The sequence below is a fragment of the Robertmurraya sp. GLU-23 genome, assembly GCF_052983275.1.
Window position 1 is genome coordinate 1 of record NZ_JBRKCV010000009.1, and the last position, 115,343, is coordinate 115,343.

The 115,343-nt window shown below is 38.0% G+C and carries 105 protein-coding genes, 2 other RNA genes and 1 pseudogene; 84 read left to right on the plus strand and 24 right to left on the minus strand.

What is annotated here, in order from left to right:
• Positions 1-329: 329 nt before the first annotated feature.
• Positions 330-2,372: a methyl-accepting chemotaxis protein gene (locus ACVBAX_RS14915; RefSeq protein WP_447117700.1), complete on the plus strand. Its 2,043-nt coding sequence runs from the start codon at positions 330-332 to the stop codon at positions 2,370-2,372.
• Between the two features lie 104 nt (positions 2,373-2,476).
• Positions 2,477-3,250 carry an SDR family oxidoreductase gene (locus tag ACVBAX_RS14920; RefSeq protein WP_447117701.1) on the plus strand — a complete coding sequence of 258 codons (774 nt, stop codon included), beginning with the start codon at positions 2,477-2,479 and terminating at the stop codon, positions 3,248-3,250.
• Between the two features lie 26 nt (positions 3,251-3,276).
• Here ACVBAX_RS14920 and ACVBAX_RS14925 read toward each other — a convergent pair whose 3' ends face one another.
• Entirely contained in the window at positions 3,277-4,545 is a 1,269-nt protein-coding gene (locus ACVBAX_RS14925) for an MFS transporter (RefSeq protein WP_447117702.1), read from the minus strand.
• A 5-nt stretch (positions 4,546-4,550) separates the two neighbouring features.
• A complete protein-coding gene (locus ACVBAX_RS14930; protein ID WP_447117703.1) occupies positions 4,551-5,852 on the minus strand; it encodes an ATP-binding protein in 1,302 nt (433 codons plus the stop codon).
• A 154-nt stretch (positions 5,853-6,006) separates the two neighbouring features.
• Here ACVBAX_RS14930 and ACVBAX_RS14935 point away from each other — a divergent pair, with 154 nt between their 5' ends.
• Positions 6,007-6,465, plus strand: coding sequence for a hypothetical protein (locus ACVBAX_RS14935; protein ID WP_447117704.1), 459 nt, complete (start codon positions 6,007-6,009; stop codon positions 6,463-6,465).
• Here the strand turns inward: ACVBAX_RS14935 and ssrS (ACVBAX_RS14940) are convergent.
• A non-coding RNA gene (ssrS, locus tag ACVBAX_RS14940) (6S RNA) lies at positions 6,461-6,656 on the minus strand. The genes ACVBAX_RS14935 and ssrS (ACVBAX_RS14940) overlap by 5 nt on opposite strands.
• 218 nt (positions 6,657-6,874) lie before the next feature.
• On the opposite strand from ssrS (ACVBAX_RS14940), the gene ACVBAX_RS14945 reads away from it, so the two are divergent.
• From ACVBAX_RS14945 to ACVBAX_RS15045, 21 genes are all read left to right on the plus strand, one after another.
• Positions 6,875-7,180 (plus strand): PTS sugar transporter subunit IIB, encoded by a 306-nt coding sequence (locus tag ACVBAX_RS14945; RefSeq protein ID WP_251518333.1) that lies wholly within the window; start codon positions 6,875-6,877, stop codon positions 7,178-7,180.
• 12 nt (positions 7,181-7,192) lie between these two features.
• Positions 7,193-8,506, plus strand: coding sequence for a PTS cellobiose transporter subunit IIC (gene celB, locus ACVBAX_RS14950; RefSeq protein WP_447117705.1), 1,314 nt, complete (start codon positions 7,193-7,195; stop codon positions 8,504-8,506).
• A 22-nt stretch (positions 8,507-8,528) separates the two neighbouring features.
• A complete protein-coding gene (gene chbG / locus ACVBAX_RS14955; protein WP_447117707.1) occupies positions 8,529-9,275 on the plus strand; it encodes a chitin disaccharide deacetylase in 747 nt (248 codons plus the stop codon).
• 13 nt (positions 9,276-9,288) lie between these two features.
• The gene (locus tag ACVBAX_RS14960) at positions 9,289-9,615 is read left to right on the plus strand and encodes a PTS lactose/cellobiose transporter subunit IIA (protein WP_447117708.1); all 327 of its coding nucleotides are present in this window, start codon (positions 9,289-9,291) and stop codon (positions 9,613-9,615) included.
• Positions 9,612-10,928: a 6-phospho-beta-glucosidase gene (locus tag ACVBAX_RS14965; RefSeq protein ID WP_447117709.1), complete on the plus strand. Its 1,317-nt coding sequence runs from the start codon at positions 9,612-9,614 to the stop codon at positions 10,926-10,928. The genes ACVBAX_RS14960 and ACVBAX_RS14965 overlap by 4 nt, the downstream gene beginning before the upstream one ends.
• A gap of 142 nt (positions 10,929-11,070) precedes the next feature.
• Positions 11,071-11,292 carry a hypothetical protein gene (locus ACVBAX_RS14970; protein ID WP_447117710.1) on the plus strand — a complete coding sequence of 74 codons (222 nt, stop codon included), beginning with the start codon at positions 11,071-11,073 and terminating at the stop codon, positions 11,290-11,292.
• A 23-nt stretch (positions 11,293-11,315) separates the two neighbouring features.
• Positions 11,316-13,472, plus strand: a complete 2,157-nt coding sequence (locus ACVBAX_RS14975) for a transglycosylase domain-containing protein (RefSeq protein ID WP_447117711.1) — start codon at positions 11,316-11,318, stop codon at positions 13,470-13,472.
• Between the two features lie 216 nt (positions 13,473-13,688).
• On the plus strand, positions 13,689-15,554 hold the full coding sequence (locus ACVBAX_RS14980) for a GAF domain-containing sensor histidine kinase (protein WP_447117712.1): 1,866 nt from the start codon (positions 13,689-13,691) through the stop codon (positions 15,552-15,554).
• Positions 15,529-16,170: a response regulator gene (locus ACVBAX_RS14985; protein ID WP_447117713.1), complete on the plus strand. Its 642-nt coding sequence runs from the start codon at positions 15,529-15,531 to the stop codon at positions 16,168-16,170. The genes ACVBAX_RS14980 and ACVBAX_RS14985 overlap by 26 nt, the downstream gene beginning before the upstream one ends.
• A gap of 127 nt (positions 16,171-16,297) precedes the next feature.
• Positions 16,298-18,763 (plus strand): S8 family serine peptidase, encoded by a 2,466-nt coding sequence (locus ACVBAX_RS14990; RefSeq protein WP_447117714.1) that lies wholly within the window; start codon positions 16,298-16,300, stop codon positions 18,761-18,763.
• Between the two features lie 169 nt (positions 18,764-18,932).
• Positions 18,933-21,398, plus strand: a complete 2,466-nt coding sequence (locus ACVBAX_RS14995) for a S8 family peptidase (RefSeq protein WP_447117715.1) — start codon at positions 18,933-18,935, stop codon at positions 21,396-21,398.
• 147 nt (positions 21,399-21,545) lie between these two features.
• Positions 21,546-23,708, plus strand: coding sequence for a SpoIID/LytB domain-containing protein (locus ACVBAX_RS15000; RefSeq protein WP_447117716.1), 2,163 nt, complete (start codon positions 21,546-21,548; stop codon positions 23,706-23,708).
• Positions 23,709-24,018: 310 nt separating this feature from the next.
• On the plus strand, positions 24,019-24,234 hold the full coding sequence (locus ACVBAX_RS15005) for a hypothetical protein (RefSeq protein WP_447117717.1): 216 nt from the start codon (positions 24,019-24,021) through the stop codon (positions 24,232-24,234).
• 18 nt (positions 24,235-24,252) lie between these two features.
• Positions 24,253-24,783, plus strand: a complete 531-nt coding sequence (locus ACVBAX_RS15010) for a GNAT family N-acetyltransferase (protein ID WP_447117718.1) — start codon at positions 24,253-24,255, stop codon at positions 24,781-24,783.
• A 12-nt stretch (positions 24,784-24,795) separates the two neighbouring features.
• Positions 24,796-25,239 (plus strand): hypothetical protein, encoded by a 444-nt coding sequence (locus ACVBAX_RS15015; protein ID WP_447117719.1) that lies wholly within the window; start codon positions 24,796-24,798, stop codon positions 25,237-25,239.
• 29 nt (positions 25,240-25,268) lie between these two features.
• Positions 25,269-25,556, plus strand: a complete 288-nt coding sequence (locus ACVBAX_RS15020; protein WP_447117720.1) for a MarR family winged helix-turn-helix transcriptional regulator — start codon at positions 25,269-25,271, stop codon at positions 25,554-25,556.
• Positions 25,556-26,068 carry a hypothetical protein gene (locus tag ACVBAX_RS15025; protein ID WP_447117721.1) on the plus strand — a complete coding sequence of 171 codons (513 nt, stop codon included), beginning with the start codon at positions 25,556-25,558 and terminating at the stop codon, positions 26,066-26,068. Before ACVBAX_RS15020 ends, ACVBAX_RS15025 begins: the two co-directional genes overlap by 1 nt.
• A complete protein-coding gene (locus ACVBAX_RS15030) occupies positions 26,065-26,790 on the plus strand; it encodes a CPBP family intramembrane glutamic endopeptidase (RefSeq protein WP_447117722.1) in 726 nt (241 codons plus the stop codon). The genes ACVBAX_RS15025 and ACVBAX_RS15030 overlap by 4 nt, the downstream gene beginning before the upstream one ends.
• Positions 26,791-26,890: 100 nt before the next feature.
• Positions 26,891-27,127, plus strand: a complete 237-nt coding sequence (locus ACVBAX_RS15035; RefSeq protein WP_447117723.1) for a hypothetical protein — start codon at positions 26,891-26,893, stop codon at positions 27,125-27,127.
• Positions 27,128-27,593: 466 nt separating this feature from the next.
• Positions 27,594-28,187 (plus strand): YitT family protein, encoded by a 594-nt coding sequence (locus tag ACVBAX_RS15040; protein WP_447117844.1) that lies wholly within the window; start codon positions 27,594-27,596, stop codon positions 28,185-28,187.
• A complete protein-coding gene (locus ACVBAX_RS15045; protein WP_447117724.1) occupies positions 28,160-28,783 on the plus strand; it encodes a polysaccharide deacetylase family protein in 624 nt (207 codons plus the stop codon). The genes ACVBAX_RS15040 and ACVBAX_RS15045 overlap by 28 nt, the downstream gene beginning before the upstream one ends.
• 115 nt (positions 28,784-28,898) lie before the next feature.
• Here ACVBAX_RS15045 and ACVBAX_RS15050 read toward each other — a convergent pair whose 3' ends face one another.
• Complete coding sequence (locus tag ACVBAX_RS15050) at positions 28,899-29,387, minus strand: ABC transporter permease (RefSeq protein ID WP_447117725.1); 489 nt, start codon at positions 29,385-29,387, stop codon at positions 28,899-28,901.
• Positions 29,388-29,699: 312 nt separating this feature from the next.
• On the opposite strand from ACVBAX_RS15050, the gene ppnP reads away from it, so the two are divergent.
• The 4 genes from ppnP to ACVBAX_RS15070 all read left to right on the plus strand — a co-directional run bounded on the left by ppnP (position 29,700) and on the right by ACVBAX_RS15070 (position 31,607).
• Entirely contained in the window at positions 29,700-30,017 is a 318-nt protein-coding gene (gene ppnP, locus ACVBAX_RS15055) for a pyrimidine/purine nucleoside phosphorylase (protein ID WP_430775744.1), read from the plus strand.
• 153 nt (positions 30,018-30,170) lie between these two features.
• Positions 30,171-30,617 carry a hypothetical protein gene (locus ACVBAX_RS15060; protein ID WP_447117726.1) on the plus strand — a complete coding sequence of 149 codons (447 nt, stop codon included), beginning with the start codon at positions 30,171-30,173 and terminating at the stop codon, positions 30,615-30,617.
• A gap of 1 nt (position 30,618) precedes the next feature.
• The gene (locus ACVBAX_RS15065; RefSeq protein WP_430775746.1) at positions 30,619-30,843 is read left to right on the plus strand and encodes a helix-turn-helix transcriptional regulator; all 225 of its coding nucleotides are present in this window, start codon (positions 30,619-30,621) and stop codon (positions 30,841-30,843) included.
• A 62-nt stretch (positions 30,844-30,905) separates the two neighbouring features.
• Positions 30,906-31,607: a DUF4386 domain-containing protein gene (locus ACVBAX_RS15070; RefSeq protein WP_447117727.1), complete on the plus strand. Its 702-nt coding sequence runs from the start codon at positions 30,906-30,908 to the stop codon at positions 31,605-31,607.
• A gap of 53 nt (positions 31,608-31,660) precedes the next feature.
• Here the strand turns inward: ACVBAX_RS15070 and ACVBAX_RS15075 are convergent, their stop codons facing one another.
• The gene (locus ACVBAX_RS15075; RefSeq protein WP_447117728.1) at positions 31,661-32,671 is read right to left on the minus strand and encodes a DUF3231 family protein; all 1,011 of its coding nucleotides are present in this window, start codon (positions 32,669-32,671) and stop codon (positions 31,661-31,663) included.
• A gap of 207 nt (positions 32,672-32,878) precedes the next feature.
• A complete protein-coding gene (locus ACVBAX_RS15080) occupies positions 32,879-33,277 on the minus strand; it encodes a (deoxy)nucleoside triphosphate pyrophosphohydrolase (RefSeq protein WP_447117729.1) in 399 nt (132 codons plus the stop codon).
• Between the two features lie 229 nt (positions 33,278-33,506).
• On the opposite strand from ACVBAX_RS15080, the gene ACVBAX_RS15085 reads away from it, so the two are divergent.
• Positions 33,507-33,683 (plus strand): hypothetical protein, encoded by a 177-nt coding sequence (locus ACVBAX_RS15085; RefSeq protein ID WP_430775750.1) that lies wholly within the window; start codon positions 33,507-33,509, stop codon positions 33,681-33,683.
• Between the two features lie 211 nt (positions 33,684-33,894).
• Positions 33,895-35,250 carry a type I glutamate--ammonia ligase gene (glnA, locus tag ACVBAX_RS15090; RefSeq protein ID WP_433907660.1) on the plus strand — a complete coding sequence of 452 codons (1,356 nt, stop codon included), beginning with the start codon at positions 33,895-33,897 and terminating at the stop codon, positions 35,248-35,250.
• Positions 35,251-35,323: 73 nt separating this feature from the next.
• Here glnA and ACVBAX_RS15095 read toward each other — a convergent pair whose 3' ends face one another.
• Positions 35,324-36,241: an AraC family transcriptional regulator N-terminal domain-containing protein gene (locus ACVBAX_RS15095; RefSeq protein ID WP_447117730.1), complete on the minus strand. Its 918-nt coding sequence runs from the start codon at positions 36,239-36,241 to the stop codon at positions 35,324-35,326.
• Between the two features lie 194 nt (positions 36,242-36,435).
• Here ACVBAX_RS15095 and ACVBAX_RS15100 point away from each other — a divergent pair, with 194 nt between their 5' ends.
• Both ACVBAX_RS15100 and ACVBAX_RS15105 read left to right on the plus strand, forming a co-directional pair.
• Entirely contained in the window at positions 36,436-37,287 is an 852-nt protein-coding gene (locus ACVBAX_RS15100) for an aldo/keto reductase (protein ID WP_447117731.1), read from the plus strand.
• A gap of 33 nt (positions 37,288-37,320) precedes the next feature.
• A complete protein-coding gene (locus ACVBAX_RS15105) occupies positions 37,321-37,920 on the plus strand; it encodes a histidine phosphatase family protein (protein ID WP_447117732.1) in 600 nt (199 codons plus the stop codon).
• A gap of 75 nt (positions 37,921-37,995) precedes the next feature.
• On the opposite strand, the gene ACVBAX_RS15110 is transcribed toward ACVBAX_RS15105, so the two are convergent.
• From ACVBAX_RS15110 to ACVBAX_RS15125, 4 genes are all read right to left on the minus strand, one after another.
• Positions 37,996-39,426: an ATP-binding protein gene (locus ACVBAX_RS15110; protein WP_447117733.1), complete on the minus strand. Its 1,431-nt coding sequence runs from the start codon at positions 39,424-39,426 to the stop codon at positions 37,996-37,998.
• A gap of 109 nt (positions 39,427-39,535) precedes the next feature.
• Positions 39,536-39,880 (minus strand): helix-turn-helix transcriptional regulator, encoded by a 345-nt coding sequence (locus ACVBAX_RS15115; protein WP_447117734.1) that lies wholly within the window; start codon positions 39,878-39,880, stop codon positions 39,536-39,538.
• A gap of 355 nt (positions 39,881-40,235) precedes the next feature.
• Positions 40,236-40,778, minus strand: a complete 543-nt coding sequence (locus ACVBAX_RS15120) for a hypothetical protein (RefSeq protein WP_447117735.1) — start codon at positions 40,776-40,778, stop codon at positions 40,236-40,238.
• Between the two features lie 117 nt (positions 40,779-40,895).
• Complete coding sequence (locus ACVBAX_RS15125) at positions 40,896-41,129, minus strand: hypothetical protein (RefSeq protein WP_447117736.1); 234 nt, start codon at positions 41,127-41,129, stop codon at positions 40,896-40,898.
• A 222-nt stretch (positions 41,130-41,351) separates the two neighbouring features.
• Here ACVBAX_RS15125 and ACVBAX_RS15130 point away from each other — a divergent pair, with 222 nt between their 5' ends.
• A complete protein-coding gene (locus ACVBAX_RS15130) occupies positions 41,352-41,960 on the plus strand; it encodes a transglutaminase-like domain-containing protein (RefSeq protein ID WP_447117737.1) in 609 nt (202 codons plus the stop codon).
• Between the two features lie 94 nt (positions 41,961-42,054).
• Here ACVBAX_RS15130 and ACVBAX_RS15135 read toward each other — a convergent pair whose 3' ends face one another.
• Both ACVBAX_RS15135 and ACVBAX_RS15140 read right to left on the minus strand, forming a co-directional pair.
• A complete protein-coding gene (locus tag ACVBAX_RS15135) occupies positions 42,055-42,705 on the minus strand; it encodes a YczE/YyaS/YitT family protein (RefSeq protein WP_447117738.1) in 651 nt (216 codons plus the stop codon).
• Between the two features lie 18 nt (positions 42,706-42,723).
• Positions 42,724-43,164 carry a GNAT family N-acetyltransferase gene (locus ACVBAX_RS15140; RefSeq protein ID WP_447117739.1) on the minus strand — a complete coding sequence of 147 codons (441 nt, stop codon included), beginning with the start codon at positions 43,162-43,164 and terminating at the stop codon, positions 42,724-42,726.
• Positions 43,165-43,276: 112 nt separating this feature from the next.
• Here ACVBAX_RS15140 and ACVBAX_RS15145 point away from each other — a divergent pair, with 112 nt between their 5' ends.
• The 3 genes from ACVBAX_RS15145 to ACVBAX_RS15155 are packed head-to-tail and all read left to right on the plus strand — an operon-like array spanning position 43,277 to position 44,917.
• Positions 43,277-43,729: a MarR family winged helix-turn-helix transcriptional regulator gene (locus ACVBAX_RS15145; protein WP_447117740.1), complete on the plus strand. Its 453-nt coding sequence runs from the start codon at positions 43,277-43,279 to the stop codon at positions 43,727-43,729.
• Between the two features lie 24 nt (positions 43,730-43,753).
• The gene (locus ACVBAX_RS15150) at positions 43,754-44,272 is read left to right on the plus strand and encodes a GNAT family N-acetyltransferase (RefSeq protein ID WP_447117741.1); all 519 of its coding nucleotides are present in this window, start codon (positions 43,754-43,756) and stop codon (positions 44,270-44,272) included.
• A gap of 21 nt (positions 44,273-44,293) precedes the next feature.
• Positions 44,294-44,917, plus strand: coding sequence for an FMN-binding negative transcriptional regulator (locus ACVBAX_RS15155; RefSeq protein WP_447117742.1), 624 nt, complete (start codon positions 44,294-44,296; stop codon positions 44,915-44,917).
• Positions 44,918-44,999: 82 nt separating this feature from the next.
• On the opposite strand, the gene ACVBAX_RS15160 is transcribed toward ACVBAX_RS15155, so the two are convergent.
• The gene (locus ACVBAX_RS15160) at positions 45,000-45,911 is read right to left on the minus strand and encodes an EamA family transporter (protein WP_447117743.1); all 912 of its coding nucleotides are present in this window, start codon (positions 45,909-45,911) and stop codon (positions 45,000-45,002) included.
• Positions 45,912-46,026: 115 nt separating this feature from the next.
• Here ACVBAX_RS15160 and ACVBAX_RS15165 point away from each other — a divergent pair, with 115 nt between their 5' ends.
• The 3 genes from ACVBAX_RS15165 to ACVBAX_RS15175 all read left to right on the plus strand — a co-directional run bounded on the left by ACVBAX_RS15165 (position 46,027) and on the right by ACVBAX_RS15175 (position 49,174).
• Entirely contained in the window at positions 46,027-46,932 is a 906-nt protein-coding gene (locus tag ACVBAX_RS15165) for an AraC family transcriptional regulator (RefSeq protein ID WP_447117744.1), read from the plus strand.
• A 214-nt stretch (positions 46,933-47,146) separates the two neighbouring features.
• Complete coding sequence (gene ftsZ / locus ACVBAX_RS15170) at positions 47,147-48,466, plus strand: cell division protein FtsZ (RefSeq protein ID WP_447117745.1); 1,320 nt, start codon at positions 47,147-47,149, stop codon at positions 48,464-48,466.
• Between the two features lie 129 nt (positions 48,467-48,595).
• Positions 48,596-49,174, plus strand: coding sequence for a biotin transporter BioY (locus ACVBAX_RS15175; protein ID WP_447117746.1), 579 nt, complete (start codon positions 48,596-48,598; stop codon positions 49,172-49,174).
• Between the two features lie 139 nt (positions 49,175-49,313).
• Here ACVBAX_RS15175 and ACVBAX_RS15180 read toward each other — a convergent pair whose 3' ends face one another.
• A complete protein-coding gene (locus ACVBAX_RS15180; RefSeq protein ID WP_447117747.1) occupies positions 49,314-49,592 on the minus strand; it encodes a hypothetical protein in 279 nt (92 codons plus the stop codon).
• 709 nt (positions 49,593-50,301) lie between these two features.
• On the opposite strand from ACVBAX_RS15180, the gene ACVBAX_RS15185 reads away from it, so the two are divergent.
• The 3 genes from ACVBAX_RS15185 (at position 50,302) to ACVBAX_RS15195 (ending at position 52,020) form a co-directional block, all read left to right on the plus strand.
• A complete protein-coding gene (locus tag ACVBAX_RS15185) occupies positions 50,302-50,868 on the plus strand; it encodes a helicase (protein ID WP_447117748.1) in 567 nt (188 codons plus the stop codon).
• Between the two features lie 111 nt (positions 50,869-50,979).
• On the plus strand, positions 50,980-51,306 hold the full coding sequence (locus tag ACVBAX_RS15190) for a hypothetical protein (RefSeq protein WP_447117749.1): 327 nt from the start codon (positions 50,980-50,982) through the stop codon (positions 51,304-51,306).
• A 162-nt stretch (positions 51,307-51,468) separates the two neighbouring features.
• Positions 51,469-52,020: a DUF3231 family protein gene (locus tag ACVBAX_RS15195; RefSeq protein ID WP_447117750.1), complete on the plus strand. Its 552-nt coding sequence runs from the start codon at positions 51,469-51,471 to the stop codon at positions 52,018-52,020.
• A gap of 157 nt (positions 52,021-52,177) precedes the next feature.
• Here the strand turns inward: ACVBAX_RS15195 and ssrS (ACVBAX_RS15200) are convergent.
• Positions 52,178-52,374: non-coding RNA, 6S RNA (gene ssrS, locus ACVBAX_RS15200), on the minus strand.
• Between the two features lie 206 nt (positions 52,375-52,580).
• Here ssrS (ACVBAX_RS15200) and ACVBAX_RS15205 point away from each other — a divergent pair.
• The 12 genes from ACVBAX_RS15205 to ACVBAX_RS15260 all read left to right on the plus strand — a co-directional run bounded on the left by ACVBAX_RS15205 (position 52,581) and on the right by ACVBAX_RS15260 (position 73,401).
• Positions 52,581-54,152 carry a histidine kinase N-terminal 7TM domain-containing protein gene (locus ACVBAX_RS15205; protein ID WP_447117751.1) on the plus strand — a complete coding sequence of 524 codons (1,572 nt, stop codon included), beginning with the start codon at positions 52,581-52,583 and terminating at the stop codon, positions 54,150-54,152.
• Positions 54,153-54,274: 122 nt separating this feature from the next.
• Positions 54,275-55,459 (plus strand): hypothetical protein, encoded by a 1,185-nt coding sequence (locus ACVBAX_RS15210; RefSeq protein ID WP_447117752.1) that lies wholly within the window; start codon positions 54,275-54,277, stop codon positions 55,457-55,459.
• An 11-nt stretch (positions 55,460-55,470) separates the two neighbouring features.
• On the plus strand, positions 55,471-57,351 hold the full coding sequence (locus tag ACVBAX_RS15215; RefSeq protein ID WP_447117753.1) for a hypothetical protein: 1,881 nt from the start codon (positions 55,471-55,473) through the stop codon (positions 57,349-57,351).
• A 104-nt stretch (positions 57,352-57,455) separates the two neighbouring features.
• Positions 57,456-60,158 carry a tetratricopeptide repeat protein gene (locus ACVBAX_RS15220; protein WP_447117754.1) on the plus strand — a complete coding sequence of 901 codons (2,703 nt, stop codon included), beginning with the start codon at positions 57,456-57,458 and terminating at the stop codon, positions 60,156-60,158.
• Between the two features lie 41 nt (positions 60,159-60,199).
• Entirely contained in the window at positions 60,200-60,589 is a 390-nt protein-coding gene (locus ACVBAX_RS15225; protein WP_447117755.1) for a thiol-disulfide oxidoreductase DCC family protein, read from the plus strand.
• Between the two features lie 14 nt (positions 60,590-60,603).
• Positions 60,604-61,488 carry a TIGR01777 family oxidoreductase gene (locus ACVBAX_RS15230; protein WP_447117756.1) on the plus strand — a complete coding sequence of 295 codons (885 nt, stop codon included), beginning with the start codon at positions 60,604-60,606 and terminating at the stop codon, positions 61,486-61,488.
• 70 nt (positions 61,489-61,558) lie between these two features.
• The gene (locus ACVBAX_RS15235) at positions 61,559-62,137 is read left to right on the plus strand and encodes a hypothetical protein (RefSeq protein ID WP_447117757.1); all 579 of its coding nucleotides are present in this window, start codon (positions 61,559-61,561) and stop codon (positions 62,135-62,137) included.
• Between the two features lie 63 nt (positions 62,138-62,200).
• Positions 62,201-63,202, plus strand: a complete 1,002-nt coding sequence (locus ACVBAX_RS15240) for a helix-turn-helix transcriptional regulator (protein ID WP_447117758.1) — start codon at positions 62,201-62,203, stop codon at positions 63,200-63,202.
• A gap of 844 nt (positions 63,203-64,046) precedes the next feature.
• The gene (locus tag ACVBAX_RS15245; RefSeq protein ID WP_447117759.1) at positions 64,047-66,758 is read left to right on the plus strand and encodes a RecB family exonuclease; all 2,712 of its coding nucleotides are present in this window, start codon (positions 64,047-64,049) and stop codon (positions 66,756-66,758) included.
• Positions 66,755-69,985 carry a UvrD-helicase domain-containing protein gene (locus ACVBAX_RS15250; protein ID WP_447117760.1) on the plus strand — a complete coding sequence of 1,077 codons (3,231 nt, stop codon included), beginning with the start codon at positions 66,755-66,757 and terminating at the stop codon, positions 69,983-69,985. Before ACVBAX_RS15245 ends, ACVBAX_RS15250 begins: the two co-directional genes overlap by 4 nt.
• A 274-nt stretch (positions 69,986-70,259) precedes the next feature.
• Complete coding sequence (locus tag ACVBAX_RS15255) at positions 70,260-72,956, plus strand: sensor domain-containing protein (protein WP_447117761.1); 2,697 nt, start codon at positions 70,260-70,262, stop codon at positions 72,954-72,956.
• Between the two features lie 238 nt (positions 72,957-73,194).
• Positions 73,195-73,401, plus strand: a complete 207-nt coding sequence (locus ACVBAX_RS15260; RefSeq protein ID WP_447117762.1) for a hypothetical protein — start codon at positions 73,195-73,197, stop codon at positions 73,399-73,401.
• Between the two features lie 105 nt (positions 73,402-73,506).
• On the opposite strand, the gene ACVBAX_RS15265 is transcribed toward ACVBAX_RS15260, so the two are convergent.
• Both ACVBAX_RS15265 and ACVBAX_RS15270 read right to left on the minus strand, forming a co-directional pair.
• Complete coding sequence (locus ACVBAX_RS15265; RefSeq protein WP_447117763.1) at positions 73,507-74,013, minus strand: VOC family protein; 507 nt, start codon at positions 74,011-74,013, stop codon at positions 73,507-73,509.
• A 19-nt stretch (positions 74,014-74,032) separates the two neighbouring features.
• The gene (locus tag ACVBAX_RS15270; RefSeq protein ID WP_447117764.1) at positions 74,033-74,314 is read right to left on the minus strand and encodes a hypothetical protein; all 282 of its coding nucleotides are present in this window, start codon (positions 74,312-74,314) and stop codon (positions 74,033-74,035) included.
• Positions 74,315-74,423: 109 nt separating this feature from the next.
• Between ACVBAX_RS15270 and ACVBAX_RS15275 the strand changes: the two genes are divergently transcribed.
• The gene (locus ACVBAX_RS15275) at positions 74,424-74,966 is read left to right on the plus strand and encodes a helicase (RefSeq protein ID WP_447117765.1); all 543 of its coding nucleotides are present in this window, start codon (positions 74,424-74,426) and stop codon (positions 74,964-74,966) included.
• A 123-nt stretch (positions 74,967-75,089) separates the two neighbouring features.
• On the opposite strand, the gene ACVBAX_RS15280 is transcribed toward ACVBAX_RS15275, so the two are convergent.
• Both ACVBAX_RS15280 and ACVBAX_RS15285 read right to left on the minus strand, forming a co-directional pair.
• Positions 75,090-75,314: a helix-turn-helix domain-containing protein gene (locus ACVBAX_RS15280; RefSeq protein ID WP_447117766.1), complete on the minus strand. Its 225-nt coding sequence runs from the start codon at positions 75,312-75,314 to the stop codon at positions 75,090-75,092.
• A 10-nt stretch (positions 75,315-75,324) separates the two neighbouring features.
• A complete protein-coding gene (locus tag ACVBAX_RS15285; RefSeq protein WP_447117767.1) occupies positions 75,325-75,801 on the minus strand; it encodes a DUF2975 domain-containing protein in 477 nt (158 codons plus the stop codon).
• Between the two features lie 196 nt (positions 75,802-75,997).
• Here ACVBAX_RS15285 and ACVBAX_RS15290 point away from each other — a divergent pair, with 196 nt between their 5' ends.
• The 8 genes from ACVBAX_RS15290 to ACVBAX_RS15325 all read left to right on the plus strand — a co-directional run bounded on the left by ACVBAX_RS15290 (position 75,998) and on the right by ACVBAX_RS15325 (position 84,698).
• Positions 75,998-76,258, plus strand: coding sequence for a hypothetical protein (locus ACVBAX_RS15290; RefSeq protein WP_447117768.1), 261 nt, complete (start codon positions 75,998-76,000; stop codon positions 76,256-76,258).
• Between the two features lie 70 nt (positions 76,259-76,328).
• On the plus strand, positions 76,329-76,895 hold the full coding sequence (locus ACVBAX_RS15295) for a hypothetical protein (protein WP_447117769.1): 567 nt from the start codon (positions 76,329-76,331) through the stop codon (positions 76,893-76,895).
• A gap of 224 nt (positions 76,896-77,119) precedes the next feature.
• Positions 77,120-77,743 carry a hypothetical protein gene (locus tag ACVBAX_RS15300; RefSeq protein ID WP_447117770.1) on the plus strand — a complete coding sequence of 208 codons (624 nt, stop codon included), beginning with the start codon at positions 77,120-77,122 and terminating at the stop codon, positions 77,741-77,743.
• A 374-nt stretch (positions 77,744-78,117) separates the two neighbouring features.
• Positions 78,118-79,116: a hypothetical protein gene (locus ACVBAX_RS15305; RefSeq protein WP_447117771.1), complete on the plus strand. Its 999-nt coding sequence runs from the start codon at positions 78,118-78,120 to the stop codon at positions 79,114-79,116.
• Positions 79,117-79,157: 41 nt separating this feature from the next.
• Entirely contained in the window at positions 79,158-79,601 is a 444-nt protein-coding gene (locus ACVBAX_RS15310) for an SRPBCC family protein (RefSeq protein ID WP_447117772.1), read from the plus strand.
• A gap of 82 nt (positions 79,602-79,683) precedes the next feature.
• Positions 79,684-81,066 carry a PD-(D/E)XK nuclease family protein gene (locus ACVBAX_RS15315; protein ID WP_447117773.1) on the plus strand — a complete coding sequence of 461 codons (1,383 nt, stop codon included), beginning with the start codon at positions 79,684-79,686 and terminating at the stop codon, positions 81,064-81,066.
• A gap of 330 nt (positions 81,067-81,396) precedes the next feature.
• Positions 81,397-81,840, plus strand: coding sequence for a hypothetical protein (locus ACVBAX_RS15320; protein WP_447117775.1), 444 nt, complete (start codon positions 81,397-81,399; stop codon positions 81,838-81,840).
• A gap of 50 nt (positions 81,841-81,890) precedes the next feature.
• On the plus strand, positions 81,891-84,698 hold the full coding sequence (locus ACVBAX_RS15325) for a DEAD/DEAH box helicase (protein WP_447117776.1): 2,808 nt from the start codon (positions 81,891-81,893) through the stop codon (positions 84,696-84,698).
• 43 nt (positions 84,699-84,741) lie between these two features.
• Here the strand turns inward: ACVBAX_RS15325 and ACVBAX_RS15330 are convergent, their stop codons facing one another.
• Entirely contained in the window at positions 84,742-85,140 is a 399-nt protein-coding gene (locus tag ACVBAX_RS15330) for a (deoxy)nucleoside triphosphate pyrophosphohydrolase (RefSeq protein ID WP_447117777.1), read from the minus strand.
• 181 nt (positions 85,141-85,321) lie between these two features.
• Between ACVBAX_RS15330 and ACVBAX_RS15335 the strand changes: the two genes are divergently transcribed.
• From ACVBAX_RS15335 to ACVBAX_RS15385, 11 genes are all read left to right on the plus strand, one after another.
• Entirely contained in the window at positions 85,322-85,648 is a 327-nt protein-coding gene (locus ACVBAX_RS15335; RefSeq protein ID WP_447117778.1) for a nucleoside triphosphate pyrophosphohydrolase, read from the plus strand.
• Complete coding sequence (locus ACVBAX_RS15340) at positions 85,641-88,070, plus strand: DEAD/DEAH box helicase family protein (RefSeq protein ID WP_447117779.1); 2,430 nt, start codon at positions 85,641-85,643, stop codon at positions 88,068-88,070. The genes ACVBAX_RS15335 and ACVBAX_RS15340 overlap by 8 nt, the downstream gene beginning before the upstream one ends.
• 823 nt (positions 88,071-88,893) lie before the next feature.
• A complete protein-coding gene (locus ACVBAX_RS15345; RefSeq protein WP_447117780.1) occupies positions 88,894-89,895 on the plus strand; it encodes a DnaD domain protein in 1,002 nt (333 codons plus the stop codon).
• Positions 89,895-91,151 (plus strand): replicative DNA helicase, encoded by a 1,257-nt coding sequence (locus ACVBAX_RS15350; RefSeq protein ID WP_447117781.1) that lies wholly within the window; start codon positions 89,895-89,897, stop codon positions 91,149-91,151. Before ACVBAX_RS15345 ends, ACVBAX_RS15350 begins: the two co-directional genes overlap by 1 nt.
• 57 nt (positions 91,152-91,208) lie before the next feature.
• Complete coding sequence (locus tag ACVBAX_RS15355) at positions 91,209-91,634, plus strand: hypothetical protein (RefSeq protein WP_447117782.1); 426 nt, start codon at positions 91,209-91,211, stop codon at positions 91,632-91,634.
• A 12-nt stretch (positions 91,635-91,646) separates the two neighbouring features.
• Complete coding sequence (locus tag ACVBAX_RS15360; protein ID WP_447117783.1) at positions 91,647-92,225, plus strand: thermonuclease family protein; 579 nt, start codon at positions 91,647-91,649, stop codon at positions 92,223-92,225.
• Between the two features lie 521 nt (positions 92,226-92,746).
• Positions 92,747-93,706: a hypothetical protein gene (locus ACVBAX_RS15365; RefSeq protein ID WP_447117784.1), complete on the plus strand. Its 960-nt coding sequence runs from the start codon at positions 92,747-92,749 to the stop codon at positions 93,704-93,706.
• Between the two features lie 465 nt (positions 93,707-94,171).
• Positions 94,172-96,259, plus strand: coding sequence for a GmrSD restriction endonuclease domain-containing protein (locus ACVBAX_RS15370; protein ID WP_447117785.1), 2,088 nt, complete (start codon positions 94,172-94,174; stop codon positions 96,257-96,259).
• A 173-nt stretch (positions 96,260-96,432) separates the two neighbouring features.
• Positions 96,433-97,626 (plus strand): type I restriction enzyme HsdR N-terminal domain-containing protein, encoded by a 1,194-nt coding sequence (locus ACVBAX_RS15375; RefSeq protein ID WP_447117786.1) that lies wholly within the window; start codon positions 96,433-96,435, stop codon positions 97,624-97,626.
• Positions 97,627-97,722: 96 nt separating this feature from the next.
• Positions 97,723-98,562, plus strand: coding sequence for a nuclease-related domain-containing protein (locus ACVBAX_RS15380; RefSeq protein ID WP_447117787.1), 840 nt, complete (start codon positions 97,723-97,725; stop codon positions 98,560-98,562).
• A gap of 299 nt (positions 98,563-98,861) precedes the next feature.
• Positions 98,862-99,359, plus strand: coding sequence for an AAA family ATPase (locus ACVBAX_RS15385; RefSeq protein ID WP_447117788.1), 498 nt, complete (start codon positions 98,862-98,864; stop codon positions 99,357-99,359).
• Between the two features lie 356 nt (positions 99,360-99,715).
• Here the strand turns inward: ACVBAX_RS15385 and ACVBAX_RS15390 are convergent, their stop codons facing one another.
• Positions 99,716-100,672 carry an NAD(P)-dependent alcohol dehydrogenase gene (locus ACVBAX_RS15390; RefSeq protein WP_447117789.1) on the minus strand — a complete coding sequence of 319 codons (957 nt, stop codon included), beginning with the start codon at positions 100,670-100,672 and terminating at the stop codon, positions 99,716-99,718.
• Between the two features lie 584 nt (positions 100,673-101,256).
• Here ACVBAX_RS15390 and ACVBAX_RS15395 point away from each other — a divergent pair.
• Both ACVBAX_RS15395 and ACVBAX_RS15400 read left to right on the plus strand, forming a co-directional pair.
• On the plus strand, positions 101,257-101,646 hold the full coding sequence (locus ACVBAX_RS15395; RefSeq protein ID WP_447117790.1) for a YkvA family protein: 390 nt from the start codon (positions 101,257-101,259) through the stop codon (positions 101,644-101,646).
• A 470-nt stretch (positions 101,647-102,116) separates the two neighbouring features.
• Positions 102,117-102,662 (plus strand): GNAT family N-acetyltransferase, encoded by a 546-nt coding sequence (locus ACVBAX_RS15400; RefSeq protein ID WP_447117791.1) that lies wholly within the window; start codon positions 102,117-102,119, stop codon positions 102,660-102,662.
• Positions 102,663-102,858: 196 nt separating this feature from the next.
• On the opposite strand, the gene ACVBAX_RS15405 is transcribed toward ACVBAX_RS15400, so the two are convergent.
• Entirely contained in the window at positions 102,859-104,625 is a 1,767-nt protein-coding gene (locus ACVBAX_RS15405; protein ID WP_447117792.1) for a sigma-54-dependent Fis family transcriptional regulator, read from the minus strand.
• A 249-nt stretch (positions 104,626-104,874) separates the two neighbouring features.
• Between ACVBAX_RS15405 and fdhA the strand changes: the two genes are divergently transcribed.
• On the plus strand, positions 104,875-106,089 hold the full coding sequence (gene fdhA / locus ACVBAX_RS15410; protein ID WP_447117793.1) for a formaldehyde dehydrogenase, glutathione-independent: 1,215 nt from the start codon (positions 104,875-104,877) through the stop codon (positions 106,087-106,089).
• Positions 106,090-106,365: 276 nt separating this feature from the next.
• Positions 106,366-108,018, plus strand: a complete 1,653-nt coding sequence (gene hcp, locus ACVBAX_RS15415; RefSeq protein ID WP_447117845.1) for a hydroxylamine reductase — start codon at positions 106,366-106,368, stop codon at positions 108,016-108,018.
• Positions 108,019-108,106: 88 nt separating this feature from the next.
• On the opposite strand, the gene ACVBAX_RS15420 is transcribed toward hcp, so the two are convergent.
• Positions 108,107-108,253: a BH0509 family protein gene (locus ACVBAX_RS15420; protein ID WP_430774061.1), complete on the minus strand. Its 147-nt coding sequence runs from the start codon at positions 108,251-108,253 to the stop codon at positions 108,107-108,109.
• Between the two features lie 468 nt (positions 108,254-108,721).
• On the opposite strand from ACVBAX_RS15420, the gene ACVBAX_RS15425 reads away from it, so the two are divergent.
• The 6 genes and pseudogenes from ACVBAX_RS15425 (at position 108,722) to ACVBAX_RS15450 (ending at position 115,313) form a co-directional block, all read left to right on the plus strand.
• Complete coding sequence (locus ACVBAX_RS15425) at positions 108,722-109,315, plus strand: NADPH-dependent FMN reductase (protein WP_447117794.1); 594 nt, start codon at positions 108,722-108,724, stop codon at positions 109,313-109,315.
• A gap of 235 nt (positions 109,316-109,550) precedes the next feature.
• Positions 109,551-110,528, plus strand: a complete 978-nt coding sequence (locus ACVBAX_RS15430; protein WP_447117795.1) for a ring-cleaving dioxygenase — start codon at positions 109,551-109,553, stop codon at positions 110,526-110,528.
• A gap of 163 nt (positions 110,529-110,691) precedes the next feature.
• Positions 110,692-110,973, plus strand: a pseudogene (locus ACVBAX_RS15435) (DUF4865 family protein); the annotation flags it as partial.
• Positions 110,974-111,216: 243 nt separating this feature from the next.
• Positions 111,217-112,230: a hypothetical protein gene (locus ACVBAX_RS15440; RefSeq protein ID WP_447117796.1), complete on the plus strand. Its 1,014-nt coding sequence runs from the start codon at positions 111,217-111,219 to the stop codon at positions 112,228-112,230.
• A gap of 35 nt (positions 112,231-112,265) precedes the next feature.
• A complete protein-coding gene (locus tag ACVBAX_RS15445; RefSeq protein ID WP_447117797.1) occupies positions 112,266-112,421 on the plus strand; it encodes a hypothetical protein in 156 nt (51 codons plus the stop codon).
• Between the two features lie 507 nt (positions 112,422-112,928).
• Positions 112,929-115,313 (plus strand): Helicase associated domain protein, encoded by a 2,385-nt coding sequence (locus ACVBAX_RS15450; RefSeq protein WP_447117798.1) that lies wholly within the window; start codon positions 112,929-112,931, stop codon positions 115,311-115,313.
• The last annotated feature ends 30 nt before the right edge of the window (positions 115,314-115,343 follow it).

Sequence of the window (115,343 nt, forward strand, 5' to 3'; positions counted from 1 at the left end):
GCCCTTGTTAAACAATCCTCAAACCATTGGCGTGTTTGTCAAGAGCGATTGCGGCGGATTTCCACTCAATAAATGGGAACGGAACTAACCCTTTAGGTAGTTTTCATAAAACTTTTGACACTACCAAAACTAGGTTTCACTTTTTAATAGTATTCATTGGGAAAGGAGATATGTTAGTTGAGCTTTATTATTATCAAGCCACACACCTGCAACAATTGGAAATTAAGTTGTGTAGGATTTGGCCGATATAAGTTAAGAGGGAACTAGTTATTATCTGAAATCTATATATACAATCACACAACAAGCATTGATTTCCTGGAGGTAGGTTTATGATAAAGAGAAAAAGTAGTATTAAAATGAAAATGATTAGTTTGTTTTTACCTATTATTCTTATTTCAACCATTGCAATCACGACTTTAAGCTTTTTTAGCTCGAAAAGTGAAATTACTGTGCTTACAGATTCTAGTGTAAGTAACCAAATGGCAACCGTTTTAGAGGAAATGGAGCATGGTTTTACAGCCCATACAAGGCTTGCTGAATCCATTGCCACGTTGTACAAGGTAAAAGGGAACGCTCTAGTCAAAGAAGATTATAAAAAGGCCTTAGAAGAAACCATTAAATTAAATGCCAATACGTTTGGTCTAGGTATCTGGTTGGAACCATTCCAATATAACCAAGATACTGAATTTTTTGGACCATATGTGTATAGAGATGGAGAGGCGATTTCTTACACAGAGGAGTATGAAACTGCTGATTATAACTACCCGGAGCTAGATTGGTATATTCAGGGGAAGGAAGTAGGGGAAGGGAAGATCGCATGGTCACCACCTTACTATGATGAGGGATTAAATATGACATTAATCACCGCTTCTGTTCCGATTTTTGTTGATGGGAAGTTTATTGGAAATATTACAGCAGATTATGATTTAACAACGATACAAGACTTGATTGTTACTCAAACGTTTGAACAATCAGGCCATCTGTTCCTTTTAGGCTTATCGGGAGAATTTATTGCTCATAAAGAAAAAGCAATGACAGATAACATCATGGATGATTCTGAGCTAAAACAATTAGGTGAAGAGATCCTTGGTCAAGAAAATGGAAACATGGTTTTTACAACGAACAATCAGGAATGGGAAGCTTTTTACTCTACTTTTCCTGAAACAGGATGGAAACTGGTAGCGGTAGCGCCTGAGAGAGAACTATATGATGGGGTTACTTCTCTACTAGTAAAATCCGTTGGTATTACTGCCTTCTTTTTACTAGTGTCCATCACTTTAATTATGGTATTTAGTTCGAGCATGTCAAAAAAAATGAAGCAGTTTGTTGAAAAGATCGGATTCCTTGCCGAGGGTGATTTAACCAATCCGATCGAAATTAAATCAAATGATGAACTGGGACAAATGGGTGAGCATTACAATCAAGCATTAAATCAATTAAACCAAATGTTTTATACCATTCGTTCCTCTTCTGAACAAGTAGCGGCAAGTGCAGAAGAATTATCGGCGAGTGCCGAACAAACAAGTTCTTCTGTAGCGGAAGTGGCCGGCTCTATTCAAGATGTGGCTGCAAATAATAATGAGCAAAACAATTACACGAGTCAAATGAAAACTAGTACGAGTGCTATTTATCATCGCATGGAGCAAATTACGTCCAATATAGAAAATTTGAAAAACTCTTCTGCTCAAACGACGATTCTTGCCCAAGATGGAACGGACGATGTGAAAAAGGCCATTGAACAAATGAATGAAATCCATTCAACGGTTCAACAAACAGCTCAATCCATTGACCAATTGGATAACAAATCCAGAAAAATTGAAGAGATTGTTGGCCTAATCAATTCGATCGCCGAACAAACCAACTTGCTTGCATTAAATGCAGCGATTGAAGCCGCTAGAGCAGGGGAGCATGGAAAGGGCTTTGCTGTTGTAGCAGATGAAGTAAGAAAACTAGCTGAGCAATCAGGAAAAGCTTCTGGAGATATTAAGGAACTAATTCACGAAATTCAGAATGAGATTAGTACTTCTGTAACTGTTATGAAATCTAGTACAGAGTCAACTCAGTCAGGAATTCATGTGGTCGAACAAACAGGACAATCATTCAATCAAATTTATGATGCGATTGGAAATATGACCCAGCATATGGAAGAGGTGTATCGCTCGATCGTTCATATCCTTAAAGAAGTGGATCAAATGAAAGATGTAGTAGATGCGGTGAACGAATTGGCTGTAACCAATGATGAAAAAGCTCAAAATGTATCAGCAGCAACGGAAGAACAAGCTGCTATGGTGCAAGAAATGACGGCATCTAGTGAAGCTTTAGCTCAAATTGCAACCGATCTTCAACTAGAATTAGCCAAATTTAAATTATAAGAACGGGAAGGAAAGATGGAAATTGACATCTTTCCTTCTTTCGTTTCATTTTGTAAAATGAGAAAATGTAGAAAGATGGAAGAATGGCTGTTGGAGGAATATTAATGTACCCATTAAAAGAAAAAATCGCTATTGTTACAGGGGTTAGTCGGCTGAAAGGAATTGGCGCGGCTATTTGTCAGGAGTTAGCGGAGGCAGGCTATCATCTGTTTTTTACATATTGGACCGAATATGATCAAACGATGCCTTGGAGTGTTCAGAGTGATGAGCCAGCTAGATTAAAAGAAGAACTGCTGAAAAAAGGGGGGAAGATGGGGTGTATGGAGTTAGATTTAACGCTAGATGATGCTCCTACACTGCTACTCAATCAGGTTTGCGAAGAGTTAGGTGAGCCTGATATTTTAATTAATAATGCCGCCTACTCTACGAATAATGATTATTCAAATGTAACGATTGAAGATTTAGATAAGCATTACCTTGTAAATATTCGGGCAACGACATTAGTTAGCACCACATTTGCTAAAAGGTTTCAAAAAAAATCAGGTGGAAGAATCATCAATCTTACTTCCGGTCAATTTAAAGGACCAATGCCAGGTGAATTAGCGTATGCTACCACAAAGGGGGCCATTGATGCGCTAACGATTACACTGTCTGCTGAAGTGGCTCCTTTAGGTATCACGGTGAATGCCGTGAACCCAGGTCCAACGGATACAGGATGGATGACAAAGGAATTGAAAGAGCAATTAACGCCCATGTTTCCTTTTGGGCGAGTAGGGATGCCTAGTGATGTGGCAAAAACAATTAAGTTTCTTGTCAGTGATGAAGCGGACTGGATCACGGGACAGATCATTCATTCAGAAGGTGGATTTAAAAGATAACAAAAAGGCGGGGGAAATCCCGCCTTTTACGTGACGCTTAGAATCGTCTTTTCTTCCTTTTTAGGTTCCTGAATTAACATAACTCCGACTAATCCCATAAATGAAAAAAGCACGGGAATTAAAAAACCATAATGATACCCAATTTGTATCGCTTGTTGAGGGAATACATCTAGTACTTTTCCAAAAATACTTGGTAATAAAACGGCACTTAGAAATCCGCCTGTATTGGCAAATCCTGATACCACGCCAACTTCTTCTATTGGAAATGACTTTCGTACGACAGCAAACGTTAATGAACTCGCACCATTTCCAAATCCAATGATAAATAGCAAAGCGACAACCATGAAAAAGGAAGGATTCACTCCAGCAAAAAACAGTCCTCCCCAACTAAAAAAGACGGTTATATGAATGAGGGTGTAAACTCTTTTGATCGAATCTAATCTACTTGTGATCCAACTGATTAACGGTCCACCAATAATGGAGCCGAATAGGCAATACATTATCAGTTGGCTGGCCTCAGCTCGTGACAAGTCAAAAACTTGAATACCATAAGGAACACCCCATGAACCGATAAAACCAATATAGGTACCGACGATTCCAAAGTGGCAGAGGAACGTGGCCCAACCTTGCTGAGTGGAAAACACTCGCTTTAGAATCACCCAAACACTTTCACGCTTTTTGTTGGAACGTTTTTTTGATGTTGGATTTTCTTTAAATAGTTTTTTAGGTTTTAAAACTAGAACAGTATAGAGAAGGACGGATGATGCTATTAAGATGAGCCCGATGGTAAGAAAGGGTGTTCTCCAACCGGAAAAAGAAATCCACGCAGAAAAGGGAACCGTTGACGAAAGAGATCCAAGACTGGCTGTCATCGAAACTACACCTAATAAACTGATAAATTCTTGAACTTTGAACCACTGATTCATAATTAAAACAAAGTTAACAAAAATCGTGGCGTCTCCCATACCCACTAATATTCGTGAGAGTAATAACACATACTCATTCGGGGCAACACTGTAAATCACGCTTCCGATTCCATTAAGAAGGGTTCCAAAAATAAGAAAATGATTTGGGCCAAATCGATCAGACAACAATCCGACCGGTATTTGCAGTCCTGCATACGCCAAAAATTGAATACCTGTAATTAGCCCTATGAGAGAAGCGGAAACTTGAAAATCAGTCATCAATTGGTCGGTAATGAGCCCCGGTGCGGTTCGTTGACTGACGATTAAAAAATAGGCAAACAAGACGGTACCAAACACGACCCATCTATAGCTGCTTTCTTGTTTGTTCATGGTGATTAGATCCCTTCTGAGTGTTCTATTTCAGTGGATGTATTACTCCGAAAGAATCCACCTAAATCGGCGATAGAAGGAAAGATAAAACGAAAGGTTGTCCCGATACCGACTTCGCTTTGCACACGAATCATCCCATTCATGGCTTTCACAATACTGTATACCACCATCATCCCTAGACCAGTACCCTTTGACCCTTTGGTGGAATAATAAGGCTCTCCCAGTCGATCCAATTGCTCCTTTGTCATTCCGATTCCGTGGTCAATAACTGATATGATTACATTTTTTTTGCTTTTATCAGTACGTATGAGTAACTGACCACCGCTAGGCATGGATTCAATTCCGTTTTTTATCACATTCAAAAAGCATTGGTGAAACTTTAGGCGATCTCCGAAAATATATCCTTCTTTTTCAATTTGGGTAATGACTTCAACTGAATTTTGATTCGCAGTGGGTTGTAGCATTTTTACAATAAGAGTGAGTTCCTTACTAACATCAATGGGTTCCACTTGTTCTAAAGCTGGTTTTGAAAAGGTTAGGTAATCTTTGATGACCTGTTCCGCTAAAATCAATTCATGTGAAATGATCTTCAGATAGTCTGTATGTTTTTGTGATGTTTGAGGGCCTTCTAAAAGCAATTGAACAAACCCTTTAGCTGAGGTAAGGGGATTTCGTATCTCATGGGATATGGCAGCACCCATTTGTTCCACGACTTCTAGCTTACCTGATTTAATTAATTGATTTTGTAAATGGAAATTCTTTATAACAAACTCACTCGTTATGGAAATCATGGCGATTCCTAAATTAGGAACAACTAAATACGCTATGTATGCATCCAAACGATTAACATTTAAATCCATAAATACCAAAGAAGAAACAGTTATGATACTAAGTACAATACCAAGTAAGATGGAAATGACTACCCGACGTGATGGACGTTGATTCCAAAACCAAGGGTAAATTTTCCAAAAGAAAAAGGCTAACGGTAAATAAAGGACGATATTTGCATAGAATCCCGTATCGATTCCATATAATCCTCTAATAAAAATAACCATGATAGAAAGGAGGGGGCCAATACCTAAGTAAAGTCCACCAATCAATACGGGAAGTTCTCGTAAATCCATTGATATATGTGGTACGGGATGGTATGAGAACTGAAAGCATGACCAAAGGAGAACGATGCCCCAAAATATTGAAAACCGTTTCGAAATTGAAAAATTTCTCATCTTGGCCGACCATACAAGGGCAAAGAACAGGATAATGATGATTAAGGAAAGATTAAAAAAGAAGTGTTGAGTGATTTCCATGAGACTTCCTCCGACAAATGCAACCATTTATTCTATTATATATAGAGTGATTAGAAAAAACATTAACATATTTCACGTTACTTTCTTGCTGTTGTAATCAAATTATAATATGGAAATTTATGTTACGATAGAGGTAAAAATAAAAAGAGGGAGCGTGAAAGGGATTTTATCTAGAAAAATCGTTGCTGCATCCATATCGGGGTCAATTTTTGCTATAATTTTTGGTTTCGTTTTTAATTCTCTCGGTGAAGGTAATAGCCAATCGTATTTGGTTTCCACTATAACGAGCATTCCTTTTTATATGATGTATAGCTTTCCCGTTATTTTAGTTTATGGGGTAAGTACATCGATGATTAGTGACAGTATCGGTGAGTCTATTTCAAAACAGGATAAAATGACCGAATGGGTCGTTTCAGCCATTTTACATATTCTCTTTGGTCTCATTTTGAAGTGGTTTAGTCTTTTAGCTGCCGTCTTATTTTTTATAACCGATCGGGCTTTAAGAAGACGACAGCATCATTACCCGTGGAAAGAAGCGTTGAAAAGTTTGTGTATACCTATTGGAATTTGGTTGGTATGTATGGCGCTGGTTTGGGCTGGTTTTTTTATGTAGAGCCGCCTTTGCCGTACGTTGTGTAAGAAAGTTTTAAACCACCACTCCTCAAAGTGGGTGTCCTCAGAAACATTCCTGCCTGTCCTCCCAATCATATAAATGGAGACTTGTCATTCCTGTTTCAATGTTAAACTCCCTATTACAGCTTAAAGGTTAAAACTTACTTAAGAATACGAACAATGCAGCTTGTATTGATATATTAATATAATAATTGGTGATTGTTCAATGGTAATTGTATCCTAATTCCCCCCCTCCAAACCAGAGTCTCATCAAAATAACCACCTCCCAAATTTAGAACCATTTTTTTCACTTTTAGTTGGGAAAAGAAGAATATGAAAACGGTTTCAACATAAAATGAAATACACCGAGAATCAACCAGCTAGAATTAAACCGAAAGGGAGGGGACAAAGTGAGGATTTTATTATGTTGTGCCGCGGGAATGTCTACGAGTCTACTAGTGACGAAAATGGAGAAGTCCGCGGAGGAACAGGGGTTAGAGGCGAAAATTTGGGCGGTATCCGCGGACGTGGTTCGAAATCACGTCGACAACGCAGACGTGCTGCTTGTGGGTCCGCAGGTTCGCTACATGCTGCCTCAACTGAAAAAACTTGGCCAGGAAAAAGGGATTCCGGTGGACATGATTAATACCGTGCACTATGGAACATGTAATGGCGCCGAAGTGTTGAAATTTGCAAAACAGTTAGTCACCAAATAAGGAGTGATTGGAATGAGCAAATTTACGGATGTGTTAGAAAACAAGGTAATGCCAGTGGCTGGACGCATTGCCGGCCAGCGTCATTTACAAGCGTTGCGTGATGGACTTATTTTAACAATGCCTCTTATTATCGTAGGTTCGATTTTCTTAATACTCGGATTTTTACCGATACCTGGTTATGAGGAGTTCATGGCCAATACGTTTGGGGATGCTTGGTTAACAAAGCTGCTCTATCCTGTGGGTGCGACCTTTGATATCATGGCGCTCATCGCCGGATTCGGGATCGCTTACCGGTTAGCGGAAAAGTACAATGTGGAGCCATTGTCGGCAGGGGCAATTTCCGTTTCCGCGTTCTTACTCGCGACTCCATTTGAAGTGTCCTTTTTAGCAGAAGGTGCCTCAGAAGCGGTCATGGTTGGCGGTGCGATTCCTGCTGCTTTGATGGGAAGTAAAGGGTTATTCGTTGCGATGTTAATCGCGATGCTGTCTACTGAAATTTATCGATACATTATCCAGAAGAATATTGTTTTTAGACTGCCTGATGGGGTTCCACCTGCAGTTAGTAAATCATTTGTTGCGTTAATTCCAGGTGCAATTGTTATTTTCGTTGTTTGGATTTTACGTATAGTAGTAGAAAATACCGACTTCGGGAGCTTGCACAATATCGTCGGAGAGATTCTTGGGAAGCCACTCGGCGTGCTCGGTGGAAGCTTGATTGGTAGTTTAGTAGCTGTTTTCCTTGTGCAACTCTTATGGTCATGTGGATTACATGGTGCATCTATCGTTGGTGGCGTTATGGGTCCGATTTGGTTAGCGTCAACGGATGCAAACCGTCTTGCTTTCCAAGAGGGTGCGGAAGAGTTACCGAATATTTTCACGGCTCAGTTCTTTGACTTGTTTGTCTATATCGGAGGATCTGGAGCGACGTTCGCGTTAGTAGTCATGATGCTACTAAGGGCACGAAGTCAGCAAATGAAGCAGCTCGGGCGGCTAGCGTTCGGACCGGGACTTTTCAATATTAACGAACCGATCACGTTTGGGATGCCAATCGTCATGAACCCGCTAATGATTGTTCCGTTCATTTTAGCACCACTTTCAATTGTGATTACCACTTATATCGCAATGAGCACCGGTCTTGTAGCGAAACCAGCTGGTATTGCGGTGCCATGGACGATGCCACCAATTATCGGAGGCTATTTAGCAACAGGAGGGAAAATCTCTGGAGCCCTTTTACAACTCTTTAACTTCTGCGTCACCTTCGCGATTTACTATCCATTCTTTAGAATGTGGGATCGCCAGAAGTATGCGGAGGAACAAGGGAAATAAAGCAGCATTTTAGGAGGAGCCTATGACCAAGTTAGTAATCAATGCTGATGATTTCGGGTACTCGAAAGGAGTCAACCTCGGAATTCTTGAAGCATACAAACACGGAGTCGTCTCCTCAACCACCATGATGGTCAATATGCCTGGAGCTGCGCATGCCGCAGCTCTAGCGCTTGCCCATCCAGGGTTGGGAGTTGGCATTCATCTTGTTTTAGACTGTGGGAAACCGATCCATCCAAATGTACCGTCACTCGTTGATGAAACGGGTCGTTTTTACAAAATGGAGGAAATGCTGAAAAAAGCAAAACTTACCGATATCGAAAAAGAACTTAATGCTCAAGTGGAGCAATTTTTCAAGTATGGTTTATCTCCAACGCATTTGGACGGGCATCATCATGTCCATGGAAAAGAAATGGTGTATCCGATTGTGGAAAAATTGGCCAGAAACTACAAACTACCTATTCGTAAAGTGTCAGTGGATAACCATCATTCTAGCAATCAGCTTCTACAAACCACTCAAACGTTCTTCTATGAATTTTATGGAAACACATTAACTCCCACTTCTCTCATAGATTTAGTAGTGAAGTCCACTTCCTATGAAACTGCAGAAATTATGTGTCATCCAGCGTATATTGACGAAGAGGTGTTAACGGGCAGTTCGTACAATGTTGAGCGTGCACGGGAGTTATCGATTTTAATCCATCCAGAAGTCAAACAGGTGATGGAAGAAAACCACATCGAGCTTGTTACATACAAAGACGTGATCAAGTAAGAGGGGGAGAAACATGGAACAAGAACAAATTGTGTTTCAAATCATTTTACACGGGGGAAACGGCCGAAGCTCTTCGATGGAGGCGATTATTGCGGCAAAGGCAGGAGACTTCGAAAGAGCACGGGCTAAGCTTCAGGAAGCAGCCGATGAGTTACATGAAGCTCATAAAATACAAACCAGTCTCATTCAATCGGAAATCCGAGAAGGTCCATCTACGGTCTCGCTATTAATGGTCCACGCACAAGATCATTTAATGAACGCGATCGTTGTAAAGGATCTGGCAGCCGAATTTGTGGATTTGTATGAATCACTTGGATCTTCACAGGGGGATGAAGGATGACAAAAAAACTGAAGGTAGCCACGATTGGCGGAGGATCTAGCTATACTCCGGAATTAGTAGAGGGGTTTATTAAACGATACGACGAGTTCCCAGTCAGTGAGCTATGGTTAGTCGATATTGAGGCTGGAAAAGAAAAGCTTGAAATCGTCGGAAACCTAGCGAAACGAATGGTGAAAAAAGCGGGACTACCGATTGATGTCCATTTAACATTAGATCGCCGAGAAGCGTTACAGGATGCAGACTTTGTGACAACTCAGTTTCGGGTGGGATTGCTAGAAGCTCGCGCGAAGGATGAGCGAATTCCGTTGAAATACGGCGTACTTGGGCAGGAAACAAATGGTCCGGGAGGCTTGTTTAAAGGATTACGGACGATTCCTGTGATTTTAGACATTTGCCGGGACATGGAAGAACTTTGTCCGACCGCTTGGTTGATCAATTTTACAAACCCTGCTGGAATGGTGACAGAAGCTGTTCTTCGTTATTCTACTATTAAAAAAGTCGTCGGGCTCTGTAATGTACCAATTGGCATGGAAATGGGGATTGCAAAGCTGTTGGGGGTGGAACACTCTCGTATCCGTATTGATTTTGCGGGGCTCAATCATATGGTGTATGGCCTCGATGTGTTTGTGGACGGGGAAAGTGTGAAGGAAAAGGTATTCAGTCTGTTAACGGATCCGAATAACACAAGCTTTGTGAAAAACATCCCAGGATACGGGTGGGAGCCACAGTTTTTGAAAGCACTAAATGCCCTGCCATGTCCGTATCATATGTATTATTACAAAACAAAAACAATGGTCGATAAAACGCTTGAAAGTGCCGAAAAAGAAGGCACGCGCGCCGAGGTCGTTCAACGGCTCGAAAAAGACTTGTTCGAGTTATACAAGGATGAAAACCTAAACATCAAACCACCACAGCTCGAAAAACGGGGAGGCGCGTATTATTCTGATGCTGCCGTTCGACTGATTACTTCTATTTATAATGACAAAGGCGACATCCAGCCAGTTAACACGATGAATGCCGGTGCGATCGCTAGCATTCCGTACGACTCGGCCGTGGAGGTAAGCTGTATCATTACAAAGGACGGTCCGAGGCCGATCACGATGGGGGATCTTCCGGTGGCTGTTCGTGGATTGGTTCAACAGATTAAGTCGTTTGAGCGGATTGCAGCGGAAGCAGCGGTTACGGGAGATTATGCGACCGCGTTACTTGCTATGTGCATCAATCCTTTGACACCGTCGGATACGATAGCAAAAGAAATTTTGGATGAAATGCTAGAAGCGCATAAGGAGCATCTGCCTCAGTTTCTTAAATAATAAGATTGAAAAACGAGTATAAATTTATACTCGTTTTTCTTATGTGTAAGGGAAAAAGACATTAGACCCTCATAAACCAATAATTCCTTTCGAATTTTTATAAACGGGCTTTAAGTATTTGTGTAGCAAAGGAGAATTTATTTTGAAGGAATTTAACATTTGTTATATCTATGATAATGATATTAAACGAGAAAAAATCATTACAAACCTAGATATGCATAAGGTTGAAATATTACATGAAGTATTGGAAAAGATTAGTCGCTATGGTTCCTTTATCTTACATGGCGAGCAAGGAGATACTTTAATTCAAACTTCTTTAGTGCGCTATATAAAAGTATCTGAAAGAAACGTTCGATCTATTTAATGAGTATGTGGGAGAGAATTTGAATGGCTGAAGAAAGATATAGATATCGTCACGAACGAAAGCAAGCAGAAAAAGAAAGAAAACATCAGCAGAGAAGTAGAATAAAAAAAGGGAAACACTTCAAAATATTGCTATTAATTTGTAGTGTCACAGTGTTCTTGGTATTCGGAGCAGGAGCAGTAGCTTTTGCTTCTATGGTCAAGGATGCGCCAGAATTAGACCCTGCCAAACTAGTAGACCCGCTTTCAACAAAATTCTATGATATAAATGGAAACTTTATATATGAATATGGGTTAGAAAAGAGAACGAAGATATCCTATGAGCAAATACCAAAGGTGTTGGAACAAGCATTTATAGCGACGGAAGATTCCCGATTCTACGAACACCATGGAATTGACCTGAAGAGAACGACGAAAGCCATTTGGGTGAACGTAACAGGAGACTTTGGGTCACAAGGTGGAAGCACCATTACACAGCAAGTGATCAAAAATTCATTCTTGAATCCAGAAAAAACGATAAAGAGAAAAGTACAAGAATGGAATTTGGCGTATCAATTGGAACAAGAGTATTCTAAGCAAGACATATTGATGATGTATTTAAATAAAATATTTCTTGGTAACCGCTCGTATGGTGTAGCAGCTGCAGCCCAAAACTACTTCGGGATTGGGGAAAAAGATTTAAAAAACTTAACTCTTTCACAAGCAGCCTTATTGGCTGGATTACCTCAGAGTCCGAATAATTATGATCCGACGATTCCTGAGAATGTGGATGCAGCGGCCGAGCGGCGCAATATCGTTCTAAGGTCGATGGTAAGAGAAGGTTATATTACAGAGCAACAGATGGAAGAGGCAGCAAAAGTCCCTGTGACAGAGGGGGTCATTCCAAGAGATCAACAACCCAATATGCCTTATGAAGCATTTTTGGATGCAACGTTTAAAGAGGTAAAGAAGAAGCTAAAGGATGTTGACATCAGTACGGATGGGTTAGCGATATATACGACATTGGATCCTAAAGCTCAGGAATATGCGGAAACGATGTTAAACACAAATGAGATCGTTCGATATCCAGATGATGAGTTTCAAGGTGCTTTTGCCTTCTTAGATACGAAAACAGGTGAAGTGAGGGCAATTGGAAGTGGGAGGAACCATTTTAAAGCAAAGCTTCTAGGGACGAATATGGCAATAGAAATGCAACGCCAACCAGGTTCTACATTTAAACCAATCTTTGACTACGGTCCTGCCATTGAACATTTAAAATGGTCTACAGGGCATTTAATCAATGACCAAGGCACATCATACGAAACAGGTCAACCCCTGCTAAACTGGGATAAACAGTACCATGGAATGGTTAGCATTCGAAAGGCACTTCAATATTCTTATAATATTCCAGCCTTACTTACCATGAGAGAAGTTGGGATAGAGAAGGCAAAAGACTTTTCGGAACAACTGGGTATTTCTTTCCATAACGGTACGGTATATGAATCTTATTCCATTGGAGCCAATGCGGTGAATCCTTTATCTATGGCTGGGGCTTACAGTGCCTTTGGGAACAATGGCGTTTTTAATCAACCTCATTTTGTAAAAAAAGTCGTTTACCCGGATGGGAAGGAAGTTGCTTTTACAAATGAACCAAAGCAAGTGATGCAAGATTATACTGCTTTTATGGTAACGGATATGCTTCGTACTGTGGTCGATTCGGGTACGGGTACGATGGCAAATATCCCTGAATTAGATATGTCTGGAAAAACGGGGACAACAAATTTTAATGCGGAGACACGAGCGAAACTCAATTACCCTGAAAATGCGACAAATGATAGCTGGTTTGTTGGTTATACACCGCAATACACCATGGCTGTCTGGACTGGATATGTGAAAAATGAACCGAATATATTCATGGCTGGTGATACCACTAAAATCGCCCATGTCATGTTTAGAGAAATGATGAGAACCTTCAACACAGACAACAGTCAGTTTTTACAACCTGCAAGTGTGTACAGTGAGAACAATGAATGGTTTATAACAGGGGTTCCATCAGCAGAAACTCCAGCCCAAACCATTATTAATAAAGGACCAGAAAATCCAGTTAGCCATCAAAATAAAGCAATTAAGGATTCAAAACAAAAAGGGAAAAAACAGCAACAAGGAAAAGGCAAAGGAAATGGCAAAGGGAAAAATAAATAGCGAAAATCTATTTAGTAGTACCAAAGTAGTAGAGGAGATAATCCTTTTGCCGAATAGGCAAGGAAGTAAGAGTTTGAGAAAATAACAGAAACAAACCGGGTTCGGTTTGTCCCAGTATCGGTCAGTGCTTACCATTGGACTGGTCTGGGTTTTTTTCATATACTCAAATTACCATTGACTGAATATTTGAAAATATTCCAACAGGAGGTGCATGCGATGACCATTCTCAAGAAATTGCAGCAAAGTGAAAAGGCTTCACGTGTGGCGATTATGGTGGTTTCATTAGTGGGTGGAATGGTATTTTTACAATTTGGAATCATGAGCCTAGATCCCCTACATGACCCATTTATTTTTGGACTTTTAGCTTTTTTTCTTTTTATCGTAGAATTTTATCCGATGCCAATTTGGAGGGGGTTTACATCCATTAGTTTTCCATTAGTGTATGCCATTTTTGTAATGGAGGGGTTAGGGTATGCGATTGTTACGTATGCGGTAATTCTTTTTACGATCAATCTAATAAAAAGAAGACCGTTACGAATCGTCTTCTTTAATCCTGCACAGCTGATCATTAGCTTGCTTTTGGCTTATTATTTTGGAAAGACCTTCTTTTCTTATTTACCTGTCAACGATTTTTCTCCGATCTTCCAAGGGATGATCTCTATCACCTTAATAATGACACCCTTCTATCTAATCAACAATACAATAGTAGACTTTATTTTAACGATTAGACCACAGCCTTATACATATAAAATTTGGAGACAGAAGTCCTTTCAAGAATGGAATAGTTATTTTGTTTCCTTTATTTATCTGAGTTTGTTCTATATTTTGGGGAATCAAAACAGAGGCGAGATTGATGCAGTTGCTTTCTTTTTTTTCTTCTCTCCCTTGGTGGCAGTTGCCTTGCTTTTTTCGATTATCACTCGTTTAAGAAAGGAGAAGTTCCGATTGAAGGCTCTATTTAGCATATCAACGGAACTGAATAAAAAGATCCCTACGGAGGAGTGGGTGGAGGTGTTAAAAACTCAATTGCCTAATTTTATTGAAGTGGACGCATCAACCCTATTTATTAAAGAGAATGAAACATTTTCACTGAAATTTGCCACTGGTATACTGACGAATAATGTTCATAATATAGAGTCTGTTCAAAGTGCTCTAACTCAAATTAGTAAATTAACCATTTATCACGATAGAAAAAAGGATGGCGGTCCCGCAGCCTTGTTATTTGATGAAGAGTGTCGAACGTTTTTGTATGCGCCATTGGTCATGGATGAAGAGGTTGTGGGGCTATTCATATTTGGACGCAGTCGGACGAAGAGCTTTTCAGAAGAGGATTTGCAGTCTGCTGCCACGATTGCGAATCAGCTCGCTGTCATCATTAAGACGAAGCTTCTAATCGCGGAACAGGAAAAAGCAGTGATTTTAGAAGAACGTAATCGAATTGCTCGGGAAATTCATGACGGAGTGGCCCAATCTCTTGCAGGTGCGGTTATGAAACTCGAAACAGCGGAAAGAAAATTTTATAAGATGCCGGATGAATCCCTTCACCTCATTCAAGATAGTAAAGAAAAGCTGCGAATAAGTCTAAAAGAGGTTCGAGAATCGATTTATGCTCTAAGGCCCTATCCAACAGAACGGGTTGGGTTGATAGCAGCCATTACATCGAGAATTCAATCCCTTTCACTAGAGCATTCATTAGACATACATTTGGAGACTAGGGGAGGAGAATATCCTTTAAGTTCGATGGTAGAGAAAATTATTTTTGATACCTTCCAGGAAAGCATGCAGAATGCGATTAAACACGCTCATGCGAGTAGGATTGATATACTCTTAAGTTATCAAAAGGAACATATGCTATTAAAGGTTAAGGATGATGGGGCTGGTTTCTCCTTATTCCAAGCTATGATTAAAGCGAGAAATCAACCCCATTTTGGCATTTTGCATATGAACGAAGCAGCAGAGAAAATCCATGCCTCCCTTCAGATTGATAGCAAAGAAGGGAATGGAACAGAGATTACGTTAACCGTACCGAAAATGGGAATTGAAGGGGGAAGGGTAAATGATCAAGCTTATGCTAGTCGATGATCATGCGGTACTAAGGGATGGATTAAAGAATATCTTGGGGATGGAACAGGGAATTGAGGTAGTTGGAGAAGCGATTTCTGGCAGTGAGGCCGTACAGAAGGCTGCTAGCCTGTTGCCTGATGTGATATTAATGGATATTAATATTCCTGATATAAATGGGATTGAAGTGACCAAGATGATTAAACGTGATTTTCCAATGATGAAGATTTTAATCTTGACGATGTACGATCACGATGAATACTTCATGTCAGCTATTAGAGAAGGAGCCGATGGATATTTGCTAAAAGATGCCCCGTCACAGCATGTCGTTGATGCCATTTACTCCGTTACGAAGGGGCAGTCTGTGATTCATCCAGCGATGACAAAAAAGTTTTTAAACTTTCAAAAGCCACAACAACCGCTAAGCGAAGCAAAGGAACTTTTAACAGAAAGAGAAAAGGAAGTGTTGCTTTGTCTTGTTCAAGGAATGAATAATAAAGAAATCGGTGAGGCTCTTTTTATTAGTGATAAGACCGTGAAAATCCATGTTAGTAAAATCTTTAAGAAGCTTGAAGTCAAAAGCCGGTCCCAAGTGGTTATCTATGCTGTCCAAAATCAATTGGTTCCTTTGCCATAATACTACTTTTGGAGTACGTTCAAATAGTACTTTTGTGGAAAAAAATATAGCCAAAGATGAATAGGCCCGAAGCTCCTAACACGTCATAATATCATTAAAAGAGTGAAAATTAAGAATAAGGAGAGATATGATGAAGAGGCTGGCTATATTCCTTGCGATGTTACTTGCGTTTGTAACATTTATGAGCGCACCAAGTACAGGACGGGCTGCTACTACTACAGCAGTGGTGGATGAAACGCTCACACAATTGTTGAGTCAATCCGATGATTTACAGGAAGTGATTGTCACCTTTAAAGGGGAAGCCGATACTCAACAGTCTATACTGGGAATCTTACAATCACTGGGTATTACAAAAGGAAGAGTATTACAGGAATTACCTATGGCAGGGATATTGGCTTCAAAGACTCAAATAGAAAAACTATCAGCAAATGAGAGAGTATACTCCATTTATGCCAATAAAAAACTTCAATTCGAAAATAAAGAAGCAACGGAACTAACCGGAGTGGATAAGCTCCGAACAGATGGTCAATTTCAAAAGAACAATGGTGGTTTACCGATAACCGGAAAAGGGATCGGAGTGGTCATTAATGATAGTGGAATAGACGCTACTCATAAGGATCTTGAACTAGGTACCCATGTCGTACAAAATGTGGTTGGAGCGACGAATCTGCATGCTGTAAGTGATCTTCTACCCATTACATATGTGGAAAATGTTCCAAATACAGACACGAGCTCTGGACACGGAACGCATGTAGCGGGAATTGTTGGTGCGACAGGTGAGATGTCAGGGGGAGAATACGAAGGAGTAGCTCCTGGTGCCAGCTTAATAGGGTATGGATCTGGTGCCGCCGTAGCAATGTTAGACACGATTGGCGGATTTGACTACGCCCTGACCCATCAATCGGAATACAATATTCGTGTCATAACCAATTCGTGGGGAGATACAAGTGATTCGGGAACAGATTTTGATCCGTATAACCCTATCAATGTAGCTACGAAAAAATTATATGATAGAGGAATTGTAACGGTTTTCTCTGCAGGTAACTCAGGGCCGGGGGACTCCACCATTTCCGGCAACTATAAAAAAGCACCCTGGGTAATTACGGTGGCAGCCGGTACAAAGCAAGGGCAGCTATCCGAGTTCTCCTCACGTGGAGTAAAAGGAAAGGGTGGAACGGTGATGGTTGACGGGGAAGAGTGGAAATGGGTCGATGAACCAACGATTACTGCTCCTGGTCAAGATATTGTTTCCACAAGAGTGATATCACCAGTTGCTTCTCTCGGAATCACGGATGATGTCTCTAATATACCTCCTGCCTTTTTACCGTTTTATACGACGATGAGTGGAACCTCGATGGCTGCGCCTCATGTGGCAGGGATTGTCGCATTATTGCTAGAGGCAAACCCTGAACTTTCTCCAATGGAGGTAAAAGAAATCCTCAAGAACACGGTTACAAATATACCAGGGTATGAATCCTGGGAAACAGGATCTGGTTATGTGAATGCCTATGCAGCGATTGATGCAGCTTTTACAAATAAAAATTTTGGAACGACGTTAAATAACGCTCGTACGTTTCATGCGAATGCTAATGTAATAGAAAAAAAACAAGATTTTACGATTGAATATAATCCAATTTCTTTAAACACAAACAAGCATACTTTTGATGTGTCCGCTGGTCAGACGGAGCTAACGGCGCGAATCCATGCGAAGGGATTGTTAGAACAAACCGGAAATCCGATTAACCTGATATTAACTGCACCAGATGGAACAAGATACACTTCTGGAATTTATGCTTTATTTCCGTTATATACGGACCGTACCGTTCAAGTCATTAATCCCATCCCAGGAACATGGACTGTATCCATTGAAGGGTTACAAGGCGTATTATCTCTTCCCGAAACGATTGCAGGTGAAATAGCCTTAAAAGAGTTTAGTGGATTTAGTGGACTGAATGATATATCTGGTCATCCAGCAGAATCCGCGATCAAGCTTGCTGTAAGTGAAAGGTTAGTAGATAGCAAGAGTACAAAGAATTACGAGCCGAATCAAGCATTAAAGCGCGGTGAATTAGCCCAGTTCTTGGTCATGGGTGTTGGAGTAAGGCAGTCATTACCCCCTTATGCATCAGTAATAGATGTGAAAGATCAGGATATGGCATTCATTGAGGCGGTATTAGCAAAAGGGGCTGCCTTAAAGGATCAATCACAGGTCTTCAAGGGTGTCATGCAGCCAAAATTAGCTGGTAAGTTTGCGCCTAATGATTCTGTCACTCGAGCGAGTTTAGCTTATTCTCTCGTTCAGGCACTAGGATTAGAAAAGGAAGCGATAAGTAAGAATAATGAGCCAGTAACCGTTCAATACGAGGGTAGCCGAATCCCAATTACGGATGCGAGTTCGATCCCGAATGAACTAAGAGGATACGTCCAATTAGCACTTGATTTAAATATAATGAATGCCTATTTTTCAACTGTCCAAGGGCCTTATGACTTAAGTCCAACAGTTGTCGCTAAGTTTGAGCCTACTAAGACGGTGACACGGGGCGATTACGCGGTTGCCATTACTCGCTATTTCTCCAATTATCACGCTCAATAGCAGTTTGACTCCTACTTCTCGTAGGAGTTTTTTTATTTTTCTGCATAAAACTTAAGTTCTACAGAAAGATAGTACCTTTAGTCTTCTGTTTTATATCCTTTGCTGAATAGGAGGAGAGAAGTAAATTTCAGATAATAAGTGAGAAGGAGAAAAACGGGAGGGTGAGTAAATGAAGAAAAGTGTTTCAGTATTGATTTCTTTCCTATTGATGATAGGAATATTATTTAGTGGATCTCCAGGCATGAAAGCATCTGCGACCACCACCACTATACTCGATGAAAAATTAGTGGAAGCTCTTCAAAGTGCGACTGGCATGTTACAGGTGATTGTTACTTTTGATGGGAATGGGGCGCCCAAAGATACACAGCTAAATTTATTAAAAGAGGTTGGGATCTCGACAGGAGTCTCCATGAAATCTCTTCCTATTGTAGGTGTCCTAGCATCAAAGGAACAAATTCAAAAGCTGGCCAATCAAGAAGGGATAAAATCACTCTTTTTAAATCGAAAACTAGAATACTTTAACTATGATGCAACTGAATTAACTGGGGTCGATAAGGCTAGAACAGATGAGGCAATAAGAAAAGCAAATGGTGGTCTGCCTCTAACAGGTAAGGATATTGGGGTAGTTGTCAACGATAGTGGAGTGGATGGAACACATAAGGACCACGAGTTTGGAAGAAATCTTGTCCAAAATGTAATGGGAAGTACCAATTTAAATAGCTTAGCGCCTGAATTATTACCGATTAGTTATGTAGAAAATATCATGAATACCGATACGAATTCTGGTCACGGAACACATGTAGCTGGGACTGTAGGTGGAACAGGAGCAAGCTCAGGAGGAAAGTATGAGGGAGTAGCACCTGGAGCGGACCTAATCGGTTATGGATCGGGTGCCGCACTTTTTATCCTTGATGGGATTGGTGGGTTTGATTATGCGATTACTCACCAAAGGGAATACAATATTCGTGTAATCACGAACTCCTGGGGTTCTTCAGGTGACTTTGACCCAAATGACCCGATTAATCTAGCAAGTAAGGAGGCTTATGATAGAGGAATTACGGTCTTATTTGCAGCAGGAAATGAAGGACCTGGAGAAAACACACACAATCCTTATGCGAAAGCTCCTTGGGTAATATCGGTTGCAGCAGGTGAAAAGGATGGGAAACTAGCGGATTTTTCATCTAGAGGAACAAAAGGGGTTGGCGGAACGTTTGAACTTGATGGACAGAAATGGAGCTGGGAGGACCGACCGACGATCACGGCTCCAGGAGTAGACATTATCTCTACTCGTGTCTTAGCACCAGTTTCCTCATTAGGAGCAACATCTGATGCAGAATATATTGAACCTGCATACTTACCTTTTTATACGACCATGAGCGGTACATCGATGGCCACCCCTCATGTTGCTGGTATCGTGGCACTATTATTAGAAGCAGACCCAACACTATCACCAAATGAGATTAAACAAGTGTTACAAGATACGGCTACAAATATGCCAGGGTATGAGACATGGGAAGTGGGGGCAGGATATGTCAATGCCTACTCGGCCATTGACCAGGTCATGTTCCAACGCACATACGGGAGTACGGTGAATGAGAATCAAAGTTTTCATAGTTTTGTTGACTCTAGTACAGATAGGAAGGCATTTGAAGTCAACTATAATCCAGTCACTTTAAGTTCGAATAGTTATACCTTCACAGTAGAAGAGGGAGTATCGCAAGTGGAAGCAAAGATCAACGGGGAAGGGTTATTGGGTCAGACGGGAAACCCGATTAATCTAGTGTTAATTTCACCAGATGGAACGGAATATAGTTCAGGCGTTAACCTTTTATTCCCTCTTTATTATGACCGAACGGTTTCCGTAACATCTCCACAAAAGGGAGAGTGGAAAGTCGAAATTCGAGGCCTTAGAGGCGACGAATTGAACCCCATTGGTGCAGCATTACCAGAGACCGTGAAAGGAACATTAGCTTTTTCAAAGGTTAGTGGCTTTTCTGGCTTATCCGATATAGATGGTCATCCAGCAGAAGATGCGATAAAAATGGCTGTAAATGAGAGATTGATAGATGGTTACGATGATGGAACATTTAAGCCAAATCAATATTTACTTCGTCAAGAATTGGCACGTTCCCTCGTCATGGGAGCGGGTGTAAGACAAAGTTTATTGAATAATGTTAATGATGTGAGCGGTGCTGCTCTACCATTTGTTCAAGCCGTTGTAGGGAAAGGGGCTGCCATTCGTGATCGTGGATGGACAAATAATGGTGTTATGCAGCTTGATTCAATGAATCAATTCAAACCAAATGGAGAGGTTTCAAAGGTTGATTTGGCTTTTTCATTGGTTCAAGCGCTAGGTCTAGAAAAAGAAGCTAGAGAACACAGCGGCGATGTGACCGTCTTGTACAATGGGGAAAGAATACCGGTTAAAGACAGCGATAAGATTCCTGCAACGATGAAGGGGTATGTTCAGTTGGCTCTAGATTTAAATATTTTAAATGCTAGCTTTGTAGTGAAACAAGGACCATATGATCTTTTTCCGACGATTGAAGCAAACTTTACTCCGGGTCAAAAGGTGACAAGAGGGGACTTTGCGGTGGCTTTTAGTCGTTATTACAGTGCTTGGTTTGGACAATAGGCTAAAGAAATGGACTCTCAGCAAAAATGCTGAGAGTTTTTTAATAGAAGCTACTTAAATTTCTGGAAGAAAGACACCATTGCTATAGGTCCAAACTCTTAATATAGTATTACTAGTCTTGCATATTAATAGGTTTGGAGGCCTAGCATGAAAAAATACCTCTTGTTACTTTTGATTTTTGCTATGATCATCTCTTTATTTCCATATAATAATGTACAGGCTCTAACCTCAGAGCCGATTGTAAAAGTAAAGTTGGTCAATTACTTAGGAAATAAGTCAGAAATTACCATAAAGCCAAATGGCGATTATATAACTAATGATTCGAACGTTGTTCTGAAAACGGGAGAAACGTATGTATTAAAACTAGTAAATGGAAAACTATCCTTATACCAAAATGGCAGTTTACTAAATTCATATGACACGTTCTCAGCACAAGCCGTTCAACCTAGAACAGCACTTTCAATCAACAACCGTTTATATTTAGGAAGTTTTGATTTTGTAATTGAAAACAATCAATATGTTCGCCCGATCAATTCCGTTTATATGGAAGATTACCTAAAGGGTGTTGTTCCGCTTGAGATGTATCCTTCTTGGAACCTCGAAGCATTAAAAACGCAAGCGGTCGCAGCGAGAACCTATGCGATAAGCTATTTGAGTCGCGGAATTATCAACGATACCATCTCGTATCAAGTGTATGGTGGATATATTTGGACACCGAATACGACAAAAGCAGTTGAAGACACAAAAGGTCAAGTATTGCTTTCCGGGGGCCGTTTGATTGATGCAGTTTACTCCGCTAGTAATGGTGGGATGACGGAAAGCAACGCCAATGCTTGGGGAAATATTCAAGTACCTTATTTAACGATTAAGGAAGATTCTTTTGATCCAAAAACACCATGGGTTTTTTCTTTTAATAAGACGCAAATTGATCTGACTGGTAAAGATTTATCTAAATCGTCGGAATGGTGGACTGCAACAAAAGAAGCAGATGCAACGATTGCGTATAATCTTAAGATGTGGTTAAACAATAACGGATATGCAAACAAAGACATTAAAATTGTATCAATTTCAGATTTTTCTCTTCACAATAAGGGGACTGGTGGCCGTGTCAGTCTAGGGAATATCACGGTTGATTTTCTGGTCAAAGATATGGTGGATGCTAGCGGAAAATTAATTCCTCAGCGCGTTTCCTATAAAGACGTGGGAGTATCTAGAATTCGGGCCATGATTGGAAATCGAGTCATGTTAAGTTATCTTGTGGATTCCGTCAATACGGAAACAGCTATTGTTTCTGTGAAAGGAAACGGAGATGGACATGGAGTAGGGATGAGCCAATGGGGCGCCAAGTACATGGGCGACGCTGGTAAATCTTATGAGGAAATCCTTAAATTTTACTACACAGGAGTGACGATTACTCCGACGTATGCTGAAATAGATAAATCGGTGGCTCCAACGACCATTACTCCGGTTCAGGCAGCTGTGACACAAGCGGTGACCTCGGAACCAGAACAACCAGTGGTTGTAACTGATACAACGGCACCGATTATTATAGACGTAACAAATTCTTATAACGCAACGAAAAAGGCCTATTCTTTAACCTATTCAATCAATGAAGAGTCTCTTGTTACGGTTTACGTGAAAGATTCAAAAGGAGTCATTCTTAAACAGCTAGAGACGGAGGTCAAAAAAGCAGCTGGAAAATACACGGCTGATTGGGCTGTATCGACTCTTACTAACGGAGATTATACATTTGGAATCATTGCGACTGATTTAGCTGGTAATAAAGCATCAGCAGTAAGTAAATTCACCGTTAACAATCCGGTCAAAGATACAAAAGCACCTAGTGTGAATAACGTCTCAGCTACACATAATAACAGTACGAAAAAAGTGACTCTTGCTTACTCAGTGGATGAAACGTCTTATGTTACGATAAATGTCAAGGATTCTAAAGGCAAAATCGTCAAAACACTTCAAAGTAACTTCAAAAAATCAGCCGGAAAATATAGTTTGGTTTGGGATGCGGTAAAGAATACAAATGGAGCATATACGGTTGAGATCATTGCTTCTGATGTAGCAAAAAACCGCTCGATTGCACCCCATAAATTCACCTTGAATAATGTGTTTAAAGGAAAAATCACGGTTAACAACGTGGTCATCAGACAAAACACATCTAGCAGTTCGAAGGCATTAGGAAGGCTGAATAAGAACAACGAAGTGGTAGTGATTCAAAAGACGGGTTCTTGGTACTATATTCAAAGTGGGAAAACAAAAGGCTACATTACACCTGGACAGATTACGAATATTAAGTAAGTAGTGAAAAAGGCCCTTGATGGGCCTTTTTGATGTTTTCTAAGGGACAATGCACCCTCGTAAAATAGCAGGTAAACTCTCGAAATATCAAATATATCATAGAAATAGCAAATAAACAGATGAAAAGGAGTTCGGAGCGAGTGGATTTTAATCAAATGGGTTCTAATTATGAAAAATCCCCCTCTTGAGCATCAATAAAGTATGGGCTGAATGTAATGTCAGGGAATTTTCTCTTTTTCATAGAATCGGATATCAATTACATAAAAGGGATGGTAAAATTTTCATAAGAATAAGCTTAATGGAGGTTCCTATGGAAGTAATCATCGCGAGTATGTTTTCCGCACTCATTATCCTGATAACTGTATTATTTATGATCAGAGTACTGTATATCGGTTATAAACGAAAGGAAATCAATTTTCGTCAGTTATTCGAGTATGTATCTTCAGCGGTTGCTATCGGGGCATTGATTGCTATTAGTCTACCTTTTGCATATGCAAAGCTTTTTCATTGGGTGTTAGGAGTATAAAAGGAGGGAGTAGGTTGAATGACGTTAGTAACCGAAAGATTAATATTAAGAAAGCTCGAGGCAACAGACGCCAATCGAATCGAAAAATTAGCAGGCGATCACGAGGTGGCGAAAACCACCCTCAACATACCGCATCCATATCCAGAGGGTTCAGCTGTTGCATTCATACATAGTGCGCTAGAATCGGAGAGAACAGGGAAGCTTATCACCCGTGCCATCATTGAAAAAGAAACGAACGAGCTAATCGGACTGATGGCCATCAGCATCCATTCTACCTTTAACCGTGGGGAACTTGCGTATTGGGTTGGAAAGCCTTATTGGGGACAAGGCTACGGAACGGAAGCCGCGAAGGCAGTTCTTCAATATGGATTTAAAGTACTCGAGCTTAACCGAATTTACGCCCAAAGCTTTACCACCAACCCAGGCTCGTGGAGAATCATGGAGAAAATTGGACTTAAATACGAAGGAACCTTGAGACAGCATGTGTCCCGCTTTGGTCAATACTACGATTTGGCTCAATACGGCATCCTTAAAGAAGAATTTAATTAAGGAGGACTGAGGTTGGAGAAGAAGACTGAGAGAAAGCGAGATTATAAAAAGGCCCTACTTTGGTTGATCGGGTTCACGATTGTCACAGTAGTTATGATTTATTTTGACAAGCAAAAGGTGTACAAAGAAGAGAAGCCACCCGTTCCGGTCATTTCTTTAGGTGAACAAAAAACACAAGTCTTTCTTGGTTCTTATACATGGAATGACGGTGAGGTAAAAAAGGAACTGGCTGACCTTAAAGACGTCATTTTTAAAAGAGTGGCATACCGAGATCAACTCCATATTAATTTCCCAGAAGGAAAGGAACCTTTGTACATAGCAAAGGGTGCGTACGATCCGAATGGAAAGGCTACGTATCCAATTCCTAGTATGTTTAATGATGAAAGTGTTAGCTTTTTGGGGAATTATCCCAGCGTCCTGACTCTTTCTTTTCTCAGAAGCAATCACTGGTTTTAAGTATATTAGATAAAAAGCATCGCCTCACGATGAACGAGATTGCTGAAATCATTAACGGTACCCCAAGTGCAGCGAGTCAGTTTATCCAGAAACTCGAAAAGAAGCAATATGTAAAAAGAGAGACGAATATGGAAAACCGAAGAGAAGTGTTTGTATACCTCGATGAAAAGGGGAAGCAATTTTTCACAGACATGACCGCCATAGATGAAAGGGTGTTAGGAAAGTATTTCCTTAGACTGCCAGAAGAAGATATTATCAAATACCATGAAAAATTGAAAAAGCTACATCATATTGTGGTAAGTGGAGGAGAAACATAATGGATTCTGCTGTTGGGTTGAACCGTCAATTTACGTATCATAAAAAGTCTGGTTATACTGGGTTTATTTGGGCGATGGTGGCTGTATGTGTAGTTGAGACGATTGGTGTCTCGTTTCTTCTATACAAATGGAGTCCCATTCTTCATTGGATCCACTTATTCCTATCCCTTTCCACGATTTTGTTCCTGATGATTGATTTGCGGGCAGTAATAAAAAATCCAATCCTCATTCATAACCATCAACTAACCATTAAGATAGGCATTCGTCCCGCCATCAGAATCCCACTATCTTGGATTAACACCATCAAAAGTGGGAAAATCAATTTTGAACAGGATCGAAAAAATAAAGACGTGCTCGACCTCTCCTTATTAGGCTTTGACGAACCCACTTTTGAAATCGTTTTATCAGAGCCGATCCAAAACAAAAACAAGAACATTCAACGTATCTTTTTTACCGTCGATGATGAACGTGCCTTTTACGAACTAGTGAATCAAGGGAGGGGAAATCATTGATTATATTCTATTGGATCGTCCTTTTATTTCTCGTTATGTACGAACCCGTCTATGGTTACTTTGATTATCAAAAATTTAAAAGTAGAGACGGACAAAATCCGTCGGAGAGAGTGAAGTATTATAAAAAAGTCATGCTCGGTCTTTGGATTCCGACTGTTACAATTTTAGTAGTAACTGCATTTGGTCCTTTGAACTTCCAAGACATTGGCTTAAAACGAATCAACATTAATACATCAACTTTAGGACCTTGGGTCACGTATGGTTCTTTCGGATTAGCGGGAATCTATTTGGTTAGTCTCATATATTATTTAATAGGATCTAAGATTAGTATAAAAATGAGAAATGACATTGCTGAGCTAAAGAAAAGAGAGCACGAGAAAATCGTGTTCAAAGACATCTTGCCACATTCGAAAGAAGACAAACGTGTATGGACGTATGTGTCTTGGACAGCGGGAATTACGGAAGAAATCATTTACCGAGGCTTTCTGATTTTTGCCCTTTTACAGCTGTTTCCAGGTTTTCCTATTTGGGCCGTGTTGATCTTTTCCTCCTTGTTATTTGGTTTGGCCCACACTTACCAAGGAATTCTTAATGTCTTTAAAACCTCATTGATTGGCTTGTTTTTCGCCATTTTATATATCGGATTAGACTCGATTGTCCCCCTCATAATTTTGCACTTTTTAATCGATTATGTTGGAAAGATCGGGGATGATGAGGGATGAAATAACCCGATTTGTTTAATACCTATTTTAACAAGTGCTTTCAGGATAATTATGGTAAAATTCAAGATGAGATTTCAAAATTTTCTGGAGGGATTATCTCATGGAGAAAATTTTAGTGAAAACAGGGATATATTCATTTATAGGTTCTTTCTTTTTATTAATTATTTTTATGAAAAGGGAACAAGACACGATAGATGTAGATGGGATGACTTCATTTACGGTGACGCCTTACCCAGAGTTTTTCTTTACTATTTTAAGATATTCGGTAATTTCTTCAGTCATTGCAGTGGTACTTGTATGTGGTTATATACTGACAAATAAGAACAGTTCGAAATAAACGTAACAGATTTATTTTTGGTTTATGATGGAGCGAAGTTTTTTAAGCACCCGAGTGGAGAAATTGGAGGAGAAATTCCGCCTAATTAATAATTATTATTAAAAATCATTAAAATAAACGGAGAGATTCAGCCTATTGGCTCGAAAAAGTCGAAAAGTAGAGATTTTTTTTAGCATAACCGGAAAAACTCCTCTTATTTGCCCCGTAACAAGCTCCATTTTGCCTCTAACGGAAAAATATCCGCTTATTTTACTTAGCTGGGTACACGATTAAGGACAAAACATCTTATTTTTATAGATCAATAACGATGACCATCTGACTGTCATTTCGGCACGTATTTTAAAAATAGTACCTCAAAACGGAACCATTTAATTTAAGCCCTAGTGGCTCTTTTTTATGAAAGAAACCACCATAAAAAGCATATATTAAGGACAGGCCATATATAGTTCGGAGATGAATCAACATGGTGTATTTCCTTAAGAAAACGGGAATTGTCCTGCTCGGCAGTATGTTATTGTCTTTTGGTATCAATTTTTTTCTAGTTCCCTTTGAGGTACTTGACGGTGGAATCATTGGGATTGGTTTAATCATCAAGTATTTAACGGGGATACAAGCGGGTTTAGTCATTATTTTTTTGAGTGTTCCGATTTTTGTGCTAGCTTGGTTATATAACAAAAATTATTTTTATAATAGTTTGCATGGGATGCTTATCTCTTCCTTTGTCATTGATTTACTGGCGTCTTCTCAACTTTTACCATCTGATATGATTCTTCACCCGATAGTTAGTTCGATATTGGGCGGGATTTTTATTGGAGTGGGTATTGGAATCATGCTTAGATATGAAACAAGTACAGGAGGAACAGATCTCATTGCCCAATTTATTTCAAAATTTTTTAACATTAATGTTGGAATAACGATATTTTTAATCGATACGCTTGTTATTTCCTTGGGAGGATGGCTCATTTCAAAAGATACCTTTCTCTTGTCGATTTTGACCGTGATCTTTGTAGGCTTTTTTACTAGTTTTTGCACATGGAACTACAAAACAGAAAATGGTTAGAAGTCTTCTTTAGTGGGGCGTATGAAAATGGGCATTCCTTTAAAATAGGGATGCCTATTACTTTTGCTTTTAAACAAAGCTTGGATGTCAAATTCTTTTTTTCCTCGAACAGGGAGTTTGATGACGGATACAAAAACAATCTGAATGCATTTGACATTTTTCGAAAACTGAAAAATGAAAGGTTTCAACCGAAAGGTACGGTGTTTGTTCTTTCTGACTTTATCGGCCGTTCCAACCGATTATCATCATCGGATCTAAAGATGATGGTTGGTTCGGGTATGATTTCAATTCAGTCTCATACCGCTACACATCCTGATCTGACGAAAATAAATAATTTTAAAATTGAACTAAAAGAGTCCAAAGAAAAAATTCAACACATAACAGGCAAACCTGTGATTGCTCTTGCGTACCCATATGGCAATACGGATAAAAAGGTTGTAGAAGAAACGAAGAAATACTATAGATTTGGACTAACGACAACTCCTGAACTATTTTCTGAAAAAGGCATGAAAGATGAACTTTATTTTTTACCAAGAGTGTATATTACGTATTCCACAACTCTTGATGAATTTGCAAAGATTGTGGAGGGAGAATAAAAGGATTAATATGTGGGATAAAAAAATACCTTGCCCTCGCGACAAAACCTGTTACCGAGGGCATGGTTTAATATATTGCGTATTTATCTAAATGTTATACCATTCATGTGTAGAATTAATCATCATCTTCCTTATCATCATCCTTGCGTAATGGGGAAGGAAATCTAGCAGCTTCGAAACGTGAACCGTCTTCTCCTGTGTCAATTGTTCCTGCAATGTTGCTTTGAGCAAACACTTCGACCACATCATTTTCTTTCAAATTTAAGATAGTAGATACTTGTACACTGTTTACAAATGGAGTTCCTCCACCAAAGAAATCATTGTCAATGGCTACCGCAGGATTACCATTTACACGAATTTCAATTCTTGCACGATAATCCAAATTCGGGTTAGTTGGTGCGAATCCAACTGAGGCTAATATTAAATATACGCCATCATTTTCTGGAATAAACGTTGAGCTATTTGGGTTATATTCACCAGCTAAATCAAATTGCTGTGTTGGAAATATAACTTTTATTGGAGTATTTGCTGGGACTGGTTGAGGAGTTGTAACATTAACTGCTCTAAATGCGGATGCTCTTACTAAATTTTTGTTTTTACCCATAATATCATTCCTTTCTATTATTTTGGGTTCATAGTAGAAACTACGAACCTTCAATGAACAGCATATGTTTCAAATAATAAAAAGGTAGGGCAAGTAGTAACTGTCAATCGTACATTTTTAATATAATCTGTTACCATTTTTATTATTTTAGGAAATGCATAGGTAAGGAATGAAGATTAACGTAATAGACTTATAGTTCTAGTATCAGTTTAGAAAATTATAGTTTTTATTCCTAGGTGACTCTCAACTTTTTGTTCCCCAATTAATGATTTTATGTTTAAATGAGGACAGAAAAGGGAGAGGATGGATCCAATGGCAGAATTTACGAATGTAACAATCTCTACAAAGGCAAATATTTACTTTGAGGGAAAGGTAACAAGTAGAACCGCAGTTTTTCAAGATGGTACTCGAAAAACATTAGGAATCATGCTTCCAGGAGAATATGAATTTTCAACATCTCAAAAAGAAGAGATGGATATTCAAGCGGGAGTCCTTGAATATAAATTACAGGGGCAAGATTGGAAGACGATTGAAAATAATGGCGTGTTTTATGTACCTGCAAACGAAAGCTTTTTATTAAAAGTGCATTCGGTGGTAGATTATTGTTGTTCTTATCTTTCCGAGGAGTAAATGGCTACATTCATCACAATCAAGGCCGGCACACTGTCCAAGTGTCCGGTCTTTTTTTTGGTAAAATATTCTTGACTTGATGTAAAGTTTATTATACATTGTGTATAACAGGTTTAACATCATGTAAAGGCAAGTTAACAATGGGAGGTTATTATGACGTATCAAGAAAAGAAAAGTATCGTGTCAATGATCAGTGCTATTCTCATTTTTGGGTTTTATTGTTTGTATATGTACCCGCAGTATCCTGAAGGAGGGCTAGAGTCTCCTGAAACCTTTCGTTTTTGGGGTAGCTTTGTCCTCACTCTGACTGTCGTTTCAATTGTCGCTCACATTGTAATAAGCATCATATTTAACATCGTCTTTAGAATAACAACCAGAGAAAAAGAACCAACATTTGCGGATGAATTGGATAAATTAATCGACTTGAAAGCGTTCCGAAATTCATTTTTTGTGTTTGTCCTCGGATTTCTTCTTGCCATGGGATCACTGATCATTTACCAACCGTTACACGTGATGTTCATCATTCTGATCATTTCGGGCTTTGCTTCCGATGTGACTGGATCAGTTACGAGACTTTATCACTATCGGAGAGGAGTCTAAAATGGGAAAAAATCTTGTCGGCAATCACATTCGAAAATTACGATTTAATCATGATGAAATGACCCAGCAGCAATTAGCTGACAAGGTGGGTGTAACCAGACAAACCATCGTGGCTCTCGAAAAGGGAAACTACTCCCCATCTCTTGAACTCGCTTTTCGCATTGCTCATGCCTTTCACTTGCCGTTGGAAGAAGTATTCTTTTATGGAGATGACCCAACGCTGTAGAATGTTTGATTGTTGTTACTGTACCGTTTGTCAATTTATGAACAGAAGGGGATAAATAAATAATGATAAACAAAAGAGCAGACAAACTAGTGGGAGTATTGTTTATTCTAGCGGCCGTTTCGGCGGTAGCGGGTGTGATATTATACGATCCGATCTTAAACGGTTCCGATTACTTGATCAATGGTTCCAAACACGCGAACCGAGTTATATGGGGAGCGTTAATGGAGTTAATTCTTGTCGTTTCAGTGGTGGGTACAGCAACGACGATGTTTCCGATTTTAAGGAGATATAACGAAACGATCGCTTTATGGCATGTTAGTTTTCGGTTTCTTGAAGCGATTGTCATTACGATTGGTGTGATCAGTGTGCTGTCCCTTCTGACGTTAAGTCACACATTTGTTGCAGCTGGTGCTCCAGATGCTGCAGCTTTTCAAACGTCAGGTACCGTATTAAAAGCCATCCATGAATGGACATTTATGCTAGGGCCCAACTTCATGCTCGGTATCAATACGATGATGTACAGTTATATATTTTATAAAACCAAGCTCGTACCGAGGTTTATTCCCATATTGGGTATGACCGGGGCATCTCTTGTGTTTATTTGTGCCTTGTTAGTTATGTTCGATATAATAGAACAAGTGTCTGTTTGGGGTGGGTTGTTGGCACTGCCAGTAGCAGCGAATGAAATGATTTTAGCTGTGTGGTTGATTCTGAAAGGATTCAATTCCTCTGTAACTTCTAACTTATTTTCAAAAAAACAATAGAATAGGGGAAACACGGAGAAAATTTGCGATTCTCTCCGTGTTTTTTGTATTACTCAATTTCTATTTTTAATAATCTGATTCCGATCCTCCATTTGTGGAGGTTCCTCAAACCAACCATTCTTAATTTTAATTTCGATTCCTTCTTGTGCGTAAAGATAGACGTCTTTAGCTAGAAGCATGGATTTCATAGAAAGATCATTTCTTAAACTGAAAAAAGCACCGGTACCAGTTCCTACAAGGCCAAATCCATTGAGGATATAAATGCAATGCATCATGAGTTTGTCTGAAAATGGAGCGACAGTTGAAGTAGTGACCGTACCTCCGCTAGTAGCAGAGAGCTGTACATCTCCTTCACGAAGGATGTCTTCCATCATTCTTATTTGTTTTTGTGCTAGTTTTTTTCCTTTCAGAAAGTATTCTCTCACTTCTTTCTTTTGGGCGCATTGTGCAAAGCCGGTTATGAGTTGCATCCCGATGTTGTTTGACTCTAAATTATGATGGAGAATACCAATTTCTAGGTCATTCAAAGCTCTTTTATCTCCTAAGAATTTGAGGCCTTCCATGTATTTTTTACTTTTAATAAACTCGGTTTTTTTCGGCATGGTCACTTTTGGAGGAAGGGCAAGAATTCCTCTCTCAAGCAAATAAGAAGTGGAAAGCTTATAAATTTTTTGGGTTACTGTCGTTAGTCCCTCATAGATTTGCATCACTTTCGGGTTGTAAGTCATATTCATACCTAGAGTGTACAAGCCCATGCTAACTTCCTTTAATATACGGATAAACATGATATCAAAGCCATTGTCGTATAATTTAGGAGCCTCTAAATTTACATCTTCTTTAGTAAATCCAACAGGTATGACCATTCCTTGTTCAGTCATTAATTGCTCGATCTCTCTAACAAAAAAGTTCAGCTCCTGCCATAATCCGCCTAGGATATTCCTAGCTTCTGTATCATCTGCTTTCTCAATGAAATATTCCAAAAATCTCATAATTAGTGTTTTTTCTTGATAGGTCTGCCATAGAGAGCCTATTTCAGATACACTTATTGGATTAGTCAGAATCAATTTGTGTCCCTCCAATGGTGAATACAAAAAATGTTGTTACTTACTAAAATTTCCATATTTTTCTTAATAATACCAGTTAATTGCATTTAAAAATAAAATGAATCACATAGTGGATGTTTCCGGTGGGGAATTATATCATGGTGAAATCAATCGTGGAGAATCATTGCCGAGTAGCTGGGGAAGAGTGGAGATCTTTCCCAACTACTCCTATGTCCATTCCTTCCTTAACAACTCAACTGCCGGAATATCGGCAGGAGCCCAAACAAGGGAAGACAGATGTTCTCGCTTCAGCCAAAGGAGTTTTGAGTGTTCACTTGGTAGAGGAGTGCTATCCACCAAACGACATTTGATCGTAATCAATTGAATAATAAACGTGTCATACTCGTGGATATGCTCGTTATGTAATTCATCGGGTTCGATGATACAACCCAGTTCTTCGTGGATCTCTCGCTTGATCGCTGAATACAAATCCTCGTTCTCTTCGACCTTTCCACCAGGAAACTCCCACAGATTTGGCATGGTCATGGTTGGAGAGCGGAGGGCGCATAAAATTTCTTCCTGTTCATTTTCAATCACAGCAGCCACGACTTTAATTTGTTTCTTCATGTTGACCTCCCAGTAGATTTTTACCATTAGAGACATGTAAAAGTAGTCTTGTCCATGAAATATGAATCATGCAAGAAAACGGTTTCAATAGTATAATAGAAGAAAGAAGGAAAATTTAGACGAAGCAACAAGAAAAAAATGTAGTTTTACAAGCTTTGGCCTCATACACATAATAATACCTAATTTTGTTGGAAACAAAACCAAAAAAGATTGAATGGGAGTGAGGTCCATGAAAAAGAGTGAATATTTATTCTTCTGCCAGCATTGTGGAGTGCCTCAAAGAATTCCAGAGTTTGCGTTAAAAACGTACCTGTGTGATGACTTAGTGAAGAAATATTATTGTAACAATTGCAACCGAGAAAATAAAATTCCGGAATACGTGAAAAAATTGAAATCGGAGCTCTAGGTAGAGCAATGATTCCACATATGGCTAGACAGATACCATGTAAATGCTTACATGGTATTTTTTTATTGGTTTAGATTTTTAAAGAAAATAGTAGATAGAAAAAAAGTTATCAAAAAATTAAAAAAAGATGTTGTCGAATTCTGAAACATCTATTATAATTCATTTTAATGAATGTCATATAACATAACACAATGGCGGGGGATTATCTAACATGACAAAAACTTTAGTAGAATTAGAAACTTCAACTTTAGACCAAATTAAAGAAACGATAAAAGAAAAAAGTGTAGAACTATTACACTTACAGTTCGTTGATATTGAAGGAATCTTAAAGCATGTAACAGTAACAGTTGAGCAATTAGAGGATGTAGTAGAAGGGAAAATGATGTTTGACGGATCTTCTGTTAAAGGGTTCTCCCCTATTAATAAGTCCGACCTTTACTTACAACCGGACTTAACAACATTTGCTGTTCTTCCTTGGTCAGTGGAAGAAGGGTATGCGGAAGCTAGATTTTTATGTTCTGTAAAAAATCCAGACGGAACACCATTTGATGGAGATACTAGAAATGTTTTAAAGAAAACAGTTGAGCGTGCGGCTGAAAGTGGATATACGATTTCAGTTGGACCTGAGCTAGAGTTTTTCTTATTCAAAACAGACGAAAATGGCTATGCAACTCAAGAACTAAGTGATAAAGCTGGCTATTTCGAGCCGTCACCACACGATCTTGGAGAACGCGTTCGCTTAGAAATTTATCGTGCGTTAAAGGCAATGGGCTTTACAATTGAAGCATCTCACCACGAGGTTGCTGAAGGACAGCATGAAATCAATTTCAAGTATGCCGATGCTTTAACAGCAGCAGATTTGTCTACTACGTATAAATGGGTGGTTAAGACCGTTGCTCAGAAATTTGGATTGCATGCAACATTCATGCCGAAGCCAGCATTCGGAATCAATGGCTCTGGTATGCACGTGAACATGTCATTCTTTGAAGGAAGCGAAAATGCCTTCTTTGATCCATCTGATGAGTTACAATTATCAAAGAAAGCTTACCATTTCATTGCAGGTGTACTTGAAAACGTAAAGAGCTTCGCGGCTGTAACAAACCCGCTAGTAAACTCTTATAAGCGTTTAGTACCAGGCTATGAAGCACCTTGCTACCTTGCTTGGTCAGCATCTAACCGTTCTGCTCTTATCCGTATTCCAGCGAAGAAGGGTCTTGCGACTCGTGTAGAATTACGTTGTCCAGATCCATCAGCAAACCCATACTTAACGTTTGCTGTCATTGCGGCTGCAGGTTTAGATGGAATTGAAAAAGAACTAGAAGCTCCAGCTCCGATTAATGAAGACATCTTCCACATGACAGATGAGAGAAGAGCTCATTTAGGAATTGAGAATCTTCCTGGTAGCTTAAAAGAAGCAGTTGTTGAATTAGAAGCAAGCAACTTTGGTGCTAAAGCATTAGGCGAGCACGTATATGGTGAGTATGTGGCAATGAAAAAAGCAGAGTGGGATAGCTACCGCATCTCGGTTCACGCTTGGGAAATTGAAAACTATCACTCAAAGTTCTAATACTAATATAGAAGAAACCAAGGATGGAACATATATGTTCCATCCTTTCTTTATCAATAGAAAAATTATTCGCTTATGCGTTTTTCTTTTTATCATAGGTTTCTTTCAGACGCTTGATATCCTCTTTAGGTGGCACCCCAAATAGTCTAGAATATTCTCGGCTGAATTGAGAGGGACTTTCATAGCCTACTCGGAAAGCCACATCGGCAGCACCTGCCGCCTCAGTTAATAGCAAATGCCGAGCTTCCTGCAGTCTCAGTTGTTTTTGGAACTGGATAGGGCTCATGGCTGTAACCTCTTTAAAAAGTCTATGAAGGGAAGAGACACCCATATTCGCTATTTCCGCCAGTTCCTCCACTCGAATAGCCCTATCAAAATGATTCATGATATGCTCAATCGCGTCACTGATTTGATAGGTAGAACTTCCTTCAACAGCAATTTGCCCCAGCGCATCACCATGTCGTCCTTTTAGAACCCTATAGATAATTTCCTTTTTGATAAGAGGAGAGAGGATCGGGATATCTTCAGGATGGTCAAGCAAACGAACCAATCTGGTTACGGCTTCTAACAAAGGTAATTCTATCAAGTTGACATACATACCTCTGTTCTTATTTTCCTTTTTATTCACACCTATTTGAAAATCTCCTAAAACTTCTAAAATTTCATTTGGTGTAAATTCAAGTTTAAGAGCCAAATATGGAACCTCGGAAGAAGCTTCCGTTACATGTCCGATAATGGGTAAGTTAACGGATGAAATAAGATAATCAGCAGGTCCATACCTAAAGAGCTCTTGTGACAGCAGGACCTCCTTCTTCCCTTGAACGACGATGCATAAGGAAGGGTTAGTAACTCCGTAAAATGGCCCGGCTACATTCGAGTAACGAGAGAAAAATAAAGTCGAAATAGCCGTCTCATGACCACCGTCCTGACTGGTGTGCGACTTAATGAGGTTGGCAAGTTCACCCCGGTAATTATGGATTTCTTTAAACATTTGGATCTCCTTTGTTCCGTTTTTATATTTCAATTGTAAGGGATGCAACTCTGTTTCGAAAGGGGAGAGAGAGAATTAGGCAAGGAATTGATAGGAATATGATATCAGGCGCCTAAGGATCTGCTGCATAATAATTAATATAAAGCTTGCTTAAGCAGTTAATGGATGAAATATAAAATACAGGAGGAATTTATATGCAAAAATTAATATTGAATAATGGGGTAGAGATGCCCATACTAGGCTTCGGTGTTTTTCAAATAAATGATCCAGAAGAATGTGAACAAGCCGTTTACGATGCTCTTATGGCAGGCTATCGTCTGATAGATACAGCTGCCTCTTATTTAAATGAAGATGCCGTGGGTAGAGCGATTAAGCGGAGTGGTGTACCAAGAGAGGAATTGTTCATTACAACCAAACTATGGGTTCAGGACGCTGGTTACGAGAGCACAAAGAAAGCATTCGGAAAATCACTGGAAAGACTGCAATTGGATTATGTAGACTTGTATTTAATTCATCAGCCATTTGGTGATGTACACGGTTCTTGGCGTGCGATGGAGGAATTATATCGAGAAGGTATCATCAAGGCGATCGGAGTAAGTAATTTCCATCCAGACCGTTTGATTGATTTAATCCTTCATAATGAAGTGGTTCCTGCGGTTAACCAAGTGGAAACACACCCGTTCAATCAGCAAATAGAAAGTGCTATATTCATGAAAGAGAATCATGTGCAAATACAGTCTTGGGGACCTTTTGCTGAAGGGAAAAATGATATTTTTCAGAATGAAGTATTAGTTTCTATTGCAGAAAAGCATAACAAATCCGTTGCCCAAGTCATTTTACGTTGGTTGGCTCAAAGGGGTGTCGTTGCCATTCCAAAGTCAGTTCGTAAAGAGAGAATGATTGAAAACTTCAATATCTTTGATTTTGAATTAACTCAAGGAGATATGGAGCAGATTTCCACTTTAGATATGAAAGAAAGCTTGTTCTTTTCACATAGAGATCCTGAAATGGTGAAATGGCTTGGTACTCGTAAACTTGATATTTAAATACTCTTTTACGTTTCAATAAGGGGGATACAAATGAAAAAGACGATATTTCTCATGAGACATGGACAAACATTATTTAATAAAAGAAGGAAAGTTCAAGGTTGGTGTGATTCACCACTTACAGAACTAGGAATTATACAAGCAGGGACTGCTGCAAAGTATTTTAAAGAGAACCATATCGTTTTCGACCATGCCTATTGTTCCACATCTGAAAGAGCAAATGACACGATCGAAGTTGTGACTGATCTGCCTTATGCAAGATTAAAAGGATTAAAGGAATGGAATTTTGGTACTTTTGAAGGTGAAAGTGAAGATTTAAATCCTCCACTGCCTTATAGGGATTTCTTTGTTAATTATGGGGGAGAAGAAGAAAAAGAATTTCAAAGAAGAATAGTTAATACTGTCCAAAAAATCGTAGAAGAAGATAATGAAGTCGTTTTAATCGTCTCTCACGGGGCCGCTTGTAGAAAATTTATGCAGTATTGGGAACATACAAGTCCCATTAGACAAAAAGAACGACTTGGTAACTGTTGCATTTTGAAATTTGAATATGAGAACAAAGAATTTAAATTAGTAGAAATTATTAATCACGATTTTAGTAATTTAAGTGAAGCTTCTCCGGTACTAACTTGATCGGTTCTGTGAAGCTAGGGCTGCCGTTCGCGACAGCCCTTTTATTTGTATTTGTTGAATAAAAATAAGGACAATTTATGTGTCACTTCCCAATTGCGGGATGATAATTTTAAAATGGGTTCCTAATGATGTACTATCCACAACAACTATATCCCCACGGTGTTCAAAGATGATTTTTTTTACAAACGGAAGTCCCATTCCTGTTCCATCATCTTTGGACGATACAAAGGGATCAAAGATATGGTCCCAATCAGATTCAGGTATGCCTTTTCCTGTATCGTAAAAGTCAATCACAATATAATCTTCATTCATATTTGTAAGAATCGTTATCTTGCGTTCTTCTCGACCTGGGGGAGTCGCTTCTGAACTATTTTTAATTAGATTGATAAACACTTGCTGCAAATAAGATTTATTCACAAACGCCTTTAGAGATTGATAGGAGTCAATTAACTCAATATCGATATTGTTTTGTTTGGTAAATTCGCTAGACAGTTCAATCGAATCTCTAATGATAGAGACAATGTTCTCCGTTTTAAAGCTCATTTTAGAATGAACAAGATATTCGTTATAATTGAATGATAGTTGTTCTAATTGTACCGTCGCTTTATAGATCATATCCAAGGCAGCCTGCTGCTTCTTAGTCAGTTCTTTATCTTCCTTGATAAGCTTTGAGAAACCTCTGATAATGGTCGAGGTATTTTTCATTTCATGTATAAGACTTCCAACAAAGTTACCCGTAAAGTCTAACTTTTTTTGCCTTTCCTTAAGTTGGGAATAATTAAACTCAATAATGGCGTTCAATTTAATAAATTCAAATATAACCATTATTGAAAAAATAATTACTCCTAAACTCCCCATGATGATTCCTGTTTTAGGATTAAAGTTAAACAATCCGAGTAGAAACAAAAGTAATGTATACATGGAGAATTGTTTTAAGAAACTCCTAATGTTTGTGTTGCGAATTTTTGTGGAGATATAGAATAAAAAAAGCAAAAATATAATTAAACTAGCCATGTGAAAAACATAAAGCGCGGCCCATTCACCGTAGACAGGAAAATAAAACTCAATATCAGATGCAGAAATACGTCTTGTTTCCAAGCCTTTCATTCCAAAGTCTGTCCAACCTATGAAATAAACAAATGAAGTCCATAAAATTAAAGCAATCATCATTTTCTTGGTAAATATAAAATTTACGACTCTATTTAAGATAGAGTCATTTTTTAAGGTAACCGAAAAACTTTTTATCGTACAATAGGCTACAAAAAATATAGCTGGTACGGAATAGGTTGGTGCAAACCTTAAGATTCTAAATAACCAAAAAGCTGATTGTTCGTCTAACAGATCCGTGAAGTAAAGTACACCTATCCCTTGTTGCCAACCCGATATCATCACCATTAACAAGGTAATCCCTAGAGTTAGATTCGACTCTTTATAAATTTTAGTAACACTAAACGCCAACACAATAGGGATCATGCCAATAGCGCAAACCAATAATCCAATAATCATACAAGGTTACTCCTATTACTCTATACTTAAGGTTTATGATCGTTTAGTTTTCCATAACTACATATCCATAAGCTAAAATTATAACATAACAAAAACAAATCCTACCCATTTAATAAGTAGAATTATTATTTGTTATGAAGGAGGGGGGAACAACTCCATAAAACTTTTTAAAAGCCCGGTTGAATGACTCGTGGTATTGAAAGCCCACATCCATTGCAATAGTAATCACCTTTTCATCCGAATAGTAAAGTCGCTCTGCTGCACGTGTAAGACGTCTTTTTCTCACATAATCCATGACCGATTCTCCAACGAGTGCTTGGAAGACACGATGATAATGAAAAGGAGAAAAGCATGCAATTCCTGCTAGTGTTTCAAGTGTTATCGTTCCATGCAGGTTCTCTTCAATGTAATCTAGCGTTCGTCCGATACAAACTACATAATCGATTCCCTTCACCTCCCTATAGCTAATATAACCGTACACAGATATCCGTTCTTAACCAAATTTGCTATATTTATCATACACTGACGTAGCAGGGATTTGGTAGATAACTTGTTTAGAAAAAGAAACCAAATAGGTTCAATATGAAGTGTTTTTTTAAGTTAAAGGATTTCACCATTAATAAAAAAACAAAAATTTCATCTAGGAAGAATATTTGACGTTACAGGCAATAAGTCCAAACCGGATTAATAAAGATGTAGAAGAAGTTAGAAGATGAAATTTGGGAGTAGTTTTTTATAGATGTACTTAAGTGGAGGGTATTAATCCAAGGAGGAGAGATGCCCCCCTTACCTTTAAATGGCATATCGACTCAGAAGTGTAGGAGAGAGTAAGAGTTCCCAAAAAGAGCTAAGACGATTAAAAAACTACTTAGATTTTTAGTAAATCGATTATTGTTTGAGTAATGCTCCTTAACAGATGGAAGAAGAGTAATGGATTGAATGGAAATTCCTAGGAAGATGTAGAAGACGTGAATAAATGCAACGGCTTGAATCATATACATTTCGACTGTAATCCAAATAATTAAAATAAAACCAATGTATAGAGAATAATTCCATGCCCAATGTATTTCTTTATAAAGGCGAAGCTTTTCAGCGAATTCTAGCGGCTTTTCAAAGATAAGGAAAACGGCAGTTACTAGTGGAAGAATTCCTAATCCAACAAAAAGTATTATGCCTGGGATGAGGAAATTATCAAATGGGCTATTCTGCAACATAGTAAGAGGCATTGACAAAATCGAACCGTCAGGAAATATAATCAGTACTCCTCCGCCAAAAAGTGCACCGATTCCAAGTAAAAAGTGTAAACAAATTAACAAATAGCAAGCATAAGACTTTTTTTGTTTCGCATCCATTAAAATCATCTCCAGAAAAATATGGTTTCAAATTGATTTTACAGGATTCTAAATACTATAGGGTCGTTACACATGACGGGACTGTGAACTTTTTTTGAAGGTTCTGTAACTTTTTTACTACCTTCCTACTTTAGGTTTAGTAAAAATCTTCCCATTGTTTAACTCACACCAATTTTCTAATTCGTCATATGTTTCCTTGTTTCCGTACTTTGCTAAAAAATCTTCCTTCGTTTCGTATACTTCCATTAAACCTTCTTCTATTAATACAGTCATTCGAAAAGGATTTAGTTGAAAAACCTTTGAGACAGCTATTAACTCACCGATATGAACAATATTAGCGATATCTTCCATAATTTCATCTCCTTTTACTGTTAGAGATAGTACTACTTGAGTATTATTTTCAGTTTTTCTGGTACTATGTATTATTTCACTAACAGAAGAAGGATTAAGATTCCTTTTCCTTATGGACTAAACAGGTTACTCAATAATCAATCCTTTAATTCTATTAATAAAAGATTTATAATAATGTTTGAATTTACATAAATATGCAATTTATTATAGGGGGAAGGGTTTGTGAGTTTCTTTTGTGAATCTGAAAAACTAGATGACTATTTACTCGAATTAAATGAAGTTAATTATTCTAATCCAAAAATAAAAAAGAAAGCAGCTGAACTTTTCAATCCAACTCAAACGGAAGTTGAAAAAGCTAAAATAGCTTTTGAATTTGTTCGTGATGAAATTTCTCATTCTTGGGATATTCAATCGAAGCGAGTTACTTGTAATGCTTCAGACGTATTAGACGGTAAAGAGGGAATATGCTATGCAAAGTCACATCTATTAGCGGCTTTATTGCGTTCACAGGGAATACCAACAGGTTTCTGTTATCAAAGATTGATGTTATTTGATACTCCAGATAAAGGGTATTGTATTCACGCTTTAAATGCTATCTTCCTTAAATCCCTTAATAAATGGATTAGAGTAGATGCTCGTGGAAATAAAGCGGGAATTAATGCGCAATTTTCAATTGAAGAAGAAAAATTAGCTTTTCCCATTAATGAAAAACTTGATGAAAAGGATTATCCAGTTATCTATGCTAAGCCTCATCCTAAAATTGTGGCTGTTTTAAAAGAAAATACAAATACATTAGAAATGTATAAACATCACTTGCCAGAGAGTTTGTAGTTGTTTGAAGAGTGATGGGGACAGGTACACTGTCCCATTTTTTTCGTATACATTCTAGAAATCCGGTCGGGGGGAAGAAATAATGGTAAAGGGGTCATTTCATTATTGAATGTTTTTTTTCTGTAACATAATCTGGTGATTGAATAGAGCGTGTTAATATGCGGTCTATTACTTTTTTAGTAAATGGCATAAAGAAATTAAGTATTAGCCCTCCGAAACAAACGGTTAATAAGGTTCCTATGCCAATAGGTCCCTTGAAGATTAGTGCCATGATCAAGAATACGAAGTAAATGATGGTCCTCGAAATGAATATATTTGTTCTAGTTAATTCTTGTATGATTAACGTTAATCGGTCAACGGGAATTGGTGCAAAATTTGTGTGTAAATATGTTGCAGTTCCTAATCCTATAAAAACTAAGCCAATTCCAAAACAAACGGCTTTGCTGACCCATAGTTCAGGTGTTACAAAATGCTGTAATAAATAAAGCCACATATCAATACCGATACCTGTTATAAATGCTGTTACCAACCCCAAGATTTCTGGTTTTTCCCTTTTTAAAATCGAATTACAACCTATCAATAGTAAAGCGATTAGTATTTCCCAACTTCCCACAGTAAGCCCTACATTGTTTGATAGTCCTACCAAAAGTGCATCAAAAGGGGATGTTCCAAGATCTGATTGGATAGTAAAAGAAATACCTAGGGTTAATAGTAAAATTCCAAATACAAAAAAAACATATTTCACTTTCCTCAACCTCTTCGTTTATTTACAAGACAATTGTTTGAGCATGAGAATATGTGGGATCCCATCTTCCATAAAGATAGGTGATGAAGTTTGATACCCGAGTTTTTGATAAAAACCTTCCGCCTGTGTTTGCCCATGTAATTTAACCTGTGACACTTCCTGTTCTTCTGCAATTTCTTCTAACGCTTTTATAATGATTTTCCCAAGGCCAAATTTACGGTAAGGTTCAAGGATGCAGATTCTTTCCAATTTGCCTACTCCATCAATAAATCTAATCCTTCCCGTTCCGACGGGTTTCTCATTGTAATGGACTAAAATATGTTCGCAGAGTCCATTTAGTGTATCAAATTCATCAAATTCATCCTCTAGTGGTACGCCTTGTTCTTTCACAAATACTTCTTTTCTAATAGCAAATGCTACCCTTAATTCTTCATCGTTCGTTGCTCTTTTTACATTCATATGAATCAGTCCTTTTATGTTATTTTGTTGCAAACGCAACAAAAATAGGTTAAATTTAACATATACCATTTTTGTTGTATTTGCAATAAAAATTCATGCTAAGGAGGTAATTATGAAGGAAATTCTTCGTGAAATTGGAATGATAGCTAGGGCATTAGATTCTATAAGTAATATAGAATTTAAAGAATATGACCTGACAAAGGGGCAGTATTTGTACCTTGTGCGAATATGTGAAAACCCGGGGATCATTCAAGAAAAATTAGCTGAGATGATAAAAGTAGATCGAACAACAGCTGCTCGAGCGATAAAAAAACTGGAAATCAATGGCTTTATTGAAAAAAAAGAAGATCAACATAACAAAAAAATCAAAAAACTCTTTTCGACAGAGAAAGGGGAAATTGTTTTTCCTTTCATAAAAAGAGAAAATAATTATTCCAATATCGTGGCATTAGATGGGTTTTCCGAAAATGAAGTAGAAACCATTTTCAATCTTCTTCAAAGAGTAAGAAAAAATGTAGAAAAAGATTGGGAATATGTAAAAAAGGGAAACAAGAGAAATTATTGATATATAAAGGAGCATCAGTTCTAAATGACTATAAATATTAAAAAATGTACCCTTGAAGATTCACACCAACTTCAAGAAATTAGTTATGAAACTTTCAATGAGACTTTTAAAGATCAGAATTCACCCGAAAATATGAAGGCCTATTTGGAGAGTGCATTTAACTTAAACCAATTAGAAAAGGAGTTATCCAATAATTCTTCAGAATTCTTTTTTGTATATTTTGAAAATGAAGTGGCGGGATATTTAAAGATCAATACCAATGACGCTCAGTCTGAAGAAATGGGCGATGAATCACTTGAAATCGAGAGGATATATATAAAGAACAAATTTCAAAAACATGGACTTGGAAAATATCTGTTAAATCAAGCAATAGAAATGGCGATGCAGCGTCAGAAAAAGAACCTCTGGTTAGGCGTATGGGAAAAAAATGAAAATGCTATAGCTTTTTATCAGAAAATGGGGTTTGTTCAAACGGGAGCCCACTCTTTTACTATGGGTGATGAAGAACAAAAGGACTTTATCATGACAAAAAATCTCAAATAACCTTTTTGAAAGGTGGATATTATGTATATTCCAAACTACTTTAAGATCACAGATGAAACAATAGCCTACGATATAATAAAAGAACATGGTTTTGCGACTCTTTTTTCTAGGCACGATGGAATGCCATTTGCCACTCATTTACCGTTAATTTTGAACAAAGAACTTACATACTTATATGGACACTTTGCTCGTCCAAATCCTCAGTGGACAGATATCAACAATCAAACCGTTCTAGCTATTTTTCATGGCCCGCATTGTTATATTTCCCCATCTTGGTATGAGACGAATAAGGCAGTTCCAACATGGAATTACGTGACCGTTCATGTTTATGGAGAAGTCGAGCTTATGGAGGACGAAAAGGAGTTAATGAATTCCTTACATGAAATGGTATTGAAATATGAAACTCCTGACAGTTCATACAGATTACAGGATGTAGATCCTGAGTTTCTCGCTGGTATGAATAAAGGAGTTCAAGGTTTCAAAATAAAAATCAATAAAATAGAAGGAAAAGCTAAGTTAAGCCAAAACCATACATTACAGCGACAAGAGTTAGTTATTAATCAACTAGAACAAATTTCAAAAACAGATGAACAACAGATTTCCTCCTTAATGAAGTCAAATGTAAAAAAAGGCAGTGATTGCTGAAGCAATAAACGATAGGCTATCTCAAAATATTTTTTTAGTGAAATAAAGCCCCTTTTAGCCATGAAAAAGGGGCTTTTGCTACTTAGTAACTAACCTCTGAGTTAGATGCTTTACTCAAGGCCAATAATACAATCATGAAAAGGATACAAGTGGTACCAACCCATTGAAACATGCCAAAGGGTTCTTTTAACCAAAAAACAGTAGTTAACACGGCCGCAAGTGGTTCGATACTTCCGAGAAGGCTGGATTCTTTAGGTAAGAGACTTTGCAGACTTTCAATATAAAACCAAAAGGCAATCATTGTTCCAAAAATAATAACGAAAACGAGGTATAAATAAGCTTCTAACGGTAACATGTTCAAATCTATTCGCCAAGGGGGATGGATAAAACTCAAGGCAACACCACCGATGATCATCGCCCATCCAACAATTACAAGGGAATCGTATTGCTTTAGTAAGGGAATGGCATATAACGTATAAAAGGCAAGTGCAACTCCAGATAAAACACCCCAAATAACTGCTAGTGGTGGTACAGATAATTGTGAGATGGATCCATTTGTTAATAAGAAAAAGCTTCCAACTAAAGCTAGTGAAACGGTGATCAAATCTCTTTGTGTAAATACTGCTTGATGGCGTAAAACCACGTAAATGATAATCATTACAGGTGCTAGATATTGTAATAGGGTGGCCACCGCAGCATTCCCATGTTGAATGGAAGCCATATAGGTGTATTGAACCGCAAGCATTCCAAGTAACCCGAATATAATCAAGGAAATAGCGATGCTTTTGGTTTTCCAAACTCCAAGGATTTGGGCACGATCTTTTCCGAAAAATTGGATCGTTAAAAGTAAAAATCCAGCGATCAGCAATCGCGTCGTTACCAGCCAATCAATATCGATTCCATACTGTTCAAATAGTTTTTTTGCAACAGTTCCTCCAACTCCCCAAAATGTTGCTCCTGTCATCACTAGAAAAATCCCTTTGTTTCTACTCATTTGGTTTCTCCTTTAAATACAAAAATAGTGCTATAATATGTACTATCTTACCTAAAAAAACCAAGTAATAATATCTAAATTGAATAGAAAAATATAAGAATATTGAGGTAGGGTTATGCAAATAAAAAACTTTATGGTTGACCATAGTTTAAAAGAATTAACAGAACATCGAACCGTTGTGTTGCCCTTCGCCTGTTACGAAACGACCATTAATCAAAATATAAATGGATATATCCCACTTCATTGGCATGAGGAATTTCAGTTTGTTCGCGTGATAAAAGGAGAGGCCCTTTTTCATATCAATGAGGAAACCGTTACCGTTCGAGAAGGGGAAGGACTTTTTATTAATGCTGGCTGCCTACATATGGCAAAAGAAATGAATGAATCTGGCTGTGTCTATATTTGTTTAAATGTTTTACCAAGCTTTGTCCTCTCACAAGAACTGTATTCCACCTTCGTATACCCATATATTCAGGCGACGAATATCCCTTATTTACTTCTAGACCCCAAGGCGCATTGGGGGAGTACGATTCTAGACTCAATGATGAAAATCAGTCAGTTGGTCAAAGAAAACCCGCCGTATTTTGAAATCGATATCAGTGTCCATCTCACGTTCATTTGGAAGAATCTTATTATGAATGGTGTTCCGTTAGAGGTCGAACAGTCGGAAATCGTTAAAAGTCAACGAATGAAGCAAATGCTTCATTGGATCCATCAGCATTATGCGGAGAAAATTCACTTAGAGGATATTGCACGAGCCGGCCAATTAAGCCGATCGGAATGTTGTCGCTATTTCAAACGAATGCTGAAGAACACACCTTTGAATTATGTCACCAATTACCGAATCCAAAAAAGCTTAATTTTATTGCAGCAATCTGATTCCAATGTCACAGATGTTGCTTATCAGGTAGGATTTAACAGCACAAGTTATTTCATTGATAAATTTCGTAATGCGATGGGTATGACACCGTTAGCCTATAAAAAGTATAAGAGGAATGGAACGAATAGACTTGAATCATAAGGGGCATGTTGTGGCAAAACCAAAGGCTTTTTTTCTATTTGTAAACACTACCGCGTAGCTTGTGCATTACTCACAGATGTATGACACTTTATTACTGTAAAATTACAGTTCTATAACAAATCGAAGAAAAAGACAGAATATCCAAGTTGGTGGCGAATTTTATAGGTATAGAGAAAAATAGGGGGCAATATCTGAAGCTTTAGGGGGACTATATATGCTAGAATTTGAAGCCAACATCGATCAATTTGCCACTATAAAAGTAATTGGGGTTGGCGGCGGCGGAAATAATGCGGTGAACCGGATGATTGAGGATGGCGTGCAGGGAGTGGAGTTTATTGCCGTGAATACAGATGCACAGGCTCTTAACATGTCAAAAGCGGAGGTCACGATGCAAATCGGCGGTTCGCTAACCAGGGGCCTGGGGGCCGGTGCCAATCCTGAAATCGGCAGAAAGGCTGTCGAGGAAAGCAGACAGCAGATCAGGGATGCTTTGCAAGGTGCGGACATGGTGTTCGTAACGGCCGGAATGGGCGGCGGAACAGGGACCGGAGCTGCGCCGGCGATTGCACATATCGCGCGCGAACTTGGCGCACTTACCATTGGAGTGGTGACTCGTCCATTCAGTTTTGAAGGCCGCAAGCGGGCACAAAATGCGGCAGCCGGAATTGAAGAGATGAAAAAAGCCGTGAATACGTTAATCATCATTCCAAACGAGCGGTTGCTGCAAATTGTCGACAAGAAAACGCCGATGATTGAAGCCTTCCGTGAGGCGGACAATGTCCTCAGGCAGGGTGTGCAGGGCATTTCCGATTTGATCGCCGTGCCAGGCTTGATTAACCTGGACTTTGCTGACGTGAAAACGATCATGTCTAACAAAGGAACGGCGCTTATGGGCATCGGAGTGGCTTCAGGCGAAGACCGTGCTGCCGAAGCTGCCAAGAAGGCCATCTCCTCGCCGCTGCTTGAAACAAGCATCAATGGCGCAAAAGGAGTGCTGATGAACATTACAGGCGGCATGAACCTCAGTTTATATGAAGTCCAGGAAGCGGCCGATATTGTGGCGGCTGCCACAGATGAGCAGCTGAACATGATTTTTGGATCGGTCATCAATGAAAACCTGAACGAAGAAATCATGGTGACCGTCATTGCGACCGGCTTCGATCATGATGAGGAGGAAGCTCCGCCATCGAACACATCACGTCGTACTAGAGACAATATTGCCAATTCCCGTGAGCAATACCAGGGTCATTCTAGACAGCGAGAGCCTGTTTCCCATTCAGAATCGGGGAATTACGGCCAATTCCAAACCTACAGCCAGTCCGGAAGCTACGGTCAATCCAACAACTACAACCAGTCTGGTAACTACGGTCAATCCAACAGCAACAACCAGTCCGGAAACTACTACAGCCAATCCGGCAATCTAAGCCAGCCGTCTGCCTACGAAGAGCCCGCGAATTTCGAACGGGGTACCCAGCAGCAAGACGACTCGCTTGATATTCCATCGTTCTTGCGGAAGCGAAGCAGTAGGCGGTAAACCAACGAACAAAAAGGCCAAATCACTTGCGATTTGGCCTTTTTTGGGGTTGACAAATTTTTAAAATATTTATAAAGTTTAATTGTTAACCTAATTTAAAAATAGTTTACATTTAGAGGGGAGAAACAAATGAAAAAGGAACAATTGAAATTAAGAATGATGATTGTAACCGCACTTTTTGCTGCAATCATTGGCGTAATGGCTCAAATGACCATTCCACTTCCGCTCGTTCCAATTACAGGACAAACCCTTGCCATTGGCTTAGCAGCAACAATCCTAGGTTCTCGATATGGAACCTTATCGGTCATTTTATATTTAATTATTGGTTCTGCAGGAGTCCCAGTATTCGCTGAATTTTCAGGTGGAGTTTCCAATCTTTTCGGACCTACTGGAGGTTATTTAGTTGGATTCCTTCCAGCTGCCTTCCTAATCGGATGGTATATGGAAAAAACAGCCTTCAACTTCAAGCATGCTATGATTGCTAATAGTATTGGAATGCTCGTTACTTTGGCGTTAGGCACGGCATGGCTAAAGATTGCTGTCGAGCTTTCTTGGTCAGCTGCTTTTGCAGGAGGATTTACTCCATTTATCATTGGTGGGTTAATCAAGGCTGCGCTTGCTTCGTGGATGGGTGTTTTAGTTCGAAATCGATTAATTTCTGCTAGGCTATTGTTTTCAGAAAAAATAGACCAAACAAAATCAGCCTAAATTTTTATTGATTTGTAGTTTTTGCTTTAGCTTGATTTAGGGGAACGTAGTAATAGTTTGTATTTACGTTAATTTGGTGTTTGTTGAACAAGAGGTTCCCTTCTTGTTCAACAAATTTTCATTAATAAAAAGTGATCTTTTATTTAATTGACACAGCAATTTCGTTTAAACTATTAAGAATCGTTGGTTTATCTCCACCACAATAGAAAGCTGTTACCAACTCATAGCATGTATCCTTATTTATTAAATAACAACGATGTGTTCCCATATCGTAAACAAAGTGACTTTGTTCTTTTCCCTTTGTTCCATCAAACACTTTATAATGACCAAGGTCAAATAGTTCGCGAACACCACTTTGGGCCATGTCTAGAAATTCTTCTCTTGATACCTCTCTTAACGCTACTAGTCCTTCTTTCATATTAAAACCTCCAATATTGATTCTATAAATTATATTTTGTAATTTTATATTATAATGACTTCTAAACTAGAATAATTATAAACTAATATCTAGTATAAAGCAAATATCATTTCGAATAATTTTAAAAACTCATTATGATATCTAGGAATCTATTATCGTAATGCATCAATATGAGGTACTCGTGGATTTTTGAGTTGAATACAATGTCTTGTCCTTAATCGAGTAACCAGCAAAAGTAAAATAGGCGGAGATTTTTCCGTTAGATGAAGAATGGAGCTCGTTTTGGGGTAAATAAGGGAGGGTTTTCCGCTTATGCAAAGAAATATCTCTACTTTTCGACTTTTTTGAGTCAATAGGCGGAATCTCTCCGTTTATTTAAGCTTTTTTTAATAATAAATTATTATTAAGCGGAATTTCTCCGCCAATTTCTCAACTCGGGTGCTTAATCTGATCCACTAACCGATAAGCGCGGACCCTCTTGACCATTCATCGACCATCTTGCAAAGATAGAAACGTTAATAAATAAAAGATGTATTCGAATTCATCCGTCAATTCTTGTGTCTTTTAATAAGAAAGCACTCGAAAACAGAACCCTTAACATTAGTTGAACCCCTTTTTTTGCTATAGAGTAGGTAAGTTACCGAGGAAATTTATGAGTATTTATAGAATATCATTATATCCGTTCATCCGTTGTAAGGAGTGACTACAAATGCGTATCCCAAATGTAAAGATATACCCTGACTGCTCATTTATATCTAGAACTGTAGATGTTGGTGGCCTAACGAAACGGGAACTTATCGAGAAATTGCAACAATCCTCTATCTTGATCAATGAGTATGGAAAGAGGCTGTTGGCTGATGACAAGTTTACGACCTCTGAATTAAAGTACAGCCTGCCGACCGTTGAACTAACCGTTGGGAATCTTGGCTTTCCTGATGGAGCTACTACGGTTGAGATCTTTAACAAAGCGAAAGAACTTGGGTTAGAATTGTGTCCGATTGAATTAGGTCCCTATTTAAGACTAGAGTATTTAGATCAGCCTGAGGGGTCTTCAGGAAATCCATTACAGCAACAACAAGCTCCATCCGGCTCCATCACCATCGCATCTGAAATACTAACCGATGATGATGATTTTCCGAAAGGCTTTTATCTTAGACGAATAAACGGAGTCTTGTGGCTACGCGGATATCTGGCAGACCATCTGCATGTTTGGAATCCTGAGGACCATTTTATCTTTTGCCATAAAGGAAGAAGAGAGAAATTATCAGGGATTTAAGGAGGGGGGAGTGAACTGAGGAAGATTCTAAGTTTATGCCTTCTCTTGTTATTGGTTTCCTGTCAAACGGTAAGTGATAGTTCTTATATTACCGAAGAAGAAGTAGTAAAGGTGATACAAGAGAATGGAATTCAATTAGTTGAAGCTGATTTTCCACGAGGGAACGCTTTCGGGTCCGAATTAAGAAATGTAACGCCAGGCAGCTATCTGTTAAATGAGAAACCGTTTTTTATTTATGAATTTGAAAATGAAAAGGAAATCGAGAAGGCGATAAGGGAATTTGCTAAAAAAACCGAAACAATGGAATTAGTTTCTTCTAGTATGTTTGAAAAGAGAAATATCTTAATCTTTTATGTGCATGAACAGGATTTTGATTCAGAATTAATCCCCTTTGAAAAAGAAATACAAGGAACATTGGATCGTATAAGTGAGGGATAATGGGTCAAGGGGACAGGTATACTGTCCTATATTCACTTAAGAACTTCACTTTTGTTCATGAAAGGTCGGAAATTATTTTAGCATTTGCTGTCGCTCCCACTGCATAATTACTTGGTAAATGACAGAAATTATGGAGGATGTAGGAGTTCAGGAGGGAATGACATGTTAAATATCATAGAGACCATCATGGATGCTATGAAATCACAATCTGACCAAGACAAAGACCAACCTCTTCATGTTGGAGAAGTAATGGCGTGCTGGATTTACTTATCAGGTCTTGAATTAGCTAAAGTGTCTGTACAAGCGGGGATCAATACTACGACTGATGAGGAACTAAAAACAATTCTTGAAGAAGATTTAAAATTAGGGAACAGTCAAAGGCAAAGACTTCATGAGTTCCTGGTGAAAGAAGGGGTTCCGCTACCTCCTGCCCCGGAAGATATGCCAAAATCAGATGCCAACAGTATTCCTCTTGGCGTTAAATTAACGGATGATGTTCTAGCAAACGAATTATCTTTAAAAATTGTAAGTTTAATTATGCAAGCTGCAACTGCAGCTTCCGAATCCATCCGTACAGATGTGGGTTTATTGTTTATTCAGTTTCAAACTGAGAAATTTGCATTCGCTACTAGATTAAAACATTTAATGCGTAAACGCGGTTGGATTCGAGTCCCACCGTTTTACCTTCCACCTGGCTCCACGAATGAATCCTAAGGGACAGGGTTAACTGTCCCGCTTTTTTTATTTTGAGATATTCCAGTTTTAATGCGGAGGAATGGTTTGTTTTCTAAAAAATTCACCACTAGCTGACTTTTCTTTTTTTGACAATAAAAAAACAGCTTCCAAAGGAAACTGATCTACTTTACTATATGTATCTGCCGCAATTGCCGTATAAAGGTATAAGAAAGTTTTAAACCACCACTCCTCAAAGTGGGTGTTCGCAGAAACATTCCTGCCTGTCCTCCTTGTCGTATAGACGGAGACTTGTCATTCGTGTTTCGATGTTAAACTCCCTATTACAGCTTAAAGGTTAAAACTTTATTATGAATACGAACAATGCAGCTGATGTACTTATACTACTATGAATTGATTTTGAATTCAATGGTAATCATTCCTCATACATCCTTTAACTTACTCTTGATTACTATGAAAAGCCTCATCCAATAGAGTGGAGGGGATAATAAATATTTTCGACAACATTTGAAAAAATTCTACATTTATCATTCGCTTGTGCTAAATTAAAGGAAAATACTTTCCTATAGAGGTACCGCAAAGTGAATTCGGAATTAACCGCTTATATCACCCTTATTTGTACATCAAGTGTATTAAATTTGTATCTATTTTTTTACGTGTTTTTCAACCGTCACAAATATACGAAAATCGCCCATTTGTTTCTTCTTTATACAGCAGCTACAACGATTTATTGTTTAGGTGCTGCCTTTGGCATGATGGGTACGACCGTTGGACAATTAAAGTTTTGGACAACGATTCAATATGTGGGCATGCCCTTTTCTCCACCTTTGAGCTTATTGTTTACGATGCAGTTTTTAGGATTGAAAGTCACAAAAAAACGGATGATCGCTTTTCTGATCATACCTTTTATTAGCTTAGTGATGGTGGCGACCAATGATTGGCATCATCTTCATTATCGCGTGTTCGAAGTGGATCCAACGCTCGGAGCGCCTTATATTCACTTGGAAATCGGTAAATGGTATGTGGTTCATGGCATTTTCACCTTCTCTTGTTTGTTTGCTGGATTTGTCCTCATACTTGCGCATTGGAAGGAAACAGCCAAAACGTATCGTCCTCAATTGATCGCTCTGATGTGCGGGCAATTAGTTCCGATGATCACGGCTTTTGTTTATCTGATCGGTTTAACACCTCCAGGGGTGGACCCTGTCCCAATGGTTCGTTGGCTTGCGACGCTCTTTTATTTATGGGCGATTAGCTCTTCACGTCTATTTACGATTATGCCGATTGCTAAAGATGAGATCTTTAATAGCATTAATGATGGGGTCATGGTGTTGGATAATTCCACTAGATTGATAGAGTTTAACAAAGCCTGTAAAAAGATGTTTCCTCAATTGAACAAATCCATGTTCGGGAACGATCTTGAACAAGTTTGGGAGGATCTGTCGGGCACATCTATTCCTTTTACACTAGACGCGACCGAGCTTCATCAGGAAATCGAGGTTACAACTGCCGAGGAGGACAAAAGAATCTATCAGGTACGAACCTCGTTATTGCAGAATTCAAAAAATAACAATGGATTATTGATTATTTTTACCGATATCACAGAGGTCAAGAGACTGCAGCTTCAGTTAGAGCACCATGCATATTATGATGAACTTACCCAAATTTATAATCGCCGGGCGTTTTTTCAGAAAAGCGAACAGGATTTTGACAAGGCCATGAAAGAACGGGTTGATTTTACCGTGATCTTAATGGATATTGATTATTTTAAAAAAGTAAATGACACCTATGGACATCATGTGGGTGATCAATTACTCATTCATGTAGCAAAGGCTTGCCAAACCCAATTACAGGAAGGAAACATCTTTGCCCGATATGGCGGGGAGGAATTTGTTTTTGCAATCAAGGGGAAGACAGCCAGAGAAGGCGAAGTGTTAGCCAATAAGATACGGGCCTATATAGAAGCACACCCGCTAATATGGAGTGAAGGTGAGATTCCTGTCACGGTCAGCATGGGAGTGGCTGAAGCAACGAATAAGACAGGGACGACACTCTATCAGCTACTGAATCAAGCGGACAAAGCCTTATACCTAGCGAAAGAGAACGGACGTAATCGGGTTCAGGTTTATTTAGAACACTCAGTTATCTATTAATGCGATTAAACCCTTACAAAGTAGGGGTTTTTCTGTTTGGATCATTCTAATATACCTATTCTATTATTACGAACCTCGGAAATTTGGTATAATAGTACCAATTCATACATTTAGGTGATGCAATGCGAAAATACGATGAAGTACGAAGAAAAAAGAACACAATCATATCTGATCTAAGAGGACAAACCGAGAGCATTCAACAACTCGCGAAGGAATCTCGTAGAGTGGCAGAAATCAGTAAAAATGCTCCGGTGATCATAACCGATCTGGATCGACAATTTGAAAAGGCAACCAAATTAGAAGGAGTGGATATCACTTTTTTATTATTTGCCACCGCTCTTCAATGTGTCAGACAGTACATAATAGGAACATTGACTCAACGAACAGGAGATCAGGAAGCCGCGAAGAAGGTAAAGGGTGGAGAAAAAGAAAAATCCAATCGGTCACATAAACTTTATCATCCTTCTTTAGAGGAAATTATCACTAATCCTGTCCCGTTTGATGCGATATTCGGTAGTAGGGAACATGGTTTGAATATTGGAGGAGGATTTAATCATCGCGCTAAAACATTAGGACATGATCCGATCCTCGGCTGGATTTTTGGAACGATGAATATTGCAACAAGTACGCTGACAATCGCGGAACTGGGAATTCCGAGATCCTTCCATATTAAAACCGGTTATACAGCCCTTGGACATGCTAGAGATAAAATTGATCAAAAAGCCAATACGTTTAAAATTATAGAGTACTCGAATGAAAAGTTATTCCATGAGGGAATACAAGGAAAACAAATCATGGGTGTTTCCTTGTTAAAAGAGGCACAACATTTACGATCAGATATGTTTTCCACCGTAAGTTTGCCCCTCCCTTTAATCTCTTCGATTTCGGTAGAGTATGCAAGCAAACTAGCAGATTATGGTTTGGACATGGGGAATGTTATCAAAGTAGGGAGTCAAGCAGTATTCGCCATGTTAATTAACTCATTGGTGGCGATGATCCATGGGCTATTTTACAAGGAAAGCAAAAATGAAAGTTGGAATCTGTATTCGGTAAAAACTAGGAGAATCCTAAGTTATTCAAATGTGATAGCTTCTGCTAGCAATGTAATAGCGGTTGCTATAGCTGCGGCAATCGGAGCGAAAACAGGTAACGAAGCACTTGTGAAAAAATCGCTCAACTACTTGGACATTGGTGGCATCATGGTGACGATTTATAGGATCGTTAATGACCAAAAGTTTATTAAAGAAGTGAAACAAGAATTTATGTCACAACATTTTTACGATCTCGTCATGGGTGACAACAATTAGGAGGACCTGCCATGTCAAATAGTGTTTTCAACAAGGGAATGGTTGCAGGAGCAAGACCATTTGAAGAAAAGTTTCAGAAACAAGCAGAGAAATTTGAAACAATCGCAAAAAATATCAATCAGAAACTAGATGATATGAGTGAAATGAACGATTTTATCATAAATGAATTAAACACAATGGAAAAAAAACGTCTGTACGATTTGAATACGGTAGTCGATATCGCGGAATTAGGTGAGGATGAAAAAGAACTATTACTTGCAGTCTTGTACACTTTAGCGAATATGAGCGAACAGATAACCCCATACCAGCAAACCTTCCTGCGATCGGTAAAGAACTATTTGCAGATCACAAATGGGCAAACGGTCGTCGACCTGGCTGCGATCGAGAATATGGAAAGCATCAATGATCAAAAGGCCATTCTGCAAGTGGTAATGGAATTTCTATTTTTACAGAATGCTAGTCATAGCTACATGGATGAATACAGTGAGGTCATGGACTATTTTAGCGTAAACAAACGAGGAGTCAGAGAAATACAGGAATGCATTGACCGTATTTACAAGGCCACCGGATTACAAGGAGTGGCAGAAAACTACGGTTATGTACCCGAGGAACCTGAGGAGATCGAGGTTAATCAAGAGCAATTTACAAAAGACTACTCTTTCTTCGAAAAACAAAAAATCACAGAAAAAATGATCGTGCCAGCCGGTGAAGTAAAGACCCTGGAACATCTAAATCTCGTGTTTGAAGACTGTATTCATGTGGAAGCAGGCGGTACCTTACTCATCAAAAATTGTTCGATCAAGGCAAAGAGATCGTTAGATACGGCGATTTCATCTGATCGTGGAGAAATCACGATGGATGGATGTGTGATTGATTATTATGGATTAGACGGGAAGCAGTTTTTCACGTTGCAGAATTCGAAACTGCTCATACAGAATACGGAATTGATTGACTGTCATCGATTACTTACTGATTCGAGTGATGAGTCAGTGATTGAAATGAATAACTGCTATAGTAATGCTTTAGGGATCGGTGTTACGCATAATATGCGGACGAATCATTTATCTTTAGTCAATTGTAAGTTTACCTCATCTAATGACGGCAGTGGGGACTACTATAAGTTCAATAATAGACAGTGTGCATTTAACTCGAGAGATCTGAATGTAAAAAACTGCAGTTTTACTGATTTTAAATACGGCGTTTTTGAAATTGTGTTTCCTTTTTTCGGAAACAACAATAAGGATGCAATTAGGATCACTGAATCGGAATTTATTGCTAGTAATGGAGTGATCGATTCATCACATGGGATAAAACCAGTGGTGATTTCCAAGTGTAATTTTGTAGATTGCATAGATGTGTTTACAGGTGGAGGAACGAATGAAGAAACTCCAGTAGTATTGACGGATTGTCAATTAGTCCAATGCAGAGGACTGATTGGAAATGGCAGTGGTTCATTTCAATTTGTAAACACGATCATGGATGAAGGGTTCCTTTTTTTACAAACTAGTGGCCGTGTTAGCTTTGAAAATTGTGAAATGAGTAATTGGAATTTAACTAAGGTGTTATCAGACTTACATGCTTATAATTATTCTAAAGACATTGCGATAGAAGTAGGATTCAAAAGTGTGTTTAAAGGTTGCAAATTCACTAACATAGATACCAGAGGAAGTGATCAAGGAGTATCGGATTATTTCATAGGTGGTAACTCGAACGGTGCCTCAATTTTTGTTGACTCCTGTGAGTTTGAGAATATCCTGGTTAACAATGAAATGTTTAGAAAGGTAAAGCATTATACCTTGTACACAGGGACCATATTCACAAGAGCTAAACAAAAATCATCGTACACCCAAATGGAAATAAGAAATTGTCAGGGGATTGAAAACACGATATAGCTATTAGAGAAATGTCAGGCTCACCTGACATTTTTCTTTTTCCCAGCTGCTTAATAGTTCATGTTAAAATATTCCTATATACTAAAGCCTTTTGAGGAGTATCTATGCTAAAACCAAAACGCTCGATCAAACAATTAAAAGAAACCGCGTCCCGGCAGTTTACCGATCGTGAGGAGCCGAGACGTTCGTATATCAATGCCTTCCAATCTTTATCACCCGAACCATACAAAGTACTTGTCTATTACGGAGTGGGTGGGATTGGCAAGTCAAGATTGCAAAAAGAACTACAACATATGACCAGCTCGCTCGACCACACAGCCATTCAAGTCACGATCGATTTTCGCGAAGAAAAACACCGTGACCCGTCGGAAGCACTGATTTGGATGCGCCAGCAATTAACGCAGGAGCATCATATTAAATTTACGACCTTTGATTTAGCGTATGCCATTTATTGGAGTCGGATGAAATCGCAAATCACGATGAAGTCTGAGCGAAAGACGATTCCCTTTTTAGAAGAAGGTAGCTTTGTCGCTGAATTAATTACCCAGTTAGAAAATCTCCCGGTCGTTCAATGGATTCCGAAGACGATCAAGCTCATTGATGGCCTATCCAATTACCGGGATGTGATGCAATGGTGGAATGGAATCGGCAAAGAGATCCTAGCCGACCTAAAGGACATGCACCCAAAGGATATTGAAGACATGCTTCTGGTGTACTGGGCGGCAGATGTAATGAGCTGGTTGGAAAAAAACAACAGAAAAGCCGTGTTCTTTTTCGATACCTATGAAGCATTATGGGAAAAGGATCGTTCCATCGGTTCCTTCCATGAAAGAGACGAGTGGATTAAGGAATTGATTCTGCAATTTGACGAGGTTTCGGTCCTAAACGTCATTTGTGGACGAGAAAAACTCGTGTGGGAAAAAAGCAATTCGGAGTGGAAATCGGTAGTCGAGCAGCACTTAATGGGGGAATTATCTCCAACCGACTGCAAAAGCTTCCTGAATTCGTGCCTCATTTCAGATGAACACATCCAAGAGGCGATTATCCAAGGAAGCGAAGGACTTCCGTACTATTTAGACTTAATGGTAGATACGTATCAGCTGATCTCGAGAAAGCAAGTGCCTGAAGTCGCGGACTTTTCAAAGAGTCCAGAAGAAGTGCTTCATCGCTTTTTAAAATATTTAGATCGACCGGAAAAAGAAACCTTAAAAATCCTATCGGTTCCAAGATTTTGGACAGAGGATCTTTTTGTCGAGTTAGTTACTGAATTCAAAACCTTTTATCCCGTGACCGCCTTTCCCGAGCTTTGTGAATTTTCCTTTATTCAAGAGCTAGAACTGGACGGATCCTGGTCGATGCATAAGTTAATGAAACAAGGACTGTATCATCAGGTGGAGGATCAAACACCATCACTGTTCCAGCAAGTCCATCGGTTTCTTCATACCTATTATTCTGCAAGACTGGAACATCAGGAGGAACTTCCAACCGTTTTTGTGGAGGCTCTTCATCATGGGGAAAGGGTTCTTTCCTCCAATGAATTAGTCGACTGGCTATCCAAGTACTCCGTTGCGATGACAAATAACGGGCATTGGAGCTCGTTAATCAACGAGTACGAGAGATTAATGGAGGAATACATTGACTGGAAATTACAAACGCTGGTACAACAAGGTCTATGTGAACTGTACTTGTTAAACGGACAATATGAGTTAGCCGAAAAGCGGGCAAATAGGGCTATTCAGCTTTTCCAAATACATGGTGAAGGCCAGATTCAAATCGCGTATCTTCAAAAGAAGCTGGGAGATTTGTACCGAAATACTAATAACTATGAAAAAGCCGTGTATTCATTTGTGAGTGCGATCCATGAACTTGAAAAAATCGAAGAAGATCCACAAGTCCTACAAGAGATCGCTTGGATGGCCACTCGACTAGGAAAAATCTATAAGCTGCAATCCAAATACGACCTAGCTCAGCAATCGTATCAACTGGCATTAGACAAGTGCTCTAGGTTAACGGAATGGGGTGAACCATCAGCTGAAACTTACGCCACCCTCGGGCAAGTGCATGAAAAATTAGGAGAGTTACAGAATGATGAAGGGTCATATGGTGAGGATCTTCATCATTTTTACCAATCCATTCAAGCATATGAGCAGGCACTGTCATCGAAGGGGCTAAAAGATACCATCACGATCCGTGCGCACCAAGGCTTGGCCTATAAACGTCTGGCGGAGGCCATATCTGATAAAGAAGAGAAACTAGCACACTTCCATCAAGCGATTTCCATTTACAATGAAGTGATCGAGAAGGCACCGGAATATGTGGATGGCTATGAAATGCGAGGACATGCGTCAGTGGACCTGTTGGATCTGTACGCCGACCTAGACCAATTCAGGCCAGCCTATGAAAGCTTTCAACTCGCCGTGGAGTCTTTTGAAAAAGCGCTAGAGCTCTCAGAAGTCCAGGGCAGTTCGAGAAACAGGCTCAGTTCTGCGTATCGTTCACTAGGAAGATTGTATAGAAAACAAAAGAACTACTCATTAGCCATTGAAGCATTCCAAACTTCACTGATCAAAAGTGATGAATTGTTCCAGCATTCTCCCGAATACATTTATGCCCACAACAGTCGAGGCAAGATCTATCGGGAAATGGGAGATTGTTATTTAGATATGAAGGAAGTGGAGCAGGCCGTTAGTTCCTATAAAGAGAGTGTAGTATGCTTTAAGAAACAACTGGAACATTCGCCTGGCTCCAAGACAGCCATGGTGAATATTGAGAGATTAGAGAAATTAATCGTTCGTTTTTTAACATAAGATGAGTAAGTTAAATTCTTATATTGAAAAGAGGTGAGGGTATGAACAACATTATTTTGTTCGATGGAGAATGTAACTTTTGTAATCATAGCGTTCAATTTATCATCAAAAGAGATAAAAATGCCGTATACAAATTCACCTCGCTCCAAAGTGAAATAGGGCAAGAGATAAAAAGAAAGTACCAAGTGCCTGAACATATTGACAGCATGATCTTAGTTAGGGACGATAAGTGTTACTTTAAGTCTGCAGCAGCTCTTCGGATCAGCAAGCACTTATCAGGCGGTTGGAAGCTCTTATACGTACTATCGATCATACCAAAACCCATACGAGACTATTTCTACGATATCCTTGCCAAGAATAGATATAAATGGTTTGGAAAAAAGGATCATTGCATGCTACCGTCACCAGAAATAAGAAAACGCTTTTTATAGAGAGGGAGAGGCCTATGAAAAAAGTGGTTATAGCCGGGGGAACGGGTTTTATCGGCGAATACTTTCAAAAGGAATTCAAAGACCAAGGATACGACGTGAAAATTATCTCGAGGCAAAAACAGCATATTTCATGGGAAGACAAGGAAGATATTGTTGAAGCTCTAGAGAATGCTGAACTCTTAATTAACCTTGCAGGTAAATCAGTCAATTGCCGATACAACGAGGCAAACAGGAATGAGATCATGAACTCAAGGGTGAAGACTACAACGATCCTTGGAGAATCCATTCAAGCGTGTACCAATCCACCTAAGACATGGGTAAACTCCAGTACAGCAACGATTTATCGACACGCAGAAGATCGCCCGATGACGGAAGAAAATGGAGAAATGGGTTCGGGTTTTTCGGTAGATGTCGCAACCAATTGGGAGAAAACTTTCTTCTCCTTTGACCTTCAGAACACCAGACAAGTTGCACTACGTATAGCCATCGTTTTAGGAAAAGACGGTGGAGTCATGACTCCTTATAGAAATTTAGTGAAGTGGGGCCTAGGAGGGAACCAGGGGAACGGAAATCAAAAGTTCAGTTGGATTCACGTCGAAGACTTATTTCAAATTGTCCTATTTTTAAAAGATCGAAAAGATCTGAGCGGGGTGTTTAACTGTTCATCCCCAGCCCCTGTTAGCAATTACGAGTTCATGAATACCCTCCGAAAGACGATGGGTGTCCCGTTTGGATTACCAAGTCCGAAATGGATGTTAGAAATCGGTTCTATATTCATCAAAACCGAAACGGAATTAGTGTTAAAAAGCCGTTGGGTGCTTCCTGATCGATTACAACGTGAAGGCTATACATTTGTCTACCCAACCCTTGATCAGACCATACAGGACATACTGAACTAAGGAAGTATGAAGAAAGAGGAGTCGATTTCATGAGTAAAGGTTCCACACTCTCATTCAGCATAGTTGAGGCATGAGAAAGTTACTGATTGTCGGTTTAGTGATATTGGCAGCCATAGGACTCGGTAGTTGGGCTCTCGCTTCTGATTTTGAATTCGGTAAATTCGACGACTTTGAAGAAGCACTACAAAAAGGGATCCCTCATCAAATTAACCATATCGTTCATAAAGATAACTACGAAGGTGTAACCATTGTGATGTATACGACATTTCCCGACCAAATGGAACTACCCCTCGCAGACTATGAGGCCCTGGCTGTTGCATTTTTTAAAGGTAGCGACAAAGAAGGTTGGGAAAGCATTGGCCACCATGGATGGACTCACTATGAGAATGACAATATGACACTTTATAGTGAAGCTCTTCGTGACTACGACCATCAAGGCAATACCCTTCATGATTTTTACGTGGTGTTTGGAGAAATCAATAACCCCAATATTGTTACAGTGGAAACAAAAACACATGAGGAAGAAACCTTTGAAGAAGCGAAAATTATTAGTAGCAATGGAATACGATACTATTTCCAAATAGGAAGAGAAATGATTGTTAGAGGTCTATCTGGTAGTGGAGAAGTGATCGATAGGCAAGGTGGTTAAGACCCAGGAGGTGGGACTTCTAACTAGCTAGAAAATATGTAAAGAGTGAAAAGGGGAATTTCCATGCTTGAAGATACAACCGGTGTCCGTCTCCTCGTATTAAAAGAAATCTTTCTTCGAGAGACGGATGAAGACAATCAGCTTTCCATCAAAAAGTTGGTGGAAAAGTTACAAATAGAAATACCTGGATGTACAGCCAATGAGAAAAAAGTAAAAAAATATATCGAAATCTTGAAAGATACCGGATTTGAGATTATTGATAATACCGAAAAGTATGGGAAGAAAATCTACAGTCACCAGGATCGATTATTTGAAAAATATCAACTAAGGCTCTTAATTGATCCGATTCTATCGGCTCGCTTTATCACCGAAGAAGAAAAGAGAAACATCGTATCCAACGTGAAAAAATTGACCAGCAGCCATGTAGCAAAGTCTCTGCCAGATCCAATTGTCTACCAGCAATCTATTAATCAAGATTACAACCTAATCAAATTACATATTGATAAAATTCACGATGCCATTTTTGAAAATAAGCTGATTAAATTCCAGTACGGAGACTTTAATATTGAGAAAGAGTTTCAACTCCGTAAAGGTGGGGAGCATTATCAGATCAAACCACTGGCACTCATTTGGGAATCGGACTTTTATTACTTAATCGGCGAAGATACGAAATACAGTGAAGAAGACAATCCTCGAAACTACCGATTGGATCGAATGAGAGATGTGGTGATTACCGAAAACAAGTTTGTGAAAAATAGAAGAGACATTAGCAGCTATGTTCAGCAATCTTTTCATATGTTTGGTGGACAGGACGAATGGATGACGTTGCAATTCCAATTAAATCGAGTCGCTCTCAATGGAGTCATTGATAAGTTTGGGGTGGATGCAGACATTAGAAAGGGAGAAGACAACACCTTTATTTTAAAAGCAAAAGCGAAGCTAAGTGAAGGATTGAAGGGATGGATTCTTGGATGGGGAAGACATGTGAAAGTGTTATCTCCTCCGTCTCTTGTGGAAGATATGAAACAGGAGCTTGAGAAAATGACGAGGGCCTATGAAGAGTAGGGTGTTTTAATGAATTTATTGAAATTAAATGTCCGCCAATCGATTTTTGTTGGTTTATTTATCATAATCGTTCTCCCTATGCTGGGTTTCTTAATAGCTATTTATGCTAAGGTGCCAGAATTTTGTCCCTATTGTAAATCGCTGCATTTGTTTGATTCTAAGATTTTAAAAACTAAGACATTATAGGGACTTATAATACAGGAGTACTTCTAATCCGTTAAAGATTGGAGATATTATGAGAATCATAGTTGGTTTTTTTCTTTTACTATTAGGAGGTTTATTAGTAGGAACCACAGTGGATGATGCAATAATCATGAATTGCATACTAAAAGGGTTTGGAGTACTATGTTTGATTGGATTTAGCAAAACGATCCCGAAAAATAACAAATTATATTAAACTCGCCATGTTCTCCCTTTTCTTTTTGGAAAAGGGTTTGTTTTTTTGTAAATTACTCTCAGACTCTTATTGATGTTGTTGAACCGGTACGAAGAAGGATAGATAGAGCAAAGAATCGCTGCTCATCCATCCTTTTTTTGTTGTTTTGTTAAATGATTTCTCTTCTTGAAAGCAGAAGATGAATTTTAATAACCTATATTAACTAAGTAGATCTAAAGTTAATTAGAGGATAAATAGTAAAAAATAGACAAATTTTTGATATGATAGGAGTAGTAAGCATACATTCACATGTCTTCCCGATCCAAGAATCCTTCGTCTCTTGTGGAAGATATGAAACAGGAACTGTATAAAATGATGAATGCCTATGAAGAGTAGGGTGGTCCAAAAATGGAACACCCCTTTGTTTATAATAGAAAAAAACGGTATTAACGATAAAAAGGAGGACCAATGATGAAAATCAACCTCGGCTTTTGGCTGGATTCTGCCTCATATCCGGACGCGCTACATGGCCAAGAGGCTTCTACGGGTACGATGGTCACGGGATTCAACGGCTTACTTGGCATCTTAGAAACGCAGCTAGGCTTAACGATTCCAAAGCAATCGGAAAACCTGCGAATTGCTGAATGGCAAGAACTGTTGCGAAAACATGACAATGGAAATAGGCTATATTCTCCATCCTATCAAACCGATTCTTGGAATACAGCGAGAGAATTGCTGCGTCGTCGGGACGAACTCGTGTTAGCTGGCTGGGACCCAACGATCCATATGGGCGGAAGCAATTGGTTGGAATTATTAGGGGAATTAGAGCAATCCCATCAAAACCGTACATGGGGATTGCCGGATCGTGTCCGTGCCCTACTCGCTAAGCTCGATGAACCGGTACAAGTACGTATAGACACCATCACGATCGTCGATGAGGACGAAACCTTATGGGACCCTTGGTGTAAGCAGTTGATCGAAAAATTGAACCATCACGGAGTGGAAATAGTGAAAGCTCCTGGTGAAAAAGAAAACCAAGAGGAGCCCACCACAGATCTTTCTCTTCTAAAAAGTGTTCTAGCTGGAGAATCATTGTCTCAAGAAGCAAAGGGGGACGGAAGCTTACTTCTCGTTCGCTCCGATCAAGAATGGGATGCCGCTGATTTTCTAACGAGCTGGCTGCAGGAACATGGCACCGAACAGACGGTCATTATTAAGGACGAAGGATCTCTACTGTTGGACGAGCTTCTTCACCGCCGCGGCGTGGCAGGAGCCGGGGCAGAGGAGGCTTCGAAATGGCGTGCAGTTCTCCAGGTGTTGCCTCTCACGATTGATACCTATTGGAACCCGATCCGAGTCGAGCGAATGATGGAATTGGTCACGATTCCCTCGTCTCCTATTCCAGGTCGGATTCGTTATCGATTGGCGACGGCTTTAGCGAATCATCCAGGAATTGGCGGTCCTGTTTGGACAGAGGCCATTGAGCAGGGACTTCGCCATTATGAAGAAGCCTGGGTGGAAGAAGGGCTGGACGAGCAGGAAAAGAAAAAGCGCCGGAAAAAGCTTGGAGAGAAGCTGGATTTGTGGGTTCGTCATGAATATTATGACCCGAATGAAGGCATTCCGTTAGAAACCTTCGTTCACATCTGTCAAAAAGTGAGCCAATGGGCCGCATCCACCTATCAAAGAACCCATGACCCAATCTATGCACAAGCCATCAAGCATGCGCAGGAAGTATTAGATGGAGTAAGAACGCTCGGTGTATCCTCCGTTTCTCAACTGCAAGTTGGACGAATCATGGACTCGGTTTTAGGCGAGGGAGCCAAGCTATCTCATTACGGAGAAGAAGCCGCCCCATGGCGAGTGGTTAATCATCCGGGGCAGATTTGGGGTCAAGCCGACACGATCCTTTGGTGGGGATTTCTTAAAAATAGGTCAGGACCAAGCATCCGAACGTGGACGGTAAAAGAACGGAATTGGCTCAAAGAGCAAGGTGTCTTTCTAACAGAGGAAGATGTTCGACGCCGCCGAGAAGCTGCTTCTTGGCAGAAAGCGATTCGTTATGCCAACCGAAAACTGATTCTGTTTGCTCCGGCCAAAGTCAAAGGTGAAGAAATCCCGATTCACCCTTTATGGGATGAAATTCGCTATGCGGTCGTGAAAGACCATCAGACAGAGAAGAAACTTACCGTGGACCCAGCGGAATGGCGGAAGCAGCCAAGTGTGACTTTATTTGAAGAGCAAATTGATCGTGTGGGGTTGAACAAACGGAACATCCCGGAACCGATCCGAACGTGGCTGGTACCAGAAAAAGTGGTTCTCCCTCGTGAAGAGGAATCGGCAACAAGCTTTGAGAGCTTAATCGGTTGTCCGGTTAAATGGACGTTCCGCTATGCAGCCAAAGTGAAACCAGCTAGTGCCCTTTCAATTCCTCATGAATCGCTCATGTTAGGGAATTTAGGACACGTGATACTAGAGCATCTGATTACGGAAAAATCCAGCTGGAGCGAACAAGAAGTACGCTTGAGAGCAGGGGAATTATTTGATGAGCTGATGCCAAAGTTAGCTGCCCCACTATTAGAACCAAAAAATAGCATTCGTTGTAATGAAACACGAAGACATTTGCAAACATCTTTACAGCAATTTTTCAAAGTCTTACATCAAGCAGGCGTTCAGATTCAACATACCGAGCTGGAATTACAAAAACCGTGGAGCGAAGGTGTCGAGTTCAAAGGAAGATTGGATTTGGTTGGTGAAACACGAACCGGGAAAAAGATTCTCTTTGATGCGAAATGGTCGAGAAAACCAAGCAATTATAAAGAGCGCTTAGAAAAGGTATCGATCCAGTTAACACTCTATCATTGGCTGTTAGCGGATCATGAGGATGAAGAACTGCCTGTCGCGTATTTCATGCTTCGTAGCGGACATTTTTACAGTTTGCCACACGAAGACTTTCCCGAAGACTACCATGTACCAGGACCATCACTTTTAGCGAATCATGACATGGTACGAAAATCGGTAGAAGACGTTTGGACTCAGCTTCAACGAGGAACGGTTATTGCTCCAGGTGTACCATCAAGAGATGCAGAGGAAGCGGGCTCTTTCGCCTCCATCATTGACCCACCTTGTATGTTTTGTGAATATCAGAATCTTTGTGGAGTAAGGAGAGTGACCACATGAGCGGAAAATTAACGATGTTAAGTGCAGGTGCGGGAGCGGGGAAAACCTTTCGTTTATCAGCCGAAATTGTCAAAGCCATCCAAAATGGGGTGCCTCCGGAAAACATTATGGCCACCACGTTTACCACAAAAGCGGCCGATGAACTGATAGAAAGGGTGCGTCTGAAATTGCTGGAAGCAGACGATGCGGAATCGGCCGCACGAATCCTTGATGGCTATGTGGGAACGATGAATAGCGTGTTTGGCCGGCTGTTACGAGAATTTGCTCTTGAAATGGGCCTTTCTCCTGTTCAAAAAGTGTTAGCCGAAACAGAAGCAACCGTCCTTTTTGATACGGTGGCCGTGGAGGAAATTGACAAATTTTATCGGGATTACCGACTCGTTTTTGAACGCTTGGGTCAAGAAGATTGGCGTAAAAAGGTGCTTGAGATATTGAAGCTAGCTCGTGAGAATGGGCTGAGCGCAGAGGATGTGAAAGCCTGTGCGGATTATTCGTGGAATACGATGATTAATTGGCTTCCCACTCCACTCGAAAACCCTAGTCAGTTGGACAGCGAATTAAAGGCGGCCCTGAACTTTGCGAAGCAAGAACTTCCAGGGGAAGATACAACAAAGAAAACCTTGGAAGCGGTAGAGTTGATCAAAACAGCGCTTGCCGATTGGGAGCGGAACGGATCACTCACCTGGCAAATGTGGGCAAAACTGAGTAAGCTCGATGTCGGGAAAAGCAGTCGTGACGTCGCTTACCCTATACAAGAAACGGCTTCCGTTCATTTCCGCCATCCCGGCCTGCATCAAGATATGAAAGACGCCATTTATGGCTTATTTCTTTGTGCGTCGGAAGCGATGGAAACGTATAAGGTGGAAAAAAACAAACGAGGCTTGATCGATTTTACGGACCAAGAGTCGCTCGCTCTTCAATTATTAAAGAATGAACCAAATATTGAGGTGTTAAAGGATCGAATTTCGGATGTGTTCATTGACGAGTTCCAAGACTCAAGCCCACTACAAATCGCATTAAATATGCAGCTTCGTGAAATCGCCCAAAAGGCTACATGGGTGGGTGACGTGAAACAGGCAATCTATGGCTTTCGAGGAACCGATCCTGAACTGATGCAAACCGCGATGACGAGCATTCCCGATTTGGACATCGAAATACTCGATGCGTCGTATCGTTCCCGCAAATCTCTAGTTGATTTCGTGAATGCGATATTCGTGCCTGTGTTTGAAGCCAGAGGAATGCGAGCGGACCGTGTCGCTTTAGACCCAAAGCGAGAGGACAAGCCTGAACAAGCAGTAGCAGTGGAAACCTGGTCCTATCTAAATTCAAAAAATCAAAATGCCGACGCCGCACATTTGGCTGTAGGTGTTCAGAACATATTACGCCAAAAAGAACAGTACATCCTTATCGATAAAACAACCCGTGAGCCTCGATCGCTAAAAGCCGGGGATATCGCGATCTTATGCCGATCCAATGATGAGTGCGTGAAAATTGCCACCGCACTTTCTAAGCTAGGCATTTCTGCGACCGTTGGAGAAGGCGGATTGATGGCCACCTCTGAAGTCGTATTTGCCGTAGCGGCTATGCGTTACTTAGTAGACGCGAATGATACGTTGGCACTCGCTGAATTGGTCCACTTTTCTTCAGACACGTGGGGTGAAGGACGTTGGCTGACTGTTTGGCTACAAACTGACAAAGGAATGGACACGATTAAGACTGAGCCGCTGATCCAAGGTTTGGACCAGGCTCGTCAGAAAATCGTTCAAATGAGTCCTTCTGAAGTGTTGGATCTAGCCTTAGTTACTTCGAAGGCAGACGAAGTTTCACTAAGCTGGGGACAGGGAAATCAACGCTTAGCGAATTTGGATGCACTAAGGAAACTGGCTACCAAGTATGAGGATCTGGCTGGAACCAATGGCACAGCCGCCACCTCGGTTGGATTTCTATTATTTCTAAATGAAGTCGAAAGAGACAAAGATTTAAATCTCGTCGCTGAGTCCACGGATGAACATGCCGTAAGAGTACTCACCTATCACAAGGCAAAAGGGTTAGAATGGCCTTTCGTAATTATGAATTCCTTGGAAAAATCGTCTGAAAAAAATGGGCCTCCCCCGGTATTCGATCGACCGATGGCCGTCAGCACCACCCCATTTAATGTGGAAAATCCGCTCCATGGTCGCAGGCTCTATTATTGGCCATGGCCGTATGGAAAAACCTATAGCAAGGTGGGGCTAGACACGCATGTAGCAGAGGCACCAGCACTACAGCAACGAAAGCAGCAGCTTCTAGACGAAAATCAACGATTATTATATGTAGGAATGACACGAGCAAGAGATTATCTCGTTTTTGCCGCGCGTGATTTTTCAAAAGTAAAATGGATTCAAGAAATGACCGATAGTTCCGGCCGTCAAGTTCTATCCGCCATTGGGGTGCAAAACGAAGATCAAGAAGAAGTACCACTTCATAATCGAGACGGTAAAATGATCGTAAATGGGGAGGAATTTCCTTGTAAGGTAAGTGTACTGACAATGGAAGAAGCACCATCAACAGCCTTTGAAATGAATGAAGAACAGGAAGTTGTCTATGTGGGGAAAACCGTTGAAAGGGTCACCTTTGTCCCAGCAAGATTTAGCCCTAGTGCATTAAAGGGTGAACTGGATGCTCAAGAAACACTTGTAAACCTAGAAACAGACACGAATCGAATTCATCCAATCGGCAGCCGTCTGCCACTCTCAGGGAACCCGGACATGGCTCTATTGGGGGAAATGGTGCACGCCTTTTTAGCTGCGGACAATCAGAAGATGGAAAAAGAAGAGCGATTAAGCCTGGCTCAATCTATTCGGGATCACTATAAGATTTCAGCTCTATCAACCGAATCGATACTAGAAGCCTCCGACCGACTGGAGGAGTTTTTAACTGAAAACTATCCTGAGCTCTTGAAAAGACATAGTGAATGGCCTATTCACCTGCAAAAAGGTCTACAAAAAGCATCAGGCTGGATTGATTTACTCCTTTTAACGCCAAAAGGCTGGGTCATTGTGGACCATAAAAGCTTTCCGGGGAAAGAAGCCGACTGGGTCACGCAAGCGACGAGTTATCTCCCGCAGTTGCGTACCTATGCTGAGGCCCTTCATAAAGCAACTGGACAACCGGTCTATGAAGCTTGGATTCATATGCCAGTTGTGGGAGCGATGATTCACTTTTCAGATGAAGAAATTATCTTTTAAGGAAATGGCCTACAAAGCAAAAAATACTCGTACTCGTTTACCAACGAATACGGGTATTTTTTAATTTTTAAAGGAGGGCGAGAGAGGGGGGAATGGGCTAGTGCGAACTTTGTACTTGGCTACCAAAGTATCAAATGAGATCATTAGTAACAATTTATTTGTACTACCTCAACAGAGTTATAGGAAAATTCATAAGGAGCCCCTTTGCTAGTTATAATAATTAGGAACTATAGAACGATAAGAAGGAATTTCTTAATTGTGTGGAGGTTGACATTTGAAAAATACCATATTTTATTCATTCGGGTTAGGGATTTTTGCGGTTGTCTTGGTTGTATTCGCTATTATTTTAGACCAATTTATTATTCATGAATTTTCCGATGTTTTTCAAATTCACCCGTATATCTTTCATGGAATCTTATTGATTATCTTACTATTTCCTTTATTGATATTTTCAAATTACATAAAGAAACAACGACAGGAATATATTATTTCCCAAATAAAAATGCAGCAATATAAATTAACACTAGAAAGCTCAACTATAGCCGCTTATATTATCAGCAATAAAGGTTTTTTGTATATTAGCCCTGCCTTTGCAGAGTTATTCGGTTATTCCAGAGAAGAATTTTATGAAAGGAAAGTTGGACTTAGTGATCTCATATTTGATGATTTTCAAGATATAGTCTCTAAAAACATGAAAGATAGACTTGAAGGAAAAGAAGTTAGTGCTAATTACCAATTAAAGGCAAGGAGGAAAGATGGGGTTGAGCTATATTTAGATTTATATCCATCATTAGAAATGTTTAATGGAATCAATGTAATTGTAGGAAATGTTGTAAATATAACTGAAAAATACCTTATGCAAATTGAATTAGAAAAACGCGAAAAGGCTCTTACTCAGGCACAAAAAACAGCTGGTATTTTTTACTGGGAATACGATACTATTCATGAAAAGCTTATTTGGAGTACCCCCATTTACGATCTGCTTGAAATCCCAAAAAATGAAGAAGCGAGCTTTGAATTATTGTTATCAAAAGTTCATCCTGATGACCGTGAAGTGCTTATAAATAGTAAGGAACAGGAAGTAAAGGGGCACTCTGTCACCAATGTGTTTCGAATTCTTAGAAATAACGGTTCTATAAGCACGGTATATACCGCATCACAATCCATGCTAGACGAGGATGGACAACCTACTATGATTATTGGGACCATGCAAGACATTACCAAAAGACTCATTGAGGAAAATCGGTTAGAACGTTCGGAAATCCAATACAAATCCCTTTTTGAAAACAACTTAGATACAGTTGTTTTGCTTGATATAGAAGGAAAAATCCTGTCTATTAATGAAATGGGGTTAAGAACGTTTGGTTATAGCAAAGAAGAACTCCTACATCAAAGTGCCATCCATGTCGTATCTCATGATTATATTGAAGCAGCAAACTATTTATATGATCAGGTATTGCAGGGCGAACCGAAAAGAATTCAGCTCCAAGCCATTCATAAGGAAGGGCATTTTGTTGATTTAGACGTAACCGTTATGCCCATCACTGTGAAGTCCGAAGTAGATGGTGTCTTTTGCATCGCTAAAGATGTAACAGAACAAAAAGAACACGTAAAAACCATTGAAAAGTTAGCTTATCAAGACCATTTAACAGGATTGCCAAATCGAAGAAGACTATTGGAATTGCTTACTTTACATCTTGATGAAGCGAAAAATAATTCTCTTATGATGGGTATTTTGTATATAGACCTTGACCGCTTGAAATTTGTTAATGATAATTTAGGTCATGTCTACGGAGATGAACTAATCATAGAAGCGGGGAAACGAATACTTAATAGCATTCGAGCCGAAGACACCCTTGCTCGCGTAGGGGGAGATGAATTCGTTGTCATCACCCCTAATATTCCAAATTTGACGGTTACTACAAGAGTCGCCAAACGGATTATGGCATCTTTTAAGCCAGGTTTCATGATTGATAATAAATTGTTTCGCACGACGGCTAGTATTGGAATTAGTGCATACCCTACTCACGGAACGGAAATAAATGAACTGGTCAGCAAAGCGGATAAAGCGATGTATTATGTAAAATCAAGAGGTAAGGATTATTATAAAATTTTTGAGTCGAATTTGAGCGAACAAGAGAAAAGAAAGTTTATTTTACAGACTACATTAGAAAGTTCTCTTAAGAATAAAGACTTCTATCTAATGTATCAACCAAGAATGGATGTGAAAACAGGGAGAATTTCTACGTTCGAATCTTTAATACGCTGGAAACATCAGGAATTAGGTATAGTAAATCCTGGTGAATTTATCAAAATAGCAGAAGAAACGGGGGATATTGTCCCTTTGGGCGAATGGGTACTTTCGGAATCTTTACGAACCATGAAACATCTTCATTTGTCAGGGAAGAAAGATTTGAAAGTCTCCGTCAATGTTTCGGTTAGACAGTTATACCATTCACACTTTGACCAAACGATAAACGCCATGCTCCAACAATTTCAATTGCCTCCTAGTTCTTTGGAACTTGAAGTGACCGAGAGTATGCTCATAAATGAAGACCAAGAAATATCAAATGTTTTAAAAAACTTACGCGCCTTAGGCGTTTGTTTATCGATTGATGACTTTGGAACAGGCAATTCGTCTATCTCTTATTTGAAAAGATTGTCGGTTGATGTGCTTAAAATTGACCGATCGTTTATAACAGGTTTACCTGATGCAAAGGAAAATGCGGCAATTACTTCTGCGATGATCAATCTTGCACATGATTTAAATATCAAGGTTGTTTGTGAAGGAATTGAAACAGAAGAAGAGTTAGCAACTATTATTGAAATGAATTCTGATGAAGTACAAGGATATTTCATAAGTTATCCATTATCGAAAGAGGATTTGTATCAATTTTTAAAAGATGAAGAGGAGAAGGGGACTCTACTTCCAGAACGTTGGACTAAAAATAATAAGTCCCCTACTGACTAAAAGGCTATGCATCGTAGGATGTATGCCTTTTTACTTTTAGCTAAAATTTTTCTTGAAAAGAAATTACTCAACTATCGGGTAGTTTATGGTAAACTTCTAGGCAACTGATAGAAATGTAGATTCTTGTGGCTGTAATTAGGTAGGGTTATTAATAAGAATCCTATAAAAGATCTGGAATGAAAAGAATAAGTAGATAAAAATTAATGTTTCAGATAATTAACTTAAAGAGGGAGAAATCATGTTGGATAAAATCAAAGCATTACCTGAAAAAATGTCATTTGCTATAGGCTTAACTTTACTATTAGGTAGCGGAGTCTTGTTATTCTTGTTATCACTGTTGTTTCCGATTGGTAAGGTGACTACGATGATTGTTGGAGGGGTTGTTTTTGGGATGGCTTTTTTATTTATAGCGAATGCGGCTGATAAAAGGCATAGGAAATCGTAAGAGCAATATGCTCCATGATAGATGAAATAAAAAAGCTCAGAGTTTAACTCTGAGTATTTTTTATGAGTCATATTCAATTCAAGTCCCTGTATATCCAAAAACCTTTCAATTAGAATTCCCATCATATGCTTGTCTTAATTTTTCCAGATCAATTTTCGTCTTCATTTGGAGAAGGGCTTTCATCACTCTTTCCGATTTTTCAGGATTTTCATCACGAATCATCTCGTTAAGGGAAGCAGGAATCACTTGCCAAGAAACTCCGAACTGATCTTTCAACCATCCACAAACTTGTGCTTTTTCCTCTCCGCCTTCAGACAGTTTGTCCCAATAATAGTCGAGTTCTTCCTGTGTCTCACAGTTGATAATAAACGAGATGGCTTCTGTAAATGTATAGGTTGGACCGCCATTTAACGCGACAAAAGGGATGCCTTCCAATTCAAATTCAACTGTCATGACCGCTCCTTCTGTACGGCTTTCATATCGTTCTTTTCCGTAGCAGGTGATCCTACGAATGCTTGAATTTTTAAAGATGGATGTATAAAAGGTGGCTGCTTCTTCTGCTTGGTGATCAAACCATAAATTTGTGGTGATTTTTTGAATTTTATTGTTCACACGTTCTACCCCTATACCATTATTTTTTATCACGATTGGTGGTTTTGTATTTTTCACCTTTGCTAACATAAGTGATCCATTCACCAACAGGTTCACCCATTTCAAAATACCCGGACCGCTTGATCGTTCCATCGGTCCGATACCATTCCCAGTAGCCATCTGGCATATCTTCAATGATTTTTCCTTTTGACCATATTGTTTTTCCATTTGCATGGTATTTGATCGTGTAATCATCATTCACCTCTAGTTTCTTTTCCTTCACACCGTTTGGGTGTATCAAGTCACATTTTTCATTTTCCATGACGAACCTCCGATACCAAATGTATATATTTATCTTACAATGAAACCGTTAACTATTATACAACCAAATAATCAATATTATTTTGATGATCACTCAGGAGGGAATCGAAATGCGTATATCACATGAAAAAATCTACCCTGAATGCCCTTTTATATCGAGAACCGTAGAGGTGGGGGGACTCTCGAAAGAGGAACTAATCGAGAAGTTGACGCAATCTTCTATCATGATTAATGAATATGGAAAGAGGCTATTCGCATCTGATCAGTTTACGACTTCTGAGAAAAAATACAGCCTGCAGTCAGTTGAATTAACCGTTGGCAACCTTGGCTTTCTTGAGGGAGCGACTACCGGTCAAATCTATAGAAGAGCGAGCGAACTGGGTTTGGATTTGTGCCCAGTAGAGCTCGGACCTCACCTAAGACTAGCGTATCTCGATCAGCCTGAAGGGGAAGCAGGGAATTCATTACAAAAACAACAAGCTCCATTCGGCTCCATCACCATCGCATCTGAAATTCTATCAGAAGAGGACAATTTTCCAAAAGGCTTTTATCTGAGACGAATAAATAGGGGGTTGTGGCTTCGAGGATACCTTGCTGATCATCTGCACGTTTGGAATGCTGATGACCATTTTATCTTTTGTCAGAAACAATAAGGAAATTCTCTAGTCTACTCTTACCTATGACCTATGATGTAAAAAGGTCATTGAAAAAAAAGAGGATAGATCGAGCATGGGTAAATCCGCTCATCTATCCTTTTTAAATGAAAGTCTTGTTATTTACAATTCCTGCGTATCCTCATCACTTCGATACTCCAAAATATCCCCAGGCTGACAATCCAAAGCCTTACAAATCGCATCTAACGTGGATAATCGGATCGCCTTGGCCTTCCCGTTTTTCAAGATCGAAAGGTTTGCCATCGTGATTCCTACTCTCTCCGACAGTTCGGTTACACTCATTTTCCGTTTCGCCAACATCACATCAACATTAATTATAATCGCCATTATATTCACCTCAGACCGTTAAATCATTTTCAGATTTGATATCGATTGCTTCTTTTAAAAGTCTCTGGAGGACGGCAGCAAAGACGGCAATGACCAGTGAAGCAAAGACAGGAACCATGCCGACGATAACAAGTCCTGGTGCATCGTCTAGTTCGGCTACGACAAAAACAAAAGGCAGAACGGCAACATACAAACCACTGAAGGTTAAGGCACAGAATTTGATCTTCTGTAGAGTCTTCACAGACAATTCGGAGAACGCTTCGTTCTTGTCAATATAGCTTAAAAGCTTAAACGCCTGATACAAGGCACCGAAGAACGGAATCACCGACACATACATGCCGACTAGGATCGGATACAGAATATGGTCAAAATCGGCATTAAATGGATGTTTAGGTAACCACGTTAACCCAAATATAGATAAAGCAAGAACAGGAATCGCAATAAAAACAAGTGCCATCCTTAAAAATATAGTTGAACCTCGTTTCATAAATAACACCTCGCTAATGTATTTTCATATTGATTCTAATACATTATTTATCGTTTTACAATAAGTAATTGTTGTTTTTTTATATTTTTTTCTCTCGGAGATGTGAAATGTTATTAAAAATCATACAAAGGGGGTCCGAAAATGGACCACCTTTTCTCTTATACTTCAACTATAGATGAAGAAGAGGAGAGAGCGTATGAACCAACAGCAGATCAGAAGTGCCATTGGAGTATTGGCAGACTTGTTTTACTCTGACAAAAAAAATCAAGAACTCGCGATTTTAACGATGGAACATTATATTGACGATTTGAAGATGTTACAAGATGTGGGTACGGTCGCAAGGGAGCTCGAGAATCAGCAAACCTTCTCGTTGCTCGCACCGATGAAATGGTTTGATATGAAAGCAGCAGAAGAAATTGAAGAAGTGCTTAAAGGGGATGTATCTTTTCGCAGGTAAAATGAGCGACTGGATCTGACTACTGGTGACTTACTAGTTTTATAGAAAAATAATAATGAGGTGGATGATGATGAGAGGTTGGTTGAATGTTTTCTTAGCAGTAGCTTTAATGGTGTTTGTATCCGCATGTGGAAATGAGCTTGCGGGAGATACCAATACATCGGAAGGGACCGAGGAACAAACAGCATCTAAACAAGAAGAAACAAAAGAGGTTCAAGAGGAATCAAAGCTTGAAATAGTTCAGTCCACTGGGGGAGCCTGGAAGGATTCCATTGATAGCGTTTGGGTGCATTCTTCTGCGATCTTTGAAAATACGGGCAATGTGCCGGTCTCCATTGGAGAAACGCAAATGAATTACAAAGATCAAGGGGGAGGCATTCTCGGAACCTCTACGATGATTTATTCTGTCCCAAGTGTGGTAGGTCCTGGTGAACAAGCCTATATTACCGAAACGACAATCCTTGAAGGAATGACCGACCCAGCACTATACAGTGAAACTACTTATAATTATGGGTTTGATCCAACCGAAGAAAGTGCTAATTTACTAGAGGTGTCAGGAACGAAAGGAATTCCTTCCACCGATGACTATAGCACTCCGTACACCGTGACAGGAGTAGTGAAAAATACGAATCAGTGATTTACAAGATGACATCCGAATTTCTGCGGCGTTATTTGATGAAAGTGGAACCTTACTTGGTGTGTTAAATGGGAGCGTGGATGTGGGTGTTAATCCAGGTAGCGAAGCGGGATTCGAATTAAATTATCCAGAAGTACCGAGAGAAATTGCAGGAAAAGTGAAAACCATTGATGTGAAGGCATACGGTTGGACTTGGTAATCTACAAAAAACAGGAGGAAAAATAATGAAAAAACTACTATTCATGTTTACAATACTCATCGTGGCTCTATTAACGGCCTGCTCGTCATCAGAATCATCGAATGAATCTGACAAAGAGAACAGTGCGGCAACAGATCAAGAACAAACCAATGAAGGGGTGGAAGTAGATAAAGGGTTGCTCAACGTAGAAGTCACTTTGCCGGCCTCCATGTTTGAAGGAGAAGATGTGGATGCTTCCATTGCTGAAGTAGAACAGGAAGGAGTTAAAGCAACGAAGAACGAAGACGGATCCGTCACGTATAAAATGTCCAAATCGAAACACAAAGAAATGATGCAAGAGTTAGAAACGGGGATTATCGAGTCCGTTGAGGATATGAAAAATAACACAGATTTTGTTTCAATACAAGAGATTACCTATAATAAATCCTTTTCAGAGTTTACGATGGTCGTAGATAAAGAGGCGTATGAAAATAGCATGGATGCTTTTGCTATATTTGGGCTTGGATTATCCGGGATGTATTATCAGCTCTTTAACGGAGCGGGTGAGGAGGATTATCGAGTGAAAATCATGGTCAAGGACCAAGCAACCAACGAGGTCTTTGAAGAAGTGGTTTATCCGGATGATTTGGAGGAAGAAGAAACTCAGTGATTCTGACGTAATGAGTCTTTTTATAAGGCTGTTTTCGTAAAGTTTGTTGTTTTGGAAAAATCCCAAAAGCCGGATTTTTCCCCGTATAACGCTGGGTTTATTGATTTATTTGGAGAGTAGCTCTTTTCTAAGTATGAAAATATTCTGATTGGCTGCTGAAACATATACTTAATTTCTTGAAAAATGTGTATATAGCAACAATGTTTTAGAAAAGAGCCTTTTATAAAAGTAAAATAGGGACCAACCTGCTTTCACACTAGTTTTATGAAAGAGAGCAGGTAAACGTCCCTCTTTACTTTCCAGTATGAACCACATTCATTACGGTATCCTAGATACTGTAGGTAAAAAATTGATTATGTTGGTAGGGAGATAAGGTGTACGTTCTAAGAGGGAAGAAAAAAGCAGAGAAATTGGAGGCAGTCACTTTTACGGAGTTAGGGATGCAGGAAAGTGATCTCGAAGAAATACTAAGAAATAGTATTGATATGATCTGTGATGAGGAAGAATCCATGCTGATTGTGGGCCAACAAGTGAAGAATGTAAAGAATGGCCGAAGTGACTTAACGGCCATTGATAATAATGGAAATATCGTGTTAATAGAGATCAAGCGGGACCTTAAAGACATTGAAGGTCGGAAAGAGGCATTCGAATTCCAGGCGATCCGCTATGCAGCCAGTTATGCGACCATTGAAAGTCCAGATGATCTGGTGAAAAAAGTCTACGCACCTTACATAGAAAAATATCGAAGTGAATTCGAACTCAGTGAGTTAACTTCCTTTGAGCTAGGGATCCGAAAATTAAATGAGTTCTTAAAAGTCAACGAGGCGGAGAAGAGTTTTAATCAAAAGCAAAAGATCATATTAGTAGCTTCAGACTTTGATGAACAAACACTATCTGCTGTTTCTTGGTTAAATAGTAATCAAGTGGATATGAGCTGTTATAAACTGACCCCATATAAGGTTGATGATGACATTTATTTGTTGAAAGAGAAAGTGTTACCGGTTACGAATTATGAAGACTATTATGTGAATCTCATGGACAAATCATTAGCTGTTTCTATAAAGAGGAGCAAAGGCGGTACACGAAGAACTCTGCCGAAGATAGATGCCATGCTTGAGTGGGGAGTGGTAAAAGAAGGAGACGTTATTGTGGCCAAGGATCGGGGCAATGAAGGCGTGCTTATGGCTAATGGGAACATTGTGGTGAATGAAGAGGAACAATCGATGCAAGCATGGTTGAAGGAAATATACGGATGGTCGAGTGTTCAAACATATGTTTTTGCCATCCATAAAGAAAGCGGAAAATCTCTATCCCAGATACGCGAGGAATATATGACTCGCCAAGCAGTAGAGGCGAGTGAAGATTCATTTTGATTTTGCAATAAGGATAAAAACGAAAGAGAGTTGATTACGAATTGAATACTCAAATAACAACAAAATTTAAAATACTTACATCCGCTAATGAGGTATTTGAAGCGATTGTTGACCCAAAGAAAATAGGGAACTACTGGTTCTCTTCCAGTTCAGAAAGATGGGAACAAGGCAAGAAAATTACCTTGAGATATGACGAGTATGAAGCAGAAGGGGTTATTAAGGTAGTAGAAATCGTGGAAGGGAAGAAGATCGTCTATTCTTGGGGAGAAGAGCATGGAGAAGAATCGACGGTTACCATAGTATTAAAAGAATTGAATCAGTCGACAACCCTGATTGAAATAACCGAATCCGGCTTTAAAGAAGATGATCCTGATTTAGTAGCCAAATTGTTAGGGAAAAAAGAAGGTTGGGTCTATATGTTATCCTGTTTAAAGGCTTATTTGGAAAATGGGGTAAAAGATTTAAGAGCTTCGTTAATTCACTAATAAGTGATTATTTACATAAAACTGGTTAAAGCAAATCCTGATAAAACGATAAAATACATAATTGTTAAAAATGGGGAGAAACATGATGAAATCACTAAAACGAATGCTGTATGAATTAACGATGGATAAAGAATTTGTCGCCTTAAAATTCCTAATTGACCGACCGAATGTGTTCCATGTGGTGGGGGCAACCCATTTAGAAACCTGGCATTCACGGTTCTTAACCTGGCTGTTGGATCCGACCGAACGACATATGTTAGGGTATTATCCGTTTCAAAGATTCTTAATGGCCGTGGCTGAATCTGCTGATGAAAACTTGGATGATATTACAGATCTAGCCATGCTGAATGTGAATCAATTTAGACATCCGGAAGTTATCGCTGAAAAAGATATAAACAAACTGGATATCGATGAGCAGGAAACACTCGAGGAATCTGAAAAAAATGACGACAAAGGAAGGCTCGATGTCTTTTTTAAAGTAAATATCGTCGATGAAAAAGACCCTAGCCAGGAAAAAAGATTAATCCTAGCGGTCGAGCAAAAGGTATATGCAAGAGTAGAAGTGAATCAATGCCATAAATACTTAAGAAAGTTCGAAGAGAAATTCAAAGACGAAACGTTCCTGCTGGTCGGCTTAATACCCAAAAGCCAAATCAAAGAATCCAATGAAGCAACGTTTGGCAGCTCCAAATGGAATGGAATCGATTATCAGCAATTAGTAGACATCGTTCTCATGCCTTGTCTGGAAAATCCAGATTTAAGCATTTACGCCAAACCCATCATTCAGCAGTATGTAGATGCCTTACGTATGCCTTATAAGGGGAAACGTGAGAAATTGGCGACGATTGAAGAAGAACGCATCCTCGTTCGCTCCATCTATGACCGCTTTGAAGATGTATTTAAAGCCATTACGAACATATCAAATGAAGACGACAGTGAAGAAAGGAACTACGTGAACACAGTTGTGAACGAAACGTACGGGGAAGTATTCAGAACCATCAAATGGATCCTGAACGAGGAAAACGATGTAGAAGAGCTATGGAATTTCTCGACACCATTTCAAAGAACGATACATAAAAGATGGGACAAGCTTCATATCGTGATTAATTACGAGAATGAAGAAACCGTTATTGATGGAAAAACAGTGGCGGAACTTTGGAAAAAGACATTGCAGTGGATTGAAGAGCAGCAACTTCCTCTTCATCAGCTGGTTGAAGAAGGCTTTATTCTTGGGGGCGGAGATAGAGGGAACCGTTATGCGATCGCGTTGCAGCCGATCCATAAAAATAGGAAGAAGTTTGCTTCGGTACATACCTATGAATCAATTATTACTGGGGAGACTTACTTCTTGGAGACTAAGATAAATCCTCATAGTGGGATGTTGACGATTGCTAAGCTACTTAAGAATCTAGGGGTAGTGGTGGAAACTCCGTTGCTAGAGAACAGTGGGACCGTTCTCGTATAGACTTTTTTGGGCAATTAAATAAAAACGACAAGTACAGTACTAAGTATTTGTCTTTTTTAATTCTTCAGGATACTCCAAATATATTACTCAATATTAGAAACTTTATATCACCTTTAACTAAAAAAATGTGGTTTAATGACATTCGCTAAATATCTAAAGAACTACGACTATTGTTGTATAATGGAAATAGAGTACTTTATTTAATAGAAACATGCAGAATGTACCAGAAACAAACCTAGAGCTACATGAGTACGAGATAATTTTTTGTATCCGACAACTTAGAAAGTCAATTAGTTGTTAATCTATTTTCATCTTGAAAGGATGATAGAAATGAGACAGGTATTATCAATTCCAGCAGGTGAAACTATTCAAAATATAAAAGTATATAATGTGCATGCTTATCCGCACCCACGTAACTATGAAGCAAGTGAGTATATCACTTTTCGTGCCCCAAAAGGTGGCAAGATGGATATGTTATACAAAGTTATACATGAAATTGTCCTAGACCCTAGAAAAAATAATATAGAAGATGATCTTACTCATCTAGATAATGATACTAAAGATAGAGTTTTAGGATATATTCAGGCAAGAAAAGCAACACGTTTTGGGTTTGAGAAGGAAGATAAAGATTATATGTTTTATTTATTAAAGGAGGAAGAACCTCTCTCTCATACCCCTAGACCGAAAGGGAAAAATACGGCAGGTCATACGTATTATACTTATGGTGAAATCACAAGTGGTAAAGAAGAAGTAACGAATGAATCAAAAATGTAAGTCAGTAGGATGTTAAGCTAAAGAGTTTATAAATTGAGGTATTAAAAATCATGATTGAACAAAGAAAACTAATAGTTAACTCGGAAAAAGGTAACTTTTTAATTGAACTAGTTAAATCGATTAATGAATGTACTCGTTTTTATTTTAGTGTCGCTTTTATAAATTTTAGTGGTTTGCAGCTTTTACTTGATTCATTGAAACAAGCGGAAGCTAAAGGAACAAAAGGTAAAATAATTACTTCAACGTATCTAAATTTCACCGATACCAAATCTTTAAGAAAGATTAAGGATTTCAACAACATTGACCTTAAAGTATTTGTTACTGATAAAGAGATTGGTTTTCATACGAAAGCTTATATCTTTGAGTATGATGATTATTATAAGGTGTTTATAGGCTCTTCAAATATCACTCAAAGTGCGTTGAAGAGTAATATTGAATGGAATGTTGAAATGGTTTCAAAAGATGACTCATTCTTAGAGAATCTATTATCAGAATATAATTATCTATGGAATAGTAGTACGGTTGCAGATGACGCATTTATCATTAGATATGAAGAGTTTCTGAGTAAATTAGTTAATCGTAACAACCAGCAACAATTAATTTATGAACATGGTGAATATATTATCCCAAATCGTATGCAAAAAAGAGCGATGGAAAACTTAGAGAGGCTTCGTTCCTTTGGGGAGAATAAGGCATTAGTTATAGCGGCTACAGGAACTGGGAAAACGTATATGTCTGCTTTTGATGTCAAGCATTTTCAGCCAAAGAAACTACTTTTTATTGTTCATAGAGAAGAAATATTGAAAAAGGCGAAAAAAACTTTTGAGAAATTAATTACCAATACAGGTGTGACATTTGGTTTACTAACAGGAAATCAAAAAGATAAACAGGCGGATTACCTTTTTGCTACGATCCAGACCTTATCTAGATATTACACTGAATTCGAACCAACAGAGTTTGATTATATTATATTTGATGAGGCACATCATGCGACTAGCTCTAGTTACCAGACAGTGTTTAATTACTTTAAACCACAATTCACCTTAGGAATGACAGCAACACCTGAGCGAAGTGATGGTCTAAATGTTTTTGACTTGTTCGATAATAATGTGGCTATAGAGGTTCGTCTTCATGAAGCATTAGACGATGAATTAATCATACCTTTTCATTATTTTGGAATTACAGATATTGAAGGAATTGATTTAAGTGATGTGGATATAGATGATGTAGCAGAAATAACGAAGCGTTTAAAGGTAAATGAGCGTGTTGATTTTATCATAGAAAATATGATTTTTTATAGTCATGATGGTGAAAAGAGAAAATGTTTAGGGTTCTGTGCAAGTAAAGAACATGCGAAATACATGTCAGATGAATTTAATAAACGAGGATATAATTCTATCTATTTGTCTGGTGATGATTCAGTTGAAAACCGGTCGTACCATATTCAAAAGTTAGAAGATGATAAAGACGAATTACAGTTTATTTTTTCCGTTGATATCTTTAATGAAGGGGTAGATATTCCTTCGGTTAATACTGTATTGATGTTGCGACCTACTAATTCTCCGATAGTTTTCATTCAACAATTGGGTCGTGGACTTCGTAAGTATAAGGGGAAAAACTTTTTAACCGTTCTGGATTTCATTGGTAATCATAGCAAAACATTCTTGATTGCGATCGCATTAAATGGTAGCAGATATTATGATAAGGAAAGCTTAAAGGTTGCTATCGCCACCGGTTTTGCAAATATACCCGGAGCGACTCACATCCAAATGGATAAAATATCTCAGGAGAGAATACTTGAGCAAATTGATAAAGAGAACTTTAATTCGATGAAGTATTTAAAAGAAGAGTATTTTGAGTTTAAGAAATTAAATCAAGGTCGTACCCCTTATTTACTTTTAGACTATTTAAAGTTCGATGGTGCTCCAGACCCAATAAAGTTTATTGATAAAGAGAAAATTTATCAGCAATTTGTAGCGAAGGTAGAGCGAGATGATCCTTTAAGGTCGTTGTTGAGTAATGAGGCCTTTGAGGCAGCTTTAAGAGAATTATCCGGACAGCTCCCACTTAAAAGAATTTATGAGTTTGTAATTCTAAAATACTTATCAGAACATGACCTTATAACAATTCAGGAAGCAAAACGTGAAATATTAAAACATGTGAAAGAGGTCGATGAAGATAGTATTAGTCATGCTTTTGAATGCCTTAATCAAGATTATTATGATAGTGTTCAAAAAAGAGGAAAACTACAATTATGTAAGCATTCAAATGACGCTCTAATGAAAACAGAAGCATTCAGAGATCTTCTTGCTAATAGTGAATACAGAAAATATTTAGTTGATATTATTAACTATGGTATTTACCGTTATGAGAAGGAATATAAAAATGAATACTATGGTGTACCTCATTTTAAACTTTATGAACAATATCAAATGATTGATGCTGCACTACTTTCGAATTACAGGAAAACACATAGTTCATTTAGAGGTTCTGGTCTTCTTGCAAATGGTAATGAGTACTTTTTATATATTGATCTTCACAAAGAGGAAGGGATTAAGGAGAGTATTAATTACAAGGATAAATTCATTAACGAAAAGTACTTTCAATGGCAAACGCCTAATAGTACTAGTCAAGGAACTGACCGTGGGAAAAATATCATTTTTAATAAAGCAAGAGGAGTCAATCTTCATTTGTTTATTCGAAAGTATAAAGAAATTGACGGGAAAGTAGAACCCTATATTTATATTGGAAAAGGTAATGTAGTTGAGTATGAAGGGGAAAAACCTATCACGGTTAAAATGAAACTCGAACATGAAATTCCAGCAAGATTGTATACTGAGTTTGTAAAAAAGGTTTAAGAGTTGAATAAGAACCAGGAATGAATAGATTCCTGGTTCTTATTTATTTCGTCTGACTAATTAATTTTTCTACAGCTGGTATATCTGCTGGGGCCCACTTTAACGAGTCGAGGTTTTCTCTCTTTAACCATATCAACTTTGAATGTTCACTTGGAACCGGGGTACCATTAACAACTTTACAAGTGATACAAAGAATATTAATAATAAATGTATCATATTCGTGGGTATTGTCATGGAATAAATCAATGGTTTCAATTGTACAGTTTAACTCCTCATTAATTTCTCTCTTTAAAGCGGAATAAATGTCTTCATCCTTTTCTACTTTTCCACCAGGAAATTCCCACATATTTGGTATCGCCATCTCAGGTGATCTTAAAGCGCATAATATTTCATTTTTCTCATTTTCTATGATTGCGGCTACAACCTTTACTAACTTTTTCAAAATAATCCTCCTTGAATGACTGTTCGTTGATTATAATAATATCATTTTTTTACTTTGAACTAGAAATGATATTATTTAATTGTTGTTAACTCTATGTTAATCCCTATTTATATCAAGTTATAATAAAAGTGTTAGATCTCATCTTGTACCTAACAAGAATACTATATAGGAGAGATATGTAATGCCAATATACAACAAACTAGTCCGTGACCGAATTCCAGAAATCATTGAAAAAACAGGGAAGAGATTCACTTCCCACATCCTTTCAGATAAGGAATACATAGAAGAGCTAAGAAAAAAAGCTTATGAAGAACTAGAAGAATATATGAATACAAAAGATAAAGAGAGCACCCTTGAGGAACTTGCAGATGTTCTTGAGATTCTTCATGCACTTTCCGAGGCACATGGCTCTTCAATAGATGAAGTTGAGACCATTCGTAAGGAAAAAGCCGAAAAGAGAGGTGGATTCCAAGAAAAGATATTCTTAATTGAGGTTGAAGATGAGTGAGGTAAAGTTAATTACAACCAATTTGAAAGCTGAGATAATAGAAAATATAAATAAATCATCTACCATATACATTTTAACTTCCTTTGTAATGAAGTCCGGTGTAGAACTACTAAAAGCACCGCTTTACCAAGCAGCTATAAGAGGTGCGGATATTAAGATTTGTACGGGAGACTATTTGTTTGTAACCCAGCCAGATGCACTCAAGGAATTAATTAGTATCCATGAAAGTATTAAAGTACGACTATGGAGAAGTAGTGGGACATCGTTTCATCCAAAGGCATATATTTTTCAGGATAAAAATGAAGGGATGTTGGTGATCGGTTCTTCAAATCTATCAAGATCAGCCTTAACTACTGGGATTGAGTGGAATTTATTAGTCGGTGAGTCTTCAGCAAAAGATAGCTTCCAAGATGCATTAGATCAGTTTTCTAGGCTGTTTTATCATGATCAAACGATTCCGGTGAATCATGAGTCAGTAGCCTTTTATAAGAAGGAATACGATACATATCATCAAAAGTATCCTAACCTCGTAAATAAGTGGACAGAACGTGAAGAAATCGAGTTAATGCTGTCAACAGAAGGTAAGCTTAATGAGGTAGAGATAGTAAAAGAAGAGTCTCTTTCCTATGGAAGTATTCAACCTCGTTTTGCCCAAATTGATGCACTTGATGAATTGGAAAAGACTTTAGAAGAGGATTATTCAAGTGCATTGGTTGTAATGGCTACTGGATTAGGTAAAACTTATTTAGCAGGATTTTTTGCTCGAAGTTTCTCCCGAATTCTTTTTATTGCACATCGAGAAGAAATTTTACATCAAGCACAGAAATCTTTTAAAACCATCATGCCAGATAGATCATACGGTATATACAATGGAAAGCAAAAGGAAGGAACAGCAAACTGTGTTTTTGCATCCATTTTTACACTGAGTATGAAACAACATCTTGAAGTATTTAATCCAGAAGATTTTGATCTCATCATAGTAGATGAATTTCATCATGCTGCGGCTGATACTTATCAACGTGTGTTAGATTACTTTAAGCCAAAGTTTTTACTAGGAATTACGGCAACACCTGATCGAAATGATAATAAAGATGTTTTTGCATTATGTGATGGGAATGTTGCTTATCGGATCGATTTTTTAGAAGCGATTCAACGAAGATGGTTGGCTCCATTTCAATATTTTGGGGTATACGATGATACTGACTACTCGCAAATAACTTGGTTAGGTAACAAATACTCAGAGAAGGAATTACTTCAAGCTCAATTACGTGATGATTTAGCAGATAAGATTCTGGAAGCGTGGAATACATACAAACAAACAAGAACCATTGCCTTTTGTTCTTCAATAAAGCAAGCTGACTTTCTTTCTGAGCATTTTAATAAAAAGGGCTATCGAACAATTAGTTTACATTCTAAGGAGCTTTCGGTTAGTAGACAAAGAGCGATTGAAATGATTGAGGCACGAGAACTTGATGTAATCTTTACAGTTGATCTTTTTAATGAAGGGGTCGATATCCCAGTTATAGACACACTACTTTTTGTTCGACCAACTGAGTCATTGACTGTCTTTACCCAGCAGGTTGGTCGTGGGTTGAGACTTAATGAAAATAAAGAGTATTGTGTAATTATTGACTTGATTGGGAATTACCGAAATGCTGATGTGAAATTAAGCTTATTTGATACAAATAGGGGAGAAGGTACTAAAAAGAATATCCAACCTGAAGTTCCTGAAATTTGTTCAATCAATCTAGATATAGCTGTAATTAATATGTTGGAAGAAATGGCTAAGAAAAAACAACCTAGAAAAGAAAAACTTTTACAAGATTTCATTGATTTAAAACTAGAGCTTGGTAGAAGACCAACCTATTTAGAGTTGCATTTAAAGGGAAGATCTGAATCAAATCATTATAAACAAGAATTTAAATCATATATCGGTTTTTTACATTGGGCCGAGGAATTAACTAAAAACGAAAGTGATATTTATAGACGTTTCGAAGATTTGATTATTGAAGTTGAAAGAACTGGCATGGCTAAAAGCTATAAAATGGTTGTTTTACTTGCTATGTTAAGTCGAGGTCATGAAAATTGGTATAAGCCCATCACACCTGAAGAAGTGGCACCGTTCTTTTATCAATATTTAACGGAAAAGGAATACAGAAAAAGAATTGATTTCTCCGACAAAGAAACAAAGCGTTTATGGGAATATGACGAAGATAAAGTAAGTAAGCTTATTGTGAAAATGCCGATGGCTAAGTGGAGTGGAAGTTCAAAAGGACTTGTAGTGTTTGAAAATAATCAATTTTACTTTAAAGTCGAGGTAAATTCAGAAAAAGAAGAGACTCTGTTTAATTGGATTAATGAAATTTGTAAGTATCGTTTACATTGGCATTTTGAAAGAAAAGGGAATAGTCAATTGCTTTAATATTGCCATTCAGTTTTTAAGAGGCAGCATTAACTTGTTCGACCCTGACCACCGGTATCTAAAGTGAATTTTTATAAGACAGAGTTACAAATCTTTTAATTTGATTAGTAACTCTGTATTTTTATGTAAAATAATATCTAACTTGATAAGATAAGTCCTCCATTTAAAAAAAATAAATAAAAAAAATGTGTACCAATTTACGTTAATAGTAACAACTGCTTAGATTTTTAAAATGAATAAAAAATTTCACATAATTTTCACAAGGATACATCCTTAAAATAGCTAACTTAATTAAAAAAGACAAAGGAGGTTAGTCATGAAACATAGTATTAACAAAACATTTTTGTATCTAAACAGACTAGGGATTTAGAAGTTGAAAGTACAGAGGTAGATGTAAAAAATATTATTAACACTATGAAGTTGAACAAGGAAAAAAATGAAAAACGAACTTTACGAAGGCTAAAACGTGATTTTAAAGGAAAGACAATTCAAAAGGTAGGAGATAGTTGGATAATTAGTTAGTGTTGTTATCTCTAAATAACCTGAAATGATAGAGAGTTATGGATGTTTCTTCTGATTTTTAAAACCATCGTAATGGCTAAGTATTATAAATTTGGTGTCCAGAACTGGGCACTTTTTTTGTTTTTGAATAAGAAATAGGGAATTAAAACGTTTTTTTGTAACTTTGCAGGACTATTATGTACCTAGAGATTGCATTGTCATAAAATAGACAAAACTTTTCTAAAAACACCTAACCTTTTTCATCATTACTTTATATATCATCTATGAAAGCACTTTTTATAGATGAAAGGGATGAAGTTAAATGGCAAGATACCGAATCGTTCGTACTGATTTTTGGAAGAACCCAGTTATTAAAGAGGAATTAAATGGGGAGGAAAAATACTTTTACCTTTACCTACTGACCAATCCAAACACCACACAAATTGGAATCTATAAAATTATGAAAAAGCAGATGGCCTATGATATGTGCTATTCCCTCGAAAATATTCATTCATTAGTGGAACGATTCTCTGAGGATTATCAGTTGATTCGTTACAATCCTGAAACTAGAGAACTTGCCATTAGAGACTGGTGGAAGCATAACCTACAAAAAGGTGGGAAACCAGTGATGGATTGTATATACAGCGAATTAAAAGTGGTTCAGGACCTTTCGCTCATCCGATATGGATCAGAAACCATTACTAAGCCAGACATCTATAGCCTCTATGAATTCTTTTATAATCAAGCTGACAGAGATTCTATAGATGCAGTAAGTGTTGTAAATGAAACGGATACATATGTAGAGCTGGTTTGTGAAGAAGCTGCCGATACGTTTACGTGTCGTGATACGCTTCGTGAGCAAAATAAAAAAACTAAAAAAGAAAAAGAAAAACAACTACAACAAAAAGCTTTTACTCCTGAGATAGAGAAAAATAGTCAGATAGAGTCGCCACATGTCACTCAAAAGTCAGGAGATGTGAAAGAAATTATAGAGTTTTGGGACTCCAACGGATTTGGTTTTACAAACGTAAACGGAAAAGAGCAGCTGTTAGCTTGGTTAGATGATTCTCGTTTTTTACAGCCGAAAGAGATTATCCTAAAAGCCATGACGATTGCCTGTGCCAATAATAAGCGCAAGCTAAATTATGTGGTAGGTATTCTGAAAAACTGGGAAAATGAATCTTTACTAACCGTAGAAGAAATAGATTCGTATGTTGAGGACCAAAAGCCCGTAGCAAAGCAAAAGCAAGCATCTGGAACACTACCTGCGGGAAGAGATATTCCAAGTGGATTTGTGCTTGATCTTACGGCTGGTGAAAAGTGATGAGTATTCCTGAAAAAGCATTTTTAGGCAGCTTGATGAAGGCAGAGTACTTACTCAAGGATACCGTGGTTCAACCGGAACAACTCGAACTCTCACGTCACAAAGAACTCATGAGGAGAATGATAGAGTTCAATCAAGCTGGCAAGAATATTGACTTGATCACCTTAACGACCTTACCAGACTTAGAATCATTTGGTGGGATGTCCTACCTCTCGGAGCTGTTATCTCATGCAGATGTGGAGAAATTTGACGGATTGGAAAAGCTCATTCTGGATTCCTGGAAAGAAAGGGAAAAGAGAAACATCTTAACGATCGCAACCATGAATGATTGGGAGGTTGCTAAAGTCATAAGTGAATTAGATAAAATCAACCAAGCGAAGATGGATGATCACACGTCTATAAACCAAGCCTTATCATCCATTTGTGAGTCTCCTTGGGAAGATCCAATAGGGTTACAAACGGCAACAACCGGTATTAAAAAGCTCGACGAAGTCACGGGAGGCTTTCAAGGTGGGGAGGTCACCATTCTTGCGGCTAGGCCATCGATGGGAAAAACGGACGTGATGCTTCATTTTGCCAAAATGTCAGGCTGGGCGGGGTTTCTGCCACTCGTCTTCTCTCTGGAAATGCCTGAAAAGTTAATCACTTCTCGATTAGTTGCTAGCACAGGAGGCTTTAACCGTAGAAAAATGAAAGATCCGAAACATAGCCTAAGTGAAAGTCAAAAGAATAAATGGTTTGATGTGATAGGTGAACTCAATGAAACCAATATCCAAATATTTGATGGATCTGGACAAACCATTAGTGAAATGAGAGCAAAAACACGAAAATTGATCAACCAATTTCCCTACAAGAAACCCATCCTCTTTATTGATTACTTAACATTAATCCAGTCAAGTCAATTTTATGGAGGCAATGCCCATCAACAAGTAACGGAAATATCCAAATCCCTAAAAACGATGGCGAAGGATTTCGATTGCCCAGTGATTTGTTTGGCCCAGCTCAATCGATCGGTCGAATCAAGAGCCAATAAGAAGCCGATGATGTCTGATATTCGGGAATCGGGGAGTGTGGAGCAGGATGCGGATGTGATTTTGTTCTTGTATCGAGAAACCTACTACGACAAAGAAACCGAGGATCGTTCCCTTGAAATCATAATCTCAAAAAATCGAAACGGTCCAGTGGGAAGTATTAAAATAGATTACAACGAGCATACAGGAGAGATTGAGGAACCAAAGGAATCAGTTATTTCTTGATAGACCAAATAGAGCCCATTGAACGGATAAAAATATCAAATGCCGAGGTGTTTTAACATGGTTGTGAAAGAGGTTTACCGAGATTGTATAATGTATGAAGAATCCGCATTGGCCCACTATATCCACCATTTACTAGCAGAAAAGAAACTGACATTAGACGACGATATGTCCAAAATAGACTTACAACAAGCCGATCATCAGAAAGTAAGGGAAATGATTGAAAAGAATGTGTTAGGTTTTCGTAAGGTGGGCATCTACTCTCTGAAAATGAACCAGCAGGAGTTTATCTTTATCTTTGCTCATAACCGGGAAGAGGCCATCCAGTTCTTTATGAAAACCTTCCATGAACACCCATTGAACTGTCATGAATATTCACTAGATTTCGAGCTTGCTAGAGGGAATGATGTGATTTCGTTTCGGGATATGAGGAAGGAATATAAGAGTTTTCCGGCTGTTGCGGGTAGTTATAAAAGGATGCGTTGAAGGGTGATGATTATGAGAAAAGGAATGGGAGGAGTTGCTTTGATCGCAGCTGCTTCCTTTCTCACCTTCTATTCGTCTCCGAGAGAAGAAGTAATACAAGAGGTTAGCTTTCAGATGACTGAAAATCGGGTCAATAAATTACAGAAACAGGTACCCGTTACAATAATAGAAACGATTGACGGTGATACGATAAAAGTTCGATTAAACGGTAAGACCGAAACGGTTCGCTATTTATTGATTGATACACCGGAGTCGAAACATCCAAACAAGTGTGTTCAAATGTATGCTGAGGAAGCCTATTTACGGAATAGAGAGTTAGTAAAGAGCGGCAATCTTACCTTAGAATTTGAACATGGGAATACAAAAGATTACTACGGACGGTTGTTAGCTTATGTGTTTGTTGATGGGGAATCTATTCAAGGAACGCTACTAAAAGAAGGATTTGCACGAGTGGCTTTTGTTATGAATCCTCCCTATAAGTATCTTGAGTTATTTAGGGAAAATGAAAATCTAGCTATAAGAAGAAAATTCAATTTTTGGAGCAAGGTTGATTTTGTGACGCTCAGGGGATTTAATGGGTGTTTACTTTAAAAAAATATATTTTTTGGATTCCACCCATATTCGGTACTGCTATTCTTGTAGGACACCTAAAAATCAAATTTGTTTACGGTAAAAATGCCAACGACTGAAGGTATAGCTGATAGTGCAAATGAAATTTTGTATTGTTTTTTTTATCGTGTAAAACAGATTGTATTTTAAATATAGATTGGCTCTTAATTCCAGATTCTTGTAAGTGTAAATATAAGGAGTAAGATATTCAACTAACATTGAATCCTTACCCACAACTATTTTCTACTTATTAGAAGTTATAATTGAACTTAGATATTATGATCCAAGGTTATGTTAGAAAATCTTGGATCTTTTTTTGTAATAGAGTTCATACAGGTTGATTAAAAGGGTAGCAGGTAGGAGAAATATCAACATTTTAAGAGATTAGCAAATTGGGTGTTTAACAATGTTTGCCTTATGGAAGATTAGCATCAATTGTCGAATCATTGTTCATCTATAAAGGTATTTTATTTGGTAACATTGTAGAAAAAGGGGGGGCTTATATGAGATATTTATTTTTTTTATGTTTAATTTGTTCTTTTTTACTAACGTCCTGTTCTTCTAAAGAAACAACTAATGCGGAAGACACTAAAACAAACGTAACTGAAGAAGTGAAACTTTTACTTGGAAAAGGTCAATACACAAAAGCTCAAACATTAACAAATGAAGCTCGTACTAAAGATACTAATGAAAATGAATACTATGAGATCCTATTGGACTATATTCGATTAAAGAAGTTATTTGACCAAGAGCGTTATGCAACATATATAGATGAATACATTTCATCCCCAGTAAAGGAAAAGAATTTACAAGAAGAGATAGTAGAGATGGTTATCTTCTCTTTTGAATTTTTGCTTGAAAAGGAAAAGAATATTTTGGCTACTAAATATTATTCATCGTTAGATGACGATACTAAAGTTCATTTAGGTGAACTTAATGGTAAATTAGAGCAAATAGAAAAAGAAGTTAAGAAACAAGAACAAGAAAAAAAAGAAATTGCAAAAGCTTCCCCTTCTAAGTTGGAAAAGTATATAAAATATATGAATGAAGGGAACTACGAACTTATATCAAACGAAACAGCTACTGATTTGTCTAATCTGGGGGGAAACTTTTTTAACTTAAGTCTTGCGTATAACAATTTCTATAATAATAACAGTATCGTTTACATTCAGGGTAACGAATCATTACCGGAAAACTTCTTAAACGCGATAACTAATCCGCTACCTGAAGTTCAACCGTTTATTGATCGGTTAAGGACCGAAATTAACAACAAGAAACAACCATCAGAAAATTTTGGTGTAAGTATTGGTATGACCAGGGAACAGGTATTAAGTTCTTCATGGGGAAATCCACAATCAATAAATACCACAACATCATCCTATGGGAGCAGGGAACAATGGGTATATGGAAATGGGAATTATTTGTATTTTGAAGATGGAATATTGGTTACAATTCAAAATTAAATTGGTCTTTAGTATCTAAACCCAATACTCATTCTGTATACATGGCAAATTTATGAGGAAAAAATAAAAAGTAATTTTGTATCTTTATTGTTATTAAACAAGTAAAAATATCTTTTCAATTGGAGGCTAAAAAGATTTAGCCTTTTCTATTTTTTTATTTGGAGATGTAGTTATTAAAGAATTAACCAATATCTCGTTCATTATATTGGTTAAGTCAAGCCTTATTAATAATAAACACTTTATTATTTTGCCTATTTCTTTTTGCTTTCGGGAATTTGTGGGTTCTTATTAGTACATATACTGTTACTAAATTTTGGTATAATGTCAATATAAGTAGTTTTTAAATAGGTCTGATGTAAATGATGTGCTATTTGTCGGTTCACAACCAATTGGTTATTAGCATTTTTCTCACAGGGTGTTACTTTTGCTGCTGTGAGAACAATATTCTAGAGGGTGATGATAAAAATGAAAGCTTCTGAAACAAATTTTTTGAAATTTCTTCAAGGTACAAAACAATTTATTATACCGATTTACCAAAGAAGATATAGTTGGACTATAGAACAGTGTAGGCAACTTTGGAATGACATTGTTCGTGCCTCAGAGGATGAAACAGTTAAAGGTCATTTTGTAGGATCTATCGTTTATATAGAAAAGGGCTTATATCAGATTTCTGCAGTTCCTCAATTACTTGTTATAGACGGGCAACAACGTATGACAACACTTACTCTTTTACTTCTTGCTTTGGGAAGAGCGATAAAAGAAAGTACTGAAGCAGTGGAAATTACAAGTAAAAAAATCATGAATTACTATTTAGTCAATAATGAAGAGGAAGATGAACTATTTCACAAGCTAATATTAACTCAGACCGATAAAAATACTCTACTTTCACTCATCAATGAAAAAGAAAGACCTGAACCATATTCACAAAGAGTATTTGAAAACTTCACTTTCTTTTTAAATCAATTAAACAAAAGTGGAATAGAGCTAAATTCCATTTATAGAGGTATTTCAAAGCTAATTGTAGTTGACATATCACTTGATCGCGATCATGACAATCCACAATTAATATTTGAAAGTTTGAACTCCACTGGCTTGGACTTATCACAGGCGGATCTTATTCGTAATTATGTATTAATGAAACTTGATACAAAAGAACAGGAGACTCTTTATAAATCTTACTGGCATCCAATGGAGAAGGGTTTTGGAAACCAAAGTGACTCTTCTATGTTCGATAGATTTATGCGTGATTATTTAACCGTAAAAACAGGGCGGATACCAAACATTAAGTCAGTTTACTCAGATTTTAAAGATTACGTATCGCAAAAAGAGAATTTGAGCATTGAACAAGCAGTTCAAGATATTTACCAGTATTCAAAATATTTTGTGAATCTAGCCTTTCTGACTGAAAAAGATAAGGAGATAAATGATGTCCTGAAAGACATTAATTCCTTAAAAGTTGACGTATCATACCCATTTTTGCTTGAGGTTTATGATGACTTCAACAAGCAAAAAATAACAAAAGATGAATTTATTTCTATTCTAAAATTCGTCGAAGCATATGTGTTTAGAAGAGCAATCTGTGGAGTACCGACGAACTCCCTCAATAAAACTTTTGCAACATTTAGTAAGGAAATAAATAAATCTAAATACTTAGAAAGTGTAAAAGCAATTTTTGCACTTAAAGATTCTTATAGAAGGTTTCCGAGTAATGAGGAATTTGTAAGAGAGCTTAAAGTTAAGGATTTATATAATTTTAGGAATCGAAATTACTTATTGAGGAAGTTAGAGAATTTTGATCGCAAAGAAATCGTCGATATTGAAGCCTATACGATAGAACATATTATGCCTCAGAATGAGAACTTATCTATAAAATGGAAAACTGATCTTGGTGAAAACTGGGAAGAAATACAAAAAACGTTTTTACATACGTTAGGTAATCTGACGCTTACAAGGTATAACTCCGAATTAAGTGATAAGCCATTTAAAGAGAAAAGGGATATGAATGGTGGTTTTGCTGACAGTCCTCTACGACTTAATAGAGGGTTGGGTAAAATTGAAATATGGAATGAACATGAAATCATATCACGTGGGGAAAAGCTTGCTGAACAAGCCGTATTAGTTTGGAGTTACCCAGATATATCAGAAGATGCTTTATTACAATACAAAAAGAAACCTGTAGTAAGCGAAAAAGATACATATACGATTAATGACTATCCTGAGTTGAATGGAGAGATGCTTAATCTTTTTCAAGAACTTAGCAAAAGGATTTGTAACCTTGATAGCTCAGTTAGACGAGAGTTTAAAAAACTCTACATCGCGTATAAAACGATAACGAATTTTGTAGATATTGTGCCACAGAAGCAAAGACTTCGATTAAGCCTTAACATGCCTTTTAATGAGATTCATGATCCAAAAGGAATCTGTAAAGATATAACAAACCTTGGTAGATGGGGAAATGGTGATGTAGAGGTTGGGTTATCCAACCCTTCTGAAATTGAAGATATAATGTATTTGATTCAACAAGCTTTCGAAAAGCAGAGAGATGAAGAGTGAGTTGAGATTGAAAAATTCGCTCATAGTATTAAAATTTTTACTTTGTTGATTCAACTGAACAATTATTTAATGGAAAGGGATTTCCCAATTTGTGAACTCTCTTTTTGTTTACATGGAGCCCTGTTACATTTATGTTAAAGTTAGGATGGAAGTAGAAAAAAAGGGAGTGTCATATGATTAATCTTGATTTATACAAATCTGTAAGAGTCTATAAAAGAAATAGAAAGAAATATATTTATGATCCTATTAGAAAAAAGCTTATTCTACAAACACCAGAAGAGTTGGTAAGGCAAAAGTTTGTCCAATATTTAATTCATGAAAAAAACGTACCTAAAGAATTGATAGGAATAGAAGTGCCTATGTCTTACTTTGACCATAAAGCAAGCGGTAGAGCAGACATTATAGTTTATACTACCGATCAAAATGATTCCCTCGTTCCAATTTTGATTGTGGAGTGTAAATCCGAAATTACACCATTAATTGATGATGTTTTTAACCAGGTTTATGATTATGAAGATGTTATCTATGCAGATACGATTGCAGTGACAAATGGTGTCGAACTTTTTGTGGAATCATGGAATGAAAAACAGGATCAATACCTACCTTTAGAGGAATTACCTGATTATGTTAGTTTGGTAACAAAGATGAACTATAGATATACAAAGCAAGAACCCTATGTCTATAAAAGAAGAAAAATTGAAGATTTTAATAAGAAAGATGTTCTAGAATTCTATCAGAATCGTTTTTTGGGAATTACTGATGAGAAATTGTATTCTTTTATTATTAACCTCAATGAATTATTCTGGGATGATTCTGTAAAAATTCCCTATAAGGAACTTTATGGTATCAAGTATGTTAATGATCTTGGTGTAAGGTTCACCAAGTTTGGTAATGCTTCAGGATATGATTGGACTGGAGATTATCGCTCATTTATTGTAGAGGATAAAAAAGGAAGTAACCAAATCATTAGTCTTGCTATATTAGGAGGATATCTAATTGTAGCAATAGACAATGATAAATATAGTCATAATTCACTACAATTGTTTATACAAAATTTTGTAGAGGTCAAAGGAAATAATGTTGAAGTGTTCCATAATGGAAGACTTACTTTAGGAAAGAGTGGAATGGTAAAGTATTCCGAGATACTAGATTACGTTGAAGAAAAGGCTCCTGGTTTAGTAATCAATCCTAGAAAAATAGATCTCGGATATCTGGATAACTCAAAACAATTTGATTGGGAACAAGAAGATGTTCGTAATTTCATTGGGAGACTAGTAAAGTATGCAATTATAAGAGATGATTTTAGAGAACAAAAGAGGAAGCAACTAGCAAAAAGTAAGAAGAGAAGTCTATCCAAAAAGTTATGATTTTTTTATATAGTGAAAAAAGCAATCGAACAAAAAGGATAAATCCGTACAATCTGTTGATAAACAGATATCAATAGCAGATATAGGGAGAAACGTATGAAACTAATACTTAATTTATTTAAAAAGAATAAAGGTGAAGACATAATAACAAAAGAAACTCAAACTCCACCTATAAAGAAAAATAATGAAAAAATCGCAAATCGCAAGGGGGTACTGGGTGAATATAAAATTAATATTCAGTTAGACCAACTTCCTAAGGAGTACAAATACTTAAGTGACGTACTGGTTGAAAATCTAAAAGCTAAGTCTGGCTATTCTCAGATTGATCATATTGCTATAACTCCCTATGGGATCTTTGTAATAGAAACAAAAAACTATCAAGGCACTATATATGGTGGGAAAACAAGAAAAACATGGTCTGTTAATGGAAAATTCAAGATGATGAATCCATTCATTCAAAACTATGGTCACATCCAAGCAATAAGAGATATTCTTGATAAGAAGTACCATGATTTATTTATTTCGATGGTCTCCTTTACGAAACGATGTACGTTTAAAATAGATGAGTTAGATTTTAGGAAGATTGCTTCGAATGAATTACTTGTATATGATGTGGAATTGTCTGATTACATACACAGGAAGGTATCAGTGCTTAAGATACACCACAAAGAGCCACTATTAAGTGTGGAGGATATTAGCATTATTTATAATGCAATTGTAAAAGCAAATATTGAGGACCAAGTGATCAGAGAGAAACACGTTCAATCGTTAAAAGAGGAAGCTGTGCCAGAAAAAAATTCTGCTATAAAAGACAACAAGCAAGATAAATGTATGGTTTGTAATAAGCCTGTATCGGATAAAGTGAGAGAATTTTGCTTATCAAACAAAAAGTTTTATGGGAAGATATATTGTTATGAACATCAAAATAAAAGTTAGGAACTTGAAATTGAGAATAATATGAAGGAACACGTAATTAATCAATAAATGAACTTCCTAAAATACGAATTTCTTGTGGATCTTGTCAGATTTACAAGGATTTTCCGAGAGAGTAGCTAGGGGGATTACTCCCTATTTTTTTATTTATTCCCTTGTATATCTAAATCTGTAAGTAACAACAATTACCCAATTGATTGCCTGAGTTTAATGTCTGTGTTCGAGAAAGATGAGATTTAGCTATTATTCTTGTAGAATGAATGAATGATGCTTGTACCTATTGAAGTGCGGGGGTTAAAAATATGAAACAATTTGGGACACTATACTTTTTCTGTGGAAAAATGGGAGCTGGAAAATCAACTAAATCAAAACAATTGGCGATAGAAAAACATGCGGTACTGTTGTCAGAAGATGCATGGCTTTCATCTCTTTATCCCAATCAAATTGCATCATTTGAGGACTATCTAAAATTCTCAGCTCAGCTCAAGCCGTTGGTGAAAAAGCATGTCCAAAACATATTAAGTGTCGGTACAGATGTAGTGATGGATTTTCCGGCTAACACTCAAAATCTGCGAAAGTGGTTTTTGGATATGGCGACAGAGGTCAATGCAAGCCATCAACTAATTTTCCTTAATCTAAATAACGAGCAATGCTTACGTCAAATTGCACAAAGGCGTAGCGAACAACCCGAAAGAGCAGCTTTTGACACGGAATCGGTGTTTATTCATGTTACTAAATTTTTTGAAGCACCAGAGGCATCCGAGGGTTTAAATATTTTAGAGTTTAGCGGAAGAGAATAACAAGGAGTTCAATGCTTCGTGTGTATTGAATACCTTGCTGGGAGGTGCTCTATAAGATATAAAATGATATGTGAGTAAGTATAGTTTCAATGTATATATTTTAATATCGGTGTAACTTTGTGAACTGGTATATTTAATCTAACAATTTCCGTTGACCGCACACCGATTAGCAATCGCTTAAAAATAATTATGCAGTTACTACTCAGTGTGCGGTTTTATATGCTATTCCTGACACTAAAAAACCGACAGAGAGTTGTCGGCAAATTCCAAAGTAATTTAAACTTTTCACAAACTAATGAAACTACACCATTTGTTTAATAGTTTACCTTCTATAGATAAACGTACCATTTATATAGTTATTCCTTTATTTTAAGAACAATCTTCCCCTTTGTACGACCACTTTCAATGTGCTGGTGAGCCTCTACAATCTGTTCCAAAGGATAGCACTTCTCAATAACAGGTTTTAGTTTTTCTTCCTCCACAAGACTGCATAAGAAATCTAGATCTCTATTATTTGGTTTCGCAAAATGAATTTTTGCTTTCTTCCCACCAATGAATGAACTTATCATTAATTGAACCGGGTGGTATTTAGGGTAAAATAGGTGTTCAGTAATATAAACACCATTTTCGGTTAAAGAGCGTAAACAACTGAAAAATGTCCGCTTCCCAACTGCATCCAGAATAACATCGTACTTTTTTCCATTATCCGCGAAATTTTCCTTCGTATAATCAAGAACGTGATGCGCCCCCAGTTCTTGTACCCAACCGAGATTAGAGGTACTACAAACAGCAGTCACCTCAGCCCCAAAGGAACGTGCAAGTTGAACAGCAAAGTGCCCAACACCACCTGACGCACCATATATTAAGACTTTTTGTCCTTTTTTTACCTGTGCTACATCACGTAATGCTTGTAGTGCGGTTTGACCAGCACATGGTATAGCTGCTGCTTCTTCAAAAGTGACGTTTTTAGGTTTATGACTTAGGAAAGTCTCACGCGAAGAGACATATTCAGAATGTGACCCGAAACAACTTCCAAAAACATGGTCACCTACCTTAAATCTATGTACGTTTTTACCGACTGCCTCAACCGTACCCGCAACATCTATACCCAGTATGGAATTTTTAGGTTTTTTTAGTCCATTATCTAACCTTGTAGGTAAATAGCCCTTTCGGTACAAATAGTCTAAAGCATTCACCGACGCACTGTGTACACGAATCAACACTCTATCATCATCCATAATGGAAGGCTCTTCGACATCTTTTAACTCTAGTACCTCAGGGGGACCATAGGTTGAATAAATAGCTGCTCTCACCAGCATTACCTCCTTTAGTATTCTTTTTTGCTTTGGTTAGAACTTGCCATCTCATGTTAATCTATACTTTTTTTGTATAAAAATAGGGATATACAATCACTGTTGTATTTTTTCTATATGAAGTCATAATAGGGATATTTCTATATATTCGTCTAATTAATTTATATGACTTTTAGTAAGCATTTTGATGTGATTTTGAAGGAGAACACCATTTTGTTTATCATACGAATCACCTTAACCTTCCTATATTCATTTAAGTTTGTAAAAGAATAGAATTGTAAATGATATTCATGTTATATGGTAAAATATTTATATAAATAATTAAAAGGTTTTATAAAGGGTAATTTCCAATAAATAGATTAGAAATCATATCCATGCCATTTACTCATACTTCAATAGACTCTTTCCTTGGTAAACCTTGTTCCGATTTTGATCTACGCATTACTTCTATCAAATGAGCTAGAAATAAATTTAGAGCAGGCCATTAAAGAAAACATCCGAAAAATTAGACTAAGTACCCGGTTGATAAGGCATTTGGATCAAGTAAGAAATATAATGATTTATAAGTGAAAAGGGGAAAAACGATGAATAACAAACAAGAATTCAAAGACTCTGGAAAACACTTTTCGGATGAAAAGTTTTGGGGAAAATTAAAAAAGTTTGCAAAAAAAGCAGGTTCTTCCGTTGTGTATGCAGTTTTACTATTATACTTTACTCTTCAAAAACCAGAGGTGCCGGTAAAGGCAAAGACCATCATCATTGGAGCTTTAGGATACTTTATTCTACCGTTTGACTTAATTCCAGATGTAGCGGTAGGAGTAGGATATACAGATGATTTAGGCGCTCTTGGAGTTGCTTTGTTCCAAGTGGCTATGTATATTGATGAAGATATTAAGAGTAAAGCAAAAGAGAAATTAAGAGAATGGTTCGGAGATAAGGTTGATACATCTGATATTGATGGAAAGATTGGTTAATATGGGATGGACACTAGGGGGATTACTCCCTAGTTTTTTATTTATTCTCTTATATATCTAAATTCTGTAAGTTTTAGAATTGAAATAATTTCTATCAGCCTATGGACTACCTTGGGGAAAATTGGGGAATAAGACAATCCAGATCACTCATATGTATATAAAAAAATTGGGTGTGATCGGGCATGAAAAATCAAACTGTAGTTTTTTATTCAATTCGAGGATCTACAATTAAAAAGTTTATCATACTTGATTGTATGACTGGTAAAGGGATATATTATGCGTTGATATTTATAACTTCTAGTATTCTAGTTGGGATTGTTGGAAGTATGGTTTTTACAGAAGGTTTTAAAAGATTGTCTTGTAAGTTCAGCTCATAAGCAAACAGGGCTAATGATCCTTGCTACGATTATTTGTTATATTTCTTGATAGGCTTAGGCCAGATTTTGAAATAATCATATTGGAGGGGTTTTATGGAGTTAGTAGGGCATCAAATTTACCTTCGATTTTACAAAACTTCGGACGCCAGCGAGTTAGCTAACTTACATACTAGAAATCGCGAATTTTTCCAGCGAGTTTGCCCATTACTTCCAGAAGTCTTTTATACAGAAGAACATCAGAAAATACGCATTGAACGGGCATTAAAAATGACAGATGAAGGGCAATTATATGCTTTTGGAATCTTTATAAAAGCAACTGACCAACTTATCGGAGACATTTCATTAACTCAAATTACTAGGGGAGACGTCCAAAGCTGTTATACGGGATTTACTTTAGATAAGGAGTATAATGGAAAGGGCTATACAACAGAAGCTCTTCAACTTGTTGTAGACTTTGCTTTTAGAGGTTTAAAACTACATAGAATTGAAGCTGGAGCTATGCCTGATAATCTAGCTTCTATTCGTGTATTAGAAAAAGTAGGGTTTACAAAAGAAGGGATAGCTAAAGAAAATCTAAAGATTAATGGAAAATGGACCGATCATCAAATATTAGCTATCATCAATAGCTCGGATGTGTAAGCTAAATTCAATATTATTGTACAAGGCAGTCTCACGTGACCTTTGGGCTGGAATATATTTATGGGTTTTTTCTACGGTAATGCAGCAGTCGGTCTTTACGCATCTTTAAAAACGCAAATACATGCTTTTAGAAATACAGAAAAATAGAGGGACCAAAAGACCATCAAACGTTTAAAGCGTAGATGGTCTTTTATCTTTATTGCTGTATATGATATTTTTTAATTTTAAGATAAAGTGTATTCCGGCTTATTTTTAGGATCGTAGCGGCCTTACTAATATTCCAGCTTACATAATCTAACGTTCTTCGAATCACCTCTTTCTCTGAATGAACAAGTGAGGTAAGGGGATCCTTTTCTTCCTGTAGAGATAGTTTATCCTGTTCGTATTCGATTTCAAAATCCAAGTCCTTCGCCTTAATCTCATTAGCATCAGCTAGAAACGAGGCCTGCATGAGAACACTGTTCAGCTCTCTCACATTTCCAGGCCAATGATACGAGAGTAGCTTCTTTTTTGCCTCACTTGAAAGGGGTAAAGAAGGGTAATCTAAATTCTTCAATAAGTGATTGGATAATTCTATCAGGTCTGAGCGCTCCCGGAGAGGGGGGAGTGTCATAACGACACCTTTCAGTCGATAATACAAGTCTTCTCGAAAACGTCCGGCTTCTATTTCTCTTCTAAGGTTTTTATGTGTGGCTGCAATGACTCTGGTATTGATCGCAATGGGTTTAATTCCACCTACACGAGTGACTGATTTTTCCTGTAAGACTCTTAGCAAAACCGCTTGTGCCTTGAGGGACATGTCCCCAATTTCATCAAGAAAGAGGGTCCCGCCATTCGCTGCCTCCAATTTCCCTATCCCTCCTTCACGATTGGCACCGGTAAATGCTCCCTTTTCGTAACCAAACAATTCGCTTTCAATGAGGTTCTCCGGTATCGCGCTGCAATTAACCGCAATAAAAGGCTGATCTCCTCTTGGTCCAGAGGTATGTATGGACTGTGAAACTAACTCTTTTCCTGTCCCGCTTTCCCCGTATATGATCATTGGAAAATCAGTTAATGCTGCTTTTTGTACAATTCTTCTTATCTCATTCATCTTTGCGCATGAACCGACAATATCCTTAATGGTATATAGAGGTTGTGGAGTTAATTTCTTATTTGTTGTTTGATTTAAAGCTAATATGGATCGAAATTGTTTTCGTGTTGGATCAGAAACCACTTTTGTCGGATATCCCTTTGTATTGTGAAATTCTTTTCCCAAACAGTCATCACCTAGTAATTTACGTGCTGACTGATTGGCACGGATGATCCTTTTGTCATCATCTAGTGAAAGAAGGGGAACATTTGCAAAGTTAGCAGTCGCTTCAAGCTCTTTAATGGTCAAAACCTTTTCATTCTTCGCAATGTCTAAAAGCAAGCCATTTTGAATAAAAGTCGCCATGATGTTGGTTAAGGAGAAAATAAATGGATGATACAATTCCTTTCTTGCACTGATATTAACGGCACCAATTAGTTCACCCGTTGGTGAATAAATAGGGCTTGCCGCACAGGTTAGAAATTGATTTTTTACATAGAAGTGGTGATCCGCATGAGTGATAATGGGTTCTTTCGTAAAGATAGCAAGCCCCATGGCATTGGTTCCTTTGTTTTCTTCTGACCAATTTGAACCTATGGATAGAACATCAACAGAACTTGTTACATCCAATTGCCCTACTCTATGTATGATGGTTCCTTTTCGATCAACAATGGTGATCACTAGACCAGAATAGTAGTTGGGAAAGAGTGTGTTAATAGCTGAAGAGGCATGGTGTATTAACTGTTCATTTTCTTTAATTAGATCACTCAAAGCCTTACCAGTCAAAATAGAGTCCTCTAAAGGATCGGTTGGTGAGAGGCCGAAATCATGACAACGCTTCCAAGATTGACTAATGAGATTGTACTTATCGAAAAGAACTTCCGTAACCATATGACGATTATTACCTCCTTTTCACATTAAGGCCATTTAATCTTGTCCATATTATACTATTATTTCAATATTCAGGAAAAGGTTAAAAGTAGTTTGTCTTAAAATAGGACACCCTTTGCTCATTTATTGAACACACCTTTACCAGAGGGTACATGGAAACGCTTACCCAATCACTTTTTAGAGTTGGCATAAAAATTGCAATGATATGGTTGTAAATAAAACTTCATAGCAAAAAGGGAGGATTTTCACATGAAAGGAAATAGAGCAGTAGCTTACATGGGTCCTGGTAGAGTAGAGGTAATGGATATTGGTTATCCAGATTTAGTTTTAAGAGACGGACCTGGGGTAAATCCTTTAAACGTAGGACGTAAATGTGATCACGGTGTTATCTTGAAGGTAGTAACAACGAATATTTGTGGAAGTGACCAACATATGGTGAGAGGGAGAACGACTGCTCCCGAAGGACTTGTGCTTGGACATGAAATAACGGGAGAAGTCATTGAAGTTGGTCGTGATGTGGAATTTATCAAAATAGGGGATCTTGTGTCTGTCCCGTTTAATATTGCGTGTGGACGATGCAGAAGCTGTAAAGAGCGCAACACACATATATGTGAAAATGTAAATCCTGATCGTCCTGGTTCTGCGTATGGTTATGTAGATATGGGAGGCTGGGTAGGAGGTCAGTCTGAATATGTAATGGTGCCTTATGCAGATTTCCAATTATTGAAATTTCCAGATAAAGATCAAGCGATGGAAAAAATTAGAGATTTAACGATGCTATCTGATATTTTTCCAACAGGTTATCATGGGGCAGTGAGCGCAGGTGTTAAGCCAGGAGCTACTGTTTATATTGCGGGAGCAGGTCCTGTTGGGCTAGCAGCTGCCCATTCGGCACAACTATTAGGGGCTGCTGCCGTTATTGTAGGGGACTTAAATGAAGAAAGACTTGCCCAAGCAAGAAGCTTTGGTTGTGAAACCGTCAATCTACGTAATCACCCTGATTTGGGAGAGCAAATTGATCAAATTCTAGGCAGTCCTGAGGTTGACTGTGCAGTAGATTGCGTAGGCTTTGAAGCATCTGCACATGGTGCAAATGCGACCGAAGCGCCGGCAACTGTGTTAAATTCCATTATGCAGGTCACTCGTGCTGGGGGACGACTTGGGATTCCAGGTCTATATGTAACAGGAGATCCAGGTGGAGTGGATGAGGATGCAAGAATTGGTACATTGAGAGTTCGTTTAGGATTAGGGTGGGCGAAAGCACATACATTTGTTACAGGTCAAACACCAGTCATGCAATACCACCGCGACTTAATGCAAGCGATCTTAAGTGGAAAAGCACAGATTGCAAAAGCGGTTAATGCAACGGTCATATCCTTAGATGAAGCGCCAAGGGGCTATGCAGAGTTTGATAAAGGAGCTTCAAGAAAATATGTCATTGACCCTCATGGACTTGTGAAATAATGGTGGCTGCTGATGGAGACGCCCAGCCAAATAGTAAAATAGTGTAAGGATGAAAACTAGGGAATCACCCCCTAGTTTTTTCTTTTTTTTATATAAACTTAGAAAAATCAAGTAATCATTGATTTTCTCCCTTCAAATTTGACAATCAAGTGAAATATGTCTTAAAAGTGAGTTATATCACACCTACTTTTTCTGATCGTTGTTAAAGTGAAATCATTATTGAATAAATATGTAAGATCACCTAATGGTTAGAATGTAGGGGGAAGAAAAATGAGTATGTTTTGTTATCAATGTCAAGAAACAGCAAATGGAACAGGTTGTACGATTGCGGGTATTTGTGGGAAAAAAGATGATTTAGCGAATATGCAAGATTTATTGGTTTATGTAGTTAAGGGTCTAGGGATTGTTCATACAGAAGCTAGAGTACTAGGATTGAAGAATAGTAAAGTAGATGAGTTTATTGTAAATAGTCTTTTTATGACGATTACAAATGCTAACTGGGATAAGAATGACTTTTATAACAAGGTTAGAGAGGGTCTGAACATTCGTGAAGAGATCAAGTCCTCGATTGAAAAGGCTGGCTCACAATTAGCTAATAGAAGCGATTTTGTTACCTGGTATGGTGAGACTAGTCTTGAATTTGAAAACAAAGCCGCTTCACAAGAGGTAAGCATTCTTGCCACAAGGGATGAAGATATTCGCTCGTTAAGAGAACTAATTACATATGGTCTAAAAGGATTGGCTGCATATCTTCAGCATGCCGCACATTTAGGCTATAAAGAGGACTCTCTATATGCTTTTATGCAAAAGACATTGTCGCAGATCACAGATGATACATTAACATTGGACGAATTGATTGCCCTTTCTATGGAAGTTGGAAAGTATGGGGTACATGGGATGGAATTATTAGATACGGCAAATACTTCCACTTATGGACATCCAGAGGTAACAAAAGTAAACATCGGTGTTGGTAAAAACCCAGGAATTTTAATAAGCGGACATGACCTGAAAGATATTGAACAATTATTAAAGCAAACCGAGGGCACGGGTGTGGATGTGTATACACATAGTGAAATGCTCGTCGCCAATTACTATCCAGCATTTAAAAAATATGATCACTTTGTAGGTAACTACGGAAATGCTTGGTGGGAGCAAACACGTGAATTTGAAAGCTTTAATGGTCCGATTCTAATGACAACCAACTGTATTGTACCACCAAAAGCTTCCTACAAAGATAGAATGTATACCACTGGTGCAACAGGAGTAGAAGGTGTTACTTATATCGCGGAGAAAGAAGATGGAACAAAAGACTTCTCAGTGATGATTGAGCATGCGAAACAATGTGAACCTCCAATTGAAATTGAGACGGGGGAAATTATTGGAGGATTTGCACATAATCAAGTCGCTCAAGTGGCTGATCAAGTAGTCGATGCAGTGAAGAATGGAGATATTAAACGATTCTTTGTTATGGCAGGCTGTGATGGACGCCATAAAAGTAGAACGTATTATAAAGAGTTTGCTGAAGAGCTTTCTAACGATACCATCATCTTAACAGCTGGTTGTGCGAAATATAGATACAATAAGCTTGATTTGGGTGATATCAATGGTATTCCAAGGGTACTAGATGCTGGTCAATGTAATGATTCTTATTCACTTGTCATGACCGCATTAAAACTAAAGGATGCCCTTGGCTTGGAAAGTATTAATGACCTTCCGTTGTCCTATAATATCGCATGGTATGAGCAAAAGGCAGTTATTGTATTCCTATCACTTCTATATCTAGGTGTGAAGAATATTCATGTTGGTCCTACATTACCAGCATTCCTTTCACCAAATGTTACAAACTTCTTGGTAGAAAACTTTGGTGTAGGAAGCATTACGAATACAACGGATGATATTGATATGTTTATGGATGTGGTAGTAAACTAACTTTCAGCCGTTTCATTAAAATGATAAAAATAAAGTGGGAAAACCTGAATGATCGAGGTTTTCCCACTTTTCCTATCTTCTATTTGAGTTACATATAATCATAAACTGAATCATCAAAATAGAGCCAGTTGTAATATTCAATCTGTGAATCTGTCATTTTAGAAATTTCTTTCTCATTGAATTTTTGTAGCTCCATTAATTTCTGCACTTTTGTATTTCTTTCAACTTGGCTCATTTTAAATCCTCCCTATAATGTGAGAAGTAAGTATGTATTTGAATATCGTTGAAAACGTTTTCTTTTCTTGTTTTTATTATATATCTAAATATTAGATTAAACCAATATCAAATTTAGATTGTTTTTTAGAAAATAATATAGAAATGTTATTTATCTACTTACTTTGAAGATGAAAAAGGGTATGAGTTGCCAGGCTGTGGATTGTTAAGGAGGTTGGAGTAATGTCAATAAGTGCACCGGAGAAAAATTAGCTCAAATGAGTTGACAAAAAGTACATAGATATATTAGAATTATCTCAGGTTAAAGATATTTGGATTCAAAACAAAATGAAAGTTTTATTTTTTGGTTATATATCTCGAAATCAAGATAACTGAAATAGAGGAATAATTCATGTGCATATAGTAAGTTCTACATCCTGTCACAGCAATGATCCATATTTCAGAACTTAAAAGGAGGTGAAAGTAGGAAATGGGATTATTAGATAAATTATTTGGAAAAAAACAAGAGGAGGAAGAAACAATGACAAAATTAAACATTGGGATTATTTTAGGTTCTACACGTGAAGGTCGTGTAAGTCCGCAAGTAGGTGCATGGGTAAAAGAAATTGCTGACAAACGTGGTGACGCTAACTATACCATTATTGATATTGCTGATTACAAATTACCATTACTTGGCGAAACTGGTGCAGATGCTTCAGGAGCTGCTGCTTGGTCAGAAATAATCGCTAATCAAGATGGATTCGTATTTATAGTTCAAGAATACAATCACTCCATTACTGGAGCACTAAAAAATGCATTAGACTATCTACGTGTAGAGTGGAACAATAAAGCAGCTGGAATCGTTTCTTACGGTTCAGTAGGTGGAGCTCGTGCGGCTGAACATTTACGAGGTATTTTAGGTGAATTATTAGTGGCTGACGTTCGTGTACATCCAGCCCTATCGTTATTCACTGATTTTGAGAATGGAACAGTCTTTAAACCACAGGCAGTTCAAGAAGATTCTGTCAATCAAATGCTAGACCAATTAATTCCTTGGTCAAAAGCATTATTCACCATCCGATAATTTACTTAAAAATCTGACTGAAGTGTAAATATGTACATGAGTATTTTTTTATACCCATGTACATATTACCAATTATTAAAGGAGTATGAAGGTTGAGCAGGTCATATTAAGCAAAATTGATAGATGTGCTCAGTAGTTATGCTAATGAGAACCTAATGATAGGGACGACAAATAGGTTATTCATCCATTCAACCAAGCGTACTATTAAATCAGAATTTTCTAGGAGGAAAATACAATGAATCAACTTAAAGGAATTCACCACGTAACAGCTATTACCAGTAGTGCAGAAAAGAACTATGAATTTTTCACCTATGTATTAGGGATGCGTTTAGTTAAAAAAACAGTCAATCAAGATGATATTCAAACCTATCATTTATTCTTTGCTGATGATAAAGGCAGTGCTGGCACAGACATGACATTCTTTGACTTCCCAGGCATTCCAAAAGGTATACATGGTACAAACGAAATTTCTAAAACATCTTTCCGTGTACCAAGTGATGCAGCATTGGATTATTGGGTAAAACGGTTTGATCGTTTACACGTCTTGCATACTGGAATTAAAGAGCAATTTGGCAAGAAAACTCTCTCTTTCGTTGATTTTGATGATCAACAATATCAATTAATTTCTGATGAATTAAATAGAGGCGTAGAATCTGGTACACCTTGGCAAAAAGGTCCTATCCCATTGGAGCATGCCATTACGGGTTTGGGCCCTGTCTTTGTTCGTATTGCGAACTTTGATTACTTTAAAGAAATGTTGGAAAAAGCACTATTATTCAAAGAAACGGCTCAGGAAGGATCCTTCCATTTATTCGAAGTAGGGGAAGGCGGTAATGGAGCATCCGTTATTGCAGAGCACAATGCGATTCTCCCACAAGCTCAACAAGGTTATGGCACCGTCCATCATGTGGCATTCCGCGTAGAGGATCGCTCCGTATTGGATGAATGGACAGAGCGATTGAGTAGTATGGGATTCTCGACATCCGGTTATGTTAATCGTCACTTTTTTGAGTCATTATACGCAAGAGTTGCTCCACAAATTTTATTTGAGTTTGCTACAGATGGCCCTGGGTTTATGGGGGATGAACCTTACGAAACCCTTGGGGAAAAACTATCTTTACCTCCGTTCTTAGAGCCTAAACGTGAACAAATAGAAAAATTAGTACGCCCCATTGATACAGTGAGAAGTACAAAGGAAATCATTAAAGAATAGTAACCGTTTCATAAACCCATTCCACCGATAAATAGGAAAGTGTTCTGTGTTGAACAGGATGCTTTCCTGTCTTCCATTAGAAATTACATGAAAGAGATATTTGCAACTTTTTGGCTTGCTTATAAGTCTATAATATAGATATTGATGTAAAGGGGGAGACACAATGATTACAACACAATACAAAATTGCCTTACCAAGTGATTATGACATGAACATCATCAAGGAACGAGTCAAAAATAATGGTCATAAAACAGATAGATTTGATGATTTGAAATTTAAACTGTATCTGATTACGGAAAAAGGGAAAAATCATAATTTGCAAAATAGTTACTGCCTGCTATATCTTTGGAAAAATCACAATGGCCTAAATAAATTCTTATTTGAAAGCTATTATGACAACATTCTTACTTCTTTCGGATGGCAGCAGGTTAAGGTGGGGATCCCACATTTCGCGTAAAAATTGTTGTGGTAACAAAATTTATTTATTGAGGAAGGTGTTCAGCGATTGTGCTGAGCACCTTTTTGAATGTCCACCCAGCATATGCGCACATTCGAAAAGGTGTAAGTTCCGAACTAAGTAGTTTTATCACTTGGACAAATAGTTATAGATGATCTATTGGAAGCATTTGAAGAAAAAGCCAAAACTATGATAAAATAGAAAAAATAACTAGGTTAAGAGATTAAATAAATGAAAAAATACAAACTAACCATTTTTTCTTTTTCAATTACATTTTTAACTATACTATGGAATCTTTTTTATCCGATCGTTGCAGATGTGGCATTAGGAGAAACAAAAGATGATATAAACGTATTTTTATCTACGTACTTAAAGCCGATGTCTCCTAGTGTGTACATACCTTTTATTCTATTAATAGTCAGCTTGATCATCTTTGCTTACCAATTATGGACAAATCAAGATGTACTCAACGAAAGAATCAAGGAGTTAGAAGGGGATAACAAGGAATTAAATCGAAGAATTGGTAACCTTACCGACGAAAGGATCACAAAGCCTCAAGTTCGTATTGTTACAGACACCAAAGAGCAAAAAATTCACTTCCTAGAAGAGAAGATGAAGGCGTTCGTTAATAAAGAAAAATATATTAACGGTATTCAGCTTTATGAATACTCGATCTCTAATAAAGACATTCGCATTGGCAGAGTGGCTGAATTCATAGACGATGTCAGTAGCTGGGAAACGATAAGTATGAAAACCAATGCTACCATTTACAAGAAATTCAAATTTGCCAAAACTAATCACACGTTAAAAGCGTTTATTGAATCTTGTAAACAACATCTAAACTCGGTTCCTATAGATAACCTTGGAGACCAACATATTTACGAATATGCTTTAATGAAGGTAGCTGCCAGAATCCTCGGTGACCAAGGTGAACAAATCTATTCGACCATCAACTCGAGATTAGAAAGCCAACTGTTCCGATTGAACAAACGTATAGGGATCATTGAAGCTATCCTCTATATCGAAGAAACAAACCCTATAAACTTTTATATTTTCCAAAAAAGATTTGGAGACCGTGAAAAGTATGGAAGGTATTATTTCAATAATCTATATACGGTAAACGAACAACCACACATTTTGTTAGTGACCTTTGAGAAGGAAATTAAAGACTTATCAAGAAAGGGTCCTATTCAAGAGATTTTAAAAGTGAAGGTTGAAGAGTTCTTGACATTATTAGAAAATTAACGATACACTTAGTTATAAGTAAAGGGGTGGTTCTTATGTTTAAGGTAATTAATTTTAAAACAACTCCCAAAAAAGCGCGGAAAAAAAGAACAGTCCAGTTGAGTTTTCAAAATAAAAAAGACGACTCGAAGGACGTGGAAATCATTACGTTTCGTTCTTCAGGACAAATGAATAAGAGATATGGTATTTAAGACTTAAGAGCAAATGATATTTGCTCTTTTTTATTTATATCTTTTACGTAGCCCTCAATGCTAAATTCACTTTCCCTGGAATAGGGAAGACTAAATCTTTATTTAACATCACCAGTTAACTCTAATAAGATAGTTGACTCTCTTTCACTCAACAGTACATATGCAAAATCTCCCTTTACCAACTCAACTTGCTTTTTGTTAGGACTAATTCACACTTCGTATAATAAAGGCTTGGCTTCTATCCAAGAATCAATATACTCGAACACAAATCGGTAATCAGGGGGCCGAGTCATTTCCACTTTTTCTTGTTCCCACGAAGCGTCATTTATAATGCTTTTTACTTTTTGCACCTGTTTCTTCTCTGTAATCTCTTTGAAGTCTTCATATGTATGTTGGACTTTCTTAAGTGGTTGCTTCTTCCAATAATTTTACTTTGTTAAGAATTATGGAAGGATGTAAGATATAAGGATGATTGAGACGAAAATCAAGATTGAGAGAGGCAATTTTATGGTTCAACAACTATCATGGGATGAGTGGTATCGGCTAGCATCAGAGTATTATCTTGATAATGGAAATTTACTAGTTCCTATATCTTTTAGTATAGACGGAAGACGCTTAGGGCAATGGATAAGCAATCAAAGGAGAGCATATAAAGGAAAAGCAGATTATCAAATTCACCCTGACCGAATCAAAAAATTAGAAGCCATTGGAATGGTTTGGGATGTCAAATCAGCAAAGTGGGAAGAGATGTATGTATTGGCCAAGAACTATTACAAAGACAATGGTGATCTACTTGTGCCTGGCAGATATAAAATAGGTAACACTAAATTAGGCTATTGGATACAGACTCAACGTAAAGCCTATGTGGGCCACCCAGAATACAAAATATGTGCAGAACAAATCCGTAAATTAGAAGCACTAGGGATGGTTTGGAATATTCACGACGCCCAGTGGGAGGAATGGTATTTACTCGCTTTGTTTTTTTATCAAAAACATGGTCATCTAATCATACCAAGAAACTACCAAATTGAAGGTAAGAAAATAGGTAGTTGGTTAAAAAATCAGCGTTCTTCATATAAGGGCTCTGGGGATGGGAGAATCACATTAAGTCAAATAAAAAAACTTGATGCAATAGGCATGATTTGGGATGTTAATGAGGCAATGTGGGAAGAGTGGTATGTTCTTGCAAAGCAATATTTTGAGATCCATCAACACCTGCAAGTTCCCAGATCATATGAAATTAATGGAAAAAAGTTAGGTGTGTGGATTGGAGCTCAACGAACTGCATATAGAGGGAAGAATCATTCGAAAATAACTCAACAACAAATAGAAAAACTTGAGGCAATTGGTATGGATTGGGATCCAAATAACAATCAGTGGGAAGAGATGTACCTTCTTGCCAGGTCTTTCTACGAGGAACACAGGCACTTGAATATTAACGGAGAATACCAAGCGGAAGGCAAAAAATTAGGTGCGTGGATACTAACTCAACGGCAGGCGCTTAAAGGAAACACAAATGGGAATCTAACGGAAGAGCGAAAAGCCAAATTAGACTCAATCGGAATGGTTTGGGAACATCACGAAGCCTTCTGGATGGAGATGTACAAGCTCGCAGAGGATTTTTATCAATACTATGGGAATTTACTAATTCCCATGCAATATGAGAAGGATGGCGCGAAGCTAGGCTATTGGATTGGTAATCAACGAAAATCCTATAAAAAAAATAATAATACCCTCTCGAGTGAAAAAATAAAAAAATTAGAGAATATCGGAATGGTGTGGGATGCGTCTAAAGTTGTTTCTCAAACATCCTATAGTGAACAGGCATTATTCTTTTATATCAAACAAATCTTTAAACTAGCTGTTAATAGATGTATGGAATTTGGTTTCGAGTTAGATATATTTATTCCAGAACTTCGGTTGGCCATTGAATACGATGGTTTTTGGCATAAAAACAAAGTGGAAAAAGATCTAGAAAAAAATAAGGCTTGTGAAAAAGAAAATGTAAATTTGATTCGTATTAGGGAATCATCTTTACCACCCCTAAACTATTATGCAAAAGAGTTTTTGATTAAACCTCAAGATATGGTAGAGCTTGAAAATACAATCAGTGATGTTCTTATATATATTTCAAAAGAATTTAACGTACCTATCAAGCCCAGCATTAATCTCTCTAAGGATTGCGATGCGATATTAAAGCAATATAAATTTGAAATAGAAAAGAATTGGAATGAATGGTACAAGCTTGCTTACATGTATTTTCAGAAGTATGGAGATTTATTGGTACCTTATAAATATGTTGCTCCTAATGGGAAATGTTTGGGCACGTGGATCCTTCACCAAAGAGCAGGAAAAAATAGTTTGGTTGACGGTGGAGGTTTAACAGAAAAACAAATTAAAATGTTAGAGGAAATAGGAATGGTCTGGAATACCATAGAGAGCCAATGGAATCAATGTTTCGAACAAGCGAAGCAGTTTTATTGGAAACATGGACATCTAAATATCCCTATTAAATATGAGATAAATGGACTGAAACTTGGGGGATGGATTTCGGAACAAAGGAGGCTATATGCAGGTCATAGAGGCAGTCTAGACTTAGATAGAAAACAAAAATTAGAATCAATCGGTATGATATGGAATTCTTTTGAAGCTAAATGGGAAGAAATGATTTTGTTAGCTAGCAGGTATTATGAGGAATATGGTGATTTGCTTATTCCACAAAGAGAATCATATCTTGGTGAAAAACTTGGTAGTTGGATTTCAGACCAACGTAGAGCATATAAAGGCCAAAGAGGTAGATTATCAGCAAGCCAAGTCAAAAGGCTAGAGAGTATTGGGATGACCTGGGAAGCACCAAAAGGATTTGCAGCAATTAGCAGAAAAGAAAGCTGATATTAAACTAGTAAGTTCTACTATAAACCA

What these genes read in the sequence shown, in the direction of transcription:
- hcp (WP_447117845.1), top strand. Translation starts at nt 106,366, where the DNA reads ATGTTTTGTTATCAATGTCAAGAAACAGCAAATGGAACAGGTTGTACG.
- ACVBAX_RS15230 (WP_447117756.1), top strand. Translation starts at nt 60,604, where the DNA reads ATGAAAAAAGTGGTTATAGCCGGGGGAACGGGTTTTATCGGCGAATAC.
- ACVBAX_RS15300 (WP_447117770.1), top strand. Translation starts at nt 77,120, where the DNA reads ATGAAAAAACTACTATTCATGTTTACAATACTCATCGTGGCTCTATTA.
- ACVBAX_RS15065 (WP_430775746.1), top strand. Translation starts at nt 30,619, where the DNA reads ATGGGAAAAAATCTTGTCGGCAATCACATTCGAAAATTACGATTTAAT.
- ACVBAX_RS15450 (WP_447117798.1), top strand. Translation starts at nt 112,929, where the DNA reads ATGGTTCAACAACTATCATGGGATGAGTGGTATCGGCTAGCATCAGAG.
- ACVBAX_RS15145 (WP_447117740.1), top strand. Translation starts at nt 43,277, where the DNA reads ATGAAGGAAATTCTTCGTGAAATTGGAATGATAGCTAGGGCATTAGAT.
- ACVBAX_RS15060 (WP_447117726.1), top strand. Translation starts at nt 30,171, where the DNA reads ATGACGTATCAAGAAAAGAAAAGTATCGTGTCAATGATCAGTGCTATT.
- ACVBAX_RS15010 (WP_447117718.1), top strand. Translation starts at nt 24,253, where the DNA reads ATGACGTTAGTAACCGAAAGATTAATATTAAGAAAGCTCGAGGCAACA.
- fdhA (WP_447117793.1), top strand. Translation starts at nt 104,875, where the DNA reads ATGAAAGGAAATAGAGCAGTAGCTTACATGGGTCCTGGTAGAGTAGAG.
- ACVBAX_RS15355 (WP_447117782.1), top strand. Translation starts at nt 91,209, where the DNA reads ATGGTTGTGAAAGAGGTTTACCGAGATTGTATAATGTATGAAGAATCC.
- ACVBAX_RS15325 (WP_447117776.1), top strand. Translation starts at nt 81,891, where the DNA reads ATGATTGAACAAAGAAAACTAATAGTTAACTCGGAAAAAGGTAACTTT.
- ACVBAX_RS15375 (WP_447117786.1), top strand. Translation starts at nt 96,433, where the DNA reads ATGATTAATCTTGATTTATACAAATCTGTAAGAGTCTATAAAAGAAAT.
- ACVBAX_RS15150 (WP_447117741.1), top strand. Translation starts at nt 43,754, where the DNA reads ATGACTATAAATATTAAAAAATGTACCCTTGAAGATTCACACCAACTT.
- ACVBAX_RS14930 (WP_447117703.1), bottom strand. Translation starts at nt 5,852, where the DNA reads ATGGAAATCACTCAACACTTCTTTTTTAATCTTTCCTTAATCATCATT.
- ACVBAX_RS15320 (WP_447117775.1), top strand. Translation starts at nt 81,397, where the DNA reads ATGAGACAGGTATTATCAATTCCAGCAGGTGAAACTATTCAAAATATA.
- ACVBAX_RS15280 (WP_447117766.1), bottom strand. Translation starts at nt 75,314, where the DNA reads ATGGCGATTATAATTAATGTTGATGTGATGTTGGCGAAACGGAAAATG.
- ACVBAX_RS15425 (WP_447117794.1), top strand. Translation starts at nt 108,722, where the DNA reads ATGGGATTATTAGATAAATTATTTGGAAAAAAACAAGAGGAGGAAGAA.
- ACVBAX_RS15045 (WP_447117724.1), top strand. Translation starts at nt 28,160, where the DNA reads ATGGAACTACAAAACAGAAAATGGTTAGAAGTCTTCTTTAGTGGGGCG.
- ACVBAX_RS15360 (WP_447117783.1), top strand. Translation starts at nt 91,647, where the DNA reads ATGAGAAAAGGAATGGGAGGAGTTGCTTTGATCGCAGCTGCTTCCTTT.
- ACVBAX_RS15140 (WP_447117739.1), bottom strand. Translation starts at nt 43,164, where the DNA reads ATGAATGTAAAAAGAGCAACGAACGATGAAGAATTAAGGGTAGCATTT.
- ACVBAX_RS15085 (WP_430775750.1), top strand. Translation starts at nt 33,507, where the DNA reads ATGAAAAAGAGTGAATATTTATTCTTCTGCCAGCATTGTGGAGTGCCT.
- ACVBAX_RS14980 (WP_447117712.1), top strand. Translation starts at nt 13,689, where the DNA reads ATGACCATTCTCAAGAAATTGCAGCAAAGTGAAAAGGCTTCACGTGTG.
- ACVBAX_RS15035 (WP_447117723.1), top strand. Translation starts at nt 26,891, where the DNA reads ATGGAGAAAATTTTAGTGAAAACAGGGATATATTCATTTATAGGTTCT.
- ACVBAX_RS15125 (WP_447117736.1), bottom strand. Translation starts at nt 41,129, where the DNA reads ATGGAAGATATCGCTAATATTGTTCATATCGGTGAGTTAATAGCTGTC.
- ACVBAX_RS15155 (WP_447117742.1), top strand. Translation starts at nt 44,294, where the DNA reads ATGTATATTCCAAACTACTTTAAGATCACAGATGAAACAATAGCCTAC.
- ACVBAX_RS15420 (WP_430774061.1), bottom strand. Translation starts at nt 108,253, where the DNA reads ATGAGCCAAGTTGAAAGAAATACAAAAGTGCAGAAATTAATGGAGCTA.
- ACVBAX_RS15110 (WP_447117733.1), bottom strand. Translation starts at nt 39,426, where the DNA reads ATGATTATTGGATTATTGGTTTGCGCTATTGGCATGATCCCTATTGTG.
- ACVBAX_RS14915 (WP_447117700.1), top strand. Translation starts at nt 330, where the DNA reads ATGATAAAGAGAAAAAGTAGTATTAAAATGAAAATGATTAGTTTGTTT.
- ACVBAX_RS15315 (WP_447117773.1), top strand. Translation starts at nt 79,684, where the DNA reads ATGATGAAATCACTAAAACGAATGCTGTATGAATTAACGATGGATAAA.
- ACVBAX_RS15370 (WP_447117785.1), top strand. Translation starts at nt 94,172, where the DNA reads ATGAAAGCTTCTGAAACAAATTTTTTGAAATTTCTTCAAGGTACAAAA.
- ACVBAX_RS15395 (WP_447117790.1), top strand. Translation starts at nt 101,257, where the DNA reads ATGAATAACAAACAAGAATTCAAAGACTCTGGAAAACACTTTTCGGAT.
- ACVBAX_RS15350 (WP_447117781.1), top strand. Translation starts at nt 89,895, where the DNA reads ATGAGTATTCCTGAAAAAGCATTTTTAGGCAGCTTGATGAAGGCAGAG.
- ACVBAX_RS15160 (WP_447117743.1), bottom strand. Translation starts at nt 45,911, where the DNA reads ATGAGTAGAAACAAAGGGATTTTTCTAGTGATGACAGGAGCAACATTT.
- ACVBAX_RS15385 (WP_447117788.1), top strand. Translation starts at nt 98,862, where the DNA reads ATGAAACAATTTGGGACACTATACTTTTTCTGTGGAAAAATGGGAGCT.
- ACVBAX_RS15285 (WP_447117767.1), bottom strand. Translation starts at nt 75,801, where the DNA reads ATGAAACGAGGTTCAACTATATTTTTAAGGATGGCACTTGTTTTTATT.
- ACVBAX_RS14990 (WP_447117714.1), top strand. Translation starts at nt 16,298, where the DNA reads ATGATGAAGAGGCTGGCTATATTCCTTGCGATGTTACTTGCGTTTGTA.
- ACVBAX_RS15050 (WP_447117725.1), bottom strand. Translation starts at nt 29,387, where the DNA reads ATGGGTAAAAACAAAAATTTAGTAAGAGCATCCGCATTTAGAGCAGTT.
- ACVBAX_RS15400 (WP_447117791.1), top strand. Translation starts at nt 102,117, where the DNA reads ATGGAGTTAGTAGGGCATCAAATTTACCTTCGATTTTACAAAACTTCG.
- ACVBAX_RS15220 (WP_447117754.1), top strand. Translation starts at nt 57,456, where the DNA reads ATGCTAAAACCAAAACGCTCGATCAAACAATTAAAAGAAACCGCGTCC.
- ACVBAX_RS15165 (WP_447117744.1), top strand. Translation starts at nt 46,027, where the DNA reads ATGCAAATAAAAAACTTTATGGTTGACCATAGTTTAAAAGAATTAACA.
- ACVBAX_RS15275 (WP_447117765.1), top strand. Translation starts at nt 74,424, where the DNA reads ATGCGTATATCACATGAAAAAATCTACCCTGAATGCCCTTTTATATCG.
- ACVBAX_RS15270 (WP_447117764.1), bottom strand. Translation starts at nt 74,314, where the DNA reads ATGGAAAATGAAAAATGTGACTTGATACACCCAAACGGTGTGAAGGAA.
- ACVBAX_RS15295 (WP_447117769.1), top strand. Translation starts at nt 76,329, where the DNA reads ATGAGAGGTTGGTTGAATGTTTTCTTAGCAGTAGCTTTAATGGTGTTT.
- ftsZ (WP_447117745.1), top strand. Translation starts at nt 47,147, where the DNA reads ATGCTAGAATTTGAAGCCAACATCGATCAATTTGCCACTATAAAAGTA.
- ACVBAX_RS15290 (WP_447117768.1), top strand. Translation starts at nt 75,998, where the DNA reads ATGAACCAACAGCAGATCAGAAGTGCCATTGGAGTATTGGCAGACTTG.
- ACVBAX_RS15175 (WP_447117746.1), top strand. Translation starts at nt 48,596, where the DNA reads ATGAAAAAGGAACAATTGAAATTAAGAATGATGATTGTAACCGCACTT.
- ACVBAX_RS15100 (WP_447117731.1), top strand. Translation starts at nt 36,436, where the DNA reads ATGCAAAAATTAATATTGAATAATGGGGTAGAGATGCCCATACTAGGC.
- ACVBAX_RS15235 (WP_447117757.1), top strand. Translation starts at nt 61,559, where the DNA reads ATGAGAAAGTTACTGATTGTCGGTTTAGTGATATTGGCAGCCATAGGA.
- ACVBAX_RS15070 (WP_447117727.1), top strand. Translation starts at nt 30,906, where the DNA reads ATGATAAACAAAAGAGCAGACAAACTAGTGGGAGTATTGTTTATTCTA.
- ACVBAX_RS15020 (WP_447117720.1), top strand. Translation starts at nt 25,269, where the DNA reads ATGAACGAGATTGCTGAAATCATTAACGGTACCCCAAGTGCAGCGAGT.
- ACVBAX_RS15095 (WP_447117730.1), bottom strand. Translation starts at nt 36,241, where the DNA reads ATGTTTAAAGAAATCCATAATTACCGGGGTGAACTTGCCAACCTCATT.
- ACVBAX_RS15215 (WP_447117753.1), top strand. Translation starts at nt 55,471, where the DNA reads ATGTCAAATAGTGTTTTCAACAAGGGAATGGTTGCAGGAGCAAGACCA.
- ACVBAX_RS15210 (WP_447117752.1), top strand. Translation starts at nt 54,275, where the DNA reads ATGCGAAAATACGATGAAGTACGAAGAAAAAAGAACACAATCATATCT.
- ACVBAX_RS14975 (WP_447117711.1), top strand. Translation starts at nt 11,316, where the DNA reads ATGGCTGAAGAAAGATATAGATATCGTCACGAACGAAAGCAAGCAGAA.
- ACVBAX_RS15105 (WP_447117732.1), top strand. Translation starts at nt 37,321, where the DNA reads ATGAAAAAGACGATATTTCTCATGAGACATGGACAAACATTATTTAAT.
- ACVBAX_RS14965 (WP_447117709.1), top strand. Translation starts at nt 9,612, where the DNA reads ATGACAAAAAAACTGAAGGTAGCCACGATTGGCGGAGGATCTAGCTAT.
- glnA (WP_433907660.1), top strand. Translation starts at nt 33,895, where the DNA reads ATGACAAAAACTTTAGTAGAATTAGAAACTTCAACTTTAGACCAAATT.
- ACVBAX_RS15025 (WP_447117721.1), top strand. Translation starts at nt 25,556, where the DNA reads ATGGATTCTGCTGTTGGGTTGAACCGTCAATTTACGTATCATAAAAAG.
- ACVBAX_RS15440 (WP_447117796.1), top strand. Translation starts at nt 111,217, where the DNA reads ATGAAAAAATACAAACTAACCATTTTTTCTTTTTCAATTACATTTTTA.
- ACVBAX_RS15080 (WP_447117729.1), bottom strand. Translation starts at nt 33,277, where the DNA reads ATGAAGAAACAAATTAAAGTCGTGGCTGCTGTGATTGAAAATGAACAG.
- ACVBAX_RS15335 (WP_447117778.1), top strand. Translation starts at nt 85,322, where the DNA reads ATGCCAATATACAACAAACTAGTCCGTGACCGAATTCCAGAAATCATT.
- ACVBAX_RS15345 (WP_447117780.1), top strand. Translation starts at nt 88,894, where the DNA reads ATGGCAAGATACCGAATCGTTCGTACTGATTTTTGGAAGAACCCAGTT.
- ACVBAX_RS15000 (WP_447117716.1), top strand. Translation starts at nt 21,546, where the DNA reads ATGAAAAAATACCTCTTGTTACTTTTGATTTTTGCTATGATCATCTCT.
- ACVBAX_RS15250 (WP_447117760.1), top strand. Translation starts at nt 66,755, where the DNA reads ATGAGCGGAAAATTAACGATGTTAAGTGCAGGTGCGGGAGCGGGGAAA.
- ACVBAX_RS14920 (WP_447117701.1), top strand. Translation starts at nt 2,477, where the DNA reads ATGTACCCATTAAAAGAAAAAATCGCTATTGTTACAGGGGTTAGTCGG.
- ACVBAX_RS15380 (WP_447117787.1), top strand. Translation starts at nt 97,723, where the DNA reads ATGAAACTAATACTTAATTTATTTAAAAAGAATAAAGGTGAAGACATA.
- ACVBAX_RS14985 (WP_447117713.1), top strand. Translation starts at nt 15,529, where the DNA reads ATGATCAAGCTTATGCTAGTCGATGATCATGCGGTACTAAGGGATGGA.
- ACVBAX_RS15185 (WP_447117748.1), top strand. Translation starts at nt 50,302, where the DNA reads ATGCGTATCCCAAATGTAAAGATATACCCTGACTGCTCATTTATATCT.
- ACVBAX_RS15005 (WP_447117717.1), top strand. Translation starts at nt 24,019, where the DNA reads ATGGAAGTAATCATCGCGAGTATGTTTTCCGCACTCATTATCCTGATA.
- ACVBAX_RS15180 (WP_447117747.1), bottom strand. Translation starts at nt 49,592, where the DNA reads ATGAAAGAAGGACTAGTAGCGTTAAGAGAGGTATCAAGAGAAGAATTT.
- ACVBAX_RS15240 (WP_447117758.1), top strand. Translation starts at nt 62,201, where the DNA reads ATGCTTGAAGATACAACCGGTGTCCGTCTCCTCGTATTAAAAGAAATC.
- ACVBAX_RS15405 (WP_447117792.1), bottom strand. Translation starts at nt 104,625, where the DNA reads ATGGTTACGGAAGTTCTTTTCGATAAGTACAATCTCATTAGTCAATCT.
- ACVBAX_RS15430 (WP_447117795.1), top strand. Translation starts at nt 109,551, where the DNA reads ATGAATCAACTTAAAGGAATTCACCACGTAACAGCTATTACCAGTAGT.
- ACVBAX_RS15445 (WP_447117797.1), top strand. Translation starts at nt 112,266, where the DNA reads ATGTTTAAGGTAATTAATTTTAAAACAACTCCCAAAAAAGCGCGGAAA.
- ACVBAX_RS14925 (WP_447117702.1), bottom strand. Translation starts at nt 4,545, where the DNA reads ATGAACAAACAAGAAAGCAGCTATAGATGGGTCGTGTTTGGTACCGTC.
- ppnP (WP_430775744.1), top strand. Translation starts at nt 29,700, where the DNA reads ATGGCAGAATTTACGAATGTAACAATCTCTACAAAGGCAAATATTTAC.
- ACVBAX_RS15245 (WP_447117759.1), top strand. Translation starts at nt 64,047, where the DNA reads ATGATGAAAATCAACCTCGGCTTTTGGCTGGATTCTGCCTCATATCCG.
- ACVBAX_RS15365 (WP_447117784.1), top strand. Translation starts at nt 92,747, where the DNA reads ATGAGATATTTATTTTTTTTATGTTTAATTTGTTCTTTTTTACTAACG.
- ACVBAX_RS15260 (WP_447117762.1), top strand. Translation starts at nt 73,195, where the DNA reads ATGTTGGATAAAATCAAAGCATTACCTGAAAAAATGTCATTTGCTATA.
- ACVBAX_RS14960 (WP_447117708.1), top strand. Translation starts at nt 9,289, where the DNA reads ATGGAACAAGAACAAATTGTGTTTCAAATCATTTTACACGGGGGAAAC.
- ACVBAX_RS15225 (WP_447117755.1), top strand. Translation starts at nt 60,200, where the DNA reads ATGAACAACATTATTTTGTTCGATGGAGAATGTAACTTTTGTAATCAT.
- ACVBAX_RS15195 (WP_447117750.1), top strand. Translation starts at nt 51,469, where the DNA reads ATGTTAAATATCATAGAGACCATCATGGATGCTATGAAATCACAATCT.
- ACVBAX_RS15120 (WP_447117735.1), bottom strand. Translation starts at nt 40,778, where the DNA reads ATGGATGCGAAACAAAAAAAGTCTTATGCTTGCTATTTGTTAATTTGT.
- celB (WP_447117705.1), top strand. Translation starts at nt 7,193, where the DNA reads ATGAGCAAATTTACGGATGTGTTAGAAAACAAGGTAATGCCAGTGGCT.
- ACVBAX_RS15340 (WP_447117779.1), top strand. Translation starts at nt 85,641, where the DNA reads ATGAGTGAGGTAAAGTTAATTACAACCAATTTGAAAGCTGAGATAATA.
- chbG (WP_447117707.1), top strand. Translation starts at nt 8,529, where the DNA reads ATGACCAAGTTAGTAATCAATGCTGATGATTTCGGGTACTCGAAAGGA.
- ACVBAX_RS14995 (WP_447117715.1), top strand. Translation starts at nt 18,933, where the DNA reads ATGAAGAAAAGTGTTTCAGTATTGATTTCTTTCCTATTGATGATAGGA.